Origin of the sequence: Mesorhizobium sp. C268A (assembly GCF_040324475.1) — a bacterium.
In the GTDB taxonomy this organism is placed as follows: Bacteria; Pseudomonadota; Alphaproteobacteria; order Rhizobiales; family Rhizobiaceae; genus Mesorhizobium.
Genome location: NZ_JAMYVX010000001.1, coordinates 1468801 through 1582100, shown reverse-complemented (window position 1 = coordinate 1582100; position 113300 = coordinate 1468801). Strand labels below are relative to the sequence as shown.

Genomic DNA, 113300 nt, shown 5'->3' with positions numbered 1-113300 from the left:
AGTGCTGGAGTTCGAGCGTGCGCAATTCCTCGCGCTGCTCCCATAAGCGCAGGGCGTCGCGGACAATCTCGCTGTTGGAAGCATAACCGCCACCTTCGATAGCGCTTTGCAGGCGAGCTATCTGCTGCGCGGTGAGGGATATGGTGAGGGTGCGCATAGGTTCGTTTTTCATAACCCACATTATAATGCATCCAACAAGGTCTAACAATATCTGTTAGGAATCTGCCCCTGCATCATGACCGCCCGACTCGCACCAGCCACCGCGCCGTCCTCGCCATGCAGGCGTGCAGTACCGGAACACCATATTCGATGGCAGGCAGGTCGTGCGGCGCACCCTTGGCGGGGATCGCCAGCATCCGCCCATGCCCGCCCGGCGCCAGGCAAAGCTGCGTCCCATCAGACGGTGTCGCCAGCGCGCCGTCCTTGAAATTGCTCAGCAGCCATTGGCCTTCGCGGGTGACGAAGATGGGAACGGCGTCGTATTTCGCTGGGTCCAGCGCGGCTATGACATTGGTTGCCGAAAGCAGCGACACCTCATGCTCGGCGGAGCGCCCGCCGAACAGCAAGCCGACACGAAGTCTCTTCGCAGCCATCGACAACTCCACCAAGGATCAGGGTCGGAGCTCGCATGCGAAACACAAGGCGCGCCCTAAAGTGGTCGAGCAATAGGCCAAGGATTGGAGTGGATTTTGACCAGTTCGAGCAGTTTTTCAGCACGACCTGCAAAAGCAGTTCTCCGCCTGGAGTCCTTCAGGTGGGAGAGCGGTTCGTCGTTTTGGTGAACGATGAACCGCTCCAGGTCTATGTCTAGCGCAGCGCTGCGGCGATGTTGCCACCGTCGACCGTCGTCACATCGGCGGTGGTGCGTTCGGCCAATGCTTGGTGCAGGAAGGCCTGCGCCACGTCTTCTGCCGTCACCTCCTGTCCGAGCAGATTGCCCGACATGTATTCCTTCTCCGACACGCCGCGCGCGCCGGAACGGCTGGCGATCATGGCGTCGGTCAACAGGCCGGAGCGGATGCGGTCGGCGTTGACCGCATTGGAGCGGATGCCGTGCGCGCCGTAGTCGAGCGCATATTGCCGGGACAGGAATAGCGTCGCCGCCTTCGGCACACCATAGGCGCCGAATTTCGGACCCGGGTTGACCGCCTGCTTGGAGGTGTTGAACAACAACACACCGCCGGTGCCCTGTTCCAGCATGATGCGCACCGCGTTCTGCGCCGCCGACTGGTGGGCGAAGAAGTTGAGCTCGAAACTCTTGCGCAGCAGGGCATCGTCGAGCTCGCCGATGCGGCCTTCCCAGGCGCCACCGGCGTTGGAGACCAGAATGTCGACGCCGCCATAGACAGCGACAGCTTTGTCGAAGGCGGCGCGCAGCTCGGCCGGGTTGGTGATGTCGGCGCCGACGCCGATCGAATTGTTGCCGGCTGCCTTTGCCGCCTCGGCCGCCCTGGCCGCATCGAGATCGACGACGACGGCATGCGCGCCATTGGCGGCGAACAGTTTTGCCGTCGCAGCACCGATCGCGCCGGCGCCGCCAGTGATCAGCACCACCTGGCCGGTCAGCGGCTTCGGCTTGTTGGAGGCGAGCTTGGCCTGCTCAAGCGACCAGTACTCCAGCGGGAAGAGGTCGGCCTTCGATAGAGGATGGAAGCTGCCGACGGCCTCGGCGCCGCGCACCGCCTCGATCCACATCTCGCCGACATCAGATGCGATCTTCGCATCCTTCAGCGTGCGGCCATGGCCGAACATGCCGAGGCCCGGCACCAGCGTCAGCCGCGGCATCGGGTCGAGCATGGTGCGCTCGACGTCGTCCAGCGCGTCGTTGGTTTCGAAATACGCGCGATAGTCGCTGGCGAAGGCCTCGACATGGCTCTTGATGACGGCCTTGTAGTCGCCGGCCTTGTCGGCGTCTGGCGCCGGAACTGCCATCGGCCCGGTCTTGATGCGGATCGACAGGTCCGGCGTCGACACACCGCGTGCGGCATAGTCGGCGATGCCGGCCGAATTGATGAAATCGACAATGGCATCCGAGGTGCGGAAGTCGCTGATCATGCGATCGAAGCGGCCTTCGCCACGCGATACCGCCACCGCGCCGCGCAGCATGGGCGCGATTGCCGCGGGCGTCGCCAGCTTTGCCGGCAGCGTGACCTTGGCCGGCTGCGGCTTGCCGTGCTTGGCGACATAGTCCTCGGCCACGTTCACATAGTGGATCATCCGGTCGTAAGCCTGCCTGGCATCGTCGCCGAAGGTGAAGATGCCATGCTTGTCGAGGATCAGGCCTTCGACGCTGGGGTCGGCGTCGTAGACATCGGCGGCCACCTTGGCGAGGTCGAAGCCGGGCTTGATATAGGGCACGTATCCCATCTTGTCGCCGAACATGGTCTTGATCAGCGGCTTGCTGTCCGCCTGGTCGACGATGGCGAGGATCGCGGTCGAATGCGTGTGGTCGACGAATTTATGCGGCAGGAAGGCGTGCAGCAGCGTCTCGACCGACGGATTGGGGGAGGCGGGGTCGATGAGGTTCGCCCGCTGCAGCGCCACCATGTCCTCGTCGGCGAGGCTGGCCAGCGCACGCGCCTTCAAAAGCGGGCCTAGCTTGACCGCCGGCAGGCCTTGCGGCTCGATCACACCCATGTCCCAGCCGCTGCCCTTGACGCACAGCACATCCCATTCGTCGCCGACGAAATCGGTGGCCTTGGTCTTGCAGGAGGTGTTGCCGCCGCCATGCAGCACCAGCCGCGGCTCGCCGCCGAGCAGCCGGGTCGTGTAGACGCGCAGCGCGAGGTCGCGGGCAACGCCCTTTTTCGCATAGTCGGCAACAAGTCTTTCCGCGTCGTCGTCATTCCAAAGGTTCTTCATGTCGCTATGTCCGCTTTGCTGTCTTGATGTTCCTGTGAACAGGAGTGCCGCGACGCCTTGATGACAATGCGCCGCTGCAAGGATTTCGTTTGTCAGGAAGCCTTTTTTGCCCCCGCGCTGGCTCCGGCATGGTCGAGCAGCCGCCGCGCCATGCCGGCGCCGACGACCAGATGCGTGCAGAGTCCGCCGGCGAGTGCTGCGAGCAGCGGTTCGAACTTGCTGTCTTCCTGCACCACCATCAGCCGCTTTTCGATCTGGCGCAGTGACGACAGCGAGGCCGAGATGACGCGGCGGTTGTAGCTGCAGTCGAGCGCCTTGCCGGCGGCATCGATGATCTGGCCGGCAACGACGCCGGCGGCGCCCGCTTCGCGCAACAGCCCCATCTCGCCGGGGCTGAGCGCGCCGCATTTGACGACATGGCTGTCGCCATCGACGGTGCCGACCGAATAGAGCGCCAGATCGCAGTTGGCAATATCGGCCAGTTGTTCGCGGATCACCGGTTCGGCGCGCAGCCCATGCGCCAGCAATTCCGTCGTCAGCACCAGCGGCGCGTAGAAATTGAGGCCCTTGGCGTTGAGCCGCCGGGCGATCTCCATCGTGCACTGGTCGGGACGGTAGGAGTAGGGCGCGCCGAGATTGCCGCAGAGCTGCACAACGGTGACGTCCTGCAGGTCGGCATAGGACATGACGTCGGCGATGGTGTAGACGGTGCGGCCCCAGGCGACGCCGATCCGGTCGCCCTTCTTGACCAGTTCGAGAAAGACGCCCGCCGCCAGCACCGCAACGTCCGTCGAAGGGTCGACGACATAGGCATTCTCCGGCGCGATCCACACCGCATCAAGCTTGAGCGCGTCCTCGAGCTGGCGCGCAAGCACGTCGTCGGTGAACAGCTGCGTCGAGGTCGAGATGTTGACGATGCCGGTCTCGCGCGCCTTGCGCAAATACATGGCGACCGAGGCGCGGGAGATGTTAAGCTGGCTGGCGACCTGGTCCTGGCGCAGGCCATGGGCATAATAGAGCCATGCGGCCTTGTGGATAAGCTGTTCTGCCGGTCGGATCGCCATGCCGTCTCCTCGGCTGACATTATTCACGCCTCTCGACAAAAGTCAAACTGGCGTGGGTACACGATACCTCTTTGCCCATCGAATCTGGACGATCATTGCGCCAAATGTGCCCGGTCGGGAATCGCCGATGGTGACGTGGCGGGAACCTGTGGTTAGAAGTTCTCAACAATGAAAATTCGGGGAGCACGGGATGGGCAGTCCCTACGAGCAGGATCTCGGCAAGAACGCCGCCAACCATCAGCCGCTGACGCCGCTCACTTATCTGGAGCGGGCGGCAAGCACCTATCCCGATCATGTCGCCATCATCCATGGCAGCCAGCGCATCACCTATCGCACCTTCTGGCGGCGCTCGCTGAAGCTGGCCTCGGCGCTGTCGAAGCGCGGCATCGGCAAGGGTGATACGGTGACCGTCATGCTGTCCAACACGCCCCCCATGCTGGAGGCGCATTTCGGCGTGCCGATGGCCAAAGCGGTGCTGCATTCGCTCAACACAAGGCTCGATGCCGCCGTCATCGCGTTCCAACTCGACCATGCCGAGACCAAGGTGCTCATCGTCGACCGCGAATTCGCTGCTGTCGTCAAACAGGCACTGGCACTGGCCAAGGTGAAGCCGCTGGTCATCGACTATGACGATCCCGACTATGCCGCCGATGCACCCTATCCCAAGGGCGAGCGCATCGGCGCGATCGACTATGAGGGGTTCGTCGCCGGCGGTGACGAGGGCTACGCCTGGTCGATGCCCGACGACGAATGGGACGCCATCTCACTCAACTACACCTCGGGCACGACAGGCAACCCGAAGGGCGTCGTCTACCACCATCGCGGCGCGGCCCTGATGGCTTACACCAACACCATCCATGCCGGCATGGCCAAGCACGCCGTCTATCTGTGGACGCTGCCAATGTTCCACTGCAATGGCTGGTGCTTTCCGTGGACGATGGCGGTCCAGGCCGGCACCCATGTCTGCCTGCGATGGGTGCGGCCGAAGCCGATCTACGATGCCATCGCCGACCACGGCGTCACGCATCTGTGCGGTGCGCCGGTCGTCATGTCGGTGCTGATCAACGCCAGGGAGGAGGACAAGCGGACGTTCCCCCAGACGGTGACCTTCAATACGGCGGCAGCACCTCCGCCGGAAGCGGTGCTGTCGGGCATGGCCGATGCCGGCTTTGCCGTCACCCATCTCTACGGGCTGACCGAGACCTATGGCCCGGCGGTCGTCAACGAATGGCACAACGCGTGGGACGATCTCGACAAGGGTGAACGCAGCGCCAAAAAGGCCAGGCAGGGCGTGCGCTATGCCGCACTCGAAGGCCTGACCGTGATGGACCCGGGGACGATGCAGAAGACGCCGGCCGACGGCGAGACCATCGGCGAGGTCATGTTCCGCGGCAACATCGTCATGAAGGGCTATCTGAAGAACAGGAAGGCGACCGACGAGGCTTTCGCCGGCGGCTGGTTCCACTCCGGCGACCTCGGCGTCATGCATCCCGACGGCTACATCCAGCTCAAGGACCGCTCCAAGGACATCATCATCTCCGGCGGCGAGAACATTTCATCGATCGAGGTCGAGGAAGCCCTCTACAAACACCCGTCCGTGGCGTCCTGCGGCGTCGTCGCCAAGGCAGACGACAAATGGGGCGAGGTGCCGGTCGCCTATGTCGAGCTGAAGCCCGGCAAGGTGGCAAGCGAGGCCGAGATCATCGAACACTGCCGCGCGCTGCTCGCCCGCTTCAAGGTGCCGAAGGCGGTGATTTTTGCCGAGATCCCGAAGACATCGACGGGGAAGATCCAGAAGTTTCAGCTGCGGGAAATGGCAAAGGTATCTTAGTTCCAGAGCGCAACGGCACGCAAGGTCGAGTTCGCGCACACCCTCTGTCACCATCTGTCACCAAATTATACGCGTACGTCGAATTCGCATTGACACTTCCCTCTTTTCGATTTACGACTGACGACAGTTGAAATTCGTCACTCGTAAATCGACAGACAGCCATGTCCGAAGCCGCCAGCATAATGGCCGACTCCACCCGCCAGGAGAATGTCACCCGCATTCTCGACTGTGCCGAACGCCTGTTCCGGCACTATGGTTACGGCAAGACCAATGTCGCCGACATCGCCCGCGAACTCGGCATGTCGCCGGCCAATATCTACCGTTTCTTCGCCTCCAAGGTCGAAATCCACCAGGCCGTCTGCGGCCGCATGCTCCTCGCCAGCTACAACATGGCCTACGAGATTTCCCGGTTGCCGATCAGCGCCGAGGAGCGGCTGCGCCGCTACGTGCATGCGCAGTACAAGATGACGCTGGAAGTCATGCTCGACGACCAGAAGGTCCACGAAATGGTCATCGTCGCGCTCGAGCGCGACTGGGGCGTCATCGACAAGCATATCGACAGCATTCACGACCTGTTTGCCGAGGTCATCCGCGAGGGCATCGAGGCCGGCGAGTTTGCCGACCAGGATCCGGTCATCGCATCGCGCTGCTTCGGCGCCGCCACCGTCATTCTGTGCCACCCGCAAATGGTGGCGCAGTGCCTTGCCAAGACCAATCGGGCGATGCCCGACGATCTCATCGATTACGCGATCAAGGCTCTGAAGTAACAGCCGCCGCCCGCCGGGCGCCGGTGTCGACCGTTCATCTCCAGTCGGGAGTACGAAAGTGTCTTTGTCCAGTTCCATCATCCGCAAGCTGCCGGTCGCCGGCCTGATCGTCGCCACGCTCGGGCTCGCCGCCTGCAGCCAGGAGAAGACCGAGGTCCAGGACATCATCCGTCCGGTCAAGGTGGTCGAGATCGGCCAGGCCGAAAAGAGTCGCGAACTCACCTATTCCGGCTCGGTGCGAGCCCGTACCGAAATGAACCTCGGCTTTCGCATCTCGGGCAAGGTCACTGAGCGTCTGGTCGACATCGGCCAGCATGTGACGACAGGCGATGTGCTAGCCCGTATCGATCCCACGGACTATGAGTTGTCGGTCAAGAGCGCCAAGGCCAGCCTCGACGCCGCCGAGCGGCAGGTCGAGACGGTCGATCTGTCCCGCAAGCGCGCCGAGCAGCTTTTTGCCAAGAACTTCACCTCCAAGTCGCAGCTCGAACAGGCGACGCTGAGCTACAACCAGGCGGTAGCGACGCGCGATGCCGCCCGCTCTACCCTTGCCCAGGCGCAGAACCAGGTCGTCTACACCGATCTCAAGGCGAGCGAGAACGGCATCGTCACGGCGGTCTCGGCCGATGTCGGCCAGGTGGTCGGCGCCGGAACGCCTGTGATGACTGTTGCCGTCGACGGCGAAAAGGAAGTGCTGATCGCGGTTCCCGAAATGGACATCGCCGCCTTCAAGCCGGGAAAGGACGTCAAGGCCAGCTTCTGGTCCGACGACGCGCTGGCGCTCTCCGGCAAAGTGCGTGAAGTCGCCGGCAGCGCCGACCAGCAGTCGCGCACCTTTGCCGTCCGCGTCTCGCTGCCCGACGACCCGCGCGTGCTGCTCGGCATGACCGCCAACATCGAGGCCTCGGTGGCCAAGAAGCAGGAGATGGTGTCGATCCCGCTCAGCGCGCTTGCGGAAAAGGATGGTCGCAAGATTGTCTGGACCGTCGACCGCGCCGGCGAGACGGTGCACGAGCGCCTGGTCAAGGTTGCGGAGTTCACCGCCGACGGCGTCAGCGTCGCCGACGGGCTCAAGCCGGGGGATGTCGTCGTTGCCGCCGGCACCCAGTTCATGACCGAGAATCTCAAGGTCAAGCTGACCGGCGATGCGGTCCAGGCCGCCTCTGCGGAAGGCGATGCCGCAAAGGCCCTGCGCTGACCGCAGGCATGAAGCCGGCTTGATCGTCGCTTCGGCGAAAAGGCTGGGCAAGCGAATTCAGGGTTTCCGGGCGGCGAGCGCCCGATGGTCGAGACGCCAAGATCGAGTTCCCCCGCATCGATCCGCGCGTCCCACCGCGATGAGTGTCTCTCCCCTCGGAAAGCCTCGCCGCCCGGAAGCCAGCATCGGAATATCCTAGCTGCATGCAAAGCGCATGCGCGCACGATCAACGAATTGGACTGACGCCGATGACCACCACCGACAGCACTGAAAAGCAGCCTTTCAATCTTTCGCGCTGGGCCATCGGCCATCCCTCGATCGCGCGCTTCCTGTTCGGTCTGATCATCATTGCCGGCGCGCTCGGCCTGATGCGCATGGGCCAGAAGGAAGACCCCGATTTCACTTTCCGCGTCATGGTCGTCCAGGCGATCTGGCCGGGCTCCTCGATCCAGGAGATGGAAGACCAGGTCGTCAACAAGATCGAGCGCAAGCTGCAGGAAACGCCGCACCTCGACTTCGTCCGTTCCTACACCCGCGCCGGCAGCGCCATCATCACCGTCCAGATCAAGGGCGACACCAATGCAGAGGAGGTGAAGGACGCCTTCTACCAGGTGCGCAAGAAGGTTGGCGACATCTCCGGCGACCTGCCGCAAGGCCTGCTCGGGCCCTATTTCAACGACGAGTTCGGCGACACTTTCATCACCCTGCACTCGATCGGCGGCGACGGCTACAGCTATCCGGAGCTGAAGAAATTCGCCACCCAGGCTCGCGACATGCTGCTGACGACGCCGGGCGTCGAGAAGGCCGTCATCATCGGCGACCAGCCGGAGAAGCTTTATATCGACGTCTCGTCCAAGGCCCTGGCCGAACGCGACCTGACGCTGACCGACCTGCAGAACGCCATCAAGGGCCAGAACAATGTCGATCCGGCGGGCTCCGTCGACACCGGGCTGCGCTCGGTGCGCATCTCGGTCGAGGGCGATGTCACCAGGGCTGCCGACATCAGGGAATTGCGCCTGCGCGCCGGTGGTCAGGTGACACGTCTTGGCGATATTGCCACCGTGAGTTCCGGTCTCGAAGATCCCTATCAGCGCAAGTACCGCTTCAACGGCCACGAAAGCGTCCAGGTCGGCGTCGTCATGGCCAAGGGTTTCAACGTCAGGGACGTCGGCACGGATGTCGAGGCGACCTACAAGCGCTTCGAGGAAGCGCTGCCCTACGGCGTTGCGGTCGACCAGATCTCCAACCAGCCCGAGGTTGTCAAGGACGCCGTCAACGAGTTCATGGAGGCGCTCGGCGAGGCGCTGCTGATCGTGCTTGCTGTCTCGCTGCTGTCGATCGGCTGGCGTTCCGGCCTGGTCATCGCCATTGCCATTCCGCTGGTGCTGGCCGCCACCTTCGCCATCATGTACGAGCTCGGCATCGATCTGCAGCGCATTTCGCTCGGCGCCCTGATCATCGCGCTCGGGCTGTTGGTCGACGACGCCATGATCGTCGTCGAGATGATGGAGCGCAAGCTGGAGGAGGGGCTGGTCAAGATCGAGGCGGCGAGCTTCGCCTATTCGTCGACCGCCTTCCCGATGCTGAGCGGCACGCTGATCACCATCGCCGGCTTCATCCCGGTCGGCTTCGCCGCCTCGACCGCAGGCGAATATGTGCGCACGCTGTTCTATGTCGTCGGCATCGCGCTCGTCGTGTCGTGGTTCGTCGCCGTCTATTTCACGCCGTGGCTGGGCTACATGATCCTCAAGCAGCGCAAGCATGCCGGCAACCATCATGACGCCTTCGACACCGGCTTCTACCGGCGGCTGCGCGCCACGGTCGGCTGGGCGGTGCGCCACCGCATCATCGTTCTGGTGATGACGCTGGTCACCTTCGCCACCAGCCTGTGGGCGTTCCAGTTCATCCCACAAAACTTCTTCCCGCAATCCTCGCGGCCGGAAATCCTCGTCGATCTCTGGTTGCCTGAGGGAACCTCGATCAAGGAAGTCGAGACGCAGGCCAAGGCGCTGGAAGCCCGGATGATGGACGACAAGGACAAGCGCTTCATCGCCACCTATATCGGCGAAGGCGCGCCGCGCTTCTTCCTGCCGCTCGACCAGCAATTGCGCAATCCGAACTATGCGCAGCTTCTGGTGATGGCCAATGACGAACCGGCGCGCGAGCGGCTGATCCTCAAGCTGCGCTCATTCTTGGCGCAGGATTTCCCCTCGATCCGTTCCAAGGTCGACCGTCTGTTCCTCGGCCCGCCAACCGGCTGGCCGGTGCAGATGCGCATCATGGGTCCGGACCGCCAGGAGGTGCGCCGCATCGCCGACCAGGTGAAGGCGAAATTCGCCGAAAATCCGCTGCTCGGCGCCGTCCATGACGACTGGCTGGAGCCGGTACCGGCGATGAAGCTGGTCATCGACCAGGACCGCGCGCGAGCGCTTGGCGTCACCTCGCAACGCATCCGCCAGATGCTGCAGGCAGCGATGTCCGGCGCGCCGCTCGATGACTTCCGTGATGGCGAGGAGACGGTTTCCATCGTCGCCCGCGAACCGGACGCCAGCCGCAGCCTGCTGTCCTCGGTCGACTCGGTCTATATCCCGACCGATTTCGGCGGCTTCGTGCCGCTGTCGCAGGTGGCCAAGGTGGTGCCGGTGCTCGAGCAGGGCGTCGAATGGCGGCGCGACCGCCTGCCGACCATCTCGGTGCGCGCCACGCTGCCGGATGGCGTGCAGTCGAACGACGTCGTCACCAAGCTCTACAATGACATGCAGGGCATGCGCGCCGGCCTGGCGCCCGGCTACAAGATCGAGATCCAGGGCGGTGCGGAAGATTCCGCCGAAAGCCAGGCCTCGATTGCCGCCAAGGCGCCGATCATGCTGGCCGTCATCGTCGTGCTCCTGATGATCCAGCTGCAGCATTTCGGCAAGGCGATGCTCGTGCTGGCCACCGGTCCGCTCGGCATCATCGGTGCGGCGGCGGCTCTGTTGATCAGCGGCGCGCCGTTCGGCTTCGTCGCCATCCTTGGTGTCATCGCGCTGCTCGGAATCATCATGCGCAACTCGATCATCCTGGTCGACCAGATCGATCAGGACATCGCCAGGGGGATGGACCGATCGGAGGCCATCATCGGCTCGGCCGTGCGCCGTTTCCGGCCGATCGTGCTGACGGCGATGACGGCGGTGCTGGCGCTGATCCCGATCTCGCGTGCGGTGTTCTGGGGACCGCTCGCCTACGCCATGATGGGCGGCATCCTCGTCGCCACCGTACTCACCATCCTGGTGCTGCCGGCAGGCTATGCGCTGTTCTTCGGCCGCGAGCCGAAGCAAGGCAAGAAGCCAGCTGATGAGGCGGTGCAGGACAATGACAGGCCGCCACTGGCGCTGGCCGCCGAGTAGGCGCTGCTGGGGCACAGGATCTTCCTTGGAAAATGCTGGAACGCCGTACGCTTGACGTGCGGCGTTCTGGCTTTCTCCTTGCCGGTGGCACCGAGCACCCAGGCAAGTATCTCAACACCAGGCGGGTTCATCAAAATAGGTTGAACGGCCACCTGTATGAAAATGCTTCGCGGCGCCGGTTTTGCAAAACAGAATTCCTTTCCAGGACAACAAAGCCGTCCGATCCTGCTTACATATCGGAGCGGCAACGCTCGTTCGCATCAGGTGATCATCCCATGGCAGACAACAAGCAATTGCGGCTCGGCGCCTTCATGCGTCCGGTCAGTCTTCACACCGGGGCCTGGCGCTATCCCGGCTCATATCCCGATGCCAACTTCAACTTCGCCCATCTGAAGCGCTTTGCGCAGACGCTTGAGGCGGCGAAGTTCGACGCCTTCTTCATGGCCGACCATCTGGCCGTTCTCAACATGCCGATCGAGGCGCTACGGCGCAGCCACACGGTGACCTCGTTCGAGCCGTTCACGCTGCTGTCGGCGCTCGCCGCCGTCACTGATCATATCGGCCTTGTCGCCACCGCATCGACGACCTTCGACGCGCCCTATCACATTGCCCGTCGCTTCGCCTCGCTCGACCATATCAGCGGCGGCCGCGCCGGCTGGAACATCGTCACCACATCCAATCCCGACGCCGCGCTGAACTTCGGCCTCGACGAGCATGTCGAGCACGACGAGCGCTATCACAATGCGCGGGAATTCTACGATGTGGTGACCGGCCTCTGGGACAGCTTTGCCGACGACGCCTTCATCCTCGACGCCGAGAGCGGGCTCTATTTCGATCCCGCGAAGCTGCATGTGCTCGACCATAAGGGTGAGCATCTCTCGGTGCGCGGCCCGCTCAACATTGCGCGGCCGGTGCAGGGCTGGCCGGTCATCGTCCAGGCCGGCGCATCTGAGGCCGGGCGGCAGCTGGCAGCCGAAACGGCGGAGGTGATCTGGCGTCCGGGCAGCGCTTCTTTGCCGATGTCAAAAGCCGGGCCGAGAAGCTCGGCCGTTCGCGCGACGACATCAAGATCCTGCCCGGCGCCTTCGTCATCGTCGGCGACAGTGTCGAGGAAGCACAGGCCAAACGCGCCAAGCTCGACAGCCTGGTCTATTACGAGAGCGGCATTGCCTCGCTGTCGATCGCGCTCGGCCATGACGCGTCGGCCTTCGACCCCGACGCGCCCTTGCCCGAAATCCCCGAGACCAATGCCTCCAAGAGCGGCCGCGAGCGCGTCATCGAGCTGGCGCGCCGGGAGAATTTGACCGTCCGCCAGCTGGCGCAGCGGCTCGGCGGCTATTCCGGCCTTGCCTTCGTCGGCACGCCTAAAACCATCGCCGACGCGATGGAGGAATGGTTGCTTGCCGAGGGGTCAGACGGCTTCAACGTCATGTTCCCCTATCTGCCTGCCGGGCTCGACGACTTCGCCGAGAAGGTGGTGCCCGAGCTGCAGCGGCGAAAGCTCTTCCGGCGCGAGTATGAGGGCACCACCTTGCGCGAGAATCTCGGCCTGAAGCGTCCGCCGAACCGGTTCTTCAAAGGCTCCGAAGGGGCCATTCGCAAGGCCGGCTGACGTCCTGCCATAAAAAGAAACAGGCGCGCCGAAGCGCGCCCATTCTTTTCAAGCCATCACTTTCAGATGACGAAGTACCAGTTGGCGAGCAGCATCACCACCAGGCCGGCGACCAGCGTCAGGTAGGGCAGCATGCCTGCCTTTTTGACCGAGAGGTCTGCGCCCGTCATGCCGAGGTCGGCCAGCATGTGGTCGGGGAACTTGCCCTTGTCCTGGACGTAGTGCCGGTAGCAGAACACCGGGATGATCAAGGCGGCTGTGATCAGGCCGGCCCAGAGCGCCATCGGGTTCCACACCTTGGCGCCGGCGCCCATGAAGATGGCGTTTACATAGGCGAAGATGGCGCCGAGGCCGAGCAGCCAGCTCGGCGCCTTCCAAGGCCGGTTGATGTGGCCGTTGTCGATGCGGTGGATCCAGCCGGCATTGAGGTTGAGGAAGTTGAAGATGATGTAGCCGCAGTTCGACACGGCGAGGATGAAGAAGAAGCTCGTCGCGTCGGCCGAGGCGATGGCCAGCACGATCAGGTTGAAGACGAGATCGGTCCACATGGCGCGCGTCGGCGCGCCATGCTCGTTGACGTGGCTGAGATAGCGCGGCAGCCAGCCATCGACCGAGCCCTGGTAGAGCGTGCGCGACGAGCCGGCCATTGCCGTCATGATGCACAGCACCAGCGCCAGGATCATCAGCATCACCAAGAGGCTGTGGATCAATGCGCCACCCCCGACCATGCCGGCCAGTGCATCGGCGACACCCGAGCCGTCGACGATCGGCGTCGCCAGCATGCCGTTGAGGCCCAGCACGCCCTGGAAGGTGAAGGGCACCAGGATGAACAGAAGCATGCAGAGCAGGCCGGAATAGAAAATCGCCTTGAACGTGTCGGTGCCCGGGTTCTTGAACTCCGATGTGTAGCAGACGGCGGTCTCGAAACCATAGGTCGACCATGCTGCGATGAACATGCCGCCCAGCACCAGCGTCCAGCCAGCAATGTTCCACGAGCCGGGCTCCGGCGCGTAAGCCGCCGCCAGCGGCACCAGCGGCGAAAAGTTTGCCCAGTTGATCTGGCCGGTGACGATCGGCACGACACCGACGATCAGCATCGGGATAATGACCAGCAGGCCGATATACTTCTGCACATTGGCGGTGCCGAGAATGCCGCGATGCTGGATCGAGAAGATGATCAGCATCAGCACCGCGCCGATGAAGAAAGTGGCATTGAGGGTGAAGGAGACAGGACCCAGCGTATGGCTGAACAGCGTCCAGTTGCGGATCGCCGGCGTGGCCGCCGCGGTCACCGCGGCGATGGCGTCGGCAGGCACCGTTCCGGCATGCGCCGCGATATAGGCGACGACGTCCGGCGACGCCTCGGTGAACAGCGGCACCGGCGCCAGCGCGTTGAGAATATAGGCGGCGGCAATCGAGCAGCCCAGCGACAGCACCGGCGACCAGGCGAACCAGTTGCACCACACCGACAGCGGCGCGATGAACTTGGAATAACGCAGCCAGGCGGTGGCGCCGTAGATCGAGGCGCCGCCCGACTTGTTCGGGAACAGGCCGGCGATCTCGGCATAGGTGAAGGATTGCAGGAAGCCCATGATCATGGAAGCGATCCAGATCCCGAAGGCCAGCGTTCCCGTCGTTCCGGCAATGCCGCCGATCGAAAACAGGACAAGGGCAGGAACGCCGCTCGCCACCCAGAAGGCGCCGCGCCAGTCGATGTTGCGGAGCAGCTTGCCTTCAGCGGGCTGCTCCAGGGCAGTGGTAATCGTGCTCATCTGTCTGAATTCCCCATTTTGTGTTCCCGGCCGGTGATGCCTCGGCTTCGCGAAGCTTGTTCCCCGGTACATGACCGCACGACTCCAGTGTTTCCACTCAGTCGTATTTTTTTCTTAACAGTGAAGATTGATCCGGCGCGCTTTCACGTCAAGTGATTTGTGGCGTCGTGCACATCACGGTTGCGAAACGCTCGCTTTGTCCTTCTCCCCTTGTGGGGTGAGAAGCGGTCCGCGGTAGCGGACGGAAAGCCAATTGCTTTCGAGCTTCGAACGCCCTGAGCCTGCGAAGGGCCGGGGGTGCAACCCTCAGGATCGCGGCCTGGTCTTTTGCGGATCGTAGTGAGAGAAGGCCACCACCCGCGCCGGCAGCCGCTTGGCATGACCGTCGAGCTTGCCGATCTCCACCTCTGTGCCGATTGCCGCGTGGGTGACGTCAAGCCTCGCCAGAGCGATGTTTTTGTTCAGCACCGGCGAGCGCATGCCCGAGGTGACGACACCGATCTGGGCGCGGCCGATATGGACGCAATCCCCATGGCCGACGGCGACATTGCTGTCGATGTCGAGGCCAACGAGCTTGTGCTGCGGATGTTCCTTGCGCCTTATCAGCGCCTCGCGGCCGATGAAATCGTCGGTCTTGGCCTTCAACGGTACGGTGAAGCCAATGCCCGCCTCGAACGGGTCGGTCTGGTCGGAGAATTCGTAACCGGCGAAGATCAGCCCGGCTTCGATGCGCACCATGTCGAGTGCCTGCAGGCCCATCGGCTTCAGCCCGTGCGGCTGGCCGGCCTCCCAGATGGCATCGAACACTTTTTCGGCGTCGCGTGGGTGGCACCAGATTTCGTAGCCGAGTTCGCCGGTATAGCCGGTGCGCGACACCACGACCGGAATGCCATTGCCGCCGCCGATGCGCGCGACAGCGAAGCGGAACCATTCGAGTTCGTCGATCGACGGTTGCAGCGGCGAGGTCCAGACCACCTCTCGCAAAATGTCACGGCTCTTCGGCCCTTGGACAGCGACATTGTGCATCTGGTCGGTGGACGAGCGCACCAGCACGTTGAGGCCAAGCTTCTTTGCCGTCTCGCGCAGCCATTCGCCGGACAGGTCATCGCCGCCGACCCAGCGGAAATTGTCCTTGCCGAGCCGCAGCAGCGTGCCGTCGTCGATCATGCCGCCATGCTCGTAGCACATGGCGGAATAGACGACCTGGCCGACGCCGAGCTTCTTGACGTCGCGAGTCAGCGTGTATTGCAGCAGCGCTTCGGAATCGGGACCGGTGACCTCGAACTTGCGCAGCGGCGACAGGTCCATGATCACCGCGTCCTGCCGGCAGGCCCAGTACTCGGCGATCGGCCCCTCTTTGGCGAAAGAATTGGCCAGCCAATAACCCCGGTATTCCACGAAGTTGCGGGTGTGCTTGGCGAAGCTTGAATGGAAGGCGGTCTCGCGGGTCATTTTCGGTTCCGAATCGGGCGTCATGCGTCTGGCGATCGCTCGCGAGAATTTGTGTTGGCCGGAATAGGTTCGCACATGGATGTCGGTCGGGTTCCAGCCATTGGCCGGTGTCGTGTCGTCGGGACAGGCGGAGGAGACGCAGACGATGTCGGTGAGCGCCCTGAGCAGGACATAGTCGCCGGCGCGCGACCACGGCTCATCCGACACCATCACGCCATGGGCGTCGATCTCCGTGTTGAAGAAGAAGTTGATCGCCATCCAGCCGGCGCGGGGCGTCACGCCCTTGTCGGCCAGCGCGCGATTGAAGTTCTCCGAGCAGTTGGTGTGGCCGGGATAGCCGATGTCGTCGTAATATTTGGCGGCACACGCCAGCGCGAACGCGTCATGCCGGCCGCATGTGTCCTGGATAACCTCGACCAACGGCTCCATGTCCTGGTCGTAATATTTCGAGTGAAGGCCGGGCATCGGGTAGCTCGACCCCATCAGCGTGCGCGTCGTCGTTACGTCGAGCGGATGGTCCAGCCCCTTGTCCAGCTTGCGCGCCGAGAAGCACTGGAAATCGGTGCACTGGCGGCCGTCGACATCGATGATCTGCAGGTAGTCGCCCGCCTTGACGAAATAGGATTCGGCCGTCGCCGAATGGACGCGCAGGTCTAGCACCGGATCGGCGAGCGGATCGGCAAGCTGCGACTTCGTTTTCAGCCGGATGGTGTTGCGCCGCACGAGAACGGTGAGCGGCGTTGCCGTATCATGGCCGTCGACGAGCATCGGCCCGCCGGGTGCGGCAATCAGCATCGCGCCGTCGCGCGTGACCGTGAATGCCTGCTCGGTGCCGGCAGGCGTTGCGCCACCGAACACACGCACCGCCTTGGGCTCGTCGAGCTGCACCTGGCGGCGCTCAAGGCCACGACGGACGGAAGCCAGGCTGTCATCGCCCTCGGCCAGAAGCGCCTTGATCCCGGCGGCATTGCTGTTGGACTTTTCGCCGAGGATGGAAGGATCGGTGGCGCCGGTCCTGTCCCAGGCCAGCAACTCGCAAGCCTGCCCGCCCTCGACATTGCGCACGGTGAACGTATCGCCGGCCTCGACCTCGATCAGCACCGCGCCATTCCCCAGGATAGTATGGCGCTCCATGCCCGGCGGCAGCGCGATCTGGCCGGGCCTCAGGATGAGGCTCGGCCGCGGCGGCCCGGCTGTCACTGAAGGGTAGGGCGACTGGCTCATCTCAGCCTTGCGGTTACAGAAACAAGTTTGCCTGTGTGTAAAATTATTTTAGCAGCAAGAATAGCAGCGCGGTTGGGTTTGGCAAGGTGGAGGTGGCGATCTCGACGCGGTCGCTGCAGGTTAGACCCTTCCAATCAAACCCATCTTCCGAACGCCAGCGCCGCCCCCTCATCTGGCTGCCGCCATCTTCTCCCCGTAAACGGGCGAAGCTGTCGTCGCCGGTTTCGCCAATCGCCAACGTTGCAGGACGAGCGCCGAGGCTGCGACCAGCTTCTTTCTCCCCGTCACTATACGGGGAGAAATGCCCGGCAGGGCGATGAGGGTCGGCGCCAACACCTGAAACTATCGAGCTAAAGCTCCTCGGAATGCCCGATAGCCACACCATACTCCGCAGCCGAATCCAACATCGTGTGCCACAGACTTTCGGCAAACGTCGCAAACATCAGGAGGTTGAACACCGCCTGCCCATCCGCCTTGTCACCACCACGCCAGAGCGTGACGCTGGTGTGATCCATCGAGGTCGCGGCAGCAGCGCCAACCGGAAACGCATCGGGATGCAAATCAATCGACGACAGTTTCGCCAGCATGGCGCGCGCCTTGGGGCCGCAGATGCTGATCAGCACGCGTGCATGCGATTGGTCGGATAGCGAAGCGGAAGATGCAAAGGTCTGAGCGAGCACCTCAGTCCTGCCACCCTTCGACAGGACAAAAAAATGATCCGGTCCCGACCAGATCAGCGTCGCATCCGCGGTGCCAACCGCCTTCGGCGTTTCCGGAGCCGCGACGCCGAAACGAGCGTTCGCGGCCTTGGCCAAATCACCCGCCTTGCCGCGCCGTGCCATCACCTGGACGAGGTCGAAATTGCGGATCTCGGTCAGCGACACACCGGCATCGCCTTGCGGGCCGTAAGCGCCAGGAGCGAGCGCGCGCTCGAGCGGGCTGCGAACATCCCAGGAAAAATCAGCCACGCTGGCGCCCTCCATCGAGATCGTAGAAGACGGGATTGCAGAGTTCGACATCATAGTCTTCACCGCGCAGCGGATCATGCGCGTGGACGATCTCGCCGATGCGTTCGCGGCCGCGCTCGACAAGGCCGAGACCGATCCACTGGTCGAGCGTCGGCGAGAAGCAGACCGAGGTGACGTAGCCCTGGTCGTTATCAGGCCCGGGCGTCTGGCCCTTCGGGATGATGTGCGCGCCGGAGCGCAGGCGGCGCGCCTTGTCGACCGGCTTGATGCCGACCACGACCTGCCGGTCCGGCGCGACCAGCGCCTCGCGGCCGGCCATGACGCGACCGATGAAATCCTTCTTGGTCGACATCATCTTGCCGAGGCCGAGATCGGCGGCGGTCGTCGTGCCGCTCAGTTCCGGTCCGGCGACATGGCCCTTTTCAACGCGCATGACGCCGAGGGCTTCTGTGCCATACGGCGTCACGCCGAACGGTTTTCCCGCCAGCATCAAATTGCGTGCCATCGCTTCACCGTAACGCGCCGGCACCGAAATCTCGAACGCCATCTCGCCGGAGAAGGAGATGCGGAACAGCCGCGCCTTGATGCCGCCGCGCAAAGCGACTTCGCGCACGCCCATGAATGGAAAACCTTCGTTCGAAAGGTCCTCGGCAGGGTCGACGATTTCCTTCAACAGGTCTCGCGTCCTTGGCCCGGCAATCGAGAATTGCGCCCACTGGTCGGAGACCGAGGTGAGTTGCACGTCGAGTTCGGGGAATAGCACCTGCCGGCAGAATTCGAGATGCTGCATCACCAGCCCGGCCTTCGCCGTGGTCGTGGTGAGGAAATAATGGTCATCGGCCAGCCGCGAGGTCGTGCCGTCATCATAGACGAGGCCGTCCTCGCGCAGCATCAGCCCGTAGCGGGCTTTTCCCACGGCAAGGTTTGAGAAGGTGTTGATGTAGACGCGGTCGAGGAAGGCGCCGGCATCGGGGCCGTGCACATCGATCTTGCCCAGCGTCGACACATCGCAGAAGCCGACGCCGCCGCGCACCGCCTTGACCTCGCGGGTGACCGATTCCAGCCAGTCTTTCTCGCCGGCGCGCGGATACCATTGCGCGCGCTTCCACAGGCCGGTGTCGACAAAGATCGCGCCTTGTTCGGCCGCCCAGTGATGCGACGGCGTCAGCCGCGTCGCATGGAAATTTTCGTCGCGATGGTGGCCGGCAAAAGCGCCGATGGCGACCGGCACGTAGGGCGGGCGATAGATGGTCGTGCCCGTCTCGGGAATGGATTTGCCCGTCACCGCCGCCATGATGGCGAGGCCGGCGACGTTGGATGTCTTGCCCTGGTCGGTCGCCATGCCGAGCGTGGTGTAGCGCTTCAGATGCTCGACCGATTCAAAACCCTCGCGCTGCGCCAGCTCGATGTCGGATGCCGTGACATCGTGCTGCTGGTCGACAAAGGCTTTGCCCTTGCCGGCGACGTGCCAGAGAGGCGTCAGCGAGAAGGACTCGTCGCCGGCAACAGCTGCAGAGCCCGGATTGCCATTGCGTCCCGCGTCCCGCGCCGCTGCGGCGCCGGCCTCGAAACCTGCGCGCAGGCAGGCGCCTAGCCCGAAGCCGCCGTTAGCCGCACCTGCGGCGACCATACCGGGCGGCGCGCCGTCCGGCACGAAGGCGGCGATGTCGTCTCGCCATTTCGGCCGGCCGCGATGGTAAGAGGTGAGCCCGACCGCCGGATTCCAGCCGCCGGAAACGGCAAGCCCGTCGGCCTCGACCTCGGCGCGCGCGCCGCCGGTCAGCGACACCGCTATTTTTCTTACGCCGTCCTTGCCGCCGTCGACGCCGCTGACCGAACCATGCAGCACGGTGAAGCCGTTCCTGGAAGCGAGAGAACGATGGGCAGGCGAGACGTCAGGCCGCGCGTCGATCACCGCCGCGATCTGCAGCCCGGCGCCGAGTGCCGTCTCGACCGTGCGCCAGCCATCCTCATTGTTGGTGAACAGCGCGATCCGCTTTGCCGGCGTCGCCGCATAACGTGTGACGTAGGTGCGGATGGCGGACGCCATCATCACGCCGGGCGTGTCATTGCCGGCAAAGACGATGGGACGCTCAATCGCGCCGGCGGCGACGACGCAGCGCTTGGCCACGATGCGCCACAGGCGCTGGCGCACCTGATGCTCGGGCGGCACCGGCAGATGATCGTTGACCCGCTCGATCGCGCCATAGGTACCGCCGTCATAGACGCCGAACAGGGTCGTGCGGGTCATGATGCGGACATCCGGCATCGAGCTGAGCTCGGCCAGTGTGCGCGACAGCCACTCCGCGGCCGGCAGACCGTCGATCGTGCCGCCATCCGACAACAGACGGCCGCCGGGCGCAAAATCTTCTTCGCACAGGATGACGCGCGCACCGCTGCGGCCTGCAGCGAGTGCGGCGGCGAGACCGGCCGGACCAGAGCCGGCGATCACCACATCGCAATGCGCCCAGGCCTTGTCGTAGTGATCCGGATCGGGGGTGACCGCCGCGCGACCCAGACCCGCGGCGCGTCGGATCGCCGGCTCGTAGACCATTTCCCAGAATTTTGCCGGCCACATGAAGGTTTTGTAGTAGAAGCCGGCGACGAAGATCGGTGCGAACAGCTGGTTCACCGACATCACGTCGTGGCGCAGCGACGGCCAGCGGTTCTGGCTGGCCGCTTCGAGGCCTTCATAGAGTTCGGCCGTCGTGGCCTTGGTGTTGGCCTCGCGCCGTGCGCCGGTGCGCAGTTCGACCAGCGCGTTGGGTTCTTCCGAGCCCGCAGTCAGAATGCCGCGCGGACGATGGTATTTGAACGAGCGGCCGACCAGCTTGACGCCATTGGCGACCAGCGCCGACGCCAGCGTGTCGCCCTGGAAGCCGGAAAATGTCGTGCCGTCGAAGCGGAAGGTGAGGGGGGTGGAACGGTCGATGAGACCGCCGGATGAGAGACGATGAGAGGTCACGATGTCCAGCCTCTGATCCATATGGTGTCATGGCGAAGGATGGCGCCGCCCCTTACCCTCCCCCTTGTGGGGAGGGTCGCTGCGCAGCAGCGGGGTGGGGGTGCGGCACCGACCCCCACCCGGACCTGCGGTCCGACCTCCCCACAAGGGGGAGGTAGGGGGCTGGCGCTTTTCGCGACGGCTACGATTTCGACAGGATAGCTCATTTCGCCACCTGCCTCGCCCCGGCGCCCGCCGCCGGCTCCACCGCCGAGATCTCGTGCGTCAGCGTGTTGCGGGTGACCTTCAGCCAGGCCCGGCAGCCACCGCCGTGATACCAGTTCTCAGCCATCACGCCGGCGACATTGTCGCGCAGATAGACGTAGTCGTAGACAGCATCCTCGCCGGCACCCGCCGCCGGCCGCGCCGGCTTGGCGTCGCCGAGATAGCTGAACTCGCCGAGTTCGCGTTCGCCGCAGAAGGGACAGACAATACGCATCTCGCCAGCCTCAGTGCAGGTTCGGTTGGGCGCCCTGGCCCTTTTCGTCGATCATGGCGCCAGTCCGGAAGCGGTCGAGGCGGAAACGAGCCGCCTCCTTGTGCGTTTCGTCACGCGCCAGCAGATGGGCAAAGACCAAGCCCGACCCCGGCGTCGCCTTGAAGCCGCCATAGCACCAGCCGGCATTGAGATAGAGTCCGTCGACCGGTGTCTTGTCGATGATCGGCGAGCCATCCATCGACATGTCCATGATGCCGCCCCACTGGCGCAGAAGCCGCACGCGGCCGATCATCGGGATCAGCGCCATGCCGCCCTCGCAGACATCCTCCATGACAGGCAGATTGCCGCGCTGGGCATAGGAATTGTAGCCGTCGATGTCGCCGCCGAAGACCAGCCCGCCCTTGTCTGACTGGCTGACATAGAAATGGCCGGCGCCGAAGGTCATGACGCCGGGAATGAGCGGCTTGATCGCCTCCGAGACGAAGGCTTGCAGCACATGGCTTTCGATCGGGAGGCGCAGGCCAGCCATTGCGGCGACGCGCGAGGAGGAACCCGCAACCGCCATGCCGACCTTGCCGGCGCCAATCTTGCCGCGCGAGGTCTCGACACCGGCCACCTTGCCGTTGCCATCCCGGACAAAGCCGGTGACCTCGCAGTTCTGGATAATGTCGACGCCGAGTTCGCTCGCCGCATGGGCATAGCCCCAGACCACCGCGTCGTGGCGCGCCGTACCGCCGCGGCGCTGCAGGAGGCCGCCCTGCACGGGAAAGCGCGCATGGTCGAAATTCAGGAACGGCAGCATCTTCTTCAGCGCCGCCTGGTCGAGCAGTTCGGCATCTATGCCATTGATGCGCATGGTGTTGCCGCGCCGCGCATAAGCGTCGCGCTGCGCATCGGAATGATAGAGGTTGAGGACGCCGCGCTGGCTGACCATGGCGTTATAGTTGAGGTCCTGCTCCATCCGCTCCCAAAGCTTCATCGAAAGCTCGTAGAAGCCGGTATTGCCGGGCAGGCCGTAATTGGAACGGATGATGGTGGTGTTGCGGCCGGCATTGCCGGAGCCGATCCAGCCCTTTTCCAGCACAGCGACGTTTCTGATGCCGAACTCGCTGGCGAGGAACCAGGCGGTGGCGAGCCCATGGCCGCCGCCGCCGATGATCACCACATCGTAGTGGTCCTTGGGCGCCGCATCGCGCCAGGTGCGCTGCCAGTTCTTGTGGCCGGAAAGGGCAGCACGGGCGAGCGAGAAGATCGAATATTTCATCAGGTCATTCCGAGGTCGCTCGCACCGCTAGGACGATTATATGTCCAGCGTGTGGTCGCGCTCCCATTGCGTGAAGTGCGAAGCATAGGAATTCCATTCCTGGTGCTTCAGCTTTAGGTAAGCCGACGAGAATTCCTCACCCAGCGCCGCCTTGAGCGATTTGTCCTTGTCGTATTCGCGAAGCGCGTCGAGCAGATTGAGCGGCAGCTTCGGCGCGCCTTTCACCGTGTGGCCGTTCTGGTACATGTCGATGTCGTAGCGCTTGCCGGGATCGGCCTTGGAGCGGATGCCGTCGAGACCGGCGGCAATGATGACGGCCTGCAGCAGATAAGGGTTTGCGGCGCCGTCCGGCAACCGCAGCTCGAAGCGGCCGGGGCCGGGCACGCGCACCATGTGGGTGCGGTTGTTTCCGGTCCAGGTCACCGTGTTCGGCGCCCAGGTGGCGCCCGAAATGGTGCGCGGCGCGTTGATGCGTTTGTAGGAGTTCACCGTCGGGTTGGTGATGGCGGCCAGCGCCGAGGCATGTTTCATGATGCCGCCGAGGAAATTCTTGCCCTTGGCCGACAGGCCGAGCTCCATCGCATTGTCGGCAAAGACGTTGACCTTGCCGGCCTTGTCCCACACCGAAATATGGGCGTGGCAGCCATTGCCGGTCAGGCCCTGGAAGGGCTTAGGCATGAAGGTCGCGCGCAGGCCGTGCTTTTCCGCCACCGACTTGACCATGAACTTGAAGAAGGAGTGCTTGTCGGCGGTGGCGAGCACATCGTCGAAGGCCCAGTTCATCTCGAACTGGCCGTTGGCGTCCTCATGGTCGTTCTGGTAGGGGCTCCAGCCCAGCGCCAGCATGTGGTCGCAAATCTCGGCGATGACATCGTAGCGGCGCATCACCGCTTGCTGGTCGTAGCAGGGTTTTGAAGCCGTGTCGTATTTGTCGGAGATGACGCTGCCGTCCGGCGAGATCAGGAAGAACTCTGCCTCGACGCCGGTCTTGACATGCATGCCGTCAGTGGCGGCTTCCGCGATCAGCCGGCGCAGCGTGTTGCGCGGCGCCTGCTCGACTTCCTTGTCGTCCATGATGCAGTTGGCGGCGACCCAGGCGACATCGGGCTTCCACGGCAGCTGGATCACCGAATCCGGATCCGGCACCGCCAGCATATCAGGATGCGCCGGCGTGAGGTCGAGCCAAGTGGCGAAACCGGCGAAGCCGGCGCCGTCCTTCTGCATGTCGGCGATCGCCTGCGCCGGCACCAGCTTGGCGCGCTGGCCGCCGAACAGGTCGGTGTAGGAAATCATGAAATATTTGACGCCGTTCTCTTTGGCGAATGCGGCGAGATCGTTCCCCATTATAGTTCCTCGCTTATTTTGATGTGTTTTTTAGAAGCCGTTTTTCCCCGGTATCCAGTTGGTGCCGGCCAGCGGCACGCCGGCCATGGCGGCGGCTTCGATGGTGAGGGCTACGAGATCCTCGGGCTCGAGATTGTGCAGGCTGTTCTTGCCGCAGGCACGCGCAATGGTCTGCGCCTCCAGCGTCATCACCTTGAGGTAGTTCGCGAGACGCCGTCCCGCGGCGACCGGATCAACCCGCTTCATCAGTTCGGGGTCCTGCGTGGTGATGCCCGCGGGGTCGCGGCCCTCGTGCCAGTCGTCATAGGCCCCGGCGGTGGTGCCGAGCGCATTGTACTCCGCTTCCCAGCGCGGATCGTTGTCGCCGAGCGCGACCAGCGCTGCCGTGCCGATCGACACCGCGTCCACGCCGAGCGCCAGCGCCTTGGCGACGTCGGCGCCATTGCGGATGCCGCCGGACACGATCAGCTGCACCTTGCGGTGCATGCCGAGATCCTGCAGCGCCTGCACCGCCGGCCTGATACAGGCAAGCGTCGGCTGGCCGACATTTTCGATGAACACTTCCTGCGTCGCCGCCGTGCCGCCCTGCATGCCGTCGACGACGACGACATCGGCGCCGGCCTTCACCGCAAGTGCAGTGTCATAATAGGGGCGGGCGCCGCCGACCTTGACGTAGATCGGCTTTTCCCAGTCGGTGATCTCGCGCAGCTCGAGGATCTTGATCTCGAGATCGTCCGGCCCGGTCCAGTCGGGATGGCGCGAGGCCGAACGCTGGTCGATGCCTTTCGGCAGCGTGCGCATTTCGGCGACGCGGTCGGAAATCTTTTGTCCCAACAGCATGCCGCCACCGCCGGGCTTGGCGCCCTGGCCGACGACCACTTCGATGGCGTCGGCGCGGCGCAAATCCCTGGGGTTCATGCCGTAGCGCGACGGCAGATATTGATAGACCAGTTGCTTGGAATGGCCGCGCTCTTCCTCGGTCATGCCGCCGTCGCCGGTGGTGGTCGACGTGCCTGAGAGTGTGGCGCCACGGCCGAGCGCTTCCTTGGCCGGGCCGGACAGCGACCCGAAGCTCATGCCGGCAACGGTGATCGGGATTTTCAGCTCGATCGGCTTCTTGGCATAGCGCGAGCCCAGCACCACCGACGTGTCGCACCGCTCGCGATAGCCTTCCAGCGGATAGCGCGAGATCGAGGCGCCGAGGAACAGCAGATCGTCGAAATGCGGCAGCTTGCGCTTGGCCCCGGCGCCCCTGATGTCATAGATGCCGGTCGCCGCGGCGCGGCGGATTTCGGAAAGCGTGTAGTCGTCGAAGGTCGCGGATTTGCGCGGCGTCGTCGGCGGGTTCTTGTAGGTCATGCTGCCTCAATACGCGTCGGCGTTGTCGATATTGAAATTGTAGAGCGTGCGCGCCGAGCCGTAGCGCTTGAATTCCGACGGCTTGACGCCGGTGACGCCGGCGCGGTCGAGCAGTGCCTGCAGCAGTTCGATATGCTCGGGCCGCATCTCCTTGGCGATGCAGTCGGCGCCCAGGCTTTCGACCTTGCCGCGCACGAACAGCCGCGCTTCGTAGATGGAATCGCCAAGTGCGTCGCCGGCATCGCCCAGCACCACCAGATTGCCGGACTGCGCCATGAAGGCCGACATGTGGCCGATATTGCCGTGCACGACGATGTCGATGCCCTTCATCGAGATGCCGCAGCGCGACGAGGCGTTGCCCTCGATGACGAGCAGCCCGCCCTTGCCGGTGGCGCCGGCATACTGGCTGGCGTCGCCCTTGATGACGATCGAGCCCGACATCATGTTTTCGCCGACGCCAGGTCCGGCCGAGCCGTGCACGGTGATGGCAGCGCCGTCATTCATCCCGGCGCAGTAGTAGCCGACGCTGCCGCGCACATCGATGCTGACAGGCTGGTCGACGCCGACCGCAACCGAATGGCTGCCCTTCGGGTGCAGCACTTCCCACGCCGTTTCGTTGGAGCCGGGCGTCAGATTGTGAAGCGCCTGGTTGAGCTCGCGCAGCGACGACACATCAAGATCGAAGACCCGGGACGCCTGGTCTTGCGCCGCCTTCGAAAGTTTGGTTGCCGGCATGGGCTCAATGCTCCCAGAAATAGACGGTTGCGGGTTCCGGCTCCCAGACCCTCGCATTGTCTATGCCGGGCAGCTTGGTCAGCGCCCGATATTCCGAGCCAAAGGCGACATACTGGTCGGTCTCGGCCATGACGGCGGGCTTGCAGGCGATCGGATCGCGCACCACGCCGAAACCGTTCTTGGTGCCGACGACGAAGGTGAAGAAGCCGTCGAGGTCGGACAGCGTGCCTTCCAGCGCCTCGCCGAGGTTCTTGCCATGCGCCATCTGCGAGGAGAGATAGGCGGCGGCGACCTCGGTGTCGTTCTCGGTCTCGAATTTCATGCCCTCCCGCACCAGCTCACGCCGCACATTGTTGTGGTTGGACAGCGAGCCATTGTGCACCAGGCACTGGTCGGCGCCGGTCGAGAACGGATGCGCGCCCATAGTGGTGACGGCCGATTCCGTCGCCATGCGGGTATGGCCGATGCCATGCGTGCCGGTCATCGAGCGGACGTCGAAGCGGTCGACGACCGCTTCCGGCAGACCGACTTCCTTGTAGATTTCCACCGCTTCGCCGGCGCCCATGATGCGCACGTCGGGGCGGATTGACTGCAGCGCTTCGCGCGCGGCATCGACCTTGTCGGGCGCGGTTCTCAACACTGCATGGGTGGCCTTCACCGCTATGCTCACCGGCGCGCCGATGGCCTTCGCGAGTTCGGCGTCGAGGCCGCGGAAATCGCGCTCGGGCTTCGCGGACTGGATGGTGATCTTGGCTTCATTCCTGGAAGGCGCGCCATAGATGGCAATGCCGGCGCTGTCGGGGCCGCGATCGCTGAGCGATATCAGCATCTGCGACAGCATCGAGCCGAGCTGCGGCTCAAGCGACTTGTCTTTCAGAAAAAGTCCGACGATTCCACACATGTCAGCCTCCCGGCGTTACCACTAGACGATGATGTATCGAATGCGTCGTGCGAATTCAATCATATGAAAAAATATTCCTGTAGTTACGTATGCGGTTCGATGCCGCTTGGTGCACTATCGCTGCCGTCGCGGGCGCTGTGAACCCATGTAGCTGTGCGGATGCGGGCGATTTTGTAGGCGTCGAGGATCGACAGCGCATAGATCAGGAAGCCGCCGGCGTGGCGGCCGATGAAGCTGGCATCGGCCGGCGCGATCTTGGCCGTCACCCAGGCGAGGATCACCATGAAGAACAGGAATTGCAGGCCGCGCACAGGCACGCCCAGAATGACGTGGCCGCTGGCCGGCAAGACGATCGCGGCGCCGAGCACGAGATAGGGATTTGTCGGTGCGGATGCACTCATGCCACCTGCCTCTCCTGTCTGTTGATGGCATCGCGCAGCGTCGAAGCCGAGGTGAGCAACCTTTCGACCAGCGCCGGATCGAGCCTTGTGGCGCCGAATGCTGCCTGGCGGAATACGCCATAGCGGGCACGCTCGGCCTCGGCCAGCAGCCAGACGATGCGCAGGCCGTTTGGCGTGATCAAAAGTTCCTTGGCGCGGCCTTCGGCAAAGATGTCGAGATGGCTGGCGATCAGATTCTGCGGAAAGCGCGCCGCCCTGAGGTCGGTTCGCAGCACCGCTTCGGCCGGGAAGCCGGGTGCCTTCGGCAGTGTATGCTGGAGGTGGTCGAAATTGGAAAAGGTCGTCGGCGAGCCCGGCCGCATCATCATGTCGAAGGTCGCCGGCACCGCAACCGGCTCTGCGATGGTGACACTCAACCATCGCGCCGGCAGCTTTCGCGTTGCCAGCGTGTCGACGATGGTGCGCAGCTGCACGCGCTGTCCGTTCCACGAACCCGCCCAGGTGACAACGCCGGCTGTGCCATCGGAGACATCAACGGCATCTGTGATGACGGTCCGGATGCTGGCTGCCTCGGCTGCAAGATCAGCCTTGGCCTTTTTGCGGCTGGCGCGCGCATGCCAGGCAAGGTGCAGGACGAGAGCCAAGGCGATCGCCCCGGCCAGCAATGCTGTCGTCACGTCAGACACCTCGTCACGCGCCATGCCCGCCCAAACCGGCAGGCCCTCTCCTGTCAATAGCCCTGCGGCTTCGGCCACGGCATGGTGAACTGGTCGCCGCGACGCACATAGCGGTACCGGTAGAAGTGGAACCACAGCGAGATCAGGAAGTAGAAGGCGACCATGGCGATCAGCTGCGTGCCGTAGCCGAGGAAGATCGCAAAGAAGGTCACCACGCAGAGGCAAAACAGCACGATCGCCGGGATCGGGTGGAACGGGTGCGTATAACCGCGGCGGATCGTGCCCAGCGGCCACTTTTTGCGGAACATCATGATGTTGATGCTCATGAAGGTGTATTGCAGCACGCCCGACAGGATCGAGAAGGTGATCGCCTGGTTGAGGTCGGCTATGAAGGCGAAGGCGAGCGCGATCGGCAACAGGAACAGGATCGAGCGATAGGGCGTGCGGTATTTCGGGTGCACGGCCGAGAACCATGTCGGCAGATAGCGGTCGCGTCCAAGCGAGAACCACGCGCGGGCCGCATCGTTGATACAGCCATTGGCCGACGCCAGTGCCGCGAGCAGCGTGGCGACGAACAACAGGTTTTCCAGCAGCGGGCTGCCGGTCAGCTTGCCGGCGTCCCACAAGGGATAATAGGTGATACCGAGGTACTCCCAGGGCATCAGCGAGGCGCAGACATACCAGGTCATGGCGGCGGCGATCAAAAGCGTGATCATGCCGGCCATGGTGCCGTAAGGCAGCGAACGCGCCGGGGAGCGCACTTCCTCGGCGGCCTGCGTGGTGCCTTCGATGCCGAGATAGTACCAGATGCCGAACTGGAAGGCCGCGATGACGCCGATCCAACCATAGGGCAGCGCATTGCCGGGGGTGACCAGCTCGTTGAGCTTCAGCACAGCACCCTGCGTCCAGGGGCTGACCGAGAAGAACAGGATAACGATCGAGACATAGGCTATCGCCGTGATGACGAAGTTGACGTTGAGCGTCATCAGCACGCCGCGATAGTTCAGCCATGCCAGCACGACGATGGTGGCGGCAATGAAGGAGTTGTGGGTGAGCCCTTCGACGCCGGCCTTGGCGACGATGGTGTCGCCGAGCAGGATGGCGTCCGAAACCTCCAGCATGGTGTAGGCAAAGACCAGGAACAGCGCGACGTTGAAGGCCATCAGCGGCCCGACAATGTGCTTAGCCTGCGCGTATTGGCCGCCGGCGGCGGCAACCGTCGATGTCACCTCGGAGTCGATCATGGCGACCGAAGTGTACAAGAGCCCGACCACCCAGCAGACGATCAGCGCCGCCAGTGCGCCGCCCTTGTCGGCCGAGAAATTCCAGCCGGTGAATTCGCCGACCAGCACGATGCCGACGCCAAGCGCCCAGACATGGGCGGGGCCGAGCACGCGTAGCAGTGAAACTCTGTCGCCGTGTATTGCCGGTTCAAGCGTGATCGTCATTGTTCAATCCCCACTCAGATCCGGTGTTTTTCGGAAGCGGCTTCAAGCTCGCCTTCGCGCGAGGAAGTCAGCACCTCCTCGGGATAGGTCGTGTCGATCTTGAACCAGTCGTAGAGCATCCACAGCGCAAGCACGACCGAGATGCCCCACGATGCGTAAGAGAGTGCGACCCACATGAGCGTGCTTCCCCAAAATCTCTGGCGTTACTTGTCGTCGAACTTTTCGTTGATGACGTCGCGATATTCGCGGTCGGAGGCGCGGAACAGGAAGACGAAATAGCCGATCAGCACCGCCGCCATGATGATCAGCGTCGGCCAGTCGATGATGTAGTGGAAGCGGTTCTGGATGATGTCGTGCGCGGTCTCCGGCGTATAGCCGAGCTTTTCCCAGATCGAGGCCATGGTCGGGTTCTGTCCCAACGCTTCCCAGGTCTTGGCATCGAGCGCGTCGATGGATTTCGCCGCACCCGCCAGGCCGAGTTTCAATGGCAGCCACAGCGCCACGAAAATGGCGACCACGACGACCACGATATCGAAAATCTGCCCGGCCTTGCCTTGTTCCGGCGGCGTGTAGCGCGACATGTCTTCTACCCCTCAGGACGTTCTATTTTCAGGACTTGCGGCTGCGGGCCGCGTCGGCGTTCTTGATGTCGAGACCGTAGATGAAGTCCTTGTCTTCCTTGTAGTGATTGACCATCGCCAGGATGGCGGCCGTGTTGAAGATCAGCACGGCGGCCGCCGCGATCGCGACGACGATCTTGATCCCGGTGTCCGGGATGTAGGGCCATGTCATGACGAGCACGAAGAGGATCGTCGCCCAAAGGCAGATGATCAGGAGCGCGGATCCGCGCAGGTCGGAACGGTACAGCGCTTCGATGCGCTGCTGCAGGTCTGACATCGGTTTTCCCCTTTTTCCAGCGCCCGACCCCGAATTGGCCGCCTGCTGCCCTCTTTCAACAGAGTGAAATTTTTTTCATAAATTCGGGCCGAATCCAGCAATTGTCAAGCCGATTTTACGATGGGTTAACCGTTTGTCCCCAGCCGCGAATTTTGCCTGACAATGAAATTATTTGCTTGCGGGTATTGCGGCATCAGGACGTTTGCGATCAATATTCGACCAAATGCTCCCGCCTCCGCGCAGGGAGCCGGGAACACAATAGAATTTTCGAACGGAGGATTTGCGGATGACGGCATCCTGGAGATTTTCGACCCTGGCGGATCGCCATCGCGCGTTAGGCTCGAAGCTCGAAGACTGGAGCGGCATGGGCACCGCCTGGACCTACGACAAGGACGCCGACGAGGAATACACCGCCATCCGCACCAGGGCCGGGCTGATGGATGTGTCGGGCCTGAAGAAGGTTCACATCACCGGGCCGCACGCCTCACACCTCATAGACCTGGCAACGACGCGCGACGTGGAGAAGATCTATCCCGGCAAGTCGGCCTATGCCTGCATGCTGAACGAGGCCGGCAAATTCACCGACGACTGCATCCTCTACCGCACCGGGCCGAACGCCTGGATGGTGGTGCACGGCTCCGGCACCGGCCATGAGGAATTGCAGCGCGCTTCCGTCGGCCGCGACGTATCGCTGCGCTTCGACGACAATCTGCACGATCTGTCGCTGCAGGGCCCGACCGCGGTCGACTATCTCTCAAAGCATGTGCCGGGCATTCGCGACCTCAACTATTTCCATCATATGCAGACGCAGCTGTTCGGCCTTCCCGTCATGATCTCGCGCACCGGCTATACCGGCGAGCGCGGCTACGAGATATTCTGCCGCGGTCAGGACGCCGGCACGATCTGGGACAGGATCCTCGACGAGGGCAAGAGCGCCGGCATCATTCCGTGCCGCTTCACCACGCTCGATATGCTGCGCGTCGAAAGTTATTTGCTGTTTTATCCCTATGACAACTCGCAGAAATATCCGTTCGAGAACGAAGGCCCCGGCGACACGCTGTGGGAGCTCGGCCTCGACTTCACCGTCAGTCCCGGCAAGACCGGCTTTCGTGGCGCCGAAGAGCATTACCGCCTCAAGGGCAAGGAGCGCTTCAAGATCTACGGCGTGCTGCTCGACGGCAAGCAACCCGCGGATGAGGGCGCGCCGGTCTATCGCGACGGCAAAAAGGTCGGCGTGGTCACCTGCGCCATGTATTCGCCGCTGGTCGAGAAATCGATGGGAATCGCCCGCCTCGACGTCGACTGCGCGGTCAAGGACACCAGGCTCGAGATCCGCAACAAGAGCGGTTCGATCAGGGCGACGGCGCAGCCTCTGCCCTTCGACGATCCCAAAAAAACCAAGCGCACGGCGAAAGGCTGAGGCACAATCGACAGCGAGGGTTTCGAGGTACGAAGTAGAGAATGGCAGCCAAAACGATCATCAGCCGGCCCATTTACGGAACCCTGTCCCCGCAGCCCGGCAAGCATCATCTTTTCGTGGCGGATGCGGAAGGCGCGCTGGCGATCGTCGATATGGCAAGGACGTCGCCCCCCGGCTTCTTCGACGGCGCCGAAATCGACTTCATTCCCGGGGCCGACGGCAAGCACGTTGCCGCTCTTGAGGCACTGAAGTCCGCGCAGTTTCATGTCGCGCCAACCTTCGCCAGCCTGCTGCCCCGGCTGAAGCAGACGCTTGCCAACGCGCATATGGGCCTGCGCCTCTATCTCGCCGGCACCGAAGGGCTGATCGGCCAGGCAATGCAGATGGCGCTCGAAGCCGGCATCGATCATACCTCCATGCAGACCGAGCATCGCGGCTCATTGGCGCGGCGCATGCAGTGCGTGCATTGCAAAGGCATCACCGAAAATGTGACGACGCAGCCGGCCACCTGCGCGCATTGCGGCCTGCTGCTTCTGGTGCGCGATCATTATTCGCGACGGCTGGCAGCATTCCAGGGCGTCTGCATAAATGCCGAGGATCGCTCGGAGATTCCTCCCATCGAGGAGGTCTTCCCATGAGCACCGGCACCACCAAGCTCGATGTCGTCGTCAGCGACGTCGTCCCGGTCAACGAACTGGTGACGCGCTTCCATTTCCGCCGCCGTGACGGTGAGCTTTTGCCGACCTTTTCCGGCGGCGCCCATGTCGTGGTCGAGATGCGCGATGGCGACCGCACAAGGCTCAATCCCTATTCGCTGATGGGATCGCCGCTCGACACCCGCGAATACACCATCTCGGTGCGCCGCGACGATGTCGGCCGCGGCGGCTCGTTGTTCATGCACCGGAGCGTCAACCCCGGCCTGGAGATGGTGGTCAGCTGCCCCGTCAATCTGTTCTCGCTCGACCTCAGGGCCAAGAAGCATCTGATGCTTGCCGGCGGCATCGGTATCACGCCGTTCATGGCGCAGACCGCGCAGCTCGCCGGGTCCGGCGGCAATTTCGAGCTGCACTACACCTGCCGCACCGCCTCGCTCGGCACCTATGCCGATGTGCTGCAGGAGCGCTATGGCCGTCGCGTCCGGCTCTATCACGACGACCGCGACGAGCGCATCGAACTCGACCGTCTCTTGTCCTCGCAGCCGCTCGGCACCCATCTCTATGTCTGCGGCCCGACCGGCATGATCAACTGGGTGCGCGAGCGCGCTGCGGCTCTCGGCTGGCCGGCGGAGACCGTGCACTACGAGCATTTCGCGGCACCCCAGCCCGGCCTGCCGTTCGACGTCACACTTGCCGTCAGCGGCAAGACCATCCGCGTCGGCGAGCAGCAGAGCCTGCTCGAAGCGATCGAGGCCGCCGGCGTCGATCCGCCCTATCTCTGCCGCGGCGGTGTCTGCGGCCAGTGCGAGACCAACGTCATCTCGCATGACGGCAAGTTCATCCACAACGACCACTGGCTGAGTGAGGAAGACCACCGTTCCGGCTGCAAGATCATGCCGTGCGTGTCGCGCTTCGAAGGCAAGTCGCTGGTCCTGGAAAGATAGGAGGCGAGCTTGGGCATCACCTTTCGCAAGGAAACGTTTCGCGACGATTTCACCTTCAACAACAGCCCGGAGCACATCAGGCGGTTTCCGTTTCCGTTCCACGAAGACAGCTACATGTACGCGGTCAACATCGAGCCGCATGTCGTCGGTCCCAAGGGCAGCGTGCTGGAAAACCTGATAGACGTCGACGAGCACTATGTCGCCGAGATGCAGGACCGCGCTTTGGTGCTGGCCGAGGATCCGCTGCGCTGCCAGTCGCTGCCGCATATGACGCTGGCCGGCTGGGACCTGCTCGAACTTTTGATGGAGCAACAGGCACTTGGCTATCCCGAGCATTTCACCCTGACTCGCGACGGCGACCGCTGGCGCTGGATCAACCGACCGCTCGGCATCGACGACACCTTCACCTTCGGCGACACCTCGACACTGCCTTACGGGCCGATGGAGTACATCACCCGCCAGAGCCAGGGCGATTTCTGCATCCTCGATCAGCGCGACGGCAATCTGTGGATGGACGCCGGCATGGTCACCACCCAGGCCGACTGGTCGCTCGATTTCGACATCGGCATGAATTTCTTCGAATGGCACGCGCCGGTGCCGCTGGCGCATGAGAAGGGGATTTTCGTCAGGGCGCTGAAGTTCCTCACCAACATCCAGCAGGGCAAGCCGGCGCGGCGTCTCAACTGGACGATGACCATCAACCCGCGCCTCGACACCAGCCCGGAGAATTACCACAAATGGGGCCCGGACCGCGCGACGGTGACGCCCGAAAATGTCGGCGACAAGGTGCATCTGCGCGTCGAACTGCAAAGCTTCTGGCGGCTGCCGCGCTCGAACGGCATCGTCTTCCCGATCCGCTGCTATCTCATCAAGATGGACGAACTGGTGACACAGCCGAAATGGGCAAGACGACTGCACCGGGTGATCCGGGATTTGCCGGAAGAGCTGGCCACCTACAAGGGCCTGACGCGGTATCGGCCGACATTGGTGGAATGGCTGTCGAAGCTGGATGATGGCAGTGCGACGTCACCGGGGTTCGGGCCGGACTAAAGGCCCCCTCATCCGGCCGCTGCGCGGCCACCTTCTCCCCGAGCGGAGAAGAGATCGCCAGCGCTGACGCCAGACTCCTCTCCCCTCGGGGCAATCCGGGTGAGGGGGCTGCGGCGGTCCGATTACCCAGCGCTATTCTGCGGATAGCAAATGATCGACAAATACCGCATCGGCAGTTTTGTCAGCTGCTCCGGCCCATGCGGCGCATCGGCGTCGAAGAACAGGCTGTCGCCCGGCTTCATCGGATAGAGGTTGCTGCCGTGCCGGTACACCACCTCGCCCTCCAGCATGTAGAGGAATTCCATGCCCTCATGCTGGAAGGTCGGGAACACATCCGAATCCTCGGTCAGTGTGATCAGATAGGGTTCGACGACGACGCCGCTGGTGTTGGAGCCGATATGGCCGAGCAGATTGTATTGATGGCCGGCGCGGGTGCCGCGGCGTTCGACATCTAGCCCTTCGCCGGCCTTGACGAAGACGGCGCTGCGCTCTTCCTCGAATCGCCGGAAGAAGGCGGTGACGGGAACGCCGAGCGCCCTCGACAGCGCCTGCAGTGTGGTCAGCGACGGCGAGGTGATGCCGTTCTCGATCTTCGACAGCATGCCCAGCGAAATATCGGTGGCGACGGCGAGATCGGCAACGGTGATGCCGAGCTTCTTGCGGAAGGCGCGCACCTCGCGCCCGATCGCCACCTCCAGCACTTTTTCGCGCGTGTCGCGAATGGCGTGCGGATTCTGCGTCAGCGGCGCGCGGATGGTTTTTCCGTCCACGGAGGCCTTTGCCGGTGGCTTTGCCCTTGTCGAAGCAGTCTTGGAGTCGGAACTTGTTTTCGCCATCTCGCCCCCGAATCCCCATGATTATTTCACTCCAGGTGAACATATTCGGTGCCGATACAGAAACGCAACCGCGCAGCAAGCCCGTTAAGTCGAATGGTGTCCGAACAGGATTTACGCCGTCATCCGTTTTTCCGGAAATCCGCTGGGGCGAAACGCGGTTTCTCCACAAGGCCTGTTGACAGCATCCAAGAGGCAATTACTGTCCTGTGAGTGAAATTTGTTTCGTAAGAGCAATTCCAAAAATCGAATGATACCGGGAGGCCTGCCATGAAAACGCGCGTTGCCGTCATTGGAGCGGGGCCATCCGGTCTGGCCCAGCTCAGGGCCTTCAAGTCGGCTGCCGACAAGGGCGCCGAGATCCCCGAAATCGTCTGCTTCGAAAAGCAGTCGGACTGGGGCGGCCTGTGGAACTACACCTGGCGCACCGGCCTCGACGAGCATGGCGACCCCGTCCACGGCTCGATGTACCGCTACCTCTGGTCGAACGGACCGAAGGAGTGCCTGGAATTCGCCGACTACACATTCGAGGAGCATTTCGGCCGTCCCATCGGGTCCTACCCGCCACGCGCGGTGCTGTGGGATTACATCAAGGGCCGGGTCGAGAAATCAGGCCTACGCAAATGGGTGCGCTTCAACAGTCCGGTGCGCATGGTGACCTTCTCGGACGAGACGAGAAAATTCACCGTCACCGCGCATGACCGCACGAACGACGTCACCTACTCCGAGGAGTTCGACAATGTCGTCGTTGCCTCAGGGCATTTCTCGGTTCCCAACGTTCCCTATTTCGAAGGCTTTTCGACGTTCAACGGCCGTATCCTGCACAGCCATGATTTCCGCGATGCCATGGAGTTCAAGGGCAAGGACATACTGATCATCGGCCGCTCCTATTCTGCCGAGGACATCGGCTCGCAGTGCTACAAATACGGCGCCAGATCGATCACTTCCAGCTACCGCTCCAAACCGATGGGGTTCAAATGGCCGGAGAACTGGAAGGAAGTACCGCTGCTGCAGAAGGTCGTCGGCAAGACGGCGCACTTCAAGGATGGCACCACCAAGGACGTCGACGCCATCATCCTGTGCACCGGCTATCTGCATTCCTTCCCGTTCCTCACGGAAGAGCTGAAGCTGAAGACCGCCAACCGCATGTGGCCGGACGGGCTCTATGAGGGCGTCGTGTGGGAGAAGAACCCGAAACTGTCCTATATCGGCATGCAGGACCAGTTCTACACTTTCAACATGTTCGACGCCCAGGCCTGGTTCGCCCGTGACGTCATCATGGGCCGCATCAAGCTGCCGTCGGTACAGGCGATGGCCGAGCACGGCGCCAAGTGGCGGGCACGCGAAGAGACGCTGGAAGACGCCGAGCAGATGATCTGGTTCCAGGGCGACTACACCAAGGAATTGATGGACCAGACCGACTATCCCGGCTTCGACGTCGAGGCGGTCAACCAGACCTTCATGGAATGGGAGCACCACAAGGCGGAAGACATTATGAGCTTTCGCGACCACGCCTATCGCTCGCTGATGACCGGCACCATGGCGCCATTGCACCATACGCCCTGGCTGCAGGCGCTGGACGACTCGATGGAAAGCTATCTCCAGGTGAAGGGCGTGGCGGCGGAATAGGTCGGCGTGATGCAAAACAATGCGCCGTCACCGGCCCAGTTTCAATTCAGAGGGTAGTCGGGAGCCGCATCGGTCTCCGTCACCTTGACCCAGACCAATTCGCTATAATAGGCGCCCTCCGGGCCGGTGCCGTACATAGACAGCCTGTCAGCCATCAGCAGATGTGTCATATCGTTGAGTGCCCGGCCGGTCGGCTCCTCGGGCCAGGCGAAGACGCCGTCGGTTTTGGCGCCGAACCTCACATCGGTGCAGCCGAAATCGATCTCGACCTTCCAGGATAGCAACGGCCTGATATCGCTGGGCGGCGGGCGCGGCGGATCGGGCTGCTCGAAGTGATGGTCGACCGAGACTCTCGTCGGCACTGTCGGCGTGATGCCTCTGGCTTCGAAGGAAGCGATGGCGTCGTCGCCAAATCGTGCGAGCAGGCCAGCGTGCCATAACCGGTAGGTCGCGCGGAAAAAGCCGCTGACCCGGATAGATTTGCCGTCGTTGTTGAAGACGTTCACAGCGGCGTAGAAACGGCGCAGTCGTGGCGCCAGCGCCCGCCAGTCGCATTCGGCCGGTGTCCCCGGCGTCGCGATGAAATCGTCAAGCAGATCGCTGCCGCGCACATTGGCGTTCAGCACCGTGCAATCCTCACCATGGATATGCCAGTGCCGCCGGAGCTCGGCTGCTGCGATGCCGGGCTTGCGCAGCTCTTCCACCGAGGCGCGAACCCGAGCAATCGCGTAGGACGTAGCCGCATCCAACGTCTCAAACCCCGAAACCACATGCTCGCCGGTCTTGGCCATGTCGAAGATGACGACAGTAAAAGGCGGTTCGCGCTGATCGGGCATTCGGCAGCAAGCTCAGGCTGGTCGAGGATGAAGCAGCTTTCCGCGCGAAAATGCGTCAAAGTCAAGAGCTGGAGCGCGGCCTGCCATTTCCAAAGAGGCGAACTCCAGAAGAGGCGAAACCGTTCTATCCGAGCCGTGCTTGAGCTTTCGCGGCTCAGGGGTCGAAGACCGACCGCGATGATGTCGATGGCATGCTATTACCAGCCCCGAAAATGCCGCGACCCTGGACCGTGCGATGAACACTTCCTGGCCGAGATCGCGTGTGCCGGCCACGGGGCAGGTGATGATCATCACTTCAATCCAGCGGATAGTCGGGAGGCGCCTCCGTCTCGGTCACTTTGGCGGTTAGTATCTCGCAGTCGTTGGCCCAGTCGGGGCCATCGCCGCGCATGGCCATCATGTCGGCCATCAGCAGGAACTGCATGGTTCTGAGCGCCCAGTCGGTGGGCTCTTGCGGCCAGGCGAAGACGCCGGCGGCGTCGCCGCCGAACTTCACGTCATGGCAGACGAAACCGACCTCGACCTTCCAGGATCGCAGCGTCACGCCTGGCGGCGGGTAGGGCGGGTCGGGCAGCTCGAAGTAATTGGCGACCATGAGCTTCGTCGGCTCCGCCGGCTCGACCCCCTTGGCCTTGAAGGCGGCAATGGCGTCGTCGCCAAAGCGCTCGAGGAGGCCGTCTCGCGTCAGCCTGTAGGTCGAGCGAAAGAAGCCGCCCGCCCAGACGGATTCGTTGTTGCCGTTGGAGATCAGCAGCGAGGCGCGGAAGCGGCGCAGCCTTGGCGCGAGAACTTGCCAGTTGCATTCGGCCGGCATCGACGGCGTCGCAATGAAATCGTCGAGTAGATCGCTGCCGCGCACTCCGGCGTTCAGCACCGAACAGTCTTCGCCATAGAGGTGCCAGAGCTGGCGAAGCTCTGCAGTGGCGATGCCGGGCTCGCGCAACTCCTCCACCGAGGCGCGAACCCGCGCAATGGCGTAGGACGTCGCCGCCTCCAGCGTCTCAAACCCCGAAACTACGTGCTCCCCATCCGGCTCGCCGGTCTTGGCCATGTCGAAGACGAGTACGGCAAAAGGCGGTTCGCCGGGATTGGACATTCAACAATTATCCTAGTCTTGCCCGCGCCTTCGCCGTCCAGGCATTGAACAGCCGGTCGGCGACGATGCCGATAAAGGCTATTGCCAGCCCGGCGACAATGCCGCGGCCGGAATCGGCTTTCGACAGCGCGATGAACACTTCCTGGCCGAGATCGCGCGTGCCGACCATGGCGCAGATGATGATCATCGCCAATGCCATCAGGATGGTCTGGTTGACGCCGAGCATGATCTCGGGGAGCGCCAGCGGCAATTGCACGCGAAAGAACGTCTGGCGCGGCGTGCAGCCGGAAACCTTGGCAGCCTCGATCAATGCCGGCTGCACCTGGCGAATGCCGTGATTGGTGTAGCGGATCGCCGGCACCACGGCGAAGGCGATCGTGGCGATCATGGCCGTGACGTCGCCAACCCGGAACAGCATCACCACCGGAATGATGAAGCAGAAGGACGGCAGCACCTGCAGCGTGTCGATGATGGGCGTGACGATCTTTTCGAAGCGGTCGCTGCGCGCGGCCATCAGGCCAATCGGGATGCCGATCAGGCAAGCGATGAAGGCCGAGATGCCGCAGAGATAAACCGTCGCCATGGTCTTTTCCCACAGGCCGGTGACGGCGCAGAAGGCGGTCAGCGCGGCGACGAGGGCGGCGAGACGCAGGCCACCGAACTGGTAGCCGGCGAGGCCGAGCAGGGCCACCGCGCCGAGCCACGGAAAGCCTTCGCAGAAGGCGCGCAGCGGGTTCAGTACATTGAGGATGAGCGCCACGCGAAACGCTTCGATCACGTCGAAGAAGTTGATCGTCACCCAGCTCACCGCCGCCTTCCACAGTGGCGCAGTGGTGAAGGTGATCGCCTTCGGCATCGCCGCGAAGGCCGGTACGAACAGGCCGAGCAGCGTGGTGGCGGCAAGGATGGCGATAGCCAGCGATAGATGGGGATAGCGGTGCCAAAAACTCTGGTTCGTCTGCTGATGTACGTGACCCTTCGCCTGTTTGTGGGCGATGGCCTGGCTCAGCCGGTCGAGCGCGATGGCGAGTGCTACGATGGCAAGGCCAGCTTCCATCGCCTCGCCGACCTTCAGCGCGCGCAGCGCCAGCAGCACGTCGTAACCGAGGCCGCCGGCACCGATCATCGAGGCGATGATGACCATGTTGAGGGCCAGCATGATGACCTGGTTGACGCCGATCATCAGTGTCGGCCGCGCCGACGGCAGCAGCACGCGCCACAATTTCTGCCGCGCCGTGCAGCCGGCCATCTCTGAGAAATCGTCGATCTCTGACGGCACCCGCGACAGGCCGAGCATCGTCGCCCGCACCATCGGCGGCGTGGCGAAGATGGCGGTGGCGATCATCGCCGACACCGGGCTGTTGCCGAACAGAAGCAGCATCGGGATGAGATAGGCGAAGGTCGGGATGGTCTGCATCAGATCAAGCGCTGGGGAGATGATCAGCCGTTCCGCCCATGGCTTGCGCCACGCCCAGATGCCGGCGAACAGGCCGGTAACGATGCAGAAGGGCACGGCGATGGAAATCAGTGCCAGTGTCAGCATGGCGCTGGTCCATTGGCCGAACAGCGCGGTGTAGAGGAAGCAGCCGCCGACCAGTAGGCCGAGCTTTCTACCGCCCACGGCATGCCCGGCGATGAAGGCGGCGGCGCAGACGCCGACCCAGGACAGGCGCGGCAGGACATAGGCATCGGCACCGTGACCGATCTTGAAATTCTTGGCCAGCAGGTCGAGCGCGAAATCGAGGGGAACGCCGAGCACCGCGGTGATCGAGCGGGTCAGCCAGGACAAGTTCGACTTGATCCAGCGCATCAGCGCACTGACCCAGTCGGCGACGGGAACGACCGCATCGGCCGGATAGTCGACCGCCCATGGCAGCCTCTCCTGCAGCAGGAATACCACCAGCACGGCGGCCAGCGCCAGCGCCCAGATCAGCAGCCAGCGCTGAACCGGCGGCCTCGTTTCGCTGGCGCTTGCCGTGACCGTCATGCGCCAGCTCTTTGCTTGTCGATGCCGGCCAGCAGTCCGATCACGGCTTGCGGCGTCACCTCGCCGATCGACTTGCCGCTGCCGTTGACCACCGCGAACGGTTTTCCCGAAGCGACGATGCTGGCCGAGAAGCTGGCGATCCTGGCGTCGGGCGAAACCGTGCCGCCATGTTCGGCGCCATCGCAGGCACGCATCAGGCTGCGCGCCGAAATCACCTTGGCGCGGTCGACATCGCGGGTGAATTCGGCGACATAGTCGGTCGCCGGGTTGACAACCAGCTGTTCCGGCGTGCCGGTCTGGATGACCTCACCATCCTTCATGATGGCGATGCGGTCGGCGAGCCTGATCGCCTCGTCGAAATCATGGGTGATGAAGACGATGGTCTTGTGCAGCATGGTCTGCAGCCGCATCAGCTCGTCCTGCATCTCGCGGCGGATCAGCGGGTCGAGCGCCGAGAACGGCTCGTCGAGGAACCAGATCTCCGGCTTGGTCGCGAGGCTGCGGGCAATGCCGACGCGCTGCTGCTGGCCGCCGGAGAGTTCGCGCGGATAGAAATGCTCGCGGCCGCGTAAGCCCACGAGATCGATCACCTCCCGCGCTCTCGCTTCGCGCGTCGGTCGGTCCTGGCCCTGGATGCTCAGGGGAAAGGCAATGTTGTCGAGCACGTTCAGATGCGGCAGCAGCGCAAAATTCTGGAACACCATACCCATGCGATGACGCCGCAGTTCGATCAGCGCCGCATCGGAAATCTTGAGCAGGTCGTTGCCTTCGAATTCGACCTTGCCGTGGGTCGGCTCGACCAGCCGCGACATGCAGCGCACCAGCGTCGACTTGCCGGAGCCGGATAGCCCCATGATGATGAAAATCTCGCCCTGGCGGATTTCGAGATCGACGGCGCGCACCGCGCCGACCAGTCCGGCCGCGGCGATGTCGGCCATGCTGGCCTTGCCGTCACGCTCGCGGATGAAGCTGGCCGCGTTCGATCCGAACAATTTCCAGACATTGCGGCAGGCAAGCTTTATCGGCCGCACATCCTTGGGCGTGCCAGCCGCCTGCGGTTCAGTCGCTTCCGTCATCCAATGGCCCTTCTGGAGAATGAAGATATGGACCCGGCCGTTACGGCCGGGTCCGGCCTTCAGTCGGAGCCATCACTGCGCCCAGGCTTTCCAGTCGGCTTCGTGGGCGGCGATCCAGGCGGCCGCGACGTCTTCCGGCGTCTTGCCGCCGAGGTCGATCTCGCCGCTCATCTTGTTGAGCTCATCGGTGTCGATCGTGTAGGCCTTGGCCACCTTGTAGGCGATCGGCCATTTGTCCTTCATGCCGGACCAGGAGTATTTCCAGATTTCGCCATGCGGCTTGCCGCAATCATATTTGGCATCCGGGTTGGTGCCCCATTTCGGATCGGTGTAGCACTCGGGCGTATACTCCGGGAATTCGACCCACTCGCCCTTGTACTTGGCCGGCGCCCAATGCGGCGAATAGATCCACAGCATGATCGGCGCCTTGCGCTGATAGGCCGAGTCCAACTCGGCGAACATCGCCGCGTCGGTGCCGGCATGGATGACGGTGAAGGGCAGTTTCAGCGCCTCGACGCGCTCGTCGTCAAAGCCTTCCCAGGTTACCGGGCCGCCGAGATAGCGGCCCTTCGGCGCCGTCTCCGCCGTCGAGAACGCCTCGGCGCATTTCGGGTCCTTCAGCGCCTCCCAATTGGGCAGGCCCGGGCATTTCTCCTTCATATATTCGGGAAACCACCACTCTTCCTTGGCCTTCGGCCCGAGCTTGCCCAGCCGCTCGGTCTGGCCGGTGGCGTCGGAGGCCTTCATCGCCTCGCCGGCCGTCGTGTCCCAGAACTCCAGGCCGACATCGAGGTCGCCATTGGTGAGACCGGTGGTCAGGCTGGAGAGGTAGTCGGCTGTCGGATATTCGACGGTATAGCCGAGCTTTTCGAGGATACCGCCAAGGATCTTGGCGTTGAGATTGACGCTGGTCCAGTCGAACAGCGCGATCTTGATCGGGTCGTTGGATTCGGGTGCTGCTGCCTGGACCGGCGATGTAAGCGAACTTGCGGTGGCAAGCGCAAAGGCTCCCATTGATAGGTTCGAAATCACACTGCGAAATGACATGCTTGTTCTCCTGTCAAACCATGTGGAAATTTCTTGATCGTTCCCTTCTTGCGTCTTTTCTTGATTGTGTTGGAAAGGCGGGTCGTTACGCAAGCTCGTTCGCACCAAGCCAGTGCCGCGGCGAGCAATTCCAGGAAGAGTGTGGACGGTTTTCCGTCCGAATTGCGCAAATACAGAGAGCCGCAGGCGAGGTGATGCTCGATTTGATGATGATGTGATGCCGGGCGGGCCCGCGTCATGGCATCGGATGGATTGCTGCGTGAGCAATCGTCAACAGATCGATCGCCGCTCCAGCGGCGCTCTCAGACGTGCGAGCCATCAAGGTCCCATGGTCTCGGCCGGCGAGCCCCATCCCCGCCAAGGCCGTTTCATGAGATGAAATTATATATACCAACGTTCATGCGGCGCAACGGCTGATGCCCTGTGCACTGCGGAATTTCAGACTGGTCGATTGCCAACCGCCAGAGCTGACGTTCACGACATGATCAGGCCGCCATCCACATTGATGGTTTGGCCGGTGATGTAGGTGGCGTCGTCGCTGGCGAGAAAGCTGACCAGGCCGGACACGTCCTCGCCGCTGCCGGCGCGCCCCATCGGGATGTTCTTCACCCATTCGGCCATCAGCTCGCCGGGCTTGTAGTCACCCATCAGCTTGCCCCAGGCGACGTCGTTGTAAGCCCACATGTCAGTGTCGATAATGCCGGGGCAAATCGCGTTGACGGTGATCTTTTCCTTGGCGACTTCCTTGGCCAGGCTCTGGGTGATGCCGACGACGCCGAACTTCGACGCCGCATAATGCGGCGTGTAGATGAAACCCTGCCGCGCCTGGCCCGATGCCGTGTTGATCAGCCGGCCGCCATCGCCATGCTTGCGGATGCGGGCGATCGCTTCCTGACAGCACAGGAACACGCCCTTGGTGTTGACCGCCATCACCTTGTCCCACTCGGCCTCGGTCATCGCCTCGATCGGGGCGATGGTGATGACGCCGGCATTCTGCACCGAAATGTCGACACGGCCGAATTCCTTCTCGGCGAGGTCGTAAAGCGCGGTGACCTCATCCTTCCTGGTAACGTCCATGCGCATCGACGCGACCTTGGCGCCTGCCGCTTTCAGGCCGGCGGCGACGTCCTCGACGCGGGTATCGATGGCGCTGACCACCACCGCGGCACCTTCCTCGGCGAAGCGCTTCGCCATCGCCGCGCCGATGCCACCGCTCGCGCCGGTGATGACCGCAGTCTTGCCTTCAAAACGCCTCTGCATCTTTTCTCCTTACCAGCAGACAAAACCGCCATCGACGATCAGGTCGATGCCGGTGACGTAACTCGCGGCGCGGCTGGCCAGGAACACGGTCGGGCCGACCATCTCTTCCGGCGTCGCCATGCGCCCCATGGGCGTGTCGCGTTCGAAGATCTTGATCTGTTCGGCGACCTCCGGCCGCTTGTTCATCGGCGTCAGCGTGTAGCCTGGGCTCACCACATTGACGCGCAGGCCGCGATCGGCCCATTCCATGGCGAGGCTTTTCGACATGTGGATGACCGCCGCCTTCGACGAATTGTAATGCGCCTGGGTCAGGCCGCGATTGACGATCGAACCCGACATGGAGGCGATGTTGATGATCGAGCCCTTGCGCCGCGTCAGCATGGCGCGCGCTTCGGCCTGGCAGGACAGGAACACGCCGCTGACATTCACGTCGTAGATTTTCTGCCACTTCTCCAGCGACAGCGTCTCGGCGGCCTCGGCTCCTGCAACGCCGGCATTGTTGACGGCGATGGTCAGCGCGCCGAGCTCCTTTTCCGTGCGCTCGACTGCGGTCGCCAGGTCGGCCTCCGACGTCACCGTCCCGGTCAGCACCACCGCCTTGCGGCCAAGCGCGGCGATCCTGTGCGCGGTCTCATCCAGCCCGCCTTTCGAGGCATGGCCGAAACAGGCTATGTCGGCGCCGGCTTCGGCGAGCCCGATGGCAATGGCCTGGCCGATGCCGCTGCCGGCGCCTGTTACCAGCGCTACGTCGCCGCTGAGATCGAATAGTTTCATGTTGTTCCCCCTCCTGAAATGAAGGGGCGCCAGTCTTTGCTGGCGCCCCGCGCGGTCCGGTCCTTGGGAGGATACCACCTGCTGCGCTTTGTTCCGACTCCTGTCCTCAGCTCGTGGCAAGTTCCATCACCGCGACATTGCTCGCCTCGCTGCGGTCGAGAATGCCGCGCTGGCGGCCGCGGCTCAGCACCAGCACGCGGTGCGACAGGCCCAGCACCTCCTCGAGGTCGGAGCTGACCACTACCACCGCCATGCCGGAGCGGGCGAGGTCGGCAATGACGTCGTAGATTGCCGCACGCGCCCCGACATCGATGCCGCGCGTCGGCTCGTCGAGGATGAACACCTTCGGCGGCCGCGACACCCATTTGGCGATGATCACCTTCTGCTGGTTGCCGCCGGACAGTTTTGACACAGCCTGGTTCGGCTTGCCTTTGACGCCGAGCCTTGCGATGCCGGCCTCGGCGAATTTCTGCACCGCTTTCGGGAACACCCAGCCCTTCGGCGCGACATGGTCGAAATTGCCGAACGCCAGATTCTCGCCGATTGTCTGGTCGAGCACGACGCCTTGCGCCTTGCGGTCTTCCGGCACCAGCACGACGCCGGCCTTGATCGCCGCCTCCGGCCCGCTGAGATGCACCGGTTCGCCGGCAACACGCACCGAGCCGGACGAGATCGGATCGGCACCGGCGATCGCCCGCACCAGTTCTGTGCGGCCGGCGCCGATCAACCCGGCAATGCCGAGAATCTCGCCTGCTTTGACCGAGAAGGAGACGTTGTTGAAACTCTTCTCCGGCGAAGACAGGTTCTCGACCTCGAGCAGTGTTTCCTCGCGCGGCGGCGTCAGATGCGGGAACATCCGCTCGACCGAGCGGCCGACCATCTGCTCGACCACTGTGCGCACGGGAATATCGGCGCGCTCGTGGCGGGCGACGATGCGTCCGTCGCGCATCACCACCACGCGGTCGGCAATCTGCGCGATCTCGTCGAGACGATGGCTGATATAGATGAAGGACATGCCTTCCGCCTTGAGCTTGCGGATCTGCTGGAACAAAAGCTCCGTTTCCTCGCCGCCAAGCGCTGCGGTCGGTTCGTCGAAGATCAGCAATTCGGCATTCAGCGTCAGCGCCTTGGCGATCTCGACCTGCTGCTGGGCGGCGATGCGCAGCGTGCCCACCTTGCGCTCGGGCGAGACGTCGAGGCCAAGCCGCTTCAACTGCGCCGAGGCCTTGGCGTTCATCTCCGCGCGGTCGATGCGGCCGCCGCGCATCGGCAGGCGCCCGACATAGACATTTTCCGCCACCGACAGGTCCGGCAGCAGCTTCAGTTCCTGATGGATCATGCCCACACCGGCATCGATTGCCGCGGCAGGCGAGGCGGGGGAATAATGTTTCCCCCGCCAGATGATAGTGCCGGCATCGGCCTTTGTCGAACCGGCGATGATGTTGGACACCGTCGACTTGCCGGCGCCGTTTTCGCCGAGCAGCGCCACAACCTCGCCCGGCCGCACCTCAAAGCTTGCATCGGCCAGGACCTGGACCGGTCCGTAGCTCTTGCAAAGGCCGTTGACGAAGAGCCCGTTGTGCGGGCTTTCGCTGTGGCGAGGATCAGGAGACATCGTGGTGCTCTCTTAAGCGGTGCCGGTCGTTACGGATGCTTGGCGATGAACTGCTCGACATTGTCCTTGGTGGTCAGCGTCGCATCCTGCAGCTGCTCGGCCGGAACGCTTTCGCCCGCCACCAGCTTGATCGCCGCATCGACGGCGAGCCGGCCCATGCCTTGCGTCTGCTGCGTCGCGGTGACGTCGAACACGCCGTCCTTCAGCGCTTTGAGTGCGGCCACGTCGCCATCGAAGCCGGCAACCCAGACCTTGTGGCCGGGATTGGCGACCTTGACCGCCTGTGCCGCACCCAGCGCCAGCGCATCGGCCTGGCCGATGACGATGGAGACATCGGGATGCGACTGCAGCAGGTCCTGCGTCAGCTTGAAACCTTCGTCCTGGTGCCAGCCTTCGCTCCACAATTCGCCGACCACCTTGATATCGGGATAGGCCTTGAGCGCTTCGCCGCAGCCCTTCGAGCGATCGACTTCCGGCGTGGTGCCCTTCTGGCCGTGGATGATGATCAGTTCGCCTTTGCCGCCGGCCTGCTTGGCGATGTAGTCGCACACCGCCTGCGCCGAGGCGACACTGTTGGTGGCGATGAAGGTGTCGCCGGGCGCGCCGTCGGCGTTGCGGTCGACATTGACGACCGGAATGCCGGCAGCCTTGGCGGTTTTGGTCGGCACGGTGGCGGCGGTGGCGCCGGCCGGAATGTAGATCAGCGCGTCGATGTTCTGCGTGATCAGATCCTGCACTTGGCTGACCTGCGTTGCCGAATCGCCCTTGGCGTCGACGGTGACGATCTCGATGCCCTTCTCCTTGCCGTAGGCTTCGACCGACTGCTTGATCTGGTTGAAGAAGTCGGCCTGCAAATTGGCCACGGCGAGGCCGAGCTTCTTGGCCTCCTTGGCCGAGGCCATGTCGGTCAGCCCGAGCAGCGGAATGATGGCGGCCGCGGCAAGCAGCAATGAACGTTTGGTCAGCATGTGTTTCCTCCGTTGATAGTCAAACTGTCCCGCCAGCGCATCGCGCCCCTTGGAACATCCCAGTTTCGGATCGACCGATCCGTCTATCGCCCGGACGCTCCGGGCGAATTCTCAATTGTGCCCCGTTCTCTATCGCGCCCTGCGCCGCCAGGTATCGCTGGCGACCGCCAGCGCGATCACCACGCCGATCACCACCTGCTGGATGAAGGGCGAGACGCCGAGCAGATTGAGCCCGTTGCGCAGCACGCCGATGATGAGTACGCCGACCGCGGTGCCGCCGATCGAGCCGACGCCGCCCGACAGGCTGGCGCCGCCGATCACCACCGCCGCGATGGTGTCGAGCTCATAGCCGAGGCCGGAACTCGGCTGCACCGAATCCAGCCGCGCGGCAAGCACAATGCCGGCAAGACCCGCAAGCACGCCGCAGATGGCATAGACCCAGTTGGTCAGCGACTTCACCGGAATGCCGGAGAGCCGCGCCACCTCGGCGCTGCCGCCGATGGCGTAAAGGCTGCGGCCGGTGGCGCGGTAGTTGAGGAAGATGGCGAAGACGATCGCCAGCACCATCATCACCCCGACTGTGACCGACAGGAAGCCGAAATGGCGGATGATCGACAGGCTGGTGAACCAGTCGGGAAAGCCGACGATCTGCGAGCCGTCGGTGATCATGTTGGCAAGGCCGCGCGCCACCGACATCATCGCCAGCGTCGCGATGAACGGCGGCAGCCGGGTGACGGTCACCAGCAGGCCGGACACCAGTCCGCAAAGGCCGGCGACGACCAGTGCTGCAACGACGCCGGCGGCAAGGCCGAGATTGAGATAGTCGGGGTGGGCGACGAAGCCCATCACCATGGCGGCCAGCGCCAGCACCGAGCCGACCGAGAGATCGATGCCGCCGATCAGGATCACCAGCGTCATGCCGATTGCCATGATGCCGAGCACGGTGATCTGGTCGAGTACGTTGAGGATGTTGCGCATGGTGAGGAACGTGTCGGTGGTCAACGTCAGCGCCAGGCAAAGCAGCAGCAGCCCGATCAGCGGCCCCATGGTTCCGGCAAACAGCGCCGAAAGCTTCGCGGCCGTCGCACCTTGAGTGCCGGGCGCGGCTTTCAACTCGCCAGCCTTCGACTCGCTTGCATCATTACTCACGGCCACTTCGTCTCCTCCGTCAGCGAAACGGCGATGGCCTGCCGTCCGCTCTTGTTCACCAGGCACCTCCCTGTGAACAATTTATCTTTGATATGCAATTTTGTTCAGCTAAACTGTTCATTAGAAAATTGTCAAGAGCCGTTGCGCCATTCGGCGGTGGTTTGCGCCACCGGGCGGTTTGTCCTAGGGAAGGCCAGGGGGCGGCGCTTGCGGAAAGATTTCCGAAATTTGCCGCGGGAGGGCAAAAGATGGCGACCGTCGAAAACGAGAAGGCCTCGCGCTTCCCCGATGCCGAGCTCAAGGCCCGGGCCGCCTGGCATTACTATGTCGAAGGTCTGACGCAAGAGCGCATTTCCGAGATCCTCGGCGTCGGCCGCATCAAGGTGCACCGCATTCTCTCCGCTGCGCGAGAGGAGGGCATCGTGCAGTTCCGCATTCGCGACAGTGTCGTCGAATGCGTGCAGCTCGAGGAGAGCCTGAAGCAGCGTTTCGGGCTCAGCCAGGCGGTCGTGGTGCCATCAGCCGCTGATCGCAGCAACGCGCCGCTGATGATCGGCCACGCGGCTGCCGCCTATCTCGCCGACAATGTGAATGCCGGCGACGTCATTGCGCTGGGCTGGGGCCGCACGCTGAAATTCGCCATCAACGAATTGCCGAGGCGGCCGATCGCCAGGACGACGGTCGTCTCGATGCTCGGCGGCCTCACCCACGCGCAGCCGCTCAACCCGACCGAAAGCGCCTGGGAGTTCGCCGAAAAGATCGGCGCTGAATGTTTCCTGCTGCCGGTGCCGGTCTATGCCGACAAGCCGGAACAGCGCGATGCCTTCATGAGCCAGCGCAGCGTCCAGGATGTCGTCTTCCGCGCGCGCCGCGCCAACATCGCCGTGCTCAGCGTCGGCTCGTTTTCCAAGGACAGCCCGATCGCCAATTACGGCTTCATCAAGCCGAGCGAACTTGAGGAACTGCAGGCCGCCGGCGCGGTCGGCGACCTCTTGTGCCATTTCATCGACGCCGAGGGCCACCCGGTCGACCATGAGGTCAACCGCCGCGTCTGCGCCTATCCGCTGCAGGATTTGTCCGATATTCCGAGCATCATACTGGTTTCAGGTGGTCAGGAGAAGGTCGCTGTGATGCGCGCGGCGCTGGCCAACACCAGGATTTCGGTGCTGATCACCGATGAGGATGCGGCCAAAGGCCTGCTCAATCGTTGAGCGCTGTCCGGCGTCGGTCAGAATTCGCAGGGCTCCGGACGACTGTCGTCCGACCAGTCGGCCAGTGCGATCGGCACGAATTTTCCCGCGACCGGTTTGCCGTCGTCCAGGTCCTTTGAGGCAACGCCTCTGCCGGTGAGAAAATTGATGTCGCAACCGCCCAGCGTCGTCCCGACCGAGCCGTCGGCTTTCTGAACATTCCAGTCCCAGTCGCGACTGTAGCCGGCGACAAGGAATTTACCGCCGCGCCAGACGATGGTCAGCGTTGTATCCCATGATTTGTTGGCGCCGCAGCCGAAGCACGAGGTGACGACAAGCGATCCCTTGCCCTTGCTTTCGAGCCCGAGAATACGGTCCTGCGTCAGCGCCTTTTTGACAAAGTCAGGCTTGCGCGAAGGATCGAGCTTTCCTTCGCCGGCAGCCAGATAGATCGAGAGATCCGCCAGCCCGGTGTCGGAATCCGCCGCGATCGCGGCCCGATCCATCCTGCCGTCATTGTCCATGTCGAGCGTGACCTCGAAGGGCGGCTCGTCCTGCGCACGCGCCGTCATCGGAGCTGCCGCAAGCGCGACAATCCAGGGCAGGGCGGCAAGGTGAAATACTGCTTTCATGAGCCCGATGAGTCTAGCATTGGCCGGGCAGGACGCAAAATCGGCAAGCTGGGCAGGTTGGGCATGGGAGCCTCACGCAGGCAAGCTGCGCTTGAACTCAGATCGCACCGAGCCGCGCGTGGATGTCGCGTGTCGCGTGATAGAGGTCGCGGTAGATCGCCTTGCGCGCCCGGTAAGCCGGCACCAGCGTCATATCCGGATCGACACGCCTGGCCGGCGCCGCCGCCATTGCCTTGGCGGCGTCTTCCGCCGAGGCGAACCAGCCGATCGCCGAAGCAGCCAGCATGGCCGCGCCAAGGGCCGCCGCCTCGTTGACCGGCGACACGAACAGCGGCCGCTCCAGCACGCTGGCCATGATCTTCATCAGCAGCGCCGAATTGGTGCCGCCGCCGGCGGAAATCATCTCTCCCGACTTGCCGCCGCTTTCGGCCTCCATCGCCTCGCTGGCGATGGCCTGCTCCAAAGCGATGCCTTCCAGCGTGGCGCGGAAGAGATGCCTGGGCTCATGGTCGAGCGACAGGCCAACAACGGCGCCGCGCGCCGCGCCATCCCAATAGGGGCTCATGACGCCGGCCCAATAGGGCATGACCAAAAGACCGTCGCCGCCGGCCGCAACATCGACCGCACCCTTCTCCAGTTCTGCCGCGGAAGACGCGCCGGTGGTGCGCACGATCCAGTCGACCAGTTGCATGCCCGAGCGCAGCACGGTTTCCAGCATGAAGCCGGAGCCGGTCGGCGAGACCAGCGTGCGAAACGCATCCGAAGTGGTGACCGTGCCGGAATAGCAGCCGCTGACGACGCCGGAGCCGAGCGAGAGATAGCTCCTGCCGGCACCATAGACGCCCATGCCGAGACCCATGGCCTGGCCATCGCCGGCGCCGGCGACAATTGGCGTGCCCGCTTTGAGGCCAGTCAGCTGGGCAATGCTTTCGGCAAGGCCGCCGCAGATTTCGCCTGGGCCGATCAGCGCCGGCAACTGCCGTGGCTGCAACCCTGCAGCCGAGACAAGCTCAGGGTGCCATTCGCCTGTCGTGACATCGAGCAAGCCGAGCGGGTCGGCACTTGCCGTGCTGGTTACCAGCCGTGCGGTCAGCCGGTGAACGAAGAAGCCATGAACATCGACCAGGGCGGCGGCGTTGGCCAGCACCTGCGGCTGGTGTTCCGCCAGCCAGGCGATGGCATAGAGCGCCGGCGTCGGATCCGGCGGCTTGCCGCTCCAGTCGCGGATCGTCTCGCGGCCAAGCTCGGCCGACAGCCTGGCGACTTGAGGCCGGGCGCGCTCGTCAAGCCACAGGATCGCCGGGATGAGCGGCGTGCCGGCCTGATCGATCAGGGTGAAGGTCTCGCGCTGATGGGCTATGGCAATTGCCGCCACGCGCGCGGCGCCGACCTTGTCGGCAACCTGCTTCAGCGCACTGATAAGGGCTGCCCACCAATGTTCGGCATCCTGCTCGAAATGGCCGGGCTTAGGATTGGCCAGCGGATAGGCCTCGCGCGCCTGGAACAGCTCCGCGCCGTCGCCGGTGAAGGCGATCGCCTTCACCGCCGTCGTCGAGGCATCGATCCCGATAACGACATCGTCCATCACAGGGAGATCCCGAAGGTTCAGGCGGCGTTGGTCACAAACTGTCCATCCGACTGGTCTAGACGGCGGCGGATCTGCGTTATCACCATCGAATCGTCGGGTACACAATTTTCATAGGTAAGGAAGTCGCCGGTCTTGACCGGCTTGACCACCTTGGCGCGTTCGGCGATCCCGAGCGGCAGCGCGCCCTTGGCGCGGGCGTCCTCCCAGGTCATGGCGAAGCCGCGATAGTCGTTCTCGCCGATCATGCCGAGCGATTGGCCCGCGCCGAGATCGCTCTTGGCCACCGCCACCGCTTCGGCCACCGGGTGGTCGAGCGGCTCCATGTCGGCGCGTTTGTAGACCACGGCGCGCGCCGCCGACAGTGGCACTTCAAGGCTTGTCAGGTGATAGGGACGGTAGATCGTGAAATAGGGGCCCTTGCCGACCTTGAGGTCGACCATGCGCTCCAGCACGCGCGGATGCCTCGTTTCGATGATGCAGAACACGCCGGGCGCCACGCCCTTGCCGATGGAATAGTCGACCACGCCCTTGCGGTGCAGCACGCCGCCATCCTCGCGCGGGCAAAGCACGCTGGCCAGTTCCTCCAGCGTCGCCGTCGGGCCGTGCATGCCCGGCACGTCGGGCACCAGCCCGGTGGCGTTGGCAATCGCCACCATCTCGATCGCCGTCTTGGAACCGTCGACGAACTCGACCAGCATGCGCGCATTCATATTGCGCTCGGCCGCTTCCTTCTCGTAGTCGGCGGGCATGGCGTCGATCTTCAGCGGGTTGTTCTTGCCCTTGCCGGCGGCGATGATGTTGAAGCCGAGGCTCTTGGCGAAGCCGATGATCTCCAGCGTGCAGGCGGGTTCGTCGCCGGCCGCACCGGTGTAGACCACGCCGGCCTTGCGCGCTTCCTCCTTGAGGAAGCGGCCGATCGTAATGTCCGCCTCGACGTTGAGCATGACGATGTGCTTGCCGTTCTTCATCACTTCGAGCGCAAACAGCGTGCCGATGTTGGGATTGCCTGTCGCGTCGATGATGACATCAATGCGGCCGGCCGCGGCCAGCGCATGCAGATCTTCGGTGACAGCGATCTTGCCGGCCTCGATGGCGCGGTCGATGGCAGAGGCGTTCGCAGCCTGGACGATGTCGGAGCGGTCATGGCCGGCGAGCAGTGCGGCATCGATCGCCGCTTGCGGGCGCACCTCGGAAATGGCACCGATCCGCATGCCCGGCATCAGCGCCACCTGGACGACGATGTCGGTGCCCATCTGCCCGGCGCCGGCGAGTCCGATGGTGATAGGCCCTTGGGCTTCAGCGCGCTGCAGAAGTTCCGCTGCAAATTGCGGATGGGCCATATCGCTTCCTCCAGGCATGACGCGCCGCAGCGTCAAATCATCATTTTGAACATTCCTATTTCCATTTGAAAAATATTTCAACCCGCAAATCGGAGAATGGCTGCAGGGCCAAATCTCCCACGGAGGATTCGTGGGGTGACAGCTTCATGCTGGGCTTGATCTCAGCCGATCTCAAGGAAAGGCTTGCCGAGCAGATCGGGCACGACATCGACGCCGAGGCCGGGCCCGTCGGGAATGCCCATGTGGCTGCCGGTGACCGGTGGCGCGTTGGAGGCCGTGCGCACCGTCACCCACTCATGGAAGGCGATGGCGTGCAGCCGGCGTTCTTCCGGCGTCGACAGCGACAGATGCGCCATCGCCGCCGTGTCGATCTCGGCGCCGCCCGTATCCTCGACGGTGATCATGAAACCGAGATCGACGGCGACGTCGCGGATTTGCCTCGTCCTGGTTACGCCGCCAAGCCGCGAGATCTTCAGCGTCAGCCCGTCGGCGGCGCCCAGGCGATGGATTTCCAGCATCGCCTCGAGCGAGATGACGCTCTCGTCCAGCACCATCGGCTTGTCGAGCATGCGGCGCACCGACATGTTCTCCTCGATCGTCGTGCAGGGCTGCTCGAACGTGTAGTCGATGCCGCGCGTTGCATCGGCGAACTGCCGCGCCTGGTAGGGTGTCCAGCCGGCATTGGCGTCGCAGAAAATCACCGTGCCTTTCGGCACGGCCGAAGCGACTGCGCTCACCCGCTCGATGTCTTCATGCACATTGCCGCCGACCTTGACCTGCAGCCGGCGGCAGCCCTGGGCGATGATCCTTTTGGCCAGTGCCGCCATCTGGTCGAGCGTGCCGTGGGTGACGACGCGGTAGGTCTCCGCCATGTCGCTCTCGCGGCCGCCAAGCATGGTCACCAGCGGCACGTCGGCGGCCCGGGCCGCCAGATCCCAGCAGGCCATGTCGAGCGCCGACTTGATGTAGGGATGCCCCTTGAACACCGTATCCATCAATCGGCCGATGCCGGCGAGGCCACGCGGGTCCTGGCCGATCAGGTGCGGCGCGATCTCGACCACGCCCGCGCGCGTTCCCGCCGGAAAGGCGGCCGAATAGAAATTGCCGAGCGGCGCCATCTCGCCCCAGCCGGTCACGCCGCTGTCGGAGGTAATGGCGACGATCACCGCATCGAAGCAGTCTGCAACCCGCCCCTTTGACATGCGGTAGGGCCCGTCCACGAAGGGCTGCACGACGCGATAGGCCTTGATGGTTTTGATCTGCACTTGTCTGTCCGTTGTCTCTAGGCGTTGAGGAGGGTCAGTCCTTCGATGTTCCGCTGATCGAGGCCACGCGCAAAGGCAAGCAGCTCTTCGAAATCGAGGTCGATATGCTCGCGCGCATGGCGCTGGGCAGCGCGCATGTCGGCGCCCTTCAAGAGCCGCACATAGGTTTCGTGGAGATCTTCGGCCGGCACCGGCTCGTTGCGGGCCTGCTGGTGCAGGGCAAAGTACATCTGCAGCCGGCTGGTCAGCCGCTGCCAGGTTTCCAGCAGCACCGAATTGTCGGCCCATTCATAGATCAGCCCGTGCAATTGCAGTGCGGTCTCGATCTGGCGGGTGGTGTCGCGCGCGCGCGTTGCCTGCTTCACCGCTTCGTGGCGGCGGTCGAGTTCATCGAAGAAGCGCTGGTCGCGCAGCTTCCATGTCCGCTCGATGGCGAATTCATCGAGCACCTTGTTCAGCGAGTAGGCGTCGTCAATGTCCTTGGCGGTGACATCGATGACGAAGGTGCCGGCATAGGGAATGCTGGTCAGGATGCCTTCCTGCACCAGCTCGCGCATAGCTTCGCGCAAAGGCGCGCGGCTGACCCGCATCTGCTCAGCGATCCTCAGCTCGCTCAGCTTTTGGCCGGGTTCCAGCTGGCCGGTCAGGATCGCCCGCCGCAACAGCGCAACGATCTCGGCTCGGCGTGTCGTATCCGCGATCGGATTGAAGTCCAGCTTGGCCATTCCGTCACTCCAGTGAGAGCCGGAAACAGACAAGCAGATTGTCGACAATCCTACAATATGTCTGTTCCGGATTCTTGTGCCTTGCGGTTACTCCAAAAACGGCGTGCGGCGCTCCATAAAAAAACGGCGCCCTCGGCGTGGAAGCCGAAGGCGCCGCAGGACCGGGGCTGATGGGGGTTATCAGCTGGCCGGTTTCTCCTGGGGCAACGGCGAGATCGGCATTCCTGGTCCGATCTTCTGCAGATTGCCCGTTATCACCTGGTCGCCTTCGGCAACGCCGCTGAGGACCGCCACAAGGTCGCCGCTGGTCGCGCCAAGCGAGACGATGCGCTGGTCGACCGTGTTGCCCTTGCCGACGACATAGACATATTTGCCGAGCTGGCTCGAACCCAGCGCCACCTGCGGCACCATCAGCGCGTCGGGCAGCTGCTTGATGTGCAGCCGCACGCGGACATACTGGCCCGGCAGCAGCGAGAACTTCGCATTGCCGATGGTGGCGCGCGCCGTAATCGTGCCAGTCGAGTGGTCGACCGTGTTGTCGATGAAGGTGAGTTCGCCCTTCTGGCTGGCTTCGGTCTCGCCGGGCAGCAGCACCTCGACCTCGATCGGGCCGGCGGCCCGGGCCCGTTCGATTTCGGCCAGGTCCGTCTCGCTCGGATTGAAGGTGACGTAGATCGGGTCGAGCTGCACCAGCGTGTTCAGCACCGTGCCGGCGACGCTGACCAGCGTGCCGACCGAAGCCTGGTTGCGGCCGACGCGGCCGGCAAACGGAGCGTGGATTTCGGCGTAGCTCAAATTGAGCTCGGCCGTGCGCACCGCCGCCTGGTTGACGGCAAGCGACGCTTCGGCCTGGCGCAAGGTGCTCGTACGCTGGTCGAACCCATCCTTGGCCAGATAGCCGCTCTTGGCGAGTTCGGAGCCGCGGCCGAGATTGGAGCGCGCATAGTCGAGGCTCGCCTGGTCGCGCTGCACTTCGGCCTTGGCCTGGTCGAGAGCCGCCTTGAAGTCGTCAGGCGAGATCTTGTAGAGCAGATCACCCTGGCGCACATCCGCGCCGTCCTTAGCCGTCTGCTCCTGCAGATAGCCGGGCACGCGGGCCTGCAAGGTGACGCTGCGGATCGCCTCGATGCGGGCGGCGTAGTCAAGGTAGATCGGGATCGTCTTCTTGACCACGCTCGTCACCGGCACCGGCATGACGAATGCCGCAGGTGCTGCCGTCGCTGCCGCCGTGCCGGCATTGAGGCTGAGATTGCCCATGTCGAGGAAGTGGACGCTTGCCACCGAGATCGCTCCCAGGGCGACGGCCGTTCCCAAAGCTATTTTCCATTTACGCATTTTGGTCTCCAATTCTATTCGGCTGCTTCGGCCAGGCGCATCGGCGCTGGTTCGGCAGTCGGTTCATTATTGTCCTGGTCATGAGCGGCGTTCGGTTCGCTGCGCACGCGGCCTTCGCGCAGCTGCTCGATGACCGCGTAGAAGACCGGCACGAACACCAGCGACAGGATTGTCGCTGCCACCATGCCGCCAAACACGGTGGTGCCGATCGACTGCCGGCTTGCCGCACCCGCACCCGTCGCAAACATCAGCGGCAGCACGCCGAGGATGAAGGCGAAGGCCGTCATCAGGATCGGCCGCAGCCTCAGCCGCGCGGCTTCCATTGCCGCGTCGACAATGCTCAGTCCCTCCTCGCGCCGCCGCCTTGCAAACTCGACGATCAGGATCGCGTTCTTGGCGGCGAGGCCGATCAGCATGACGAAGCCGATCTGCGAGTAGACGTCGATCTGCATGCCGCGCAAGAACAGGGCTGCGAAGGCGCCGAACAGGGCCAGTGGCACCGCCAGCAGCACCATGAACGGCATCGCCCAGCTCTCATACTGCATCGCCAGGATCAGGAAGACGAAGACGATGGCGAGGCCGAAGACGACCGACGCGATCGATCCTGCCTTGAGCTCCTGGAAGGTGATGCCGGTCCATTCGAAACCGAAATCCCTGGGCAAAGCAGTGGCGGCGGCCCGTTCCATCGCGGCAACCGCCTGGCCCGACGAGAAGCCGGGGGCTGCGCCGCCATTGATCGTGGCCGAGGCGTTGTTGTTGTAGTGCGGCACGGTTTCCGGGCCGACGAACGGCACCAGTTTGCCCAGTGTGCTCAGCGGCACCATGCCGCCGGAGGCGTTGCGCACATAGAGCCGCGAAAGGTCGCCTGCGTCGGCACGTGCATCCTTGTCGGCCTGGATGGTCACCCGGAAGGTGCGGCCGAACAGGTTGAAGTCGTTGACGTAGAGCGAGCCGAGATAGATCTGCAGCGTGTTGAAGACGTCGGGCAGGTTGAGGCCGAGCAGTTTGGCCTTGCTGCGGTCGAGGTCGTAGTTGAACTGCGGCGTCGAGGTCGAGAACGGCGAGAACAGCTGCTGCGGGTTGATTTCCGGCTGCTTGCGCGCCTCGGCGATCACGGCTTGCGTCGCGTCGTTGAGGGCTGAACTGCCGCGCCCGGTGAGATCCTCGACGACGAATTCGAAGCCGCCCGTGGTGCCGATACCCGGGATCGAAGGCGGATCGAAGGACAGCGCGAAGGCTTCCGGAATCTGCATCAGCTTGCCGCGCACGTCGGCGACGAGCTTCGACGCGCTCTGGTCGGGGCCGCGCTCTTCCCACGGCTTCAGGATGGCGAACTCGACAGCCGAATTCGACTGCGCCGCACTGGTCAGGAAGTTCAGACCGCTGATCGAGCCGACAATCTCGACGCCGGGCGTAGCTTGGAGGATGTCGCGCGCCTTCTGGGCCACGGCGTCAGTGCGTTCCAGCGAGGCGCCGTCAGGCAGCTGGATGACGACGAAGAAGTAACCCTGGTCCTCGACCGGAAGGAAGGTCGAGGGCAGCTTCTGCCAGACGAAGTAGGTGGCGACCAGGCCGGCCGCGAACAGACCGAGCATGATCCAGCGCAGCCGGATGAGGATGCGTACGCCATGGGCATAGGCATGCGACAGCCTGTCGAAACCCGTGTTGAACCAGCGGAACGGGGCGAACTGCGTCTCCCCGCGATGGCGCAGGAAGGCGGCACTCAGCGCCGGGCTGAGCGTCAGCGAGTTGAAGGCGGATATGCCGACCGAAATCGCCACCGTCAGCGCGAACTGATTGTAGAGCTTGCCGGAGACGCCGGGAATGAAGGCGACGGGCACGAAGACGGCCATCAGCACCGCGGTGGTGGCGATGATCGGTCCGGTGACTTCGGCCATCGCGGCCTTGGTCGCCGCCAGCGGTTTCAGCCCGGCCTCCAATTGTCGTTCGACGTTTTCCACCACCACGATGGCGTCGTCGACGACGAGGCCGATGGCCAGCACCATGCCGAGCAGGGAGAGCATGTTGAGCGAGAAGCCCATCATTTCCATGACCACCATCGTCGCCACCAGCGACACCGGAATGGCGATGGTCGGGATGATCGTCGTGCGCCAGCTCTGCAGGAAGATGAACACCACGGCCACGACCAGCACCAGCGCTTCGCCGAGCGTGATCAGCACGTCATGCATCGATGCCGACACGAAGCGCGTGGTGTCGTAGTGCATGGCGTAGGAGACGCCCTTGGGGAACCGTGCCGACAGTTCCTGCATCTTGTCCTTGACGTGCTGCTGCAGATCGAGGGCGTTGGAACCCGGCATCTGGTAGACGGCCAGCACCACCGTCGGGTCCTTGCCGAAGAAGGCCGACGACGAATATTGCAACGCGCCGAGCTCGATGCGGGCGACGTCGCGCAGCCGCACCAGCGAGCCGGTGCCGGTGTTGGCGCGCACGACGATGTCGCCGAACTCCTTGGGGTCGCTCAGGCGGCCGACGGCGTTGACCTGCATCTCGAAGGCGGTGCCGGCGGGCGCCGGCGACTGGCCGATCTTGCCGGCCGCCACCTGGACGTTCTGTTCCGAGATGGCGTTCTGGACGTCGACAGCGGTGATGCCAAGATTGGCGAGCTTGTCCGGGTCGAGCCAGACGCGCATCGAATAGCGGCGCTCGCCGAATATCTGGACGTCGCCGACGCCAGGCAGCCGCTTCAGCGGATCGACGACCTGCAGATAGGCGAGGTTGCTCAGCGCCACCGGATCGACCGAACTGTCGGGCGAGGTCAGGTTGACGATGAGGACGAAATTCGGGTTCTGCTTCTTGATCGTCACGCCGCCCTGGTTGACGATCGCCGGCAGCGACGAGGCCGCTTGCGAGACGCGGTTCTGGACGTCGACGGCCGCGGTGCTCAAGGAATAGCCGACATCGAAGGTGATGGTGATGGTCGAGGAGCCGTCATTGGAGCTCGACGACGACATGTAGGTCATGCCTTCGACGCCGTTGATCTGCTGCTCCAGCGGCGTCGTCACCGTATCGGCGACCACTTGCGCGCTGGCGCCCGGATAATGGGCGCTGACCACGACCTGCGGCGGCGTGATGTCGGGAAACTGCGAAACCGGCAAAAGGAAATAACAAATCGTCCCGGCGAGCACCATGATGATGGCGATGGCCGAGGCGAAGATCGGACGATGGATGAAAAAATTTACCACGACACGCAAACCTCTTTAGAAGAACCGGCCTCTTTAAAAGAATTGGCAGACCGGGACAGCCGCCGGCCGCGCACCGAACCCGGGTCTTGCAAAAAATACGAAGACGGCGCCGCGCCGCTGAGGCCCTGCTCATCGGCAACGGTCCTCAGCATCGCTTCGAAGGCGCGCGGATTGACGCGGTCCGCTTTCATCACCAGCCGGATCATCGGATCCCGGATGGCTTCATCGATGGTCAAATCCTTGCGCTGCGACATTGGAGCGTCTCCATTCCAGCGGCCCGCATCGGACGATCGCGAACCGGTTTTCATCTCTTCACCGGCCGGAGCCGCATGACCTGCAATTTTCACCCTTTGTGATCTGGCAGGACCAGTTCACGGCCTTGTTATTGACGGAAGGCCACATAGGTGTTACCAGTAAGTAACATTCGGATAGTTACAGACCGGTAACACCCTAGTCAAGAGGTGAACCGAATTTTTAGGGAGACAAGGAGACTGCGATGGCAGACGGCATTACCGATCGCGTGCGCCCCCGAGACCGAATCCTGGAGACGGCGCAGGACATGTTTCACAAGCATGGCATCAAGGGCGTCGGTGTCGACGCCATCACGGAAGCCGCCGGCACCAACAAGATGACGCTCTACCGTCATTTTGAGTCCAAGGACGAACTGATCGTCCAGTGCCTGCGCGCGTCGGCGGCTAAAGGCGCCGCGATGTGGGACCAATTCGAGGCTGAGCATCCCGGCGACAAGCTCGCCCAGTTGCATGCCTGGATTCGCATGGCCGCTGCTTGCCTGGCGGCTGACGGTCGCGGCTGCGACATGGCCAATGCCGCCGCCGAATTGACGGAGCCGGACCATCCCGCCAGGAGCGTGATCAAGGAGCTCAAGAGCGCTCAGCGCGATCGCCTCGTTGCGCTGTGCCGGGATGCGGGCATCGGTCAGGCCGAGCTTCTGGCCGATACGCTGTCGCTGCTGTTCGAAGGGGCGCGCGTCAGCGTGCAGACCATGGGCTGCCAAGGCCCCAGCACGCAGTTCGTGCGCATGGCTGAAGGCCTGATCAGCTCTTTCAGGGCGCGCTGAATTCCAGCTTTCGGAGTTGAGGAGTCCCCATCATCCGGCGGGGCTTTTGGCTATTCTCCGAACTTGCCCGTCAACTCTAATTTAGATTCATTTGAGAATGAAAAAAGCCCGCTGCCGGGAGGAGGTGGCAGCGGGCCGATTTCGAACGAGATGCGGGAGGAGGTGCACCGCGCTCAGCGTCGGCATCGCATCTGGGAGGAGTAGATGGCCGACACCCAGATGAGTACGAGTTGCCCAATGATTCGGCAACAATGAAAGTTGCATGGCTGCTGTGCAGATTTGCGGCATCTACCCCGACTTGTCGTACAAATCGGACAAACCGCCACGGCGCGACTTCACTGCACCGGCACGTTTTCCTTGAAGATCAGCCGTGGCTCGATGAACTTCTTCGTCAGGTATGGCGCGGCGGATGCGATCGAGCCAAGCAGGCGGATCACAGATTGCTCCGCGATCAGCCGCGCATTCTGGTCGATGACGACATCGGCGAGGTCGTCGACGAGATAGCCGCGCGTTTCCTTGGTCAGGTCGTGGCAGATGAAGACCGGCTTCTTCTTTGGCTTGGCCTCGAGCAGCGCTCTCGCCACACCTGAGCGCCCGGCGCCGACGCAATAGATGCCGAGCAGTTCCGGCTCGTTGTGCAGCGCCTGCATCGTTGCTGTGTAGCTGCCCTCCGGTTCGTCATTGATCTCGACCGCACTCGAGACCGTGAGATTGGGGAATTCCTCTGTCAGCACCGACCGAAAGCCCATCTCGCGCTCCTCGTGCCCGCGATAGGAACGCGAGCCGACGACCATCGCCAGATGACCCTGGCGGCCATTGAGGAAGCGCCCCATCAACAGCGCCGCCGTGCGTCCGGCAACCCGGTTGTCGATGCCGACATAGGCCGAACGCGGGGCGGCTGGAACGTCGGAGACCAGCGTGACAAGGCGGATGCCTGCCTCGACCACATCGCGCAATATGTTGCGCGTTCGCGGATGATCGACGGCAATGACGCCGACGCCATTGGCCTTCAGCGACAGATTTTCAACCGCCGCCTGCAGCGCTGCCGGCGAGATGCCGCCGAGATTGTGGATCCGGCACGAGGCGACCAGCGGCAGGCGCCCCGCATAGTCCTCGATGTGCCCGGCGAGGTCGATCATGAAACCGTTGGCGCCGATCGGCAGGAAGAATTCAAGATGCGCCGGCCGCGACGGCAGCGTCACCTGATCGACCACCGGCAAATAGCCGAGCTGCTTGGCCGCCTCCATCACCCGTTGGCGGTTGGCGGCGCTCGCGCCGGCCCGGTTGTTCAGAACCCGGTCGACGGTCGCGGTCGACAGGCCGCAGCTCCTGGCTATGTCGGCAACGGTGGCTTTCATGGCTGCAGTCATAGAGCATGATCCCGAAAAGTGGGAAGCCGGTTTTCTCGGACAAACGGGAACCGTTTTGTCAAAAGGTCATGCTCTACAACGAGTTAGAGCGGATGCGTTTCCGTGCCAGACGGCGCGAAGACGGTTCAGCCGTGCGATGGCCCGCCTTCGATGATGGCGTCGCGGATCTCCTTGTCCGACATCCCGGTGATGATGCGTTCGACCTCGGCCACGCTGGTCTTCTTCGGGTCGATGTCGTCGGCCACCACCTTGCCCCGGCGCATGACGACGATGCGGTCAACCACCTGGAAGACATGGTGGATGTTGTGGGCGATGAAGATGCAAGAATGCCCGGAATCGCGCGCGTTGCGCACGAAGCTCAGCACGCCTTGCGTCTCGGCGACGCCGAGATTGTTGGTCGGCTCGTCGAGGATGATCAGGTCGCTGTCGAAGTGCATGGCGCGCGCGATGGCGACGGCCTGCCGCTCGCCGCCGGACAGGGAGCCGATCGGCGTCGTCGGCGGGATGTTCTTGGAGATGCCGACCTGTTTCAGCAGGTCGCGGGCGACATTGTTCATCGCCTCCTGGTCCATGCGGTTCAAAAAACGCGGCGGCTTGATCGGCTCGCGGCCGAGGAACAGGTTGCGCGCGATCGACAGCTGCGTCACCAGTGCCGAATCCTGGTAGATCGTCTCGATGCCGTGCGCGATGGCGTCGCTGGTGCTGCGCAGATTGACCTTCTTGCCGCGGATGAAAATGTCGCCGCTGGTCAGCGGCACCGCCCCCGACAACACCTTGATCAGCGTCGATTTGCCGGCGCCATTGTCGCCGAGCAGGCCGACGATCTCCCTTTCGTTGACATGAAAATTGGCGTCTTCGAGCGCCTGAACGCGCCCGTAGGACTTTTTGATGTTGGACATGCGGATGAGCGGTTCAGCCATGGTTCTAGGTCCCTGCCTGATGCCGGCGTTCCAGCCATGAGTGCAGCGCCATCATGCCGAGGATGATGGCGCCGATGAAGATGTTGTAGGCCAGCCCGGGCACGCCGATCAGCACGATGCCGTTGCGCATGACGCGCAGGATAAGGATGCCGAGCACGGTGCCGATGATGGTGCCGCGCCCACCGGTCAGCGCCGTGCCGCCGATCACCACCATGGCGATGACTTCGAGCTCGTAGCCGGTGCCGCTGTTGGGGTTGGCGGCCGACGTGCGCAGCGACGAGATGACGCCGGCAAGCGAAGCCATCACCGACGACAGCACGAACAGGCCGATCTTGACGCCGCTGACGTTGACGCCGCGCGCCCTTGCGGCGCCTGGATTGCCGCCGGCTGCCTGGATCCAGTTGCCGGTCCGGCTTTGCGTCAGCACGTAGCCCAGCGCGATGGCCGCGGCGATGAACCAGAAGAGCGACATGTAGATGCGGAACGGGCCGATGAAGAAATCACCGACCAGCGCTTCGGCCAGCCAGCTGCCCTCGGCGCTCCACGTCCGCTGCGGAAAGCCGTCAGTGACGAACAGCGCGGTGCCGCGCACCACCAGCAGCATGCCGAGCGTCACCAGGAAGGATGGGATTTTCAGCTGCGTGACGAACCAGCCATTGACCAGGCCGATGAAGGCCGCGATCAGCAGCGCAGCGAGGAAGCCGACCTCCAGCGAGGTCAGGCCGCTGTTGAACAGCGTCCACATCAGCACCGGCGAAAAGCCGAACAGCGAGCCGACCGACAGATCGAATTCACCCGACGTCATCAACAGCGTCATCGCCAGCGCGATCAGCCCGAGCTCGACGGTGAAGGCCAGCGTGTTGGAGATGTTCTGCGGCGACAGGAAATCGTGGTTGATGCTCCAGAACACCGCGATTTCGACGATGAGCAGAACGAAGGGCCCGAATTCCGGCCTCGCGATCAGGCGTTGGATGAGCGAACGGTTTTCCACTGATAACCTGCGACAGGAAGGGGAAGGCTGAGCCCAGCGCGCAACGCGAAGGGCTCGGCGAAAAGACAGTCGCGACCGCGGCTGCGGCCGCGACTGTTGAAGGTCTGGGTTATTTGCCGGACAGGATGTCGTCGTAGACCTGCGCGGTGTCCTTTTCATAGAGCGCGCCGGTGATGACGTTGAAGCCCGGAGGAATGCCTGACGCCGCCATGTTGGCCAGCGACAGCGCGACATAGCTGGTCGCCTGCGGGTCCTGCCACTGGCCGGCATTGACGTAGCCGGTCAGCACTTCCTGGGTGGTGTCGAGCGAGTTGCCCCAGCCGACGACCGGGATTTCGCCCGGCTTGATGCCGGCCTGGTCGAACACCCGCTTGATCGAGCCGGTGACCAGATCGCCGAGGCCGATGATTGCCTTGACCTTGGCCTTGTTGGCGGTGAGATAGTCGACCATGCGGTTGATGGCTTCGGCCTGGTCGAGCGTCGCTTCGGTGATCTCATAGGTGATCCCCAGCGGTTCGAAGACGCTCTTGATGCCTTCCTCTTCCTGGACGCCGTAGGTGGCGCCGGGAATTTCGACCGGCATCCAGACGAAGTCGCCCTTCTTCACCAGACCCTTGTCGACCAGATATTGCGCCCAGTGCTTGCCGAAGGTGACGTTGTCGCCGCCGACATAGGCGTCGAAGCTTGCCTTGGGATCGGGCGTGTTGAAGTTGATGATCGGGATCTTGGCGGTGTTGGCTTCCTTGGCGATTTCGATCAGGCTGCCCGGATCGGGGCTGGTGGTGACGATGCCGTCGGCCTTTGCCGAGATCGCGGCACGCACGGCCTCTTGCTGCGAGGCAACGTCGCCATTGTGGAACGAGGTGTTGACGGTGTTGCCGGTGTCCTTCGCCCATTGCTTGGCACCGGCCAGGAAGTAGGTCCAGACCGGGTCGGCCGGGCCGCCATGCGAAATCCAGTAGAACGTCTTGGCCTGTGCCGCCGCCGGAATGGCCAGCGCCACAATCAAGCCAAGCACGAGTAATCGTAGCCTCGTCAGCATTTGCTTTCCTCCCATGTTGAAAAACGACCTCCACGTCCGGCGATGATCCGGGCCATGCCCTTGATCCTCTCCTCCTGCCAGCGCCGACCCGGATGCGCAGAGCATCTTCTTTTGCGGCCGATGGCAAGCCTCTATCCGCCCAATGGATGGTGGCGCGATGCAACGCGCCATCAGCGGTCCCATCAGATCGCATCAGTTAGAGAGCAATTCCAGGAAAAGTGTGAAACGGTTTTCCGTCCGGAATTGCGTCAAACCAAGAGATAGAGATATTCCCCGGCAAGCAGGCGGGGCTTAAACTCAGGCGCGCGGATTTTCCTGAAAGCGCTCGGCCTGGCGGTTGCGCAGCACCTTGGCCAGCCGGTCGAGCGCGAGCGCCAGCACCATCGCCGCGCCGATCACGAACGGGCTCCATGCGGCGTCGATGCCGAACAGGGTCACGCCGCTCAAGATGACCTGGACGATCAGCATGCCGATCACCGCACCGAAGACGGTGCCGCGCCCGCCGGAAAGCGAGGTGCCGCCGATGATCGCCGCGGCAATCGCCATCAGCACGAAACCGCCGCCTTGGTCGACGTCGGTAACGGGAGAGCCAAGCCACAGCGCGCCCGCGAGCCCCGAGACGATGCCCATCAGCACCAGCGTCTGCAGCCGCACAGCACCTGTCGGGATGCCGGCATAGAGCGCCGCCTGCGGATTGCTGCCGACGGCCTGGATCCGGTAGCCGAAGCGGCTGCGGTGAAGCACGAGGTGCATCACCACCGCCATTGCGACGAAGACAAAGACAGCCGTCGGCACAAGGCCGAACAGCTTGCCGTGAACGATCTCAAAGAAGTCGCCGCCTGGGCTGGCCGGAGCTGTCGCTTGCATCTTGACGGCCACCGCCGCCAGGCCCCGGAACATTGCAAAGGTGCCCAGCGTAACGACGATGGCCGGCAGTCGCAGCGCCACCACCAGCAGGCCGTTGACGAGGCCGAGCCCGGCGCCGAGCAGCACGCCGGCAAGGGCGGCAAGCCACGGGTCAATGCCGGTGGCCAGAAGGAATGCGGTGAGAAGGGCCGCGAGATGGAATATCCAGCCGACGGAAAGGTCGATCTCGCGGAGTGCGAGCACGAACACCATGCCGATCGCCAGCATGCCGGGATACGCAGCGGTTTCCAGCAACGACAGCACATTGGCCTCATCGAGGAAATCCGGCCGGGCAAAGCCTGTAATCGCCACCAGGACAACGAGCCCGATGAGCGGCCTGAGTTCGACGGGCAGGCGAAGGCTGCGCTTCGGGTGGGCAGCCGAACCGGCAAGCTGTAGCATGGGATCCAATCGTGTCATGCCATGGCTCCCACGAGTTTCTTTTTCGGCCGCTCCGCCTCCGGCATCTCGCCGGTGGTGGTCAGTTGCAGCACTGTCCTTCGCTTCATCTCGGCGCCGGACAGCTCGCCGGCGACCCGGCCGCGGTGGAAGACAAGGACGCGGTTGCTGAGGTTGGTCAGTTCGGACGGCTCGACCGAACGCAGCAAAACGATACAGCCATTGGCTGCCATCTGCCGGATCAGCGCATAGATCTTGCGCTTGGCAGCCGCCTCGATACCGCCAGCCGGATTGTCTAGGAGCAGCACTTGCGGCGCCGTCTCCAGCCATTTGGCGATTACGATCTTCTGCTGATCGCCGGCCAGCAGCGAATTCACCGGCGCGTCCGGCAGGCCCTTGATGCGCAGCGCATCGATCTGCCTTGCGGCGGCGGCGATCGCGGCCTTGGGCGAGTAGCGGCGCGACCCCCAGTTGCGGGCGCCGGTAGCGATGTTGCCTATGTTGAAGGCCAGCGACCGGTCGGGCATCAGGCCGTTGCACAGGCGGTTGGCCGGCACCAGGCCGATGCCGCGCCGCGCCGCTTCGGTCGGATTTCCAGGCAAGCCGTAGCCGTCGGGGAGCCGCACCCTGCCGCTTTGCGCCTTGCGCAGGCCAAACAGCATCTCGAACAGGTGTTCAACGCCTGACCCCTCAAGCCCGGCCAAGCCGAGGATCTCGCCGGAGCGGGCGGTGAAGCTGACGCCGGAAATCCGGCCGCCGCTCAGACCCTCCACCGTGATCCGCGGCCTTATCGTGCTGGCATTGGCCGGCAGTGCAGGCGGGAACAGGCTGCCGCGCTGCTGGCCGATCATGGCGTCGATCACATCGGCTTCGCTCAACGCCGAGCGCCCACTTGTCAGCACGTCACGGCCGTTGCGCATCACGGTGACCTGGTCTGCGATCGCAAACACATCCTCCAGCCGGTGCGAGACATAGAGCACGCTCGTGCCCTTGGCCTTGAGGTCACTTAGTACGGTGAACAGGTGCTCGGTCTGGCGCCGGTCGAGCGCAGAATTCGGTTCATCGAGGATCAGCAGCCTCGGGCCTTCCAGAATTGCGCGGCCGAGTTCGACATATTGCCGTTCGCCCATGCCGAGTTGTCCCACAGGAGCGTGGACATCGACGTCGAGCTTGAGTTGCCGAAGCAAGGTGCGGCTGCGTGCCTCCATCTCGCGCCTGGAGACGAAGCCATTGCGCAACGGCTCGCGATTGACGAACAGATTGGCCAGCACCGAGCGGTCGGCAAACAGGCCGAGCCCCTGGTGGACGACGCCGAAGCTGTGCTTGCGTGCAGCGATCGGGCTGTCGACGGTGACGATCTGGTCGCCGACGCGGATGGTGCCGCTGTTGGGCCGGAGCACGCCGGCAAGCACCTTCACCAGCGTCGACTTTCCGGCGCCGCTTTCACCGACGACAGCATGGATGGTCCCCTGTCCGACAGACAGGTTCATATCCCTGAGCGCGACAACGCCGCCATAACGCATGGCGAGATTGCGCACCGATATCATCGGCAAACCGAGCATGCGATTCGGCCCCCACAGACCGCGCCCCGATCCTGGAGCGAATTTCCGATACAGTCACCCGGATTCCGCTAACAAACGGCTTACAGCGACCGGATAGGAACGTTTATCGGCTATCCGTTCGTCCTGGCTGCTCCGAAATCAGATCAGGTCGGCCTTGGCGAGGTCCCGCATGAGATGGCTGGCGCCGTAGGTCCAGTGCGGGCAATCGGGCGACAGAAGCACGCGGTTCACCAGCGCGCCGAATTTCTCCGACGAGATGGTGACGATGTCGCCGATCTTGTGGGTGAATCCCTTGCCCTTCTCGCCGCGATCCTTCGACGGCACGAACATGGTGCCGAGATAAAGCGCCAAGCCGTCGGGATACTGGTGGTGCGGCCCCATGGCGGCCGCGACCAGCTCTTCGGGCGAACGGCTGATCTCGGCCATCGAGCTCGCGCCCTCCAGCGAAAACCCGTCCTCGCCCTCGACCTGCAGCCGCACCGTGGCGCGCTTCACGTCGTCGATCGAAAATGTTGCGTCGAACAACCGGATGAAGGGCCCAAGCGAGGCCGAGGCATTGTTGTCCTTGGCCTTGCCGAGCAGCAGCGCCGAGCGTCCCTCGACGTCGCGCAGATTGACGTCGTTGCCGATGGTGGCGCCGACGATCCTGCCGGTGCTGGCGGCGATCATGGCGATCTCCGGCTCGGGGTTGTTCCAGGTGGAGACAGGATGCAGCCCGACATCGGCACCGAAGCCGACGGACGCCATCGGCTGGCATTTGGTAAAGATCTCGGCGTCGGGGCCGATGCCGACTTCCAGATATTGCGACCAGGCGCCGCGCTGGATGAGCTTGGCCTTGATCTCCATCGCTTCGGGTGAGCCGGGCTTCAGCTTCGACAGATCGTGGCCGATCAGCCCGGCAATGTCGGCGCGGATGGCGTCGGCCTTTTCCGCCGAGCCGCGCGCCTGCTCCTCGATGACGCGTTCGAGCAGGCTGACCACGAAGGTCACGCCCGACGCCTTCACCGCCTGCAGGTCGACAGGCGAGAGCAGATAGGGTTTTGCCGGATCGCGGGTGGCCTGAAAACTGTTGGCGGCGATCGCGTCGAGCGAGCCGATCGGTTCGCCCTTGGCAGAGCGCACGTGTCCGGCCGGATCGGCCATCTCGCAGATGTCGCGCACTGTGGGTGCGGTGGTCGAGGTGACGTCGAAAACGATCCCGTCGCGCACGGTGACCACCAGAGGATGCGAGGCATCGCTTGCCCTGGCTCGGCCGATGAAGAGCCCGTCGGCGGGAAGCTGCGTTGGGTTCGTCATGGCTTACGGTCCTTTGATGATCGAGATGGCAGCTGGGCCGCGGCACTTTCACCGGATTCACGCCAAAGGTCTATCCCGTGGCGCAGGCAATTGTCGGTTCTGACATGAGGCCCGCTCTTTCAAAAAAATGAAACTAGCACTAGAATTTTCATTTTCCGCATACTCCAGGTGAAGCCTTGCCCACACCGTTTTCCGTTCCGATCTGGCAGAAGCCGCAGACCGCATCCGCCTTCCAGTTGCTCGTCACTGCGCCGGTCGACGTTGCCATCGTCGGCGGCGGCTTCATGGGCCTGTCGACCGCCTTGCACGCAGCCCGGCTCGGTCTCGGTGTACAGGTGCTGGAGGCCGGCGAGATCGGCCAGGGTGCCTCGGGCCTCAATGGCGGCCAGGTCATTCCCGGCCTGAAATATGATCCCGAATGGCTGCTCGAGCATTTCGGTCCCGAGCGCGGCCGGGCATTGGTCGATTTCGCCGCCTCCACGGCGGACGCGGTGTTCGACCTCATCCAAGACGAAAAGCTGGCGGTGCCGTTCACGCGCAATGGCTGGATCCAGGCCGCGCATACCGAAACCGCATTGAAAGCGGCGGCGAACAGGGATCGTCAATGGCGGGCGCGTGGCGCCGATGTCCGGCTTCTGAATGAAAGCGAGATCGCCGCTATGACCGGCGCGCAAGGCTATCTCGGCGGCTGGCTCGACCGCCGCGCCGGCATCATCGATCCGCTCGCCTATACAGTGGAACTGGCGCGCATCGCTGCCGCCGCCGGCGCCAGCATTGCCGAGCGGCAGAAGGTGGTGAAACTCCGCAAGGAGGCCGGCCTTTGGCATGTTTCAAGCGAAAACGGCGCCGAGGTGCGGGCGAAAGCGGTTGTCCTGGCGACGAACGCCTATACCGATGGACTGCTTCCGGGCCTCGCCGAAACGATCGTGCCGCTGCATTCCTTCCAGGTCGCCACCGCGCCGCTGTCATCCAACCTTGCGGCGACGATCCTGCCGGAAGGGCAGGCGGTGTCCGACTCCAGGCGCATTCTCGTCTACTACCGCAAAACAACCGACGGCCATCTGGTGCTTGGCGGCCGCGGCCGCATGGCGCGGCCGAGGAGCGAGGCCGACTGGGCGCATCTGCAGCGCGCGCTGGTGCGGCTCTATCCGGCCTTGGCCCATATCTCGATCGAGAAACGCTGGTTCGGTCGTGTGGCGATGACGCCGGATCACCTGCCGCACATCCATGAGCCGGAAAAGGGCCTGCTCGCCGTAGTTGGTTGCCAGGGCAGGGGCGTCGGCCTGATGACCGCGCTGGGAAAACGCATGGCGGGCTACCTCGCGGGCTGCGATGTCAATCAATTGCCGTTCCCGCTGTCGCCGGTCCGGCCGATTCCGTTCCACGCCTTCCGCCAGGTCGGCGTCGCCGCGACCATCGCCTGGTACCGGATGCTCGACGCCTTCGAGCGCTGATTGGGCGCCGGTCGCCTAGGCCTCGTGGATTCAGCTTGACAGTTTCACAAATATGAAAAAAGCTAAGCCGATTTCATATTTCCGTTGAGCAGTCCGATGTCGAGCATCGTTGCAACAGAAGGGCCGGCAGGGTCGTCCCGAGGCTTCCGCTTCGCCATGTTGCTGCCGGGCGGGCTGGTCACCTTGTTCCTGATCCTGTTTGCCCTTGGCCTTGTGCTCTTCCTCTCACTTCGCGGTAATGACGGTTCGCTGCTCGGCGCCGGCTTCACCGCAGGCAACTTCATCACCGTGGTCTCCGATCCGCTCTACTGGACGGTGACGCTGCGCTCGCTGGTGATCGCTGGCCTGGTGACGCTGGCAACCGTCGTCACCGCCTATCCCGTCGCCTACTATCTCGCCTTCTATGCCGGCCGCCGCCGCAGCCTGCTTTTGTTCCTGGTGACGCTGCCGTTCTGGACCAGCTATCTCCTGCGCGTCTTCGCCTGGAAGATCGTGCTGGCCTACAATGGCGTGTTGAACTCGGCGCTGATCGAAAGCGGCATCTGGTCGGAGCCGACGCTGGCCTTCCTCAACACGCCGGCGGCGGTGGTCGTCACGCTGGCGCATGCCTATGCGCCCTTCGCCATCCTGCCGATCTATGTGGCGCTGGACACCATCCCGAAATCACTGCTCGAAGCCGCCTCCGATCTCGGCGCCAGACCGTACACGGCGTTTCGCCGCGTCGTCTTGCCCAATTCGATGCCGGGCGTTCTGGCGGCCGCCCTCGTCGTCTTTGTGCCGACGGTCGGCGACTATGTCACCCCGGCCATGGTCGGCGGTCCCGCCAGCACCATGATCGGCACATTGATCCAGTCGCAGTTCGGCAAGGCCAATGACTGGCCGTTCGGGGCGGCACTTTCAGTCTGCGTGATGCTGGTCATCCTCTGCGTGGTGCTGGTCGCACGCGGCGCCGACCGCAAATTCGGCAGCCGCACATGAGCGCGGCGCGGCGAGATGATGGCCGCGGCTGGCTCGGCGTCTATGTGCTTGCCTATCTCGTCTTCCTCTATCTGCCGGTGCTGTTGATCCCGCTGTTTTCCTTCAACAACTCCATCCAGGCCGCGTTTCCGCTGCAGGGCTTCACGCTCGAATGGTATGCCACGCTCTATGGCAATCCGGCGCTGTCCGGCGCGCTTTTGAACAGTCTCGTCATTGGCGTCGTGGCCGCCGCCGGCGCCACGCTCTGCGGCATCACCGTCTCCTATATGGACCTCTACGGTCGTTCGCCGCTCGCCGCCACCATCAGCGCCATCTCCAGGCTGCCGATCCTGATCCCCGGCGTCATCGTCGGCATATCGTTGCTGATCCTCGTCAATCTCATCGGCCTCGGCCCGTCGCGCATCGCCATCGTTCTCGGCCACATACTGGTGGCGCTGCCGACCACCGTGGTGATCATGCGCAGCCGGTTTGCCGCAATTCCGAAAACCATTCGCGAGGCCGCACTCGATCTCGGCGCTTCCGACTGGACGACCTTCCGGCGGGTGATGTTGCCGCTCTCGCTGCCGGCCATCGTCTCGGCCTTCATGCTGGCCTTTCTGATTTCCTTCGACGAGTTCATTGTCGTCTTCTTCCTCGCCGGCACCGAGCCGACGCTGCCGCTCTACATCTGGAGCCAACTGCGTTTTCCTCGCTCGCTGCCGACCGTGATGGCGCTGGGGACAGCTATCCTTGCTGTGTCCGTCATCATCGCCGGCATCGCCGAAATCCTGCGCCATCGCGGGCTGAGCACAGCCCGTCGGACGGCGCCCACCAGTCCAGCCTGAACCATAACAAAAGAGGAGAACCGAAATGGCATTCGACGCGAAATCAATTACTGGGCTGAAATCGATCACTGGCCCGAAATCGATCACTGCAAAGACAGCCCGCACCGGGCTTGCCGCGCTTGCAATCGTCCTGTCGTCGACTGTCGCCTTCGCCGCCGACAAGCTGCAATATTTCACCTGGTCCGGCTATGAACTGCCAGACTTCAACAAGAGCTTCCTGACGGCCCATCCGGATGGCGTCGAGGCCTCGATCTTCGGCGACGACGACGATGCCTTCACCAAGGTCAAGGCCGGCTTCCGCCCCGATATCGCCCATCCCTGCTACGACAAGGTGGCGCGCTGGAACAAGGAAGGCCTGCTGCAGCCGATCGATACCAAGCGCATCAAGAACTGGGATTCGATCTTCCCGGTGTTCAAGAACCTGCCCGACATCCAGGCCGGCGACGGCAAGGTCTGGATGGTGCCGTGGGATTGGGGCAACACCTCGATCCTCTACCGCACCGATCTGGTGAAGAACCCGGAAGCGAGCTGGAACCTTCTGTGGGACAAGCAATATGCCGGCCGCATGGCGACCATCGATGCCGTGCATGACACGCCGATCGTTGCAGCACTTCTGGCCGGCGTAAACCCCTTCGATATGACGCCGGAGCAGATGGACAAGGTGGCGGAAAAATTGCGCGAGCAGCGTCCGCTGCTCTCCAACTACACCACCGACATGACCTCGGTCGAACAGGCGCTGGCCAGCGGCCAGCTGGTCGCCGCCATGACCTGGAACGCGTCGGCAACCTCGCTGAAGAAGCAGGGCGTGCCGGTCGAGTTCATGAAGCCGAAGGAGGGCATGCTGACCTGGGCCTGCGGCTTCGTCATGCTCAAGGACGCCAAAAACGTCGACCTCGCCTATGACTTCATCAACAGCCGGCTCGACGCCGACTCGGGTAAGTACCTGATCCAGGCCTACGGCTATGGCAGCTCGCTCAGCACCGCCTTCGCCGGCGTGGCGAAGGACGAACTGGACAAGCTGCAATTGCCGGCGGACCCGGAGGTGATGCTGAAGACCACCATCTTCACCGGCCCGATGAAGCAGAACGACGATGTGGCGAAGATGTTCGAGAAAGTGAAGGCGGGCGGCTGAGGGATCCATCGCCGACGGTTGCGCTGCCCCTCACCTGCCTGCCGGCATCCTCTCCCCGTATAGTGACGGGGAGAGGGGCGCTGTCACCAGCGATTTCGCAAATCGCAAACGTTGCAGAAATGGCGCCGAGTTTGCGACCAGCCGCTTTCTCCCCGTCACTATACGGGGAGAAATGTCCGGCAGGACAATGAGGGGCAGCGCCGACGGCAGGTAATTGTGACTAATCTCCTGAAGCCCGCGGGTCTTGCCGCCGCGCCAAAGACTGCAACAAGGACCAACTGATGGACATGCTTGAAGCGAAACCAAAGGCCGACGCCGACATTCGCGTCGGCCGGCGCGTGCGGGCGCTGCGGCTGGAGCGCAATTTGTCGTTGGCCGAGCTGGCAGCAAAAGCCGGCGTCTCCATCGGTGCGCTGAGCCAGATCGAGCGCGGCCTGTCTTCGCTGCGCGTCAAGGTGATCTGGCCGCTTGCGGCCGCGCTCGACATCGAGCCTTCGGCGCTGATCACCGACGGCAACGAAGCCGCCAACGATCTCTATTGCGTGCGCGCCGACAAAAGGCGGCAGCTCCCGGTCAAGTCGGAAGGCATCGCCAAGGCGCTGCTGTCGCCGCCGGGCGCGGCGCTGACCGGCCTCTTGGTGACCGTGGAAGCCGATGGCGGCACGGCGGAAGCCTATGCGCATATCGGTCACGAGTTCGGCTATGTGCTGTCGGGCGAGGTCGAACTGGTGGTGGACTCGACAAAATACGTGCTGAAGAGCGGCGACTCCTTTGCCTTCAAGAGCACGCTTCTGCACGCCTTCCGCAATCCCGGCACCGAGCCTTGCCAGATCCTCTGGGTCAACACCACCAAGCCGTCCGAGGTTCGCGATGGCGCCTGATGCGCTGGTACGCCTGGACACGGTCTCGAAGGTTTTCCCCGGCGGCATTGTCGGGCTCGACGCCGTCGATCTCGACATTATCAGCGGCGAGTTCATCACCCTGCTCGGGCCCTCGGGCTGCGGCAAGACCACCAGCCTGCGCGTCATTGCCGGTTTCGAGAGCCCGTCGAGCGGCAAGGTGCTGCTCGATGGTCGCGACATCACCGCGCTCAGGCCGTTCGACCGTCCCGTCAACACCGTGTTCCAGGATTATGCGCTGTTCCCGCATATGAACGTCGCCGAGAATGTCGGCTTCGGCCTGTCGCTGCGCAAACTGTCCGGCGCCGAGCAGGCAAAGCGCGTCCGCGAAGCCCTCGACATGGTCGGCCTCGCCGACAAGCTCGGCGCCCGCGTTTCCGAACTGTCGGGTGGCCAGCGCCAGCGCGTCGCGCTCGCCCGAGCCATAGTCTGCGAGCCGCGCGTTCTGTTGCTCGATGAACCGCTGTCGGCGCTCGATGCGCATCTGCGCGAACAGATGCAGGTCGAACTGAAGCGGCTGCAGTCGCGGCTCGGCACCACCTTCGTCATGGTCACCCACGACCAGACCGAAGCGCTGTCGATCTCCGACCGCATCGTCGTCATGAACAAGGGCCGCATCGAGCAGATCGCGCCGCCGGCTACGCTTTACGACCGGCCGGCGACGAAATTCGTCGCAAGCTTCATCGGCACCATGAACCTCTTGCAATCGCGCTTCATCGGCCGCGACGGCGACCGCCTGCGCTTCGCCGCTGGCGGGCTTTCGCTGGAAGCAACATCTGAAACCGGCGACACACCCGGCGAAGGCACTGAGCGCACCATCGGCGTTCGCCCCGAGGACTTGCTGGCCACCACCGATGCCGCCGCCGGCACCGCGCCGGCGCGCGTCAACTCCATCGTCTTCCACGGCCGCACGCTGCGGCTGCATGCTGAGCTGGGGCAGGGATTGCCGGTGGTGATCGATGCGCCGCGCCAGGCCGAGGGCTTTCAATTCAGCGTCGGCGACGTGGCGCATATTAGCCTGCGCCGTGGTGCCAACTGCCCTATGCTGCCAAGCTGATCCAACCCAATCCCTTCATCGACGGTTGGATTTAACCTGCTGTGAAGATCGCCAAGGTGGAATTAAGTGTGAATTGACTCGCAAAGGAACATATTCCTACTTTGCGGGATGCCCGAACTAAGCACCCGACCGCGCCGAAATGTGCAAACCCTCTGCTTGGCGCATGAAGTCGGGCAGCTAATTCGTGTTCGATGTCGGAACTGCAACATCACTCGACACTATCTGCCTGGCGATCTCGCAAAGCTGGTTGGTGATATCCCCTTTTGGGATGTGGAGCGGCACATGCGGTGCGAGCGCTGCAAAGGTCGTGAGCTCGATGCAGGCATCATTCTGCCAAGCGCTGCTGAACGCCTTAAAATTCGCGTCAGACGTCTTGTCGAAATCCGCATGGTTCGCCGGGTAATCTGGCGAGACGACGATTGAGGAGAGCCGATTTCGGGCTAAAACAGAGACCCTTGGGCCGGGGCCTGTGGTGGGAACTTGATCTGTGTGGCTGGCTTCTCAACGATCACCAACGCGTCGTTGGGCGCCGTCCGCTGCAAACGCCGTGCTTCCGACCATGGCGCCGTCAGCCAAGCCTCGGTTTCCTCCGGCGTGGTGAGGATCACGGGCATAGCCTTCTCATGTATCGGCGCAATGAGAGCATTAGGCTTGGTGGTCATGAAGGCGTATAGCTCGAAGTCGCCGGGACCGTCCTTGACCTTTCGCACGCCCTGCCAAGACGTCCAGAAACCAGCGAAGAAGAACAGCGGCCGGCTCTCGCCACGGGCAAACCAGTAATTTCGCTGGATTCCTGTTTCCGGGTCTTTATCGTTCGCCGCAGGGCTGGGCTCGGCAAAGCTGGTCACCGGCACGACACATCTGTGCTCGACGCCCACATATTGCTGCCAGTGCGAATATTGCGGATTGCGAACGATGGTGGTGCCGTAGTCGGCCTTACCTTTCATGCGCTCGGGCGGCGTTGGCAACCCCCAAAGCAGTTTCGCCAGTTCACGCTCCCCATCCGTCCTGTTGCGAACGACAAGCCCAGGTTGATTGGGATAGACATCAAGCGAAGGTTCGAGGTTGCCGCTGATATCGCGCAATGTGCGGGTCCATTGGCGGACCGCCTCTTGCGTCGTCGTGATGTTGTAGAGGTTGCACATGCACCCAGCATTGCGGAATTGGCTTTTGTCTGCAACCGAAATCGCTGTCCGACGCCGCCGCAATCGTCGTCACACAGCCGCGCTATATCATCGTCCTGACACACCTTGTCAGCTGTCGTGCGGGTAAAGGTGGCGGGCCGGCAAGCGCTTCCCTACTTCAAACCAGTCTGAACAGGAGGAACACACATGACCATCGCGGATGTTGCCAAGGATTTCACTGAAATGCTCCAGCAGGGGGATCACCTGGGTGCTGGTGAAAAGTACAATGCCGATGATATCGTCAGCCTCGAAGCCATGGAGGGGCCGATGGCCATCGCCCGTGGCAAGGAGGCTCTCAGGCAAAAGGGCGAATGGTGGCAAGAACCACGAAGTCCATGGCGGCTCTGTCGAAGGCCCCTATGTCAACGGCGACCAGTTCGCGGTGCGCTTCAAGTTCGACATAACGCCCAAGGCCACCGGCGAACGGGTCACCATGGACGAGGTTGGCCTGTACACGGTCAAGAACGGCAAGATCACCGAAGAGCGCTTCTACTACTGAGCCCGGGTGCCGTAGGGTTCCGGCGCACTTCGCTGCACGACCCAAAAACCAGGCGGCCGGGACAAAGTCCTGGCCGCAGTGGGAAAAGCTCAAATGGTCTTCACATACTGCGCCAACTGATCGGCCACCGTGCCCCAGCCGTCGAAGAACCCCATCTCTTCATGATTCTTGCGGGTAGCCTGGTCGCGATGGATGGCCGTTGCCGTGTAGCGCGTGCCCTTGTCATCCGACTGAAGCGAAATGACTGCGGTGATGAAGGGCTCGCCCGAGGGCCGATAGCCCGGCAGCAGCGCATCGGTCCACACCAGCCGCTCGTTCGGCACGATCTCGAGATAGCAGCAATGGCGGTCGTTGACCTCCTTGCCGTCGGGCGATTGCATGCGCGTCCGGAACAGTCCGCCCGGACGAAGGTCGATCTCGCAATCGGTGATCAGCCAGGGCTTGGGCGTGAACCATTGCTTGACATGCTCCGGCACCGTCATCGCGCTCCACAAGAGTTCGCGCGGCGCGTCGAGCTTGCGCTCCAGCACAAGGTCCAGTCTGGGGTCGGGCTTGAAGGGATAGCTCACTTTTCTTGCTCCTTGAGGCTCATCACATAGGCGTCAAATTGATCGAGTCGGCGCTCCCACAGCGTGCGCTGTTCGGCCAGCCAGTTTTCGGCGAGCTGCAGCGGTTCGGGCGCCAGCTGATAGGTCCTGGTGCGGCCGATTTTTTCCGATCGCACCAGTCCGCAGCCTTCCAGCACTTTCAGATGCTCGATGAAGGAAGGCAGCGCAATCTCGAAAGGCTGCGCCAACTCGCTGACCGAGGCGGGACTGCGGTTCAACCGCTCGACCACGCGCCGCCGCGTCGGGTCAGCCAGCGCGCGGAAGATGCCGTCGATCGGCGGGAGACTTGTAGTTGGGGCGTGGAGGCTTGGCATGGGCGATCCTGAGGTCCGTCGACGGGTATAGAAAGATACTTAGGAAAATTCCTTAGTATTGGCAAGCCCTAAAAATGGGCTGATGTGACCGGGGTGCTGGCAAAGCGGGAAGGACGGTTTTAGGCTGTCCGGCGGATTCGACCACCAGCCCAAGGGAAGTGCGTTTTGACGATCACCATGTACGGCATCACCACCTGCGACACGATCAGGAAGGCGCGCACCTGGCTGGAGGGCCACGATGTGCCTTACCGTTTTCACGACTACCGGGCCGAGGGGATCGACGCGGGCAGACTGGATGGATGGATCGGCAAGGTTGGCTGGGAAAAGCTGCTCAACAAGGGCAGCACGACCTTCCGCGAACTGCCCGACAAGCACAAGCAAGGGCTCGACGAGAAGAAGGCCAGGAAGCTGATGCTGGCCAACCCGACGATGATCAAGCGCCCGGTGCTCGAGGTCGGGGATGAGATTTTGGTGGGGTTCAAGCCGGAGGCTTATGAAGGGGTGGTGAAGTAGCGTAGCCCTGCCTCGTCAGCCTATGGCGTAGCAAGGAGCGAAGCGACGCAGCGCAGACCCGAGGATGACGAACGCGTGGAGGGCGATCGCTAATTGTGAAGGCTTTCGCTTGCGGCGTATGCAGCGGTTCGCTGTCTCTCAACCCGTCCAGCGCAAATACCCCGCCAACGCCACCGCATTGTTATGCGCCTCGTCATGTGCGCCATAAAGCAGCGTCACCTTGGCCTTGCCGAGCAAGCCACGCAGTTTCGCCACCGCTTCTCTATTCCCATCCAGCTCGACCGAATACCGCACCTGAAACTCCGCCCATCGCGCCGGCTCATGTCCGAACCACCTCCGCAATTCATCGCTCGGCGCGATCTCCTTCAGCCACAGCGTCAGCGCGGCATCCTCCTTGCTGATGCCGCGCGGCCAGATGCGATCAACCAGCACCCGCTGCCCATCATCGGGCGCGGGTGCTTCGTAAATTCGCTTGACCGTCAGGTCGAAACCCATCCGCCCTCCGCGAGCTTACGCCCACTCACCCTTGCGCATCACCGGCACCTTGCGGCCATCCTTGTGCACGCCGTCTATGTCGATCTTGTCGGAGCCGATCATCCAGTCGATGTGGATAAAACTCTTGTTGCCGCCGCGCTGGGCGATTTCGTCCTGGGTGAGCGAGGCGCCGTCGACGAAGCATTTTGAATAGCACTGCCCGAGCGCGATGTGGCAGGCGGCGTTCTCGTCGAACAGCGTGTTGAAGAACAGCAGGCCGCTGGCCGAGATCGGCGAGGAATGCGGCACCAGCGCCACCTCGCCGAGCCGGCGCGAACCCTCGTCGGTGTCGAGCACTTTCTTCAGCACGTCCTCGCCCTTCGAAGCCTTGGCCTCGACGATCCTGCCCTCTTCGAAACGCACCGAGATATCGTCGATCAGCGTGCCCTGGTAGGACAGCGGCTTGGTCGAGGATACACGGCCGGAGACGCGCCGTGCATGCGGCGTGGTGAAGACCTCCTCGGTCGGGATGTTCGGATTGCAGGTGACGCCGTTCTTGGCAGTCGAGGCGCCGCCCATCCATTCATGGCCATCGGCCAGCCCGACGGTGAGGTCGGTGCCCGGGCCGCTGAAATGCAGATCATGGAAATTGTGCTCGTTCAGCCACTTTGTGCGGCCGCGCAGCGCTGCATTGTGCGCCGTCCAGTTTGCGATCGGGTCTTCCACATCGACCCGTGATGCCGAAAAGATCGCATCGGCGAGCTTCACCACGGCGACATCGTCGGCATCGCCGGGGAAGACCTGTTTTGCCCAGGCGAGATCCGGGTAGGCGACGATGTTCCAGTTGATGTCGAAGCCGGTGATCTTTTCCAGCGCCGGCTGGTAGGCCATCGAGTTCGCCTTGTTGGCGCGCGCCACTTTCGCCGGGTCCTGCGCCGACAACAGCGACGGGTCCTCGCCGCGCACGGCAAGCCGCGCCGCATTGTTGGAAAAGGCCTTCGCCATGCCTTCATACATCCAGCCGGCGGCGCGGTCGAAGCCGGCATCCGCGCCGTAGCGGAAGCGCGCCAGCGTGATCTCGTCATCGTTGAAGATCGGCGTCACCAGGCCGGCGCCCGCTTTATAAGCGTACTCAACGATGCGCCTGGTCAGCGGCAGTGCGGCGATCGACGAGGTCAGCACCAGATCCTGCCCCGGCTGCAATTGCAGCCCGACCTTGATGGCGACTTCCGCCAGCCTGTCGAGCTTCACCGGGTCGATCGTTGCGGAAACGCCGCGCGAATGTGTGGTCATGATCCTGCCTGCCTAGGTCCGGGAGTGAGAGTTCCAACATAGGCCGGCGCGGCTGTCCTTTCCAGCACCGTCGCGACGGACAGCCCTAGGCAGCGCTTTCCAGCGCGCTAAACTGCGCCACGGTCGCCGCGATTTCCTCGCGGATCCAGATCTTGAAATCGCGCACCTTGCGGCTTTCGGTCTTGGTCGCCGAGGTCACCAGCCAGTAGCCGAGGCCGCTCTGCGCCCGCACGCCGAAAGGCGCGACGAGGCGGCCGTCGGCCAGCGCATCGGCGGCCAGCAATTGCCAGCCGAGCATGACGCCATGGCCGGCGATCGCCGATTCCAGGCACAGCATCGGGTCGGTGAAGCGCGCGCCCTTGCGGAAGCTGACCGGCTCGGCCCCGGCAGCCTTGAACCAGCTCTCCCAGTTGATCATCGCCCGTTCGTCGGTGATGGCGCAGGTCTGCGCCAGGTCTTCGATCGACTTCAGTTTCTTGGCGATCACCGGCGCGCAGACCGGAAAGACTTCCTGCGCCAACAAAAGTTCCGCCCGGCCGCCCGGCCATTTGCCGTCGCCAAGCCGGATGGCTATGTCGATGTCGGAGCGCTCGAGATCGGCCAGCCGCACCGAGGCGTCGATGCGCAGCAGCACGTTGGGATGGCGGTCGAAATGCCGCGACAATCGCGGCAGCAGCCATTTCGAAGCGAAGGCCGGCGCCACCGAAACCACCAGCGTGCACTGGCTTGCCTCGTCCGCCAGCGCCACCGCTTGCGCCAGCTCGCGAAAACCGGCGCCAAGCCGGGCGGAAAAAACCGTGCCGAACTCGGTCAGCACCAGCCCGCTCGCCGTTCGTTCGAACAGCGCCTGTCCAAGCTGCTTTTCGGTGCGGTTGATCTGCTGGCTGACGGCGCTGACGGAGACGTTGAGCTCGCCGGCAGCGGCCGCCAGCGAGCCGAGGCGGGCGACGGTTTCGACGGCGCGCAGGCCGTTGAGATGGACGCGGTTCAGCATAGCCATTCCAGTTTTTCTAAACCGGCGCGGCCGAAATCTCAATTGAAAGACGGCGAGACAGGGCAGATTCTAGCGGGACAGTCAGACCGAGGAGGCGAGGATGGTGACGATCGTATCATTGCTCAAAGTCTTTGCCGCCGGCTACACGCGGCGGCGCCATGACGGGGATGTCCTCAATTGGGTGACCGATCCGCTGTCGCATCCCGTGCTCGACACCATGTCGGAGCGCGAACTCGGCGACATGCCGTTTCGCCTGACGGCGCGCCGCACCGCCTACGAGACCGGCGCAATCGGCTGTGGTTGAGATTCTTAGACATTAGTCGCGAGCCACTGGCCCAACACAAAGCGGATTGTTTCGGCGGCCGCCAAATCTATTGTGCGCTGCAATGAACGCTGCGCCATCACCCTTGCGTCTAGCCGTAGCCGGCATGATCGCCATGGCCGTTGCCATGGGCATTGGCCGCTTCGTCTACACCCCGATCCTGCCCGGCATGATGGAGGAACTGCATCTGTCGCCGGCCGATGCCGGCTGGATCGCTTCGGCCAACTATCTCGGCTACCTCGCCGGCGCGCTTGCGGCGGCCGGCGGCTGGGCGCATGGGCGCGAGCGGCTGCTGATGTTTGGCGGCCTTGCCGCAAGTGCTGCGCTCGCCGGCCTGATGGGGCTGAGCGAGACGATGACCGCCTTTGCCGTCATCCGCTTCCTTGCCGGCCTGGCCAGTGCCTTCGTCATGGTGTTCATGGCCTCGATCGTCTTTGGTCATTTGGCAGCCGCCAACAGAAGCGACCTGCAGGCGCTGCATTTCGGCGGCGTCGGTCTCGGCATCGCGGCATCCTCGGCGCTGATGGCGGTTCTGGTCACCGAACATGCCGGCTGGGCGTCGGGCTGGCTGTGGTCGGCGGCGATTTCCGCCGGCGGCCTTGCGCTTGTCGCCTGGCTTGCCGGCGGCACCGCGCCCGCTACCGGCCTGGCCGGGCGCGAACCGGCGCTGCCCAAGGACCGGTCGCTGATAAAAGTTATCGTTGCCTACGGCCTGTTCGGCTTCGGCTACGTGGTGACGGCGACGTTCCTCGTTGCCATCGTGCGCCAGGGCGGCGACGGCCGCGTCTTCGAGGCGACCGTCTGGATGGTCACCGGCCTTGCCGGCTTCCCCTCGGTGTGGCTGTGGCAGAAGGTAGCGGCACGGATCGGGCTTTATGCCGCCTATGCCTTGGGCTGCCTGGTCGAAGTGGTCGGCGTCACCGCCAGCGTCGCCATGGGCGGCGCCGCCGGCCCGTTGCTCGCGGGCGTCCTGCTCGGCGGCACCTTCATCGCCGTTACAGCACTCGGCCTGCAGACCGCCAGGCAGCTCGTGCCGCAGGCGCCGCGCCGGATCTTCGCCATGATGACCGCCGCCTTCGGCATCGGCCAGATCGTCGGCCCTGTCGTCGCCGGCCTGCTGGCGCAAGCCTCGGGCAACTTCTTCCTCGCCTCGATCGTCGCTGCTGGCGTATTGGTGGTATCTGCTGGGATCACCTGGTCGGCCGCGCCAAAATCGCCATGATTGTGGTCTTGCTCGATGCCGGGCATCGGGCACGGGCATTTGCTTTCCACCTAATGTGTGACTTTATGCCCGCTGAACCCCGCTGATTTGCGCACCGACCGAGGATTTCACCACAGTGTTCGTATCCTTCTTCCCGCAGCCGAAGCTGTTTTTCACCTCGGCCGCCGTCTGGAGCCTTTTGCTCATCATAATTTGGTTTTTCGGCGGCCAAGAGCTGGGTACCCTGATTGGGCTTGCTCCGGTGGCAGCCGACACGCCCGTTGGCGTTGAAGTCTTTTGGTCTGACCCGTTCGTCTGGTTCTACCTATACTACGGCACGGGCGTAGCGCTTTTCGCTGGCTTTTGGAGGTGGTATTCACCCCATCCTTGGCAGAACTGGTCGATCCTTGGGTCCGCGCTCATTCTCTTCGTGATCTATTTCCAGGTTCAAGTGGATGTAGCCTTTAACGCTTGGTACGGACCGTTCTACGATCTCATACAGCGGGCGCTCGGCAAGGCGTATTCGACAACGCCGTGGGATTTCTACAGCCAACTGCTGACCATCTCCTGGGTCGCTGGATTGGCCGTTGCCGTGGGTGTCCTTAACCTATTTTTTGTGAGCCATTGGATCTTCCGCTGGCGCACGGCGATGAATGAATACTACATGTTCTATTGGGACAGGCTTCGCACTATCGAAGGAGCGTCGCAGCGTGTCCAGGACGACACCATGCGCTTTTCCACGACGATGGAAGCACTCGGTGTGAATTTGGTCCGCTCGGTAATGACGCTGATCGCATTCTTGCCCGTTCTCCTCGTTCTGTCGAAAAATGTAACTGAATTGCCAATCGTCGGAGAGGTCCCTTACTCCCTAGTGGTGGTAGCGATTGTTTGGTCGATTTTTGGGACTACTTTCTTGGCGCTCGTCGGCATCAAGTTGCCAGGCCTCGAATTCCGTAACCAGCGCGTCGAGGCTGCCTATCGAAAAGAACTTGTTTATGGTGAAGATGATCCGAATCGTGCTCGGCCGCCCACTGTCGCCGAACTATTTAACAATGTGCGGCGAAATTACTTTAGGCTTTACTTTCACTACATGTATTTCAATGTGGCTCGCATATTTTATCTTCAGATAGATAATATATTCCCTTATATAGTATTGGTCCCAACGATGGTGGCCGCCAAAATCAGTTTGGGTCTATTGAACCGAATTCTCGATGCCTTCGGGCAAGTGCGCTCCTCGTTCCAATATCTCGTCAATGCGTGGACAACGATTGTCGAGCTTCTGTCCATTTACAAGCGCCTGCGTGCCTTCGAGGCAATTATCCACGGCGAGCCGCTTCCCGATATCGATCGTCGTTTCCTCGCCCGCCAGGCAAAGGAACCCGACCCGGCTTGATCCTATCTGCATAGACGGTTGGCGGCTCAGCCGCCCACCGCCGCCTGCCTCTCGCTACCACGTTGCCGCTGCACATAATCGCGAAAACTGATGCATTCGACGTCGGCTTTCACGCACGTCTCGTCGGCAAAGCGCTCCAGCGCGTCCCAGTAGGCGCCGTTGTTCATCGGCGTGAAGTGGAAGCTGAGCACCAGCGGGATGCGCTTGCCCTGATATTGCTTGTCGAAGGCGGCGCGGAACGCCTGGTAGGTCCGATCGCTGAACTCGGCTGCCTGGCTCGGCCGCTCGAAACCGCCGGAATGCCTGACATAGAGATTGTAGTCCATGGCGATCACCGGCCTTGAACTCGGGCCTTCCGGGATCTGTGGCAGCGAAAAGCGGGTCAAGCCGCCGCCGGTCGGCGGCTCGACCGGGCCGTTCGAGACGCCGCTGGCGTCATAGTGGTAGCCGGCTTCAGGCAGGGCCTCGTAGAGCCCTTTGCTGGTCGACAGATAGGGCGCGCGAAAGCCGACCACGGCATGGGCAATAGCGCGCCAGCCTGCGGGCTCGGGCGCAATGCCGTTGATTGCATAGGCGTTCTCCAGAATGCGCTCGAACGATGCGAATTCCTTCAGCCAGTCGGCCTTGCTCCAGTCCTTGCCGTCGAAATGGCCGCAGCCATGGCTGGCAATGTCATGGCCCTCCGACGCGGCGAGGCCGATCTGGTCGAGCCGGTCCGCGACTTCCTGTTTCGAGGCGGCGAAGCCGATGTTGGATTTGCCCGCGGACCTGGCCGGCGCGGTGTATTCGGCGCGTGTCTGCTGCGACAGCAGGAACACGCAGGAAAGGAAGTAGGTAAAATGCGCGCCGGTGCGCTTGGCTAGCGCCCGGCTGCGCTGCCATTGCGATATCTCACGGGCGCTGTCGAACGAGATGATGACGATCTGCTTCGGCTTTGCCGGGGATGGCGCCGCCGGCGGGTCGGCGTAAGCAACGCCCGCCGTGGCAAGCACAGCGGTGGAAAATGCGACAACGCGGGACAAACGTGGCATCGGCAATCTGGGCTTGATCTGGAGGCAGTCAAAGCCGGCTATCGGCAAAATGTGGCGTGGGTGCGATCAAAGTCGGCAGCTATGCGCCCGGCGATTAGCCGATTTTCCTGCCCAGCCCCTTCCATGCCCGCGAAATTTCGCTAAAACGCGGGCTCAAGAAGCGCCCCTGTTGGGGCAGCAATGGTTTTGATTGATGTCCGACGACAGTTTTATCCGCGAAGTCAACGACGAGATGCGCCGCGAAAAGGCGCAGGCGCTGTGGGATCGTTTCGGTCCGGCGCTGCTTGGCCTTGCTATCCTGGTGGTGCTCGGCACCGCTGCCTTCGTCGGCTACCGCTATTGGGATGAGACCCGCGCCAACCGCTCGGGCGATGCCTTCTCGCAGGCGCTGAAGCTTGCCAATGACGGCAAGAGCGACGAGGCGCTGACAGCGCTCGAACAGCTGGAAAAGGATGGCTACGGCGCCTATCCACTGCTCGCCCGTATGCGCGCCGCAACCGTCAAGGCCGACAAGGGCGACTTTGCCGCCGCCGTTACGGATTTCGATGGCGTCGCCGCCGACACCGCCATTCCGCAGGGCATTCGCGACATGGCGCGCCTGCGGGCAGCCCTGCTGCTCGTCGACCACGGCTCCGTCGCCGATGTCTCCAGCCGCGTCGAGGCGCTGACCGCCGACAACAACACGCTGCGCCACACGGCGCGCGAAGCGCTCGGCCTTGCCGCCTGGAAGGAAGGCAAGACCCAGGATGCGCTGAAACTGTTCGACCAGATCGCCGCCGATGACGGCGCGCCGCGCAATGCGCGCCAGCGGGCGACGTTGATGTCCGAACTGATCCGCGGCTCGGGCGCGTCATGATACGCATCGCCCAAAGCCTGCCCTCGGGCCTGACCCAAGGGCGCGCTGCGGTTTGGGCGATGATATGGATAGCCGGATGAGCTTCAAAGTCGCCATTATCGGCCGGCCCAATGTCGGCAAATCGACGCTTTTCAACCGATTGGTGGGACGGAAGCTGGCGCTTGTCGACGACACGCCGGGCGTCACCCGCGACCGTCGCGTCCACGCGGCCAAACTCTACGATCTGCATTTCGATGTCATCGACACCGCCGGTTTCGAAGACGCCGCCGCCTCGACGTTGCCCGGCCGCATGCGCGCGCAGACCGAGATCGCCATCCGCGAAGCCGACCTGATCTTCTTCACCATCGACGCCAAGTCCGGGCTTTTGCCCGACGACCGCACCTTTGCCGAGATCGTGCGCAAGTCCGGCAAGCCGGTCGTGCTGGTCGCCAACAAGGCCGAGGCCAAGGGCGCCCAGGGCGGCATGCTGGAAGCGTGGGAACTGGGCTTGGGCGAGCCGATCCCGGTCTCGGCCGAGCATGGCCAGGGCATGCCCGATCTGCGCGACGCGGTGATCGAGGCGCTGGGCAAAGACCGCGCCTTCGGCGAGGAAGAAGACGAGGCCGAGGACGTCGCCGCCAGCGAGGTGCTGATCGGCGAGGACATCACCGATCCCGACGCCGAACCCGCCTATGACGACACCAAGCCGATGCGCATCGCCGTCGTCGGCCGGCCCAATGCCGGCAAGTCGACGCTGATCAACGCGTTGATCGGCGAGGAGCGGCTGCTGACCGGCCCGGAAGCCGGCATCACCCGCGATTCCATCTCCGTCGACTGGGACTGGCATGGCCGCCGGCTAAAACTGTTCGACACTGCCGGCATGCGCCGCAAGGCCAGGATCCACGAAAAGCTGGAAGTGATGTCGGTGCAGGACGGTCTGCGCGCCATCCGCTTTGCCGAGATCGTCATCATCGTGCTCGACGCCACCATCCCATTCGAGAAGCAGGACCTCCAGATCGCCGACCTGATCATCCGCGAGGGCAGGGCGCCGGTCATCGCCTTCAACAAATGGGACCTGATCGACAATCCGCAGGAACTGCTGGCCGAATTGCGCGAAAAGACCACACGGCTTTTGCCGCAAGTGCGCGGCATCCAGGCGGTGACGGTTTCGGCCGAGACCGGGCGCAGCCTCGACAAGCTGATGGATGCCGTCATCAAGACGCACAAGGTGTGGAACAGCCGCGTTTCCACCGGCAAGCTCAACCGCTGGCTGGAAAGCATTCTTGCGCATCATCCGCCGCCCGCCGTCGCCGGACGCCGGCTCAAGGTAAAATACGTCACCCAGGCCAAGACGCGGCCGCCTGGCTTTGTCGTCCAGTGCTCGCGGCCGGATGCGATGCCGCAATCCTATGTCCGCTATCTCTCCAACAGCCTGCGCGAAGCCTTCGACATGCCTGGCGTGCCGATCCGGATAGCGCTGCGGACTTCGGACAACCCGTTCGCGGGGAGAGCGAACAAGCGCAAGTGAGCGGTGACGGTTGCGGAATTCTCCGCAAGATTGGCGGGACAGCACCCCTCTGCCCTGCCGGGCATCTCCCCCGCAAGGGGGGAGATCAGTCGTTTCGTCTTTGGAGCCTCTCTTGCAACGTTGAAAATTGGCGAAAGCATTCGCGAGATCCAATCTCCCCCCTTGCGGGGGAGATGTCCGGCAGGACAGAGGGGGGTGTGACGGAACGCTACGCTGGACAGCCGCTTCCGTCTAAGCGACCTCTCTCAACCGCTCGTCCTGCGGCAGCGCCGCCACCGCCGCGTGCCACAATATATCCGCCAGCCGCGCCGCCACCGGGTCCAGTTCGGCGTCTTTCTGGTGCAGCACCAGCGCCATGGTCGGCAGCGCGGGTAAGCCCAGCGTTTGCGGCGCCATCGCCCTGACATTGGCCGGCAGGCCGATATCCGTGCGGATGGTCAGGCCGAGGCCGGCGGCGACCGCCGCCCAGATGCCGCCAAGGCTGGGGCTGGAGAAGGCCATCCGCCATGGCAGGCCGGCGCGGTCGAGTGTTTCCGTCGTCACCGTGCGCAGCAGGCACGGCGCTTCCAGCGCCACCAGCGGCAGCGCCTCGCCCTCGCGCAGCCTGGTCTCGATCAGCTTGGCCGGCCCGATCCAGCGCAATTGCGCGTCGCCGACATGCCGGCTGTAAGGCAGCGCCTGGCCGCTGTCCCAGGCCAACGCAATGTCGAGATTGCCTGATGTGATCCGCTCGGCGAGTTCATAGCTGCGCCCGATCCGCGCCTCGATCTTGACCTTGGGGTGCGCGCGGGCGAAGCGTCCGAGCACCTCCGGCAGCACCGCCTCGCCGAAATCCTCCTGCAGGCCGAGCCTGACCCAGCCTTCCAGTTCCACGTCGTGGATGGCCGAGGCAGCCTCGTCGTTCAACTCGAGCAGCCGCCTGGCGTAGCCGAGCATGGTTTCGCCGGCTTCGGTCAACGCCAGTCCGCGGCCCGACTTGCGGAAGATCGGCGTCGCCGCCTGGTCCTCCAGCTTCTTCAGTTGCGCGCTCACCGCCGAGGTCGAGCGTCCAAGCCGGTCGGCGGCCTTGGCGAAGCTGCCGAGTTCCATGCCGGTGACGAAGCTTCGGAGGACTTCGAGGTCGAAGGTTACGCGGCGCATCATAACGATCCTGTTTTTCGGGAACAATTGTCAAAAACTTCCCGATATTCGGGATGAAGTTATGGCGGTAAAGACGAGGCGTCAAGGTCCCGAAAGGGCATCAACAGGAGTCCCGCCATGTCGATTGCCGACGCAAATTGTGAGCCAGGCCGGGTTGGCCGAGCCGCCGCCGTCACGTCGAAGGCTGAACGATTTCGCGCCAATCATCGCTGGAAGGTGCTTGGCATCGGCGTTGCCGCCAATGCCAGTTTCTCCGCAACCTTCGCCGGCATACCGGCGGCGGCGGTGTTTCTGCGGTCGGGCTATCACTTGAGCAATGGCAATCTCGGCCTGGTCGTCGGCCTTCTCGGACTGGGCGTCGCCTTGAGCGAACTGCCCTGGGGTCTGCTCACCGACCGCTGGGGCGATCGCGGCGTGCTATTGACCGGCCTTGGTGCGACCGCGGCGTGGCTCGCCCTGATGGCGTTGTTCATCGTGCCCTCAGTGACCTATGTGCCTGGCGTCGCAATGCTGGCCGCATGCCTTCTGGTCGCCGGCCTGCTCGGCGGCAGCGTCAACGGTTCCAGCGGCCGCGCCATCATGGCCTGGTTCCATGAAGGCGAACGTGGCTTTGCCATGAGCATCAGGCAGACCGCGGTGCCGCTCGGCGGCGGGCTCGGCGCGCTGGTCCTGCCGTCGCTGGCATCGGTGCACGGTTTCGCGGCGGTCTTCGGGCTGCTGGCCGCCATGAACGCCGTCTCTGCGCTGTTTGCCTTGCGATGGCTGCACCAGCCGCCGGAACTGGACAATGCCGGCAGCATGGCCATGGCAAAGTCGGGCGGTCCGGCGCCGCTGCGCAATGTCGAGGTCTGGCGCATCGCCACCGCCATCGGCCTGCTCTGCTTTCCGCAAGTGGCGGTGCTCACCTTCGCCTCCGTTTTCCTGCACGATTTCGCCGGCATGGCCACGCTCACGATCAGCGCCAGCCTTGCCGCGGTGAAGACCGGCGCGATGGTGATGCGCGTCTGGAGCGGCCGCTTCACCGACCGCCATGGCAACCGCCGCTGGTTCCTGCGCCTCTGCAGCATGACGAGCGCGCTTGGCTTCGCGGCCGTCGGCCTGCTGGTCCTGGCGGCAGGAGCCACGCCAGACGCCCATGCCGCGTTGATCCCGGCGATTGCCGTGCTGCTGGTCGTTGCCGGCATTTCGGTCTCCGCCTGGCATGGCGTCGCCTACACCGAACTCGCCACGCTTGCCGGCGCCAGCCGCGCCGGAACCGCGCTCGGTCTTGCCAACAGCTTCGTCTTCATCGCCTTCTTCGTGGTGCCGACCGCCATTCCGGCTTTGCTGCTTGTCTGGTCGTGGCCTGGCGTCTGGCTGGTGGGCGCGCTCTGCGCCTTGATTGCATGGCCAATTTTCCTGCGGCCGAACTGACGGGTTGGCCGGTCGGCAAACGGCGTCCCATTTCGGGCCGCTTCGGAAAAACACGATCAACCGCGTTAACCCCGCATCAAGGTTAATGCTTCACTTTGGCTCTCCAGTGGCTCAGTGGCGTTTCTGGAGAGTTCCCCGTGCATCGACGTGTCCTGAAGCGGCTGGCCGCCGCCGCCGGTGAGAAAAAACGTTCCTTCGTATCGCCATTGGTCATCGGGCTCGGCATCTGGATCGGCTTTCCAACTGTCGTCGCCTACCAGGACATGGGCAGCTTGATTTCCGGCCTCGAAGCCTCGGGCACCCGCTGGAACTCTTATGTCGAGCGCTCCGTCGCCGGCTCGGTTCATGCCGCCGAAATGCCTTTCATCGATTCCGTCACCACCGGTTCGCTCTCGGGCTCGGGCGTGCGCCTGCCCGGCGTCGGCAAGGTCTCGTTTCGCGGCAAGGGCAATGTCGCCGGCATCACGCCCGACGAGGACCGCATCATGCGCGCCGACAAGAAGGGCCGCATCATCCAGGTCTCGCCGGTGGCGCCGCCGAAGAACTTCAATGCCGGCTCGATCTTTCAGCGCACCTCCTCGCTGCTGCGGCCGAGCATGGACAGCGGCCTGAAGCTCGCCTTCGCCAAGCCCGGCATCAAGGGCAAGGAAATCCAGATCGCCCAGGCCTTCCACACCAACGTGGACAAGAAGCCCGATCCCGGCGTGCCGGCCATGCTTGCCGCGTTGGTCAACAATGACAGACCGGACGTGCTGGCCACCGCCTATGCCCAGGCCGAACCCGATTACGCCAAGGCCTCACCCTTCGAAGCGCTGCTGCAGGACGAGGAGCCGAGCAGCGGGCGCTTCATTCCGCCGATGGCCAAGGGTGACCACTCGTGGATCCAGAACCCGCTGCCGGCCAGCGTCTTCTCCACGAAGGAGCAGGCCTGCCTCGCCAACGGCATCTATTTCGAGGCGCGCGGCGAATCCGTGCGCGGCCAGGCCGCCGTCGCCCAGGTCATTCTCAACCGCGTCCGCAATCCGGCCTATCCGAACTCGATTTGCGGCGTCGTCTACCAGAACGACAACTGGCTGAACCGCTGCCAGTTCTCCTTCGCCTGCGACGGCCGCAAGAAGCGCATCGAGAGCCCCGCCCATTACAAGACCGCGCAGGACGTCGCGATGGCGGTCACCGCCGGCAAGATATTCATTCCCGAAGTCGGCTCATCGACCCACTACTACGCCAACTACGTCCATCCGGGCTGGGCGCGCACGATGCAGAAGATGACCAAGATCGGCCTGCATATCTTCTACCGCACGTATGGCGGCGGCTGGAGCTGAGCCCTTCGGCTTGCCTGTCGCAAACGAACCGCAAAGGCCCTGGAAGCCGAAATCGGACAGCGGTCGCCGGACGGATTCGGGGCATGTGCCGACCCGATAGTGCCGGGCACGATGTCGCACCTCGCCAAGTGGTTGATTCCAATAGAAAAAATACATGGCTTTGAAGTCCCGCCCGTGGCTTGACGGGCGCAAACCCTCTAACTATGTTGCCGGCGACTTTAGAAGCGGACGGACGGCGACGGTCTGACCGGGCAGGGGGGTTACGATGGCCGACAAGAACGGGCCAGACGGAACCGGAGAAACCGGCCGCGGCAGCAAGCACGAGGCCGACATCCGCGACGAAGATCTCGAACGCCGCCGGCGTGAGCTTGGAGCATCGCTTGCGACAAGACGGCCGGATCAGCTCGAGGGGAATGACGGCGCGAAGGCGACGGCCGGATATGGCCAGGCGCTCAAGCTGTCCAGCGAGTTCATCGCCGGGATAGTGGTGGGTGTGGGCCTTGGCTGGTTTCTGGATCGTGTGGCGGGAACCTCGCCATGGGGTCTGGTCGTCGGCTTGTTGCTGGGCTTTGGCGCCGGCGTGCTCAATGTCCTGCGTTCGTCAGGTGTTGTGGCGGAATTCGGAAAAAGCGAGAAGTCGCACGATCCGAAAGAATGAAATGGCGCCGCCAACGGCGCACAAGGACACTTAAGGCCGTTCGCGGCTTTGACGGGGATGTAAATGGCTGCTGACAAGGTCGATCCGATCCACCAGTTCCATATCGTCAAGCTGATTCCGATCAACATCGGCGGCTATGACCTGTCCTTCACCAATTCGTCCCTGTTCATGGTCGCGACCGTGCTCGTCGCATCGGCGTTTCTGTACCTCTCGACCTCGAGCCGCAGCCTTGTTCCCGGGCGCCTGCAGTCGGTTTCGGAAATGGGCTACGAGTTCGTCTCCAACATGCTGCGCGACGCCGCCGGAACGCAGGGCATGAAGTTCTTTCCCTTCGTGTTCTCGTTGTTCATGTTCGTACTGGTCGCCAACCTGCTTGGCCTTTTCCCGTACTTCTTCACCGTCACCAGCCACATCATCGTCACCTTCGGCCTCGCAGCCCTGGTGATCGGAACCGTCGTTGTCTACGGCTTCACGAAGCACGGTCTGGGTTTCCTCAAGCTCTTCGTGCCGCATGGCGTTCCGGTGTTCCTGCTGCCACTGGTGGTGCTGATCGAAGTGATCTCCTTCGTGTCGCGCCCGGTCAGCCTCTCGGTTCGTCTGTTCGCCAACATGCTGGCCGGCCACATCACACTGAAGGTGTTTTCGGGCTTCGTCGTCAGCCTGAGCGCGCTCGGCGCCGTCGGCGTTGCCGGTTCGGTGTTGCCGCTGGCCATGGCAGTCGCGCTGACCGCGCTGGAATTGCTGGTCGCTTTCCTGCAGGCCTACGTCTTTGCGGTGCTGACCTGCATGTATCTGAACGACGCCCTGCATCCCGGGCACTGACCTAGAATTTCCGGCATCTTTCGCCGGATGGAATTGCAACGAATTACAGATCCAAAGGAGTTTAAAATGGACGCAGAAGCAGCAAAGTACATCGGCGCCGGTATCGCTTGCCTGGGCATGGGCGGCGCGGGCATTGGCCTCGGCAACATCTTCGGCAGCTACCTGGCGGGCGCCCTGCGCAATCCGTCGGCCGCCGATGGCCAGTTCGGCCGCCTGATTTTCGGCTTCGCCGTGACCGAAGCTCTGGGCATTTTCTCGCTTCTCATCGCGCTTCTCGCCCTGTTCGGCTGAGCCCCTGTTCGGCCAATTATTGGTCGGACGAGCATTGGGAAGAATTGGCTGGCCGCATTCCTGCGGCCATGCCTGATATCAGGGGATAGTCCATGTTCGTGACATCTGCGTTTGCGCAAGAGTCCGCACCCGCCGCTGAAGGCGCCCATACCGGTACGGAAGGCGGCACGCATTCCGGCACCGGCGTGCCTGCCGAGGCGCACGGCACGTTCCCGCCATTCGATCCGGCGACGTTTCCGTCCCAGCTTCTGTGGCTGGCGATCACGTTCGGGCTGTTCTATCTGTTCCTGAAGAAGGTGGTGATGCCGCGCCTTGGCGGCATCATCGACGTCCGCAGCGATCGCATCACGCAGGACCTCGACCAGGCCGCCAGGCTGAAGGGCGAGGCCGACGCGGCCGTTGCCGCTTACGAGCAGGAACTGGCGGAAGCCAAGGCCAAGGCCAACGCGATCGGCCAGCAGGCCAACGACGCTGCCAAGGCTGAAGCCGAGGCTGCCCGCAAGAAGGTCGAGGCCGCCCTCGACAAGAAGCTCGGCGAGGCCGAGGCCAGCATTGCTTCCATCAAGGCCAACGCCATGAAGGAAGTCGGCACGATTGCCGAGGACACCGCTTCAGCCATCGTCGATGCGCTTGTCGGCGGCAAGACCAGCAAGGCCGAGATCTCGGCTGCGGTCAAATCCGTGGCCCGGTGAGGAGCACATCATGGACGCCACATCTCTCGCAACGCTCTGGGCAACGGTTGCCCTCGTCATTTTCCTCGGCGTTGCCGTTTACATCAAGGTGCCGGGCTTGATCGCCAAGTCGCTCGACGCCCGCGCGACCAAGATCAGCGACGAGCTTGCGGAAGCCCGCCGGTTGCGCGAAGAGGCCCAGCAACTGCTCGGCCAATACCAGAAGAAGCGCAAGGAAGCAGAGCAGGAGGCCGCAGCCATCGTCGCTGCCGCCAAGCGCGAGGCCGACATGCTTGCCGCCGAGGCGCACAAGAAGACCGAAGACTATGTCACCCGTCGCACTGCGCTTGCCGAGCAGAAGATCGGCCAGGCAGAGCGCGAAGCCGTCGCCGAAGTGCGCGCCAGCGCCGTCGACATCGCCGTCGAGGCGGCCCGCACGCTGCTCGCCGGCAAGATCGACGCCAAGGCCGGCGCGGATCTTTTCAAGTCCGCGCTGCAGGACGTGAAGGCCAGGCTGAACTGAGCGGGGTTAACTCGCTGACATCAAGCCGCCCGGGCAACCTGGCGGCTTTTTTGTTGAGCGGCGACGGAGATTGGCGAAGGCGGTGGTGCGCCTGATCTCCCCCCTCAAGGGGGAGATGTCGCCAAAGGCGACAGAGGGGGTCCGTTCGACCAGGCGCGACGCTCTTTCTGCGACCAAGAAGGGCTAGCGCTTCACGCGCGGTGACCCCCTCTGGCCTGCCGGCCATCTCCCCCTCAAGGGGGGAGATTTAGCTGTCCAACCCGACAAACCCTTCTTCCTCAACCACCTCAACCCCACCCAGCCTGAACGGCGCGAATGACGCCCGGTGCAGCCTTGCCACCGGCCCATGCGCTTCGATCGCGGTGCGGTGCCGCACGGTGGCGTAGCCCATATGGACCTCGAACCCGTAGCGCTCGTGATGGCTGCCGCAGCCGCACATCATGCGGTCGCGCATCACCTTGGCGACGATCGAGGCGGCGGCGATCGATTGCGAGCGCTGGTCGCCCTTGATCAGCGCGCGGCCTTCGCAGAGGAGGCCCGGCGGTACATCGCGGCCATCGGCCAGCGCCAGCTTCGCCTGGATCGGCAGGCCGGCAAGGGCGCGGCGCATGGCTTCCAGGCTGGCCTTGAGGATGTTGCTGCCGTCAATGCCTTCGGCGCTGACCGAGGCGATCGACACGCCGAGCGCTGACCCCAGGATTTTCAGGAACAGCGCCTCGCGCTGCAAATGGTTGAGCCGTTTGGAATCGTCTAGCCCGTCGGGAATGTTGGCGGGATCGAGGATCACCGCCGCCGCCACCACCGGCCCCGCCAGCGGACCGCGGCCGGCCTCGTCCATGCCTGCCACCGGCCACAGGCCTTCAGCCATAGCCTTCGTCTCGAAGGAGAAGTCGGGCTTTTCGACGATTTCGAAAAGAAGCGGAGAATCGGAACGCGCGCGAGCCATGTTGCGGCGAGGTTCGCATCGGCTCCGATTCTCCGCAAGTCCCTCCAGGGTCGAGTGGGGCAAGACCGGGAGGGCACCGTCTGCAGGCCGGGGGACAGGCCGGACGGGATTCGTGGGTCGCCTGCCAACCACGAGGGCAGGGCAGGCGCTACTCTCAGAGCAGCATCAGCTGCTCGGTCGCCTTGGCGGCGGCGACAAACTGGTCGGTTCGGAGCGTGCGCCGCTCGGCGTTGAGGCCGAGCCGCTTGGCCGTGATCTCGAAGCGCCGGCCGATCTGCCAGGCATAGGGGCCGGCGCCTTTCATCCGCTTGCCCCATTCCGAATCATAGTCCTTGCCGTCGCGCATCGAACGGATCAGCGACATCACGTGCCGGTAGCGGTCGGGATAATGGCGCAGCAGCCAGTCCTTGAAGATCGGCGCCACCTCGAGCGGCAGGCGCAGGATGACATAGCCGGCCTCGCGGGCGCCTGCGGCGCGTGCCGAATCGAGGATGCGCTCCATCTCCTGGTCGGTCAGGCCGGGAATGATCGGCGCCACCATGACAGAGGCCGGGATGCCGGCATCGGAAAGCTGCCGGATTGCCTCAAGCCGCTTGGTCGCCGTCGACGCGCGTGGCTCCATGGTGCGCGCCAGCATGCGGTCCATCGTCGTCACCGACAGCGCCACCTTGGCCAAGCCCCGTTCGGCCATGCGCGACAAGATGTCGATGTCGCGCGTCACCAGATGGGATTTGGTGACGATGCCGACCGGATGGCCGCGCGCCTCCAGCACTTCGAGGATCTCGCGCATAATCCGGTATTGTTTCTCGATCGGCTGGTAGGGATCGGTGTTGGTGCCGATCGCGATGGTGCGCGGCTGATAGCCATCCTTCGACAGTTCCTTGTCGAGCAGCCGCGCCGCATCCGGCTTGGCAAACAGCTTCGCTTCGAAATCCAGCCCCGGCGACAGGCCCATGAAGGAATGCGTCGGCCGGGCGAAACAATAGACACAGCCATGCTCGCAGCCGCGATAGGGGTTGATCGAGCGGTCGAAGGAAATGTCGGGCGATTCGTTGCGGGTGATGATGGTGCGCGGCTTCTCGACCTGCACTTCGGTCTTGAACGGCGGCAATTCCTCCAGCGAATTCCAGCCGTCGTCGAACACATGCCGGCTGACCGGCTCGAACCGGCCGGATGGGTTGATGCCGGCGGAACGGCCGCGGTTGCGATCCGGACGGACGCGCATGCCGCTCTGTTCGATCATCGCATTGGCCATCTCGGCTCGCCCTGCTCCGAAAGCAGCAATGTCCGCACGCACGATATGTTCCATTTTGGCCCTTTCCCAAGGACTGTCGGCTGGCTGTCGAATCGCTCTGTTCATGAAAATAATCCTATTTCGCTGATGAGAACAAAGCAAGAACTTTTTCGTTGGGCCATGCACAACTGGCGCTGCGCCGGGCTTTCCGCTATTCGGCTAAAAATGCTCAGCGTTCTCATCGAAACCCGGGATGACGAAGAAGGCCTTGCCCGCACGCTCGCCTCGTTGATCGGCGGCGCGGTCGAGGGCGTGGTGCGCGATGTCATCGTCTGCGACACCGGCTCGACCGACCAGACGCATCGGGTTGCCGATCATGCCGGCTGCCACTTCGTGGCCGGCGGCATTGCCGCGGGAATCAGGCAGGCGAAGGGTGACTGGCTGCTGTTTCTGGAACCCGGCGCAAGGCTGGCGGAGGGCTGGATCGACGACGTTGTCGCTCACACGGCGCGGCAAACCATGCCGGCGCGCTTTTCCCGTGCGCGCGGCAGCCGCACGCCGTTCCTGTCACGGGTGTTTTCGGGCAACCGGGCGCTGGCCGAAGGGCTGGTCATCAGCAAGCGCCAGGCCGCTGCCCTGTCGAAGAACGCGCACAGCGCCGAAGCCCTTGCGCGCGGTCTCGCCACCAGGCGGCTCGACGCCGAAATCTGGCTGGCGCCGAAGAAGTGATGTTTCTCCCCGCTCCCCGTTCCCAGGGAGAAGGGTGCCCGAAGGGCGGATGAGGGGCAGCGTCGGCGTCCCCCCGGAATTGACACTGTCCGCTGCGCCGTCCGGCTTTTTCGCCGCAAAAACCTATTGTGCATTGCACAAAAGCTGACGCGGGATTAGCATTCCGTTGATGCGGGATATCGGGGTTTGGGTAGTGCCGGAGCGGTAAGCAAGCGCCGCGTCGTCGTTGCTGCCGTTCATATCTGAGGACCCCGATGAACCTTTCGTCCCCTGACAAATCCGGCGCCCCCAGTCTGGAAGCCGTTGCCCGCAACGGCAGCCTGCTCCGCCGCATTGCGGTGCGTATCCCGACCTATCTGTCCGACCTGCGCGAAAATCCCGCATGGCTGCCGATGTTCGTGCTTGCCCGCACCATGCCGGCGCGCAAGCTGCACTGGCTTGGCGCCAAAGCCGCGCGCCCCGCGCAGAGTGCCGGAGCGACGATGTTCAGGGGCGTCGACCTCAAGTCGATCGTCGCGGCGCTGCGCACCGATGGCCTGTTCTCCGGACTGGTCCTTCCGCAGGCAATCCACGAAGAGATCGCCAGCTTTGCTCAGAGCACGCCGTGCTTCGGCAATTTCGACCGCCGGCTCGAATTCATGCCCGGAGAACACGCAGAAGCCGAGAAGCGGTTCGGCCGCTCTTTGCTCAGCGGACACTATTTCGAGCGCATCCTCGGCTGCAAGGCGGCACTCGCCATCCAGAACGACCCGCTGCTGCTCGACATCGCCCAGCACTATCTGGGCGGGCAGGCAAAGCTGATCACCACGCGTGTCTGGTGGAGCTTTCCGACCGGCGAGGCTTCCGACGCCGACAAGAACCTTGCCTCGCTCGGCAAATATCATTTCGATCTCGACGACTGGCGGATGCTGAAATTCTTCTTCTATCTCAAGCCCTGCGATGCCGGCACCGGCCCGCATGTCTATGTCAAAGGCAGCCACAACAGGCGCAGCCTCAAGCACCAGTTGACGCTGCTGGTCGGCCATCCGGCGCAAGACGTGCTCAAGGTCTATGGCGACGACAGCCCGGTCACGCTGACCGGCGAGGCCGGCCTCGGCTTCGTCGAGGACCCGTTCGGCTTCCACATGGGCACCGTGCCGTCCACCACGCCACGGCTGATGATGGAGGTCGGCTTCGGCGTCTCGCCGCCCTCGCGCCGCCGCTTCCACGGCGAACCGGTCATCCGCTGAGGCCGGAGCGGATCTCGACCGGCATCCAGCGCGCTTGCCGCCGGGCAATGCGACCCTCTTTGTTCTCGGCATCATAGTCCATTGGGACCGGCTCGCGGTTGAACCGCGGCCGGTCATCCAGCGCATTGACGATGACGATCGCTCTCGGTTCGCCGTCGGTGGTCACAGCAGCGGCATAGACGCCGCAGTCCCGGCAGATGAGATAATCGGCCGTGCGCAATCCGAACCGGTATCGGTGCAGCCGGGCCTCGTCCTCGACCGCGACGATCAATCGCCCCTGCGGATCGGCGGCGGCGCGTGAGCCATGCCGGACGCAGAAGGCGCATTGGCAGGCGCGGATCTCCATCTCGGACGGCACGATTCCGGTTTCGAATGTCAGGTGGATGTTGCCGCAATGGCAGCCGCCGCGGTGCGCGCTCATTGGATCTCTTCCGTCTTGACTTGGCGACAGACTATCCGCCCGACGACCCGGAGGAAATGACCTCTCGAAGGCGCAGCCGCCATTCTGCCTGACAAAGGCAGCACTTGGCCGGCACTTTGCCTTGGTTTACGAGGCGGCCTTGCCGCGCCGCAAATGCTCGTCCAGGCGCGGCATGATCTCGACGAAGTTGCAGGGCATGTGGCGGTAGTCGAGCTGCGGTTTCAGGATGCCGTCCCAGGCGTCCCTGCAGGCGCCGGGCGAGCCCGGCAGCACGAAGACGAAGGTGGCGTTGACGACGCCGCCCGTCGCCCGACTCTGCACTGTCGAGGTGCCGATCTTGTCGTAGGAAATGCGGTGGAACACTTCGGAAAAGCCATCCATGCGCTTCTCGAAGATCGGCTCCAGCGCCTCCGGCGTCACGTCGCGGCCGGTAAAACCGGTGCCGCCGGTGGTGATGACGACATCGATGTCTTCGTCGCGCGACCAGCCCAGCACCTTGTCGCGGATTTTCTCCCGGTCGTCGGTGACGATGTCGCGCGCGGCCAGGACATGGCCGGCCTCGGCGATGCGATCAGCCAGCGTCTGGCCGGATTTGTCGTCGGCAAGGCTGCGCGTATCGGACACCGTCAGCACCGCGATGCGCACCGGGATGAACGGCCGGCTCTCGTCAATTTTGGCCATCGGCCCCCTCCGAAGCGATGCTTCGTGTCGCGGCGACAAACCACTCCGGTTCGCGACTGCGAATCTCGGCGGCGGCGCGCTTGGCGACATTGCCGGTCTCGAACAGCCCGAAGCATGTCGCGCCGGATCCCGACATGCGCGAGAATCCAGATCCGGCCCTGTTCAGCAGGGAAAGCGCTCGGCCGATGGGCGGCTGGATCGCCTGCGCCGCCGGTTCGAGATCGTTGCGGGTGATCTCCAACCAGTTGCGGACACTGTGGAAGTCAAATGCACGCGGCAGCGGCGGCAATCCCTCATTGTCGCGTTTCTCAAGTGCGTTGAACACATCGGGCGTCGAGACAGCGACGCCGGGATTGACCAGCACCAAAGCGAGCGCCGGAAAATCCGGCACCAGCGACAGCTCGTCGCCGACGCCACGCGCAACCAGCGGTTTTGCCGCAAGACACATCGGCACGTCGGCGCCGAGCGTGAGACCGATCCGGCTCAGTTCGGCCTCGCCGATGTCGAGCCCCCAGGTCCCGACAAGACCGTGCAGAACGGCGGCCGCGTCGCTTGAGCCGCCGCCGACGCCGGATGCGATCGGCAGGTTCTTTTCCAGCCGGATGGCAACCGGCGGCGTGCTCTGCTGGCCGGCCTGCCTGCGCAGCGCCTCGCGCGCCTTCACCACCAGATTGCTGTCGTCGATCGGCACGGAAGTCGCGTAACGACCCGATACGGAGAACCGCTCGGCGTCGGCAGGCTCGATCTCGACCCTGTCGCCGAAGCGGGTGAAAACGACCAGGCTCTCGAGCAGATGATAACCGTCGGCGCGCTTGCCGGTGACGTGCAGCGCCAGATTTATCTTGGCGGGCGCAAGCCACGTCCGGGCTGCGGCATCCAAACTGTCGGCTGCTGACGGGATGATGCTCAGTCCTTGGCCAGGCGGTATTCGCCGGTCTTGGGATCCTGGACCAGCGTGCCGTTGGTGCCGTTGGCTGCCTGCTTTTCGGTGCGCCGCACCTTGGCGGTCACACGTTCGGCCTCGCGGACGAAGGTGCGGTAGCCGAAATAAGCGGCTGCGCCGACAACTGCGAAGAAAATGATCTGTGGCATTTCAAAGCTCCTCCCTCGCAAGGCGGCAAGGCAGACTGTCAAGCCCTCATGCTAGACGCTTTCCCTGCTTTTTCAAAGCCCGAAGCGCGCCCACAATGCGCGCTCTTCCGCCGCATCGATCACGCCGCTTGCGGCGGCGGCGGCAATATCGGGCGCTGAAAAGTTCGAGCCGAACAGGCCGATGCGGCCAAACAGGCCACGCGGCGCGGTGACCAGCCTGAGCTGGGTTTTCGCGCCGAAGCGGGTTTTCAGTACCGTGCGCATGTCGCTCAACGCATCGACGAGGCCAAGCTCCAGCCCTTTCTTGCCGGTCCAGAACAGGCCGGTGAACAGGTCCGGATCGTCCTTCAGCTTGGTGCCACGGCGTTCCCTGACCAGGTCGATGAAGGTCTCGTGCACTTCCAGCTGCAGCGCCTTCAGGCGCTCGACGTCTTCCCTCTTCTCCGGCTTGAACGGGTCGAGCACCGCCTTGTTCTGGCCGGCGGTGTGGACACGGCGCTCGACACCGATCTTCTTCATCAGTTCGGGAAAGCCGAACGAGGCCGAGACGACACCAATCGAACCGACGATGGAGGACGGATCGGCAAAGATCTCGTCGCCGGCGACCGCGATCATGTAGCCGCCCGAGGCCGCCACATCCTCGACGAAGACCAGCACCTTCTTGTTCTTCTCGACCGCGAGGTCGCGGATGCGCTTGAAGATCAGCCGCGACTGCACCGGCGAGCCGCCAGGCGAATTGATCGAAATGGCGACGGCGGGCGCATCGAACAGGAACGCCTTTTCGATGAGGGCGGCGGTGGACGCCAAGGAGAGGCTCGGCCGGAACGGGCCGCCGCCGGCCATGATGGTGCCATGCAGCCTGATGACGGGAATGGTGACGACGCTGGATCGCCAGGATTTCGGCAGCAGGCGGTTGAAAAGGCGTTTCACGAGGTGGCTGTCTCCAAATGGCTTCAACGCATGTAGGGATTTGCCGGTCAACGGCAATGCTGCAATCCATCTCAGCCAACTGTGTGCCGGTTTTGCGGCAACGACACTGACGGGCCCAAATCAATCGCCAAACAGCGACGCCAGTCCGTTGTTGATCATCTCGGTTCGTTCCGACGGGCCGTCGCCCGTTTGCCCATGCAGCATCAAAGGCGGGCGGATCGACAGCTTGCCGCGCGCGCCGAGCGCTGCCCTGACGACAATGCGGATTGCGGCTGCTTCCGGGCGCGGATGCACGGCCAGCATCTCGGCGTCGCCGAAGCGGCCCGACAGGGCATCGAGGAGGTCGCCAAGCTGTTCCGGCCGCGCAATGACGGCCAGGCCCCCGCGCGGCTTGGCGACGGCAGCCGCACTTCGGATCCAGCTCTCGAACAGCCCGTCGTCCATGACATGCGCTTGCCGCCGCAGCGGATCTGGCGTGGCACGGTCTTGCGCCGCGTTGAAGGGCGGGTTCATGATGACGAAATCGAAGGAATTGTCGGCAAGGCCGGCTTGCGTCCGCGCCCGGCCCGACAGCGTGACGTCGGCGGTCAGCACCGAGGCGCGATTGCCGAGATGCGCATTGCCGGGATGGGCGAGCGTGGTTGTGGCGAAGCCTGCCATCTCGGTCGACCGTTCGACGAGCACGACCTGCGCCTCTGGGCAGCGCGACAGCACGGCGAGACCCGCCGCACCGGCGCCGGCGCCGAAATCGGCGAGGCGTCCAGAAAAGCCGGATGAAACTGCTGCCGCCAGCATCATGGCATCCATCCCGGCGCGATGCCCTGTCCTGGGCTGGACAAGCCAGAAGCGGCCGCGATGGAAGGCATCGACCGTATGGGCCGGCGTATCGCTGGTAAGCGCGCTCGCTTCAGCCATTATGTCTGGCGGATTTCGTTCTCGATGCCGGCGTCTTTCAAGATGCGCCGCGCCTGATCGGCCTGGTCGGCATCGACCATCACGCGCTTCTGCAAAAGACCGATCGACCCTTCGAGAATGCTCATGTTCTGGTCGGCGACGAAGCAGGCAATCCCGGCATCGCGCATCAGCGATTCGACAAAGGAGATGATCACGGCATCGTTGGTGCGCACGAGTTCTATCATCGGACGAAGTTCGCAGGTTGCAGCGTTGATGTAAACGCTGGAGCATGGCGCCGAAAGTGTGGAGCGGTTTTCGGGCAACGGCATGCGGTCGCTAAGGTTGACACGCCGTCACCGCAGCCGCGCCAATTCGCCTCTTGCCGTGCCCGTATGTGCCGCCCTAGAGTCCCAGGCGGGACCAGGGTGCCGTCGCACGCGTGATCAAAGACGGGAGTGTTTGTTGGTGGGTGTCGTTCTCAACATCGAAAACGGGAAGCGGGAACCCGCCTCCATCAAGGATCTCATCGACCTGACAGCAGCCGATATGGGGCGCGTCAACAAACTGATCCTGTCCAAGGCCGGCTCCGACGTCGAGATGATCCCGGAGGTCGCCAATCATCTGATCTCGTCGGGCGGCAAAAGGCTGCGTCCCATGCTGACGCTCGCGGCGGCCCAGATGTTCGGCTATTCCGGCGAGGGCCACGTCAAGCTCGCCACCGCGGTCGAGTTCATGCACACCGCCACGCTGCTCCATGACGACGTCGTCGACGAGAGCGGCATGCGGCGCGGCAAAAAGACTGCCCGCATGATCTGGGGCAACCAGGCGAGCGTGCTGGTCGGCGATTTCCTGCTCGGCCAGGCTTTTCGCATGATGGTCGATGTCGGTTCGCTGGAAGCGCTCGACATCCTGTCCAGCGCCGCCTCGATCATCGCCGAGGGCGAGGTGATGCAGCTGGCGGCAGCCAAGAACCTCGATACCACCGAGGACGAGCATTTCGCCGTCATCAAGGCCAAGACCGCGGCGCTGTTCTCGGCTGCCGCCGAGGTCGGCCCGGTCATCGCATCGGCGACGCGCAACGATCGCGCCGCATTGCGCTCCTACGGCATGAATCTCGGCCTTGCCTTCCAGCTCATCGACGATGCGCTGGATTATGGCGGCTCCAGCCAGGAGCTGGGCAAGAATGTCGGCGACGATTTCCGCGAAGGCAAGGTTACGCTGCCGGTCATCCTCGCCTACCGGCGCGGCACCAAGGCCGAGCGCACCTTCTGGAAGCGCGCCATCGAGGACAATGTCACCGACGATGCCGGCCTGGAAAAGGCGATCGGCCTGATGACCCGCCATGGCGCCATTGCCGACACCATCGGACGGGCCCGCCATTTCGGCGAGATCGCCCGCGATGCGCTGGCACCGCTGGAGGCGACGCCGCAGAAATCGGCGCTCATCGACGTCATCGACTTCTGCATCAGCCGGGTGAACTGACCCGCGCCTGGCGCCAAAGCAAGTTTGCACGCAAAATCGGGCAATCACCGCTCGACAATCGGCAGCAGTGCAAATTATCTATAAAACATGGCAAAGACCGCAGACGACACCATCGCCGTGCGCATCAGCAAGGTGCTGGCGGATCGCATCATATCGGGCGCGATCGAACCCGGCGCCCGGCTGCGGCAGGATCACATCGCCGAGGAATTCCAGACCAGCCATGTCCCGGTGCGCGAAGCCTTCCGGCGCCTGGAGGCGCAAGGGCTGGCGGTCAGTGAGCCCAGGCGGGGCGTGCGCGTCGCCGCTTTCGATCTCGGCGAGGTAAGGGAAGTCGCCGAAATGCGGGCAGCCCTTGAAGTGCTGGCGCTGCGCCATGCCGCGCCGCATCTGACGGCTTCCATTCTCAACCTTGCCGAAGAAGCCACAAAGGCCGGCGACAAATCCCGCGATGTCCGATCTTGGGAGGAGGCCAACCGCACCTTCCACCGGCTGATCCTGGCGCCCTGCGGCATGCCGCGGCTCATCGCCACCATCGACGATTTGCACGCCGCAAGCGCCCGCTTCCTGTTCGCCGCATGGCGCTCGGAATGGGAAATCCGCACCGACCAGGATCATTGCGCGATCCTGAGCGCGCTGCGGCAGGGCAATACCGAATCGGCCGCCGCCACGCTTGGCCGGCACGTGCAGTGGATCGGCCAGAAACCAGTCAAGACCGCGTCGGGCAAGATGCGCGAAGCGTTTGCCATCGTCGGGTAGGGACGAAGGGACAAGTCGTCGGATTCCGCGCGTAGCGATCCTTCACACCCCCTCTGTCCTGCCGGACATCTCCCCCGCAAGATGGCCGGCAGGCCAGAGGGGGGTGCTGTCCCGCCAGCCTTTCCAAATGTCCTTTATTCGGCACGCAAGCCCAAGCCTTTTTAGGGGCGAGGGTTGCCATTCCCGCGCAAATATGAATTCGATAATAGATCGAACAACTAAATTATCTATAATTTCAAATCAGCCAGGGAAGCCGCCATGACCGACATCGCCTTTTCGCCGTCCAAGCCGTCCTTCAGCCCGTTGCGCCTGCAAACCCGCTCGCATAGCTGGCAGGCCGCGGCCATCGTCCTCGGTACGCTGTTTCTGGCGCTGTTGTCCCAGATCGAGGTGCCGATGGTGCCGGTGCCGGTCACCATGCAGACCTTCGCCGTGACGCTGGTCGGCGCACTTTATGGCTGGCGGCTTGGCGCCATGACCATCATCGCCTGGCTCGCCGAGGGCGCCGTGGGCTTTCCTGTCCTGTCCGGAGGGGCAGCGGGCGCGTCGTATTTCGTCGGGGCAACGGGCGGTTATCTCTTCGCCTTCCCGGTCGTCGGCGCGCTGGTCGGCTGGCTGGCCGAACGCGGCTGGAACGGCAACCGCGTGCTGCTCGCCTTCGCCGGCATGGTCCTCGGCAACCTCGCCTGCCTGGTTCTCGGCACGGCCTGGCTCGCCGTCATGATCGGCCTCGAACAGGCCATCACCTTCGGCTTCTTGCCCTTCCTCGTCGGCGGCCTGCTGAAATCGGCGCTCGGCGCCGCGACGCTCAAGCTGTTTTCCGGTAAGGCGGACCCGGCAGGAGCATGATCCCGAAAAGTGGAGTCCGGTTTTCGGAAGAGATCATGCTCAAACAAAAAGATGGAGCCCCATCCCGATATCTTCGGGATGGAACAGGCTCCGCAACCGCGTCCTAAGACCGATGACCGTCAGGCTGCGCTCCCACCATCTGCTTTGCCTGCTGACCTATATCGGCGAAGGGTACAGCGCAGCCTTCGTCGCCAACTATGACGTGATCGCGAAACGTCTGGGCCGGGGCGAGGATATTCTGATCGTCTCCGGCCCCGACGACATCTGTCGGCCGCTGCTCGGCGAGGCCGAGCCCCACTGCTTGCGCGAAAGCGCCGCAGGCCGGGACGAGCTGGCAGCACGCGATGTCGGCAAGCTGCTGGCCCGGCCCATCGAGGCGGGCGTCCGTTTCAGCCTCGACGCGGCAACGCTTGCCGCCTTGCGCGCGGCCTTTTCAGCCGGTGTGACGCGTGAGGCCTGCCAGGGTTGCGAGTGGGCCGGCCTGTGCAGCACGATAGCGGCACGCGGATATCGCGATGTCAGGCTGTAGCTCCCAACCCCGATCTGCTATTGTCGGAACCGACAGTGTCTGCGTCGCCATGGTTTGTTAATCGGGTGACCCGATTGTGAATTCGGCCCGGATTGAAGCCTGACCCCAAAAAGGCCATGCTTTGTCAGGAAACATCGAGTCTATGGCTTCTCCGCGCCGACGCGGGATGGCGCTTGGCTGAAAGGGATACGATGCGGCAAGGACGTGCGCGCTGGCTCGCGGGGCTGGCAATTATGGCAGGGATGGCGATTTCTCCATTGCCTGCCTACGCCAAGGAATCGACCGACCCGGTCAAGATCACCTCCTTCTCGGGCGCCTATCTCGCCGCCCGCATCGCCGAAGGCGACAACGACCTCGACAATGCCATCGCTTATTACAAGCAGGCGCTCGCCTTCAATCCCGGCGACACCTCGCTGCAGCAAAGCCTGATGCTGTCGCTGATCGCGCAAGGCCGCTTCGAGGAATCGCTGGTCTATGCCGACAAGCTCAAGGCAGTTCCCGACGTCGAGCGCTTCTCGCGTCTGGCTCTGGCGGTCGATTCCTTCCACAAGAAGGATTTCACCAAGGCGCAGTACTGGCTCAAGCTGTCGCTCGAATCCGATCTCGACCGGCTGATTTCCGGCGTCATGTCCGGCTGGGCACAAGAGGGCGCCGGCGACCCCACCGGGGCGATGGCCTCGATCGACAAACTGCAGGGGCCTGACTGGTTCGGCCTGTTCAAGTCCTTCCACCGCGCGCTGATCGCCGATGCCGCAGGCCTATCGGACAAGGCCGACGCGCTTTATGACGCGACCCTGACCGACGTCACGGCCGGCGGTGCCGCGCCCGAGACATGGATGCGCAACGCCCAGGCCTACGCGTCTTTCCTGGCGCGCAAGGGAAACAAGAACAAGGCGCTCTACGTGCTCGACAAGGCCGAGGCGTTCGCGCCCGGCAAGCTCGACATCCAGGCGCTTCGCGACAGGATCAGCAAGGGCGACAAGATCGAGCCCTTCGTCGCCAGTCCCTCCGAAGGCGCCGCTGAAATCCTGCTCGACCTCGCCATCGCGCTCAATCGCGGCGGCGGCGAGCCGTTCGTGCGCCTCTATCTGCAATATGCGCTCGCGCTCAAGCCCGACAGCGACGCCGCTTTGGTGCAGCTTGCCGCCGTTGCGGAGCAGCTGAAGGACGGCGAAGGCGCCATTGCGCTCTATAGCCGCATTCCAGCCTCCTCGCCGCTGAAGGAGCTTTCCGACCTGCAGCTCGGCCTCAACCTTGCCGATCTCAACCGTCACGACGAGGCTATCGCCCATCTCAAAGCATTCGTCGAAGCTCACCCCGATGACATGCGCGCCTATCTGGCGCTGGGCGGGGTCTATGCCTCGAAGGAGGATTTCCGCTCCGCCGCCACTCTCTACGACAAGGCGGTCGCGGTGCTGAAGACGCCGACCAATGCCAACTGGAACATCTACTATCAGCGCGGCATCGCCTATGAGCGGCTGAAGGAATGGCCGAAGGCCGAACCGAACTTCCTCAAGGCGCTTGAGCTGTTCCCCGACCAACCGCAGGTGCTGAACTATCTCGGCTATTCCTGGGTCGACATGAACATGAACCTCAAGGAAGGCCTGGCGATGATCCAGAAGGCCGTCGACCTCAGGCCGAGCGACGGCTACATCGTCGACTCGCTGGGCTGGGCCTATTTCCGCATGGGCCGATTCGACGACGCCGTGCGCGAAATGGAGCGCGCCGTGTCGCTCAAGCCGGAAGATCCGGTGCTCAACGACCATCTCGGCGATGCCTATTGGCGCGTCGGCCGCAAGCTCGAAGCCACTTTCCAGTGGAATCAGGCGCGCGACCTGAAGCCGGATCCCGATGTGCTTGCCATTTTGCAGCAGAAGCTGATGAAGGGCCTGCCGCCGATCGAATCCAACACGGCGCAGGAAACCCCGAAGGTCAAGCCGGCCACCCCGCCAGCGCCGAAGGGGTGATCGGGCCATACTTCTGATGAAACGGGGCTCGCTGAGCCCCGTTTTTTCGGCTTGGCGTCTTAGAGCAATTCCAGGAAAGTGTGCGCGGTTTTCCGTTCGGAATTGCGACAGAAACAAAGAGATAGAGACGCCCTATCGCGATCGTCATTCTATGGCGGAGCAAGGAGCGAAGCGACGCGGCGCAGACCCAGCGTTGGCGCTCATTCTAGAACAGCTTTCGGTAGACGACGAACCCCGAGAGATCGCCGATCTTGTCGTAGAGCTTCATCGCCGTGTGGTTGGTTTCGTGTGTCAGCCAGTAGACGCGGCTGGAGCCTGCGGTTTGCGCCCTGGTATAGACGTCTTCGATCAGTGCCCGGCCGACGCCCTTGCCGCGCGACGCCTCATTGGTGAAGAGATCCTGCAGATAGCAGTTCGGCGAAATCGCCGTCGTGGTGCGGTGGTAGAGATAGTGGACAAGGCCGAGAAGCTTGCCTTCGCTCTCGGCGACCAGCGCATGCATCGGCTCATAGGCATCGAAGAAGCGCGACCATGTCATTGCAGTGATGTCACCGGGCAAGGCGGTCTCGCCCGAGCGGCCGTAAAACGCATTGTAGCCGTCCCACAGCGGCAGCCATTGCTCGTAATCCTCTCGGGTGACGGGGCGTACGGTGAACTGGCCTTGCATGGCTGAACCTTTGTCGTTGAAGCTGGGCGAGCAAACGGCCACCGGCACCGTCCGGCAATGGGCCAGTCCGAAGCAAAGCGTTCAACCTCTCATCAAGGCGGCGATAGGCGCTGCCTTGACGCCTACCGGCCCGGCAACTAGGGAATGGCATCATTTCAGCGCTTTCCGAGGCCGCCGTGACGTCAGACAGTCCAGCCCATATGCATCCCAGCCGCTCGTTCCAGGGGCTGATCCTGACCCTGCACAATTACTGGGCCGCCTATGGCTGCGTCATCCTGCAGCCTTACGACATGGAAGTCGGCGCCGGCACCTTCCATCCGGCCACCACGCTGCGCGCGCTCGGGCCCAAGGGCTGGAACGCCGCCTACGTCCAGCCCTCGCGCCGGCCCAAGGACGGCCGCTACGGCGAAAACCCCAACCGGCTGCAGCATTATTACCAGTACCAGGTGATCCTGAAGCCCAACCCGCCGAACCTGCAGGAGCTCTATCTCGGCTCGCTCAAGGCGATCGGCGTCGATCCGTTGCTGCACGACATTCGCTTCGTCGAGGACGACTGGGCAAGCCCGACGCTTGGCGCCTGGGGGCTCGGCTGGGAGTGCTGGTGCGACGGCATGGAAGTGTCGCAGTTCACCTATTTCCAGCAGGTCTGCGGCATCGAATGCGCGCCGGTGGCGGGAGAACTGACCTACGGCCTGGAGCGGCTGGCCATGTATGTGCAGGGCGTCGACAATGTCTACGACCTCAACTTCAATGGCCGAGAAGGCGCCGAAAAAGTCACCTATGGCGATGTCTTCCTGCAGGCCGAGCAGGAATATTCCAGGCACAATTTCGAATATGCCAACACCGCCATGCTGCTCAGGCATTTCGAGGACGCCGAAGCCGAATGCAAGGCGCTGCTCGCGGCCGGCGCCCCGGCTTCGAACGACAATCTGCCGATGCACCGCATGGTCTTCCCGGCCTATGACCAGTGCATCAAGGCCAGCCACGTCTTCAACCTGCTCGACGCGCGCGGCGTGATTTCGGTGACCGAGCGGCAGAGCTACATCCTGCGGGTGCGCAATCTGGCGAAAGCCTGCGGCGAGGCATTTTTGCAGACCCAGGCCGGCGGGCTCGCCGCCTGAGGCTCACTTCATCATTTCGAGGGAAATGTTGATTGGGGCCAACATCGGGCCAGTCGACCCCGCCATGGTCCGCATAGCCTGCCGTACGCCCGGCATCGAGAAGGCGCCATGCACCTGCGCGGCGAAACAGGCGCTGAGCGCGATGATCTGGAGAAGTCTCGATGCCGTTTTCATGGTCGTTCAGCCAATAGGTCCCTGCCTGAGCGTTGGTCGCTTCAGCGCTGCGTTTGGTTCATGGAAATCTTTGATCAAAGGACCGGCGGGCTGGTTGCGGCCCGACAGGGGGGGTCAAAATTCCTGGAAACAGCGGTCAGCCGAGTTGCCATGCCCTCTTACCACCCCCTAGATGGGGGAGGTCGCCGCGAAGCGGCGGGTGGGGGTGACAGCGCGACGTTCCATGCCAAAACTCGATCGATTCAAGCTGCAGTCTGCGCAAAGGCTTCGCGCGGCGATGACCGACGAGGAACGCATCCTGTGGCGGCATCTGTGGCGCATTCCAGTAGAAGGCACTCATTTTCGCAGGCAGGCGTCGGTAGGCGTTTACTTCCCTGATTTCATCTCCCACCGGCTGAAGCTGATCATTGAGGTGGACGGTGCCCATCACAGCTTCGATGACCAGCTGCGCCATGACGAGCGTCGAACGAAATGGTTCGAGAGCCAAGGCTACCGCGTCATTCGCTTCTGGAACCATGAAATCAAAAACGAACTGGATTCCGTGCTCGATACGATCTATGCGGCGGTGGAAGAACGAAAATCACACCTGCGTTTGCGCGATGGTGCCGAAGGTATCGGCGGCTGAGAGGTCGCCACCCCACCCCGGCGCTACGCGCCGACCCTCCCCATCAAGGGGAGGGTGGGAGCTTAACCATGCCAGACCTGCTCTTAGAACTTCGCTCCGAGGAAATCCCCGCCCAGCCGCGCGTCCGCAGCGCCGGAGGCGCGAGGACGCGCAATCAGGAAGAAGGCATGCGGGTGGAGAAACTCTGATGCCTGATCTTTTGCTAGAACTTCGCTCCGAGGAAATCCCCGCCCGGCCGCGCAACCGCAGCGCCGGAGGCGCGAGGACGCGCAATCAGGGAGAAGGCATGCGGGTGGAGAAACTCTGATGCCTGTTCTTTTGCTGGAACTTCGCTCCGAGGAAATCCCCGCCCGGCCGCGCAACCGCAGCGCCGGAGGCGCGAGGACGCGCAATCAGGGAGAAGGCATGCGGGTGGAGAAACTCTGATGCCGGATTTGTTGCTGGAACTCCGCTCCGAGGAAATCCCCGCCCGCATGCAGCGCAAGGCGGCGGGCGATCTCAGGAAGATGCTGACCGACGGTCTGGTCGAGGCGGGTCTGACCTATGACGCCGCGCGCGAATACTGGACGCCGCGGCGCCTGGCGCTCGATGTCAGGGGCCTGACCGCGCGCTCGAAGGATATCCACGAGGAGATCAAGGGGCCGTCGACGACGGCGCCGGAACAGGCGGTGCAGGGTTTTCTGCGCAAGGCAGGCCTTGCCTCGGTTGCCGAGGCGCATGTTCATTCCGATCCGAAGAAGGGCGATTTCTACGTCGCCCATATTTCGAAGCCGGGCAGGGCGGCGGAAGAAATCATCGCCGAACTGGTGCCGGCCATCATTCGCGGCTTCCCCTGGCCGACATCGATGCGCTGGGGCCGGCTTCAGCCAAGCCCGGTTCGCTGCGCTGGGTGCGGCCGCTGCAGACGATTCTGTGCACCTTCGGCCCGGAGACCGAGGAGCCGGTGGTGGTCGATTTCGAGATCGATGGCATCCGCTCGGGCAATATCACCTACGGCCATCGTTTCATGGCGCCGGGGGAAATTACCGTGCGCCGCTTCGACGATTACGTGACCAAGCTGGAAGCGGCCAAGGTCGTGCTCGATGGCGACCGCCGCAAGGAGATCATCCTTGCCGACGCCCGCAACCTCGCCTTCGCCAACGGGCTCGATCTGGTCGAGGACGAAGGGTTGTTGGAAGAAGTGTCGGGCCTGGTCGAATGGCCGGTGGTGCTGATGGGCGAATACGAGCAGGCCTTTCTCGCCATTCCGCCCGAGGTGGTCCGGCTGACCATCCGTGCCAACCAGAAATGCTTTGTCACCCGTCCGCAAGGCGACGGCGAAAACCTTTCCAACCGCTTCATCCTCACCGCCAACATCGAGGCGAAAGACGGCGGCAAGGAGATCGCGCACGGCAACGGAAAGGTGGTGCGCGCCCGCCTGTCGGATGCGCTGTATTTCTGGAAGACCGACCAGGGCGATCTGCCCGATCTGGGAGAGCTCGAGGCATCGGCGAAAAAGTTCGGCCTCGATCTGAAAAAGCCGCTCGACCAGCGCATGGCCCGCCTCGACCATCTCAATGTCACCTTTCACACCAAGCTCGGTACGCAAGGCGATCGGGTGGAGCGGATCAAGCGGCTGGCGCAGGAGCTGGCGCCAACAGTGGCGCAGTCGATCTCCCCCCTTGAGGGGGAGATGGCCGGCAGGCCAGAGGGGGTCGCTTCGGCTGCCGCGACGCCGCCCGGTCTCTCGAAGAAAGAGGGAGTTGGCGCTCCACGCGAGACGACCCCCTCTGTCGCCTTCGGCGACATCTCCCCCTCAAGGGGGGAGATTACCG

At 63.5% G+C, this 113300-nt stretch carries 104 protein-coding genes and 3 pseudogenes (2 of these 107 only partly in view); 43 read left to right on the top strand and 64 right to left on the bottom strand.

All coding sequences use genetic code 11. The features are described 5' to 3' along the window. The 4 genes and pseudogenes from NKL06_RS07890 to NKL06_RS07875 all read right to left on the bottom strand — a co-directional run. Nucleotides 1-172 carry the 5' portion of a ribbon-helix-helix domain-containing protein gene (locus NKL06_RS07890; protein ID WP_023668569.1) on the bottom strand. The gene continues 104 nt to the left of window position 1, outside the view, so the window shows 172 of its 276 coding nt (coding positions 1-172); its start codon is at nucleotides 170-172; its stop codon lies off the left edge, out of view. 74 nt (nucleotides 173-246) lie between these two features. Then, nucleotides 247-593, bottom strand: a pseudogene (locus NKL06_RS07885) (D-alanine--D-alanine ligase A); the annotation flags it as partial. A gap of 214 nt (nucleotides 594-807) precedes the next feature. Then, the gene (locus tag NKL06_RS07880) at nucleotides 808-2862 is read right to left on the bottom strand and encodes a bifunctional aldolase/short-chain dehydrogenase (protein ID WP_023692169.1); all 2055 of its coding nucleotides are present in this window, start codon (nucleotides 2860-2862) and stop codon (nucleotides 808-810) included. Nucleotides 2863-2954: 92 nt separating this feature from the next. Then, on the bottom strand, nucleotides 2955-3926 hold the full coding sequence (locus tag NKL06_RS07875; RefSeq protein ID WP_023692168.1) for a sugar-binding transcriptional regulator: 972 nt from the start codon (nucleotides 3924-3926) through the stop codon (nucleotides 2955-2957). 190 nt (nucleotides 3927-4116) lie between these two features. On the opposite strand from NKL06_RS07875, the gene NKL06_RS07870 reads away from it, so the two are divergent. The 5 genes and pseudogenes from NKL06_RS07870 to NKL06_RS07850 all read left to right on the top strand — a co-directional run bounded on the left by NKL06_RS07870 (nucleotide 4117) and on the right by NKL06_RS07850 (nucleotide 12720). Further along, nucleotides 4117-5757: an acyl-CoA synthetase gene (locus NKL06_RS07870; RefSeq protein WP_023692167.1), complete on the top strand. Its 1641-nt coding sequence runs from the start codon at nucleotides 4117-4119 to the stop codon at nucleotides 5755-5757. 161 nt (nucleotides 5758-5918) lie between these two features. Then, the gene (locus tag NKL06_RS07865; RefSeq protein ID WP_023668564.1) at nucleotides 5919-6524 is read left to right on the top strand and encodes a TetR/AcrR family transcriptional regulator; all 606 of its coding nucleotides are present in this window, start codon (nucleotides 5919-5921) and stop codon (nucleotides 6522-6524) included. Between the two features lie 58 nt (nucleotides 6525-6582). Continuing rightward, a complete protein-coding gene (locus NKL06_RS07860; protein WP_023692166.1) occupies nucleotides 6583-7722 on the top strand; it encodes an efflux RND transporter periplasmic adaptor subunit in 1140 nt (379 codons plus the stop codon). Between the two features lie 248 nt (nucleotides 7723-7970). Beyond that, nucleotides 7971-11108 (top strand): efflux RND transporter permease subunit, encoded by a 3138-nt coding sequence (locus tag NKL06_RS07855; RefSeq protein ID WP_023692165.1) that lies wholly within the window; start codon nucleotides 7971-7973, stop codon nucleotides 11106-11108. A gap of 32 nt (nucleotides 11109-11140) precedes the next feature. Beyond that, nucleotides 11141-12720 (top strand): annotated as a pseudogene (locus tag NKL06_RS07850) (LLM class flavin-dependent oxidoreductase). A 62-nt stretch (nucleotides 12721-12782) separates the two neighbouring features. Here the strand turns inward: NKL06_RS07850 and NKL06_RS07845 are convergent. The 16 genes from NKL06_RS07845 to NKL06_RS07770 all read right to left on the bottom strand — a co-directional run bounded on the left by NKL06_RS07845 (nucleotide 12783) and on the right by NKL06_RS07770 (nucleotide 30605). Then, complete coding sequence (locus NKL06_RS07845) at nucleotides 12783-14492, bottom strand: trimethylamine N-oxide permease (RefSeq protein ID WP_023692164.1); 1710 nt, start codon at nucleotides 14490-14492, stop codon at nucleotides 12783-12785. Nucleotides 14493-14798: 306 nt separating this feature from the next. Continuing rightward, nucleotides 14799-17168 carry a trimethylamine N-oxide demethylase gene (locus NKL06_RS07840; RefSeq protein WP_023692163.1) on the bottom strand — a complete coding sequence of 790 codons (2370 nt, stop codon included), beginning with the start codon at nucleotides 17166-17168 and terminating at the stop codon, nucleotides 14799-14801. Between the two features lie 350 nt (nucleotides 17169-17518). Then, complete coding sequence (locus NKL06_RS07835; protein ID WP_023692162.1) at nucleotides 17519-18136, bottom strand: sarcosine oxidase subunit gamma; 618 nt, start codon at nucleotides 18134-18136, stop codon at nucleotides 17519-17521. Next, nucleotides 18129-21122: a sarcosine oxidase subunit alpha gene (locus NKL06_RS07830; protein ID WP_023807519.1), complete on the bottom strand. Its 2994-nt coding sequence runs from the start codon at nucleotides 21120-21122 to the stop codon at nucleotides 18129-18131. The genes NKL06_RS07835 and NKL06_RS07830 overlap by 8 nt, the downstream gene beginning before the upstream one ends. 181 nt (nucleotides 21123-21303) lie before the next feature. Further along, the gene (locus tag NKL06_RS07825; RefSeq protein ID WP_023692160.1) at nucleotides 21304-21579 is read right to left on the bottom strand and encodes a sarcosine oxidase subunit delta; all 276 of its coding nucleotides are present in this window, start codon (nucleotides 21577-21579) and stop codon (nucleotides 21304-21306) included. A 10-nt stretch (nucleotides 21580-21589) separates the two neighbouring features. Further along, nucleotides 21590-22843 carry a sarcosine oxidase subunit beta family protein gene (locus NKL06_RS07820; RefSeq protein ID WP_023692159.1) on the bottom strand — a complete coding sequence of 418 codons (1254 nt, stop codon included), beginning with the start codon at nucleotides 22841-22843 and terminating at the stop codon, nucleotides 21590-21592. A gap of 36 nt (nucleotides 22844-22879) precedes the next feature. Further along, entirely contained in the window at nucleotides 22880-24187 is a 1308-nt protein-coding gene (gene glnT / locus NKL06_RS07815) for a type III glutamate--ammonia ligase (RefSeq protein WP_023668553.1), read from the bottom strand. 30 nt (nucleotides 24188-24217) lie between these two features. Continuing rightward, nucleotides 24218-25546 carry an FMN-binding glutamate synthase family protein gene (locus NKL06_RS07810; protein ID WP_023668552.1) on the bottom strand — a complete coding sequence of 443 codons (1329 nt, stop codon included), beginning with the start codon at nucleotides 25544-25546 and terminating at the stop codon, nucleotides 24218-24220. Between the two features lie 6 nt (nucleotides 25547-25552). Next, complete coding sequence (locus NKL06_RS07805; protein ID WP_023692158.1) at nucleotides 25553-26281, bottom strand: GltB/FmdC/FwdC-like GXGXG domain-containing protein; 729 nt, start codon at nucleotides 26279-26281, stop codon at nucleotides 25553-25555. A 4-nt stretch (nucleotides 26282-26285) separates the two neighbouring features. Then, nucleotides 26286-27182, bottom strand: a complete 897-nt coding sequence (locus NKL06_RS07800) for a class II glutamine amidotransferase (protein ID WP_023692157.1) — start codon at nucleotides 27180-27182, stop codon at nucleotides 26286-26288. An 83-nt stretch (nucleotides 27183-27265) separates the two neighbouring features. Next, nucleotides 27266-27583, bottom strand: a complete 318-nt coding sequence (locus NKL06_RS07795) for a hypothetical protein (protein WP_023692156.1) — start codon at nucleotides 27581-27583, stop codon at nucleotides 27266-27268. Then, nucleotides 27580-28269 carry a hypothetical protein gene (locus NKL06_RS07790; RefSeq protein WP_023692155.1) on the bottom strand — a complete coding sequence of 230 codons (690 nt, stop codon included), beginning with the start codon at nucleotides 28267-28269 and terminating at the stop codon, nucleotides 27580-27582. The genes NKL06_RS07795 and NKL06_RS07790 overlap by 4 nt, the downstream gene beginning before the upstream one ends. 44 nt (nucleotides 28270-28313) lie before the next feature. Continuing rightward, nucleotides 28314-29708, bottom strand: coding sequence for an APC family permease (locus tag NKL06_RS07785; protein ID WP_023668547.1), 1395 nt, complete (start codon nucleotides 29706-29708; stop codon nucleotides 28314-28316). A gap of 14 nt (nucleotides 29709-29722) precedes the next feature. Next, nucleotides 29723-29884, bottom strand: a complete 162-nt coding sequence (locus tag NKL06_RS07780) for a hypothetical protein (RefSeq protein ID WP_023692154.1) — start codon at nucleotides 29882-29884, stop codon at nucleotides 29723-29725. Nucleotides 29885-29911: 27 nt separating this feature from the next. Further along, nucleotides 29912-30289, bottom strand: coding sequence for a hypothetical protein (locus NKL06_RS07775; protein WP_023668545.1), 378 nt, complete (start codon nucleotides 30287-30289; stop codon nucleotides 29912-29914). A 28-nt stretch (nucleotides 30290-30317) separates the two neighbouring features. Continuing rightward, nucleotides 30318-30605 carry a hypothetical protein gene (locus NKL06_RS07770; protein ID WP_023684429.1) on the bottom strand — a complete coding sequence of 96 codons (288 nt, stop codon included), beginning with the start codon at nucleotides 30603-30605 and terminating at the stop codon, nucleotides 30318-30320. A gap of 286 nt (nucleotides 30606-30891) precedes the next feature. Between NKL06_RS07770 and NKL06_RS07765 the strand changes: the two genes are divergently transcribed. Genes NKL06_RS07765 through NKL06_RS07750 form a run of 4 tightly spaced genes read left to right on the top strand, consistent with a single transcriptional unit; the run spans nucleotide 30892 to nucleotide 34675 of the window. Continuing rightward, the gene (locus NKL06_RS07765) at nucleotides 30892-32025 is read left to right on the top strand and encodes an aminomethyl transferase family protein (protein WP_023692153.1); all 1134 of its coding nucleotides are present in this window, start codon (nucleotides 30892-30894) and stop codon (nucleotides 32023-32025) included. A gap of 41 nt (nucleotides 32026-32066) precedes the next feature. Beyond that, a complete protein-coding gene (locus NKL06_RS07760) occupies nucleotides 32067-32663 on the top strand; it encodes a dimethylamine monooxygenase subunit DmmA family protein (protein WP_023692152.1) in 597 nt (198 codons plus the stop codon). Beyond that, nucleotides 32660-33625 (top strand): PDR/VanB family oxidoreductase, encoded by a 966-nt coding sequence (locus NKL06_RS07755; RefSeq protein WP_023692151.1) that lies wholly within the window; start codon nucleotides 32660-32662, stop codon nucleotides 33623-33625. The genes NKL06_RS07760 and NKL06_RS07755 overlap by 4 nt, the downstream gene beginning before the upstream one ends. Before the next feature lie 9 nt (nucleotides 33626-33634). After that, nucleotides 33635-34675 (top strand): heme-dependent oxidative N-demethylase family protein, encoded by a 1041-nt coding sequence (locus NKL06_RS07750; RefSeq protein ID WP_023692150.1) that lies wholly within the window; start codon nucleotides 33635-33637, stop codon nucleotides 34673-34675. Nucleotides 34676-34797: 122 nt separating this feature from the next. Here NKL06_RS07750 and NKL06_RS07745 read toward each other — a convergent pair whose 3' ends face one another. Beyond that, on the bottom strand, nucleotides 34798-35511 hold the full coding sequence (locus tag NKL06_RS07745; RefSeq protein ID WP_023692149.1) for a helix-turn-helix domain-containing protein: 714 nt from the start codon (nucleotides 35509-35511) through the stop codon (nucleotides 34798-34800). A 267-nt stretch (nucleotides 35512-35778) separates the two neighbouring features. Here NKL06_RS07745 and NKL06_RS07740 point away from each other — a divergent pair, with 267 nt between their 5' ends. Then, complete coding sequence (locus tag NKL06_RS07740; RefSeq protein ID WP_023668538.1) at nucleotides 35779-37137, top strand: trimethylamine monooxygenase; 1359 nt, start codon at nucleotides 35779-35781, stop codon at nucleotides 37135-37137. Between the two features lie 41 nt (nucleotides 37138-37178). Here the strand turns inward: NKL06_RS07740 and NKL06_RS07735 are convergent, their stop codons facing one another. The 10 genes from NKL06_RS07735 to NKL06_RS07690 all read right to left on the bottom strand — a co-directional run bounded on the left by NKL06_RS07735 (nucleotide 37179) and on the right by NKL06_RS07690 (nucleotide 48909). Next, nucleotides 37179-37973, bottom strand: coding sequence for a hypothetical protein (locus tag NKL06_RS07735; protein WP_023692148.1), 795 nt, complete (start codon nucleotides 37971-37973; stop codon nucleotides 37179-37181). A 295-nt stretch (nucleotides 37974-38268) separates the two neighbouring features. Beyond that, nucleotides 38269-39069, bottom strand: coding sequence for a hypothetical protein (locus tag NKL06_RS07730; protein ID WP_023692147.1), 801 nt, complete (start codon nucleotides 39067-39069; stop codon nucleotides 38269-38271). Nucleotides 39070-39076: 7 nt separating this feature from the next. Beyond that, nucleotides 39077-41056 (bottom strand): ABC transporter permease, encoded by a 1980-nt coding sequence (locus NKL06_RS07725; protein WP_023692146.1) that lies wholly within the window; start codon nucleotides 41054-41056, stop codon nucleotides 39077-39079. Continuing rightward, nucleotides 41053-42132: a quaternary amine ABC transporter ATP-binding protein gene (locus tag NKL06_RS07720; RefSeq protein ID WP_023692145.1), complete on the bottom strand. Its 1080-nt coding sequence runs from the start codon at nucleotides 42130-42132 to the stop codon at nucleotides 41053-41055. Before NKL06_RS07720 ends, NKL06_RS07725 begins: the two co-directional genes overlap by 4 nt. Nucleotides 42133-42204: 72 nt before the next feature. Further along, nucleotides 42205-43179, bottom strand: a complete 975-nt coding sequence (locus NKL06_RS07715) for an ABC transporter substrate-binding protein (protein ID WP_023692144.1) — start codon at nucleotides 43177-43179, stop codon at nucleotides 42205-42207. Between the two features lie 474 nt (nucleotides 43180-43653). Further along, nucleotides 43654-44439, bottom strand: a complete 786-nt coding sequence (locus NKL06_RS07710; protein ID WP_023692143.1) for a glucose 1-dehydrogenase — start codon at nucleotides 44437-44439, stop codon at nucleotides 43654-43656. Nucleotides 44440-44448: 9 nt separating this feature from the next. Then, nucleotides 44449-45213 carry an SDR family oxidoreductase gene (locus NKL06_RS07705; protein WP_023692142.1) on the bottom strand — a complete coding sequence of 255 codons (765 nt, stop codon included), beginning with the start codon at nucleotides 45211-45213 and terminating at the stop codon, nucleotides 44449-44451. A 106-nt stretch (nucleotides 45214-45319) separates the two neighbouring features. Next, the gene (locus tag NKL06_RS07700) at nucleotides 45320-46828 is read right to left on the bottom strand and encodes a sugar ABC transporter ATP-binding protein (protein WP_023692141.1); all 1509 of its coding nucleotides are present in this window, start codon (nucleotides 46826-46828) and stop codon (nucleotides 45320-45322) included. A 29-nt stretch (nucleotides 46829-46857) separates the two neighbouring features. Next, a complete protein-coding gene (locus NKL06_RS07695) occupies nucleotides 46858-47796 on the bottom strand; it encodes a sugar ABC transporter substrate-binding protein (RefSeq protein ID WP_023684414.1) in 939 nt (312 codons plus the stop codon). 129 nt (nucleotides 47797-47925) lie between these two features. Next, entirely contained in the window at nucleotides 47926-48909 is a 984-nt protein-coding gene (locus NKL06_RS07690; RefSeq protein WP_050587056.1) for an ABC transporter permease, read from the bottom strand. A 284-nt stretch (nucleotides 48910-49193) separates the two neighbouring features. On the opposite strand from NKL06_RS07690, the gene NKL06_RS07685 reads away from it, so the two are divergent. Next, nucleotides 49194-50156, top strand: a complete 963-nt coding sequence (locus NKL06_RS07685; RefSeq protein ID WP_023668527.1) for a sugar-binding transcriptional regulator — start codon at nucleotides 49194-49196, stop codon at nucleotides 50154-50156. 17 nt (nucleotides 50157-50173) lie between these two features. On the opposite strand, the gene NKL06_RS07680 is transcribed toward NKL06_RS07685, so the two are convergent. From NKL06_RS07680 to NKL06_RS07645, 8 genes are all read right to left on the bottom strand, one after another. Next, on the bottom strand, nucleotides 50174-50767 hold the full coding sequence (locus tag NKL06_RS07680; protein ID WP_023692139.1) for a hypothetical protein: 594 nt from the start codon (nucleotides 50765-50767) through the stop codon (nucleotides 50174-50176). Between the two features lie 97 nt (nucleotides 50768-50864). Continuing rightward, entirely contained in the window at nucleotides 50865-52352 is a 1488-nt protein-coding gene (locus NKL06_RS07675) for a xylulokinase (protein ID WP_023692138.1), read from the bottom strand. Nucleotides 52353-52372: 20 nt separating this feature from the next. After that, complete coding sequence (locus tag NKL06_RS07670) at nucleotides 52373-53695, bottom strand: NAD(P)H-dependent oxidoreductase (RefSeq protein WP_023668524.1); 1323 nt, start codon at nucleotides 53693-53695, stop codon at nucleotides 52373-52375. Between the two features lie 161 nt (nucleotides 53696-53856). Then, the gene (locus NKL06_RS07665; protein WP_023692137.1) at nucleotides 53857-54960 is read right to left on the bottom strand and encodes a mandelate racemase/muconate lactonizing enzyme family protein; all 1104 of its coding nucleotides are present in this window, start codon (nucleotides 54958-54960) and stop codon (nucleotides 53857-53859) included. Between the two features lie 17 nt (nucleotides 54961-54977). Then, nucleotides 54978-55685 (bottom strand): GntR family transcriptional regulator, encoded by a 708-nt coding sequence (locus NKL06_RS07660; protein ID WP_023692136.1) that lies wholly within the window; start codon nucleotides 55683-55685, stop codon nucleotides 54978-54980. A 180-nt stretch (nucleotides 55686-55865) separates the two neighbouring features. Further along, nucleotides 55866-57020, bottom strand: coding sequence for an efflux RND transporter periplasmic adaptor subunit (locus NKL06_RS07655; protein WP_023692135.1), 1155 nt, complete (start codon nucleotides 57018-57020; stop codon nucleotides 55866-55868). Nucleotides 57021-57034: 14 nt separating this feature from the next. Next, a complete protein-coding gene (locus tag NKL06_RS07650; RefSeq protein WP_023687080.1) occupies nucleotides 57035-60223 on the bottom strand; it encodes an efflux RND transporter permease subunit in 3189 nt (1062 codons plus the stop codon). Next, nucleotides 60217-60477, bottom strand: a complete 261-nt coding sequence (locus NKL06_RS07645; RefSeq protein WP_023692134.1) for a hypothetical protein — start codon at nucleotides 60475-60477, stop codon at nucleotides 60217-60219. Before NKL06_RS07645 ends, NKL06_RS07650 begins: the two co-directional genes overlap by 7 nt. A 242-nt stretch (nucleotides 60478-60719) precedes the next feature. Between NKL06_RS07645 and NKL06_RS07640 the strand changes: the two genes are divergently transcribed. Further along, entirely contained in the window at nucleotides 60720-61301 is a 582-nt protein-coding gene (locus tag NKL06_RS07640) for a TetR/AcrR family transcriptional regulator (RefSeq protein ID WP_023668517.1), read from the top strand. Nucleotides 61302-61636: 335 nt separating this feature from the next. Here NKL06_RS07640 and NKL06_RS07635 read toward each other — a convergent pair whose 3' ends face one another. The 7 genes from NKL06_RS07635 to NKL06_RS07605 all read right to left on the bottom strand — a co-directional run bounded on the left by NKL06_RS07635 (nucleotide 61637) and on the right by NKL06_RS07605 (nucleotide 69787). Continuing rightward, nucleotides 61637-62659, bottom strand: coding sequence for a LacI family DNA-binding transcriptional regulator (locus NKL06_RS07635; RefSeq protein WP_023668516.1), 1023 nt, complete (start codon nucleotides 62657-62659; stop codon nucleotides 61637-61639). A gap of 137 nt (nucleotides 62660-62796) precedes the next feature. Beyond that, nucleotides 62797-63591: an ATP-binding cassette domain-containing protein gene (locus NKL06_RS07630; RefSeq protein WP_023668515.1), complete on the bottom strand. Its 795-nt coding sequence runs from the start codon at nucleotides 63589-63591 to the stop codon at nucleotides 62797-62799. 4 nt (nucleotides 63592-63595) lie between these two features. Continuing rightward, nucleotides 63596-64582: an ABC transporter permease gene (locus NKL06_RS07625; protein ID WP_023668514.1), complete on the bottom strand. Its 987-nt coding sequence runs from the start codon at nucleotides 64580-64582 to the stop codon at nucleotides 63596-63598. 109 nt (nucleotides 64583-64691) lie between these two features. Beyond that, nucleotides 64692-65624, bottom strand: coding sequence for a substrate-binding domain-containing protein (locus NKL06_RS07620; RefSeq protein WP_023692133.1), 933 nt, complete (start codon nucleotides 65622-65624; stop codon nucleotides 64692-64694). A 297-nt stretch (nucleotides 65625-65921) separates the two neighbouring features. Further along, on the bottom strand, nucleotides 65922-66950 hold the full coding sequence (locus NKL06_RS07615; RefSeq protein ID WP_198027043.1) for an ABC transporter permease: 1029 nt from the start codon (nucleotides 66948-66950) through the stop codon (nucleotides 65922-65924). Next, the gene (locus tag NKL06_RS07610; RefSeq protein WP_050586869.1) at nucleotides 66947-68491 is read right to left on the bottom strand and encodes a sugar ABC transporter ATP-binding protein; all 1545 of its coding nucleotides are present in this window, start codon (nucleotides 68489-68491) and stop codon (nucleotides 66947-66949) included. The genes NKL06_RS07615 and NKL06_RS07610 overlap by 4 nt, the downstream gene beginning before the upstream one ends. Before the next feature lie 138 nt (nucleotides 68492-68629). Next, complete coding sequence (locus NKL06_RS07605) at nucleotides 68630-69787, bottom strand: fumarylacetoacetate hydrolase family protein (protein ID WP_023692130.1); 1158 nt, start codon at nucleotides 69785-69787, stop codon at nucleotides 68630-68632. 176 nt (nucleotides 69788-69963) lie between these two features. On the opposite strand from NKL06_RS07605, the gene NKL06_RS07600 reads away from it, so the two are divergent. The 6 genes from NKL06_RS07600 (at nucleotide 69964) to NKL06_RS07575 (ending at nucleotide 76131) form a co-directional block, all read left to right on the top strand. Next, nucleotides 69964-71241: an NAD(P)/FAD-dependent oxidoreductase gene (locus tag NKL06_RS07600; RefSeq protein WP_023692129.1), complete on the top strand. Its 1278-nt coding sequence runs from the start codon at nucleotides 69964-69966 to the stop codon at nucleotides 71239-71241. A 96-nt stretch (nucleotides 71242-71337) separates the two neighbouring features. Beyond that, the gene (locus tag NKL06_RS07595; RefSeq protein ID WP_023692128.1) at nucleotides 71338-72219 is read left to right on the top strand and encodes an ABC transporter permease; all 882 of its coding nucleotides are present in this window, start codon (nucleotides 71338-71340) and stop codon (nucleotides 72217-72219) included. Then, entirely contained in the window at nucleotides 72216-73043 is an 828-nt protein-coding gene (locus tag NKL06_RS07590) for an ABC transporter permease (protein ID WP_023709184.1), read from the top strand. Before NKL06_RS07595 ends, NKL06_RS07590 begins: the two co-directional genes overlap by 4 nt. A 25-nt stretch (nucleotides 73044-73068) precedes the next feature. Continuing rightward, a complete protein-coding gene (locus tag NKL06_RS07585) occupies nucleotides 73069-74175 on the top strand; it encodes an ABC transporter substrate-binding protein (RefSeq protein WP_023692127.1) in 1107 nt (368 codons plus the stop codon). Between the two features lie 281 nt (nucleotides 74176-74456). Next, complete coding sequence (locus NKL06_RS07580; RefSeq protein WP_023684396.1) at nucleotides 74457-75056, top strand: helix-turn-helix domain-containing protein; 600 nt, start codon at nucleotides 74457-74459, stop codon at nucleotides 75054-75056. Continuing rightward, nucleotides 75046-76131, top strand: coding sequence for an ABC transporter ATP-binding protein (locus NKL06_RS07575; protein ID WP_023687090.1), 1086 nt, complete (start codon nucleotides 75046-75048; stop codon nucleotides 76129-76131). Before NKL06_RS07580 ends, NKL06_RS07575 begins: the two co-directional genes overlap by 11 nt. Nucleotides 76132-76571: 440 nt before the next feature. On the opposite strand, the gene NKL06_RS07570 is transcribed toward NKL06_RS07575, so the two are convergent. Then, on the bottom strand, nucleotides 76572-77276 hold the full coding sequence (locus tag NKL06_RS07570; RefSeq protein WP_023692126.1) for an SOS response-associated peptidase: 705 nt from the start codon (nucleotides 77274-77276) through the stop codon (nucleotides 76572-76574). Nucleotides 77277-77595: 319 nt separating this feature from the next. Here NKL06_RS07570 and NKL06_RS07565 point away from each other — a divergent pair, with 319 nt between their 5' ends. After that, nucleotides 77596-77814, top strand: a complete 219-nt coding sequence (locus NKL06_RS07565) for a nuclear transport factor 2 family protein (RefSeq protein WP_245267099.1) — start codon at nucleotides 77596-77598, stop codon at nucleotides 77812-77814. A gap of 89 nt (nucleotides 77815-77903) precedes the next feature. Here NKL06_RS07565 and NKL06_RS07560 read toward each other — a convergent pair whose 3' ends face one another. Then, nucleotides 77904-78383 carry an SRPBCC family protein gene (locus tag NKL06_RS07560; protein ID WP_023692125.1) on the bottom strand — a complete coding sequence of 160 codons (480 nt, stop codon included), beginning with the start codon at nucleotides 78381-78383 and terminating at the stop codon, nucleotides 77904-77906. Next, a complete protein-coding gene (locus NKL06_RS07555; protein WP_023692124.1) occupies nucleotides 78380-78736 on the bottom strand; it encodes an ArsR/SmtB family transcription factor in 357 nt (118 codons plus the stop codon). The genes NKL06_RS07560 and NKL06_RS07555 overlap by 4 nt, the downstream gene beginning before the upstream one ends. Nucleotides 78737-78901: 165 nt before the next feature. On the opposite strand from NKL06_RS07555, the gene NKL06_RS07550 reads away from it, so the two are divergent. Beyond that, a complete protein-coding gene (locus tag NKL06_RS07550; protein ID WP_023692123.1) occupies nucleotides 78902-79249 on the top strand; it encodes an ArsC family reductase in 348 nt (115 codons plus the stop codon). A 138-nt stretch (nucleotides 79250-79387) separates the two neighbouring features. Here NKL06_RS07550 and NKL06_RS07545 read toward each other — a convergent pair whose 3' ends face one another. From NKL06_RS07545 to NKL06_RS07535, 3 genes are all read right to left on the bottom strand, one after another. Next, entirely contained in the window at nucleotides 79388-79744 is a 357-nt protein-coding gene (locus tag NKL06_RS07545; protein ID WP_023692122.1) for a DUF488 domain-containing protein, read from the bottom strand. A gap of 15 nt (nucleotides 79745-79759) precedes the next feature. After that, nucleotides 79760-81016: an aminopeptidase gene (locus NKL06_RS07540; protein WP_023692121.1), complete on the bottom strand. Its 1257-nt coding sequence runs from the start codon at nucleotides 81014-81016 to the stop codon at nucleotides 79760-79762. A gap of 85 nt (nucleotides 81017-81101) precedes the next feature. Beyond that, a complete protein-coding gene (locus NKL06_RS07535) occupies nucleotides 81102-82016 on the bottom strand; it encodes a LysR substrate-binding domain-containing protein (RefSeq protein ID WP_023687096.1) in 915 nt (304 codons plus the stop codon). 94 nt (nucleotides 82017-82110) lie between these two features. On the opposite strand from NKL06_RS07535, the gene NKL06_RS07530 reads away from it, so the two are divergent. The 3 genes from NKL06_RS07530 (at nucleotide 82111) to sbmA (ending at nucleotide 84926) form a co-directional block, all read left to right on the top strand. After that, on the top strand, nucleotides 82111-82314 hold the full coding sequence (locus NKL06_RS07530; protein ID WP_023692120.1) for a hypothetical protein: 204 nt from the start codon (nucleotides 82111-82113) through the stop codon (nucleotides 82312-82314). An 82-nt stretch (nucleotides 82315-82396) separates the two neighbouring features. Then, on the top strand, nucleotides 82397-83554 hold the full coding sequence (locus tag NKL06_RS07525; protein ID WP_023692119.1) for a YbfB/YjiJ family MFS transporter: 1158 nt from the start codon (nucleotides 82397-82399) through the stop codon (nucleotides 83552-83554). 115 nt (nucleotides 83555-83669) lie between these two features. After that, nucleotides 83670-84926, top strand: a complete 1257-nt coding sequence (gene sbmA / locus NKL06_RS07520) for a peptide antibiotic transporter SbmA (protein ID WP_023668493.1) — start codon at nucleotides 83670-83672, stop codon at nucleotides 84924-84926. Nucleotides 84927-84952: 26 nt separating this feature from the next. On the opposite strand, the gene NKL06_RS07515 is transcribed toward sbmA, so the two are convergent. Then, complete coding sequence (locus tag NKL06_RS07515; RefSeq protein ID WP_023692118.1) at nucleotides 84953-85957, bottom strand: polysaccharide deacetylase family protein; 1005 nt, start codon at nucleotides 85955-85957, stop codon at nucleotides 84953-84955. Nucleotides 85958-86150: 193 nt separating this feature from the next. Here NKL06_RS07515 and NKL06_RS07510 point away from each other — a divergent pair, with 193 nt between their 5' ends. Then, nucleotides 86151-86813: a tetratricopeptide repeat protein gene (locus NKL06_RS07510; protein WP_023692117.1), complete on the top strand. Its 663-nt coding sequence runs from the start codon at nucleotides 86151-86153 to the stop codon at nucleotides 86811-86813. A 76-nt stretch (nucleotides 86814-86889) separates the two neighbouring features. After that, nucleotides 86890-88320 (top strand): ribosome biogenesis GTPase Der, encoded by a 1431-nt coding sequence (gene der, locus NKL06_RS07505; RefSeq protein ID WP_023692116.1) that lies wholly within the window; start codon nucleotides 86890-86892, stop codon nucleotides 88318-88320. A 231-nt stretch (nucleotides 88321-88551) separates the two neighbouring features. On the opposite strand, the gene NKL06_RS07500 is transcribed toward der, so the two are convergent. Continuing rightward, complete coding sequence (locus NKL06_RS07500; protein ID WP_023692115.1) at nucleotides 88552-89460, bottom strand: LysR substrate-binding domain-containing protein; 909 nt, start codon at nucleotides 89458-89460, stop codon at nucleotides 88552-88554. A 117-nt stretch (nucleotides 89461-89577) separates the two neighbouring features. On the opposite strand from NKL06_RS07500, the gene NKL06_RS07495 reads away from it, so the two are divergent. The 7 genes from NKL06_RS07495 to NKL06_RS07465 all read left to right on the top strand — a co-directional run bounded on the left by NKL06_RS07495 (nucleotide 89578) and on the right by NKL06_RS07465 (nucleotide 95160). Next, nucleotides 89578-90873, top strand: coding sequence for an MFS transporter (locus NKL06_RS07495; protein ID WP_023692114.1), 1296 nt, complete (start codon nucleotides 89578-89580; stop codon nucleotides 90871-90873). A 137-nt stretch (nucleotides 90874-91010) separates the two neighbouring features. After that, nucleotides 91011-92195, top strand: coding sequence for a cell wall hydrolase (locus NKL06_RS07490; RefSeq protein ID WP_023668487.1), 1185 nt, complete (start codon nucleotides 91011-91013; stop codon nucleotides 92193-92195). Nucleotides 92196-92460: 265 nt separating this feature from the next. Then, nucleotides 92461-92853, top strand: a complete 393-nt coding sequence (locus NKL06_RS07485; protein WP_023668486.1) for an AtpZ/AtpI family protein — start codon at nucleotides 92461-92463, stop codon at nucleotides 92851-92853. A 63-nt stretch (nucleotides 92854-92916) separates the two neighbouring features. After that, the gene (locus NKL06_RS07480) at nucleotides 92917-93675 is read left to right on the top strand and encodes a F0F1 ATP synthase subunit A (RefSeq protein WP_023668485.1); all 759 of its coding nucleotides are present in this window, start codon (nucleotides 92917-92919) and stop codon (nucleotides 93673-93675) included. 66 nt (nucleotides 93676-93741) lie between these two features. After that, complete coding sequence (locus tag NKL06_RS07475; RefSeq protein ID WP_006206606.1) at nucleotides 93742-93966, top strand: F0F1 ATP synthase subunit C; 225 nt, start codon at nucleotides 93742-93744, stop codon at nucleotides 93964-93966. Nucleotides 93967-94058: 92 nt separating this feature from the next. Beyond that, on the top strand, nucleotides 94059-94658 hold the full coding sequence (locus NKL06_RS07470; RefSeq protein ID WP_023692113.1) for a F0F1 ATP synthase subunit B: 600 nt from the start codon (nucleotides 94059-94061) through the stop codon (nucleotides 94656-94658). A 10-nt stretch (nucleotides 94659-94668) separates the two neighbouring features. Continuing rightward, nucleotides 94669-95160, top strand: a complete 492-nt coding sequence (locus NKL06_RS07465; protein ID WP_023668483.1) for a F0F1 ATP synthase subunit B — start codon at nucleotides 94669-94671, stop codon at nucleotides 95158-95160. Between the two features lie 247 nt (nucleotides 95161-95407). Here the strand turns inward: NKL06_RS07465 and rnhB are convergent, their stop codons facing one another. Both rnhB and NKL06_RS07455 read right to left on the bottom strand, forming a co-directional pair. Then, complete coding sequence (rnhB, locus tag NKL06_RS07460) at nucleotides 95408-96106, bottom strand: ribonuclease HII (RefSeq protein WP_023692112.1); 699 nt, start codon at nucleotides 96104-96106, stop codon at nucleotides 95408-95410. A gap of 154 nt (nucleotides 96107-96260) precedes the next feature. Then, entirely contained in the window at nucleotides 96261-97415 is a 1155-nt protein-coding gene (locus NKL06_RS07455; protein WP_023692111.1) for a PA0069 family radical SAM protein, read from the bottom strand. 150 nt (nucleotides 97416-97565) lie between these two features. Here NKL06_RS07455 and NKL06_RS07450 point away from each other — a divergent pair, with 150 nt between their 5' ends. Then, nucleotides 97566-98069 (top strand): glycosyltransferase, encoded by a 504-nt coding sequence (locus tag NKL06_RS07450; protein WP_023684377.1) that lies wholly within the window; start codon nucleotides 97566-97568, stop codon nucleotides 98067-98069. Between the two features lie 254 nt (nucleotides 98070-98323). Then, nucleotides 98324-99298: a hypothetical protein gene (locus tag NKL06_RS07445; RefSeq protein ID WP_023692110.1), complete on the top strand. Its 975-nt coding sequence runs from the start codon at nucleotides 98324-98326 to the stop codon at nucleotides 99296-99298. On the opposite strand, the gene NKL06_RS07440 is transcribed toward NKL06_RS07445, so the two are convergent. The 7 genes from NKL06_RS07440 to NKL06_RS07410 all read right to left on the bottom strand — a co-directional run bounded on the left by NKL06_RS07440 (nucleotide 99288) and on the right by NKL06_RS07410 (nucleotide 103561). After that, complete coding sequence (locus NKL06_RS07440) at nucleotides 99288-99719, bottom strand: GFA family protein (RefSeq protein WP_023692109.1); 432 nt, start codon at nucleotides 99717-99719, stop codon at nucleotides 99288-99290. The genes NKL06_RS07445 and NKL06_RS07440 overlap by 11 nt on opposite strands. Before the next feature lie 126 nt (nucleotides 99720-99845). Beyond that, the gene (moaB, locus tag NKL06_RS07435) at nucleotides 99846-100400 is read right to left on the bottom strand and encodes a molybdenum cofactor biosynthesis protein B (RefSeq protein ID WP_023692108.1); all 555 of its coding nucleotides are present in this window, start codon (nucleotides 100398-100400) and stop codon (nucleotides 99846-99848) included. Continuing rightward, complete coding sequence (locus tag NKL06_RS07430) at nucleotides 100387-101280, bottom strand: 4-(cytidine 5'-diphospho)-2-C-methyl-D-erythritol kinase (RefSeq protein ID WP_023692107.1); 894 nt, start codon at nucleotides 101278-101280, stop codon at nucleotides 100387-100389. The genes moaB and NKL06_RS07430 overlap by 14 nt, the downstream gene beginning before the upstream one ends. Before the next feature lie 26 nt (nucleotides 101281-101306). Next, nucleotides 101307-101492: a membrane protein gene (locus tag NKL06_RS07425; protein ID WP_023668475.1), complete on the bottom strand. Its 186-nt coding sequence runs from the start codon at nucleotides 101490-101492 to the stop codon at nucleotides 101307-101309. 72 nt (nucleotides 101493-101564) lie between these two features. Next, nucleotides 101565-102422, bottom strand: coding sequence for a S49 family peptidase (locus NKL06_RS07420; protein WP_023668474.1), 858 nt, complete (start codon nucleotides 102420-102422; stop codon nucleotides 101565-101567). Between the two features lie 120 nt (nucleotides 102423-102542). Then, on the bottom strand, nucleotides 102543-103337 hold the full coding sequence (locus NKL06_RS07415; protein WP_023807504.1) for a tRNA1(Val) (adenine(37)-N6)-methyltransferase: 795 nt from the start codon (nucleotides 103335-103337) through the stop codon (nucleotides 102543-102545). Then, nucleotides 103337-103561 (bottom strand): putative signal transducing protein, encoded by a 225-nt coding sequence (locus NKL06_RS07410; RefSeq protein WP_023692106.1) that lies wholly within the window; start codon nucleotides 103559-103561, stop codon nucleotides 103337-103339. The genes NKL06_RS07415 and NKL06_RS07410 overlap by 1 nt, the downstream gene beginning before the upstream one ends. A 220-nt stretch (nucleotides 103562-103781) precedes the next feature. Here NKL06_RS07410 and NKL06_RS07405 point away from each other — a divergent pair, with 220 nt between their 5' ends. The 5 genes from NKL06_RS07405 to NKL06_RS07385 all read left to right on the top strand — a co-directional run bounded on the left by NKL06_RS07405 (nucleotide 103782) and on the right by NKL06_RS07385 (nucleotide 108899). After that, nucleotides 103782-104798, top strand: coding sequence for a polyprenyl synthetase family protein (locus NKL06_RS07405; protein ID WP_023668471.1), 1017 nt, complete (start codon nucleotides 103782-103784; stop codon nucleotides 104796-104798). An 87-nt stretch (nucleotides 104799-104885) separates the two neighbouring features. Further along, entirely contained in the window at nucleotides 104886-105554 is a 669-nt protein-coding gene (locus tag NKL06_RS07400) for a GntR family transcriptional regulator (RefSeq protein ID WP_023692105.1), read from the top strand. Between the two features lie 258 nt (nucleotides 105555-105812). After that, nucleotides 105813-106403: a biotin transporter BioY gene (locus NKL06_RS07395; protein ID WP_023692104.1), complete on the top strand. Its 591-nt coding sequence runs from the start codon at nucleotides 105813-105815 to the stop codon at nucleotides 106401-106403. 112 nt (nucleotides 106404-106515) lie between these two features. Next, nucleotides 106516-106932, top strand: coding sequence for a DUF1284 domain-containing protein (locus NKL06_RS07390; protein WP_023692103.1), 417 nt, complete (start codon nucleotides 106516-106518; stop codon nucleotides 106930-106932). A gap of 191 nt (nucleotides 106933-107123) precedes the next feature. Continuing rightward, nucleotides 107124-108899 (top strand): tetratricopeptide repeat protein, encoded by a 1776-nt coding sequence (locus NKL06_RS07385; protein WP_023692102.1) that lies wholly within the window; start codon nucleotides 107124-107126, stop codon nucleotides 108897-108899. Nucleotides 108900-109104: 205 nt separating this feature from the next. On the opposite strand, the gene NKL06_RS07380 is transcribed toward NKL06_RS07385, so the two are convergent. Then, nucleotides 109105-109566 (bottom strand): GNAT family N-acetyltransferase, encoded by a 462-nt coding sequence (locus tag NKL06_RS07380; RefSeq protein WP_023687114.1) that lies wholly within the window; start codon nucleotides 109564-109566, stop codon nucleotides 109105-109107. A gap of 176 nt (nucleotides 109567-109742) precedes the next feature. On the opposite strand from NKL06_RS07380, the gene NKL06_RS07375 reads away from it, so the two are divergent. The 4 genes and pseudogenes from NKL06_RS07375 to glyS form a co-directional block, all read left to right on the top strand. Continuing rightward, nucleotides 109743-110687, top strand: coding sequence for a glycine--tRNA ligase subunit alpha (locus tag NKL06_RS07375; protein WP_023687115.1), 945 nt, complete (start codon nucleotides 109743-109745; stop codon nucleotides 110685-110687). A gap of 397 nt (nucleotides 110688-111084) precedes the next feature. Then, nucleotides 111085-111486 carry an endonuclease domain-containing protein gene (locus NKL06_RS07370; RefSeq protein WP_023692101.1) on the top strand — a complete coding sequence of 134 codons (402 nt, stop codon included), beginning with the start codon at nucleotides 111085-111087 and terminating at the stop codon, nucleotides 111484-111486. A 425-nt stretch (nucleotides 111487-111911) separates the two neighbouring features. Continuing rightward, nucleotides 111912-112292 (top strand): annotated as a pseudogene (locus NKL06_RS07365) (glycine--tRNA ligase subunit beta); the annotation flags it as partial. 83 nt (nucleotides 112293-112375) lie between these two features. After that, nucleotides 112376-113300, top strand: the 5' end (the start) of a protein-coding gene (gene glyS, locus NKL06_RS07360; RefSeq protein WP_352580096.1) for a glycine--tRNA ligase subunit beta. Its footprint extends 962 nt past the window's final position; the window shows 925 of its 1887 coding nt (coding positions 1-925); its start codon is at nucleotides 112376-112378; the stop codon falls past the right edge of the window.

What these genes read in the sequence shown, in the direction of transcription:
- NKL06_RS07880 (WP_023692169.1), bottom strand. Translation starts at nt 2,862, where the DNA reads ATGAAGAACCTTTGGAATGACGACGACGCGGAAAGACTTGTTGCCGAC.
- NKL06_RS07875 (WP_023692168.1), bottom strand. Translation starts at nt 3,926, where the DNA reads ATGGCGATCCGACCGGCAGAACAGCTTATCCACAAGGCCGCATGGCTC.
- NKL06_RS07870 (WP_023692167.1), top strand. Translation starts at nt 4,117, where the DNA reads ATGGGCAGTCCCTACGAGCAGGATCTCGGCAAGAACGCCGCCAACCAT.
- NKL06_RS07865 (WP_023668564.1), top strand. Translation starts at nt 5,919, where the DNA reads ATGTCCGAAGCCGCCAGCATAATGGCCGACTCCACCCGCCAGGAGAAT.
- NKL06_RS07855 (WP_023692165.1), top strand. Translation starts at nt 7,971, where the DNA reads ATGACCACCACCGACAGCACTGAAAAGCAGCCTTTCAATCTTTCGCGC.
- NKL06_RS07845 (WP_023692164.1), bottom strand. Translation starts at nt 14,492, where the DNA reads ATGAGCACGATTACCACTGCCCTGGAGCAGCCCGCTGAAGGCAAGCTG.
- NKL06_RS07840 (WP_023692163.1), bottom strand. Translation starts at nt 17,168, where the DNA reads ATGAGCCAGTCGCCCTACCCTTCAGTGACAGCCGGGCCGCCGCGGCCG.
- NKL06_RS07830 (WP_023807519.1), bottom strand. Translation starts at nt 21,122, where the DNA reads ATGGATCAGAGGCTGGACATCGTGACCTCTCATCGTCTCTCATCCGGC.
- NKL06_RS07825 (WP_023692160.1), bottom strand. Translation starts at nt 21,579, where the DNA reads ATGCGTATTGTCTGTCCCTTCTGCGGCGAACGCGAACTCGGCGAGTTC.
- NKL06_RS07820 (WP_023692159.1), bottom strand. Translation starts at nt 22,843, where the DNA reads ATGAAATATTCGATCTTCTCGCTCGCCCGTGCTGCCCTTTCCGGCCAC.
- glnT (WP_023668553.1), bottom strand. Translation starts at nt 24,187, where the DNA reads ATGGGGAACGATCTCGCCGCATTCGCCAAAGAGAACGGCGTCAAATAT.
- NKL06_RS07810 (WP_023668552.1), bottom strand. Translation starts at nt 25,546, where the DNA reads ATGACCTACAAGAACCCGCCGACGACGCCGCGCAAATCCGCGACCTTC.
- NKL06_RS07805 (WP_023692158.1), bottom strand. Translation starts at nt 26,281, where the DNA reads ATGCCGGCAACCAAACTTTCGAAGGCGGCGCAAGACCAGGCGTCCCGG.
- NKL06_RS07800 (WP_023692157.1), bottom strand. Translation starts at nt 27,182, where the DNA reads ATGTGTGGAATCGTCGGACTTTTTCTGAAAGACAAGTCGCTTGAGCCG.
- NKL06_RS07795 (WP_023692156.1), bottom strand. Translation starts at nt 27,583, where the DNA reads ATGAGTGCATCCGCACCGACAAATCCCTATCTCGTGCTCGGCGCCGCG.
- NKL06_RS07785 (WP_023668547.1), bottom strand. Translation starts at nt 29,708, where the DNA reads ATGACGATCACGCTTGAACCGGCAATACACGGCGACAGAGTTTCACTG.
- NKL06_RS07780 (WP_023692154.1), bottom strand. Translation starts at nt 29,884, where the DNA reads ATGTGGGTCGCACTCTCTTACGCATCGTGGGGCATCTCGGTCGTGCTT.
- NKL06_RS07775 (WP_023668545.1), bottom strand. Translation starts at nt 30,289, where the DNA reads ATGTCGCGCTACACGCCGCCGGAACAAGGCAAGGCCGGGCAGATTTTC.
- NKL06_RS07770 (WP_023684429.1), bottom strand. Translation starts at nt 30,605, where the DNA reads ATGTCAGACCTGCAGCAGCGCATCGAAGCGCTGTACCGTTCCGACCTG.
- NKL06_RS07765 (WP_023692153.1), top strand. Translation starts at nt 30,892, where the DNA reads ATGACGGCATCCTGGAGATTTTCGACCCTGGCGGATCGCCATCGCGCG.
- NKL06_RS07760 (WP_023692152.1), top strand. Translation starts at nt 32,067, where the DNA reads ATGGCAGCCAAAACGATCATCAGCCGGCCCATTTACGGAACCCTGTCC.
- NKL06_RS07755 (WP_023692151.1), top strand. Translation starts at nt 32,660, where the DNA reads ATGAGCACCGGCACCACCAAGCTCGATGTCGTCGTCAGCGACGTCGTC.
- NKL06_RS07745 (WP_023692149.1), bottom strand. Translation starts at nt 35,511, where the DNA reads ATGGCGAAAACAAGTTCCGACTCCAAGACTGCTTCGACAAGGGCAAAG.
- NKL06_RS07740 (WP_023668538.1), top strand. Translation starts at nt 35,779, where the DNA reads ATGAAAACGCGCGTTGCCGTCATTGGAGCGGGGCCATCCGGTCTGGCC.
- NKL06_RS07735 (WP_023692148.1), bottom strand. Translation starts at nt 37,973, where the DNA reads ATGCCCGATCAGCGCGAACCGCCTTTTACTGTCGTCATCTTCGACATG.
- NKL06_RS07730 (WP_023692147.1), bottom strand. Translation starts at nt 39,069, where the DNA reads ATGTCCAATCCCGGCGAACCGCCTTTTGCCGTACTCGTCTTCGACATG.
- NKL06_RS07725 (WP_023692146.1), bottom strand. Translation starts at nt 41,056, where the DNA reads ATGACGGTCACGGCAAGCGCCAGCGAAACGAGGCCGCCGGTTCAGCGC.
- NKL06_RS07720 (WP_023692145.1), bottom strand. Translation starts at nt 42,132, where the DNA reads ATGACGGAAGCGACTGAACCGCAGGCGGCTGGCACGCCCAAGGATGTG.
- NKL06_RS07715 (WP_023692144.1), bottom strand. Translation starts at nt 43,179, where the DNA reads ATGTCATTTCGCAGTGTGATTTCGAACCTATCAATGGGAGCCTTTGCG.
- NKL06_RS07710 (WP_023692143.1), bottom strand. Translation starts at nt 44,439, where the DNA reads ATGCAGAGGCGTTTTGAAGGCAAGACTGCGGTCATCACCGGCGCGAGC.
- NKL06_RS07705 (WP_023692142.1), bottom strand. Translation starts at nt 45,213, where the DNA reads ATGAAACTATTCGATCTCAGCGGCGACGTAGCGCTGGTAACAGGCGCC.
- NKL06_RS07700 (WP_023692141.1), bottom strand. Translation starts at nt 46,828, where the DNA reads ATGTCTCCTGATCCTCGCCACAGCGAAAGCCCGCACAACGGGCTCTTC.
- NKL06_RS07695 (WP_023684414.1), bottom strand. Translation starts at nt 47,796, where the DNA reads ATGCTGACCAAACGTTCATTGCTGCTTGCCGCGGCCGCCATCATTCCG.
- NKL06_RS07685 (WP_023668527.1), top strand. Translation starts at nt 49,194, where the DNA reads ATGGCGACCGTCGAAAACGAGAAGGCCTCGCGCTTCCCCGATGCCGAG.
- NKL06_RS07680 (WP_023692139.1), bottom strand. Translation starts at nt 50,767, where the DNA reads ATGAAAGCAGTATTTCACCTTGCCGCCCTGCCCTGGATTGTCGCGCTT.
- NKL06_RS07675 (WP_023692138.1), bottom strand. Translation starts at nt 52,352, where the DNA reads ATGGACGATGTCGTTATCGGGATCGATGCCTCGACGACGGCGGTGAAG.
- NKL06_RS07670 (WP_023668524.1), bottom strand. Translation starts at nt 53,695, where the DNA reads ATGGCCCATCCGCAATTTGCAGCGGAACTTCTGCAGCGCGCTGAAGCC.
- NKL06_RS07660 (WP_023692136.1), bottom strand. Translation starts at nt 55,685, where the DNA reads ATGGCCAAGCTGGACTTCAATCCGATCGCGGATACGACACGCCGAGCC.
- NKL06_RS07655 (WP_023692135.1), bottom strand. Translation starts at nt 57,020, where the DNA reads ATGCGTAAATGGAAAATAGCTTTGGGAACGGCCGTCGCCCTGGGAGCG.
- NKL06_RS07645 (WP_023692134.1), bottom strand. Translation starts at nt 60,477, where the DNA reads ATGTCGCAGCGCAAGGATTTGACCATCGATGAAGCCATCCGGGATCCG.
- NKL06_RS07640 (WP_023668517.1), top strand. Translation starts at nt 60,720, where the DNA reads ATGGCAGACGGCATTACCGATCGCGTGCGCCCCCGAGACCGAATCCTG.
- NKL06_RS07635 (WP_023668516.1), bottom strand. Translation starts at nt 62,659, where the DNA reads ATGAAAGCCACCGTTGCCGACATAGCCAGGAGCTGCGGCCTGTCGACC.
- NKL06_RS07630 (WP_023668515.1), bottom strand. Translation starts at nt 63,591, where the DNA reads ATGGCTGAACCGCTCATCCGCATGTCCAACATCAAAAAGTCCTACGGG.
- NKL06_RS07620 (WP_023692133.1), bottom strand. Translation starts at nt 65,624, where the DNA reads ATGCTGACGAGGCTACGATTACTCGTGCTTGGCTTGATTGTGGCGCTG.
- NKL06_RS07615 (WP_198027043.1), bottom strand. Translation starts at nt 66,950, where the DNA reads ATGACACGATTGGATCCCATGCTACAGCTTGCCGGTTCGGCTGCCCAC.
- NKL06_RS07610 (WP_050586869.1), bottom strand. Translation starts at nt 68,491, where the DNA reads ATGCTCGGTTTGCCGATGATATCGGTGCGCAATCTCGCCATGCGTTAT.
- NKL06_RS07605 (WP_023692130.1), bottom strand. Translation starts at nt 69,787, where the DNA reads ATGACGAACCCAACGCAGCTTCCCGCCGACGGGCTCTTCATCGGCCGA.
- NKL06_RS07595 (WP_023692128.1), top strand. Translation starts at nt 71,338, where the DNA reads ATGTCGAGCATCGTTGCAACAGAAGGGCCGGCAGGGTCGTCCCGAGGC.
- NKL06_RS07590 (WP_023709184.1), top strand. Translation starts at nt 72,216, where the DNA reads ATGAGCGCGGCGCGGCGAGATGATGGCCGCGGCTGGCTCGGCGTCTAT.
- NKL06_RS07585 (WP_023692127.1), top strand. Translation starts at nt 73,069, where the DNA reads ATGGCATTCGACGCGAAATCAATTACTGGGCTGAAATCGATCACTGGC.
- NKL06_RS07580 (WP_023684396.1), top strand. Translation starts at nt 74,457, where the DNA reads ATGGACATGCTTGAAGCGAAACCAAAGGCCGACGCCGACATTCGCGTC.
- NKL06_RS07575 (WP_023687090.1), top strand. Translation starts at nt 75,046, where the DNA reads ATGGCGCCTGATGCGCTGGTACGCCTGGACACGGTCTCGAAGGTTTTC.
- NKL06_RS07570 (WP_023692126.1), bottom strand. Translation starts at nt 77,276, where the DNA reads ATGTGCAACCTCTACAACATCACGACGACGCAAGAGGCGGTCCGCCAA.
- NKL06_RS07555 (WP_023692124.1), bottom strand. Translation starts at nt 78,736, where the DNA reads ATGCCAAGCCTCCACGCCCCAACTACAAGTCTCCCGCCGATCGACGGC.
- NKL06_RS07545 (WP_023692122.1), bottom strand. Translation starts at nt 79,744, where the DNA reads ATGGGTTTCGACCTGACGGTCAAGCGAATTTACGAAGCACCCGCGCCC.
- NKL06_RS07540 (WP_023692121.1), bottom strand. Translation starts at nt 81,016, where the DNA reads ATGACCACACATTCGCGCGGCGTTTCCGCAACGATCGACCCGGTGAAG.
- NKL06_RS07535 (WP_023687096.1), bottom strand. Translation starts at nt 82,016, where the DNA reads ATGGCTATGCTGAACCGCGTCCATCTCAACGGCCTGCGCGCCGTCGAA.
- NKL06_RS07530 (WP_023692120.1), top strand. Translation starts at nt 82,111, where the DNA reads ATGGTGACGATCGTATCATTGCTCAAAGTCTTTGCCGCCGGCTACACG.
- NKL06_RS07525 (WP_023692119.1), top strand. Translation starts at nt 82,397, where the DNA reads ATGAACGCTGCGCCATCACCCTTGCGTCTAGCCGTAGCCGGCATGATC.
- NKL06_RS07515 (WP_023692118.1), bottom strand. Translation starts at nt 85,957, where the DNA reads ATGCCACGTTTGTCCCGCGTTGTCGCATTTTCCACCGCTGTGCTTGCC.
- NKL06_RS07510 (WP_023692117.1), top strand. Translation starts at nt 86,151, where the DNA reads ATGTCCGACGACAGTTTTATCCGCGAAGTCAACGACGAGATGCGCCGC.
- der (WP_023692116.1), top strand. Translation starts at nt 86,890, where the DNA reads ATGAGCTTCAAAGTCGCCATTATCGGCCGGCCCAATGTCGGCAAATCG.
- NKL06_RS07500 (WP_023692115.1), bottom strand. Translation starts at nt 89,460, where the DNA reads ATGCGCCGCGTAACCTTCGACCTCGAAGTCCTCCGAAGCTTCGTCACC.
- NKL06_RS07495 (WP_023692114.1), top strand. Translation starts at nt 89,578, where the DNA reads ATGTCGATTGCCGACGCAAATTGTGAGCCAGGCCGGGTTGGCCGAGCC.
- NKL06_RS07485 (WP_023668486.1), top strand. Translation starts at nt 92,461, where the DNA reads ATGGCCGACAAGAACGGGCCAGACGGAACCGGAGAAACCGGCCGCGGC.
- NKL06_RS07480 (WP_023668485.1), top strand. Translation starts at nt 92,917, where the DNA reads ATGGCTGCTGACAAGGTCGATCCGATCCACCAGTTCCATATCGTCAAG.
- NKL06_RS07475 (WP_006206606.1), top strand. Translation starts at nt 93,742, where the DNA reads ATGGACGCAGAAGCAGCAAAGTACATCGGCGCCGGTATCGCTTGCCTG.
- NKL06_RS07470 (WP_023692113.1), top strand. Translation starts at nt 94,059, where the DNA reads ATGTTCGTGACATCTGCGTTTGCGCAAGAGTCCGCACCCGCCGCTGAA.
- NKL06_RS07465 (WP_023668483.1), top strand. Translation starts at nt 94,669, where the DNA reads ATGGACGCCACATCTCTCGCAACGCTCTGGGCAACGGTTGCCCTCGTC.
- rnhB (WP_023692112.1), bottom strand. Translation starts at nt 96,106, where the DNA reads ATGGCTCGCGCGCGTTCCGATTCTCCGCTTCTTTTCGAAATCGTCGAA.
- NKL06_RS07455 (WP_023692111.1), bottom strand. Translation starts at nt 97,415, where the DNA reads ATGGAACATATCGTGCGTGCGGACATTGCTGCTTTCGGAGCAGGGCGA.
- NKL06_RS07450 (WP_023684377.1), top strand. Translation starts at nt 97,566, where the DNA reads ATGCTCAGCGTTCTCATCGAAACCCGGGATGACGAAGAAGGCCTTGCC.
- NKL06_RS07445 (WP_023692110.1), top strand. Translation starts at nt 98,324, where the DNA reads ATGAACCTTTCGTCCCCTGACAAATCCGGCGCCCCCAGTCTGGAAGCC.
- NKL06_RS07440 (WP_023692109.1), bottom strand. Translation starts at nt 99,719, where the DNA reads ATGAGCGCGCACCGCGGCGGCTGCCATTGCGGCAACATCCACCTGACA.
- moaB (WP_023692108.1), bottom strand. Translation starts at nt 100,400, where the DNA reads ATGGCCAAAATTGACGAGAGCCGGCCGTTCATCCCGGTGCGCATCGCG.
- NKL06_RS07425 (WP_023668475.1), bottom strand. Translation starts at nt 101,492, where the DNA reads ATGCCACAGATCATTTTCTTCGCAGTTGTCGGCGCAGCCGCTTATTTC.
- NKL06_RS07415 (WP_023807504.1), bottom strand. Translation starts at nt 103,337, where the DNA reads ATGGCTGAAGCGAGCGCGCTTACCAGCGATACGCCGGCCCATACGGTC.
- NKL06_RS07410 (WP_023692106.1), bottom strand. Translation starts at nt 103,561, where the DNA reads ATGATAGAACTCGTGCGCACCAACGATGCCGTGATCATCTCCTTTGTC.
- NKL06_RS07400 (WP_023692105.1), top strand. Translation starts at nt 104,886, where the DNA reads ATGGCAAAGACCGCAGACGACACCATCGCCGTGCGCATCAGCAAGGTG.
- NKL06_RS07395 (WP_023692104.1), top strand. Translation starts at nt 105,813, where the DNA reads ATGACCGACATCGCCTTTTCGCCGTCCAAGCCGTCCTTCAGCCCGTTG.
- NKL06_RS07390 (WP_023692103.1), top strand. Translation starts at nt 106,516, where the DNA reads ATGACCGTCAGGCTGCGCTCCCACCATCTGCTTTGCCTGCTGACCTAT.
- NKL06_RS07385 (WP_023692102.1), top strand. Translation starts at nt 107,124, where the DNA reads ATGCGGCAAGGACGTGCGCGCTGGCTCGCGGGGCTGGCAATTATGGCA.
- NKL06_RS07380 (WP_023687114.1), bottom strand. Translation starts at nt 109,566, where the DNA reads ATGCAAGGCCAGTTCACCGTACGCCCCGTCACCCGAGAGGATTACGAG.
- NKL06_RS07370 (WP_023692101.1), top strand. Translation starts at nt 111,085, where the DNA reads ATGCCAAAACTCGATCGATTCAAGCTGCAGTCTGCGCAAAGGCTTCGC.